This window comes from Rhodanobacter denitrificans (assembly GCF_000230695.2).
GTDB lineage: Bacteria > Pseudomonadota > Gammaproteobacteria > Xanthomonadales > Rhodanobacteraceae > Rhodanobacter > Rhodanobacter denitrificans.
Map to the genome: position 1 here is coordinate 508,726 of NC_020541.1, position 108,975 is coordinate 617,700.

Genomic DNA, 108,975 nt, shown 5'->3' on the forward strand with positions numbered 1-108,975 from the left:
CGATCACGCGCCGGCGAGTGCCGGGCGCGTCATCTGGACGGCGACGTTTCGCCGCGACGGCGACTACGCCGGCATGCGGCATGGCTGCCTCTACGGCATGCAGGACGTTCCGCCGTCGGCGCTCGACGACTTGGTCAAGGCCGATATCGAGGCGACCTGGGGCGATGCCAGCTGAGAGGCGATGCGAGCCAAGGCTCGCCTGTGCGCGGTCGCGCTCCGCTGCCGCAGCTGCGTCGCACGCGGGGCTGCAGGGCGCGGCGCGATGTGCTCGATAATGTCCTCCTTTTGATCGGTGGACATGAGCGTGAGCGACCCTCGGCAGCCGTTGTGGCTGCTCCCCGGATTCCTGTGCGACGACGACCTGTGGCGCGACCAGCTGACCGGCCTGGCCGACATCGCCGCATGCACGGTGGCTGACCTCGGTCACGGCGACAGCATCGCCGCGCTGGCGCAGCAGGTGCTGGACGCGGCGCCGCCGCGCTTTGCGCTGGCCGGCTTCTCCTTCGGCGGCTACGTCGCCCAGGAAATCGCGCGGCAGGCGCCGCAGCGGATCGCGTGGCTGGCGCTGCTCGACACCTCGTTCCACGCCGATACGCCCGAGCGCATCGCGCAGCGGCGCGCGGCGAACCGCTCGGTCAGCCTGCCCGGCGAGTTCCGCGGCATGACCGAACGGCTGCTGCCGAGCTTCATCGCGGCCGAACGCCTGCACGACACCGCGCTGGCGCAGCGGATCAACGCGATGACGCTGCGCCAGGGCCGCGAGGTGTTCATCCGGCAGAACGCGATGCGGCGCGAAGACGGCGCGGCGGCGTTGCGCGCGCTGACCTGTCCGGCGCTGGTGCTGTGCGGTCGGCAGGACGTGCTCACGCCGCCCGCGTTGCACCAGTCGATGGCGGCGCTGATGCCGCAGGCGCGCCTGGTGGTGGTCGAGGACAGCGGCCACATGAGCCCGATGGAGCAACCCGCGGCGGTTACCCGCGCGCTGCGCGAGTGGCTGGCGGCATAGACGCGCGCGAGCTGTCCGGCTGTCCGCTGTGGCGCGGCGGCTGTCCGCGGACAGCCTGCCGGCGTCGCGTGCGCATCGGCCCGATGCAGGCAGGACAAGGCCTGGCGCGCTTCGTGGCGGGTTGGCACGGGGATTGCTCTCCCTGCATCACAGGGAACATTCACCCACCCGCGGAGACACGTCATGAAATTCGAATCGCAGATCCTGGTCAGCCTGTTCGTCGTCTGCTTCGCGCTGTGCGCGCTGGTCATGGGCGCCATGCTGACCGCCACCCCCGGCTCGGTGCAGCTGGCCCATGCGAACCCGGCGGCGCAGGTGGTTCCGGTCGCGTCGGCGAGCTGAAACCGCGGCCATGCCGCGTCAGCGGGTGGTCGCGACGCGTCGCCGCGAAGCATGGCTTTCGTCATGCATGGAAGCGCGGCGCATTGGGTAGGATCGGGGTTTACCCCACCACGAGATCCGTACCGATGAAGCATCCGATCGCGCTGGCCCTGGCCATTGCCCTGTCCGGCTCCATGGCCGCCTGCACCGATGCCGGCAGCGACAAGAACAGCTCCACCCCGGCGCAGGCGCACCGCGATGCGGTGGCCACCGACGCCGGCAATCCATTCTTCGCCGAAAGCCCGCTGCCGCTGCACTACCCGCAGTTCGACCGGATCAAGGACCGCGATTTCGCGCCCGCCTTCGACCGCGGCATGGCCGAGCAGTTGAAGGAAGTGCAGGCAATCGGCGGCAACGCCGAGGCGCCCAGTTTCGACAACACCATCGTCGCGCTGGAGAAATCCGGGCAGATCCTCACCCGCACCTCGACTGTGTTCTTCAACCTGGTCGGCGCCGACACCAACGACGCGCGCAAGGCGCTGCAGGCCGAGTACGCGCCGAAGCTGGCCGCGCACCGCGACGCGATCTCGCTGGACCCGCGGCTGTTCGCGCGCATCCAGCAGCTGTTCGACACGCGCGACAGCCTGGGTCTGGACGCCGAGGGCGTGCGCCTGATCGAGCGCTACCACACCAACTTCGTGCGCGCCGGCGCCAAGCTGTCCGACGCCGACAAGGCGCAGCTGAAGGCGATCAACGGCGAGCTGGCGAAGCTGGGCACCCAGTTCAGCCAGAACGTGCTGGCCGAGGTGAACGACTCGGCCGTGGTGGTCGACACGAAGGAAGAACTGGCCGGCCTCACCGACGAACAGATCGGCGCCGCCGGGGCCGCGGCCAAGGCGAAGGGCCTGGACGGCAAGTACGTGATCGCCCTGCTCAACACCACCGGGCAGCCGCCGGAAGCGCAGCTGCAGAACCGCGCGCTGCGCCAGCGCCTGCACCAGGCGTCGATCGCGCGCGGCAGCCGCGGCAACCCGTACGACAACACCGCGATCGTGGCGCAGGTGCTGAAGCTGCGTGCGGAGAAGGCGACCATGCTCGGCTATCCCAGCTACGCCGCCTACGTGCTGGCCGACGAGACGGCGCAGACGCCCGAAGCGGTCAATGCCATGCTGACCCGCCTCGCGCCGCCGGCGGTGGCGAACGCGAAGCGCGAGGGTGCGGCGCTGCAGGCGATGATCGACAAGGAGCAGGCGGCGAAGGGCGAGCCGACGTTCGCGCTCGAACCCTGGGACTGGGCGTACTACACCGAGAAGCTGCGCGCGGAGAAGTACGACTTCGACGAGAGCCAGCTCAAGCCGTACTTCGAGATGAAGAACGTGCTGGAGAACGGCGTGTTCCACGCCGCCGGCCAGCTCTACGGGCTCAGCTTCAAGCAGCGCACCGACCTGCCGGTGTACCACCCCGACGTGCTGGTCTACGACGTGTACAACGCCGACGGCAGCCAGCTGGCGATCTTCCTGGCCGACATGTATGCGCGGCCGTCCAAGCGCGGCGGCGCGTGGATGAACGCCTACGTCGAGCAGTCCGCGCTGACCGGCCACCTGCCGGTGGTGGCCAACCACCTCAACCTCACCAGGCCGGCCAGCGGCCCGACCCTGCTGACCTGGGACGAGGTGACCACCATGTTCCACGAGTTCGGACATGCGCTGCACGGCATGTTCTCGAACGTGCAGTACCCGTACTTCGCCGGCACCAGCGTGCCGCGTGACTTCGTGGAGTTCCCCTCGCAGGTGAACGAGATGTGGGCCGACTGGCCGAGCGTGCTGGCGAACTACGCCAGGCACTACCAGACCGGCACGCCGATGCCGAAGGCGCTGCTGGACAAGGTGCTGGCCACCGCGAAGTTCAACCAGGGCTTCGCCACCACCGAGTACCTCGGTTCGGCGATGCTCGACCAGAGCTGGCACCAGATCGGTGTCGACAGGATCCCCGCGGCCGGCGGCGTGGTGGCGTTCGAGGCCGTCGCGCTGAAGGCCAACGGCACCGACTACGCGCCGGTGCCGCCGCGCTACCGCACGCCGTACTTCAGCCACATCATGGGCGGCTACGCGGCAGGCTACTACGCCTATATCTGGTCGGAGGTGCTGGACGCGAACACGGTGGAGTGGATCAAGGCGAACGGCGGCCTGACCCGCGCCAACGGCGACCGCTTCCGTGCCACCTTGCTGTCGCGCGGCGGCAGCAAGGACGCGCTGCAGCTGTTCCGCGACTTCACCGGGCAGGAGCCGAAGATCGAGCCGCTGCTGAAGCGGCGCGGGCTGGACGCCGCGGTCGACTGATCCGGGACCATCCGTTGGATACGAAGCCGCCCGGAGCGATCCGGGCGGTTTTTTTGTGCGATGCGTGGGGCAGCGCCGGTGCGGTGAAACAGGTGCAGGTCGAATGCTCCGGGGCGCGGTGCCTGCGGCGAGAATGCCGAATGCCTGGGCCAGGCCATGCGCGAGCGCATCCACCTAATCGTTGACAGACGTATGACGGCTACCTAACTTTAGACGTAGGCCGTCGCGTCGGCCCGCCCGTCCACACTGGCGAAGTCGTATCGACATCGTGGCTTCACTACGCGATTTCCGGATCCTTGCCGCGTAGCTTGTGTGTGGACGCACAGTCGGTTGCGGCACTGCATTTGGAAACGACAAACATGTTGAAGCTATTTACCGCCCATGAGGTGGAGGCCATGCGTCGCGACGCCAGGAAGCGCGCGCGCATGAGCGGTATGGCCCTGGCCAAGGCGTTCGACCAGATTGCCGCGGAGTACGGGTACCGGAATTGGTCGCTGCTGCAGAAGAACGGCTGCCTCCCTTCCGATAGACCACAGCCTTGGTTCTTCCGACGTAGTCCGGAAGAAATCGCTCAATCCATGCGTGTAGTGCCCGACCCACACTCTAGGGCAGAGCGCCGAACGCAGTCGCAGATCGCGCGCGATAGCGTGCAGGCTTTGGACGCAAAATTCGCCAGCGCAGCGAACGCCGTCGACTTCGCCATTGCATACGTCGAAGGAATCCTCGGCCAGCCGCGTTTCCAGCTGAGCACGAAGTCGGTCGCCTACTGGGAGATGCGCCACTGGTTGCCCTACGGAGCGATCGGGGTGAACGGCACGACGCACATCCTCGTCAACCGCGGCTACAAGCCTCAGGGATCGACGTCGGAAAGCTATGTCGAGTACGAGGAATTTCCTCAGCTATGGCTGCCACTGAAGGTCGATAGCTGGCAGCTCTTCGCCCACCCGACGGCTTCGCAACCATTCCTCTTCAACGATGGGTGCCCGCCATGGGGAAGCAGGAAGAACGCGGGAGCCTATCTTGAGCGCCTGAAGGAACTGCGCAAACAGCTGTGATCGCGCGAGCTGATCGGTGGCCGGGTTGGATCCCGGCCGCCGATGACCTTCGCGTCGTAGGTCGATCGGATATCGGGGGTGGTGACATGACGTGGATAGTGGAGCTCAATGGTGACCAGCACAGCCTGTGCGAGCTGGAAGCGAGCTGTCGCGGCGAAGGCCCCATAGTGCTCGTCAGTGGACATTATCGGCTCGATTCGGCGCTCTTCGCGCAGGTCGATGACTACGAGTCAGCCGAGACCATCGCGCAACGGGAAGTCGGCTATCTGAACGGATACGCGAGACTGTTCCTGGCTACGCACTGGAAGATCGCGGTCGGCAACATCAGCCGAGAAGAGCCAGACAAGCCGAAGGTGCACTATGCGACGATTACGGACGGACTGGTGGTCTCCGCACGACTCGTCGGCATCAGGCTAGGTGATGACGAGGGCGTCTTCCAGGAGCCGGATCTCGGTCCGGGGCTCCGCGCATGGCGGGCTCTGGTGCAGGAGGAGCAGGTCGTCGCAGACGTGCAGCAGTACCTCCGGGGCCCCCTCGACGACTGGAGCAATCTGGGCCGCATCATCGAGGCCATTGAGCACGACGCCGGTGGCATTGACAAGCTAATTGCGACGGGCTGGATCGACGCGCGTTCGCTCAAACGCTTTCATGCGACCGCCAACAACCCGTTAGTCGCAGGCGTCACCGCCAGGCATGGCGCGCGCAAGTACAAGGCGCCTGGAAGCCCCATGGATACCCACGAAGCCCAAAGCCTAATCACGGGTATTGCGCGCAAGTGGATCATCGCCAAAATTGGCGCCACTGCCGGTGCCAGCGACGTCCCTCCGCTTTGAGTAGCGGGGCGGAAAACGGGGTCGGGTTCACTTAGTCCAACGCGGACTCTGGATCGGTAGCAACCACTGAACTCGAATAACCCGCATGGCGGCGTGCCGATCAAGATCTCTTGACCCTGCTGATCCATTTCATCGGCATGCGCTAGAGTGAGTCGGCCTCTCTTCACGAGTCCGCTTCTTGTCCACGCCGCGTCCAGTCTCCCCGGAACCGCGCCGAGCCCGTATCGTGCGCGGGCTGCTGTTCGCGGCCGGTGCGCTGTCACTGGCGCTTGCCGTGCTCGGCACGGTGTTGCCGGTGCTGCCGACGGTGCCGTTCCTGCTGCTGACCACTGCCTGCTGGTCGCGGGCGTCGCCGCGCTGGCATCGCTGGCTGCTGGCGCGGCCGCGGTTGGGGCCGGCGATTAAGCGCTGGGAGCGCGAGCGCACGATTCCGCGGCGGGCCAAGTTCAGCGCGGTCGTGCTGATCGTGCTGTCGATGGGCACGTCGATCTGGCTGCTGCGCGAGCACGCGTGGTTGCCGTGGGCGCTGGCGGGTGTGGCCGCGCCGGTGCTCGTGTTCATCCTGCGCCTGCGGGAAACGCGTGACGGCGCGTGATGAGGGATTGCCGGCGCAGTCTGCGGTGGCAGCTACTGACTGAGCCGCCGCCTCAGTGCGCCCGATCGTGCCGCGGCCAGCGCAGGTCGGCCACTACCGGGAAGTGGTCGGACGGGTAGCGGCCGTCCTGTTGCGTGGTGACGGTACGCACCGTGTCGGCGTGCAGGCCGCGGTAGAGAATCCAGTCGATGCGCCGGTCCGGCGTGCCGGTGAAATTGTGGAAGGTGGCTTCCGGGCCGCTGTGGGTGGTGGCGTCCAGCCAGGCGTCGTGCAGCAGTCCGGTGAGCAGCGCATGCGCGGGACTGGCCGGCGCGGTGTTGAAGTCGCCGGTCAGCACGATCGGCAGCGCCGCGGGCAGGGCCTGGAGGCGGCCGAGGATTTCCTGCGCCGCGCGGGTGCGCGCCGGTTCGTCCTGGTCGCGGTAGGGGAAGTGCGTGTTGGCGTAGTAGAAGCGCTGGCCGCTGGACTTCAGTTCGAACATCGCCCAGGTCACCATGCGCGGGAACGGATGCCCCCAGCTGATGCTGCCGGGCACGTCTGGCGTGTCGGACAGCCAGTAGTCGCCGGACTCCACCAGCTTGAGCCGGTCGGTGCGGTAGAACACGCCCATGTGCTCGTCGCCGTCGTCGCCGCGGCGGCCGCGCCCGAACCAGGTGTAATGCGTGAGCTTGCCGACCAGATAGTCGCCCTGCAGCTTGTACAGCTCCTGCGTGCCGATCAGGTCGGGCTGCTGTTCGCGGATGGTGCGCACCATCAGGTCGCGGCGCAGCTCCCAGCGGTTCGCACCGTCGTCGGGGCTGGGCAGGCGCACGTTGAAGCTCATCACGCGCAGCGTCTGCGCCGCGACCGGCCAGGCCGGTATGGACAGCATGGCTGCGGCAAGCAGCAAGTGGATGAGGCGCATGGCGGTTCCTTCGAACGCATCGGCACGGGAGGGTCGCCCTAGCATAGCGGTGCCACCGGGGTGATGATGAAGGCCACGCCGCATCCCAGGGCGCAGGATCATGCCGATGAAACCACGGTTCCGAATCATCCTGCTGCTGGTGGCGTGCGCCTTCGCCGCCGCGCTGCCGGCAAGGCAGGCGCCCGATGCGCAGCAGACGCAGGCCTACATCCACCGCGCGTGGGCCACGCTGACACGCTCGATGGACGACTGCTCGGCGCTGGGCGATCCCAAGCTGGGCGCGCCGCCGGTGCTGTACCTGCCGGCGAACCTGCCACCACCGCCGGAGCTGGCCGCGGTGAAGCGGCGCTGCAAGGTCGACGTGCAGGTGCTGCCGCGGGCGATCGGCCAGCTCGGCGACATCGCGCCGAGCGCGCTGGCGCGGCAGGGCCTGCTCTACCTGCCGCATCCGTACGTGGTGCCGGGCGGCTTCTTCAACGAGATGTACGGCTGGGACAGCTATTTCATCGTGCTCGGCCTGGTCGCCGACCACCGCGAGGCGCTGGCGCGCGACATGGTCGAGAACGCGCTGTTCGAGGTGCAGTACTACGGGGCGGTGCTCAACGCGAACCGAAGCTATTACCTCAGCCGTTCGCAGCCGCCGTTGCTGAGTTCGATGGTCCGCGCCGTGCTGGACGACCCGGACAGCTTCGGGAGCAAGGCCGCAGCGCATGCTTGGCTGGAACGCGCGTATCCGCTCGCCGTGCGCGACCACGCCACCTGGACGCGCAAGGAGCACCGCGCCGGCACCACCGGCCTGGCGCGCTACTACGACTACGGCGGCGCCGCGCCGGTGCTGGAGATGCGCGACAGCCGCTACCTGCGCGGCGTGATCGACTGGCTGCTCGCGCACCCGTCGCAGGATCCCGGTTATCTGGTCAAGGCCGCCGAGCATCCGGACGCGGCGGAAGCCGCGCGGCTCAAGACCGCCAGCTGCGACGTCGAGGCTTCGAAGGTCTGCGCCGGCGCCTGGTCGCAGGGCTACCGGCTGAGCGCGGACTACTACCTCGGCGACCGCGCGATGCGCGAGTCGGGTTTCGACACCACCTTCCGCATGGGCCCGTTCGGCGGCTCCACCCACCACTACGCGCCGGTCGATCTGAACAGCCTGCTATACCGCTACGAGCGCGACCTACATGACTTCGCCGCGCAGCTGGGGCATACGGCGGATGCTGCACGCTGGGCCGAGGTCGCCGCGGCGCGACGCGCGGCGATCGACACCTACCTGTGGCGCGCCGACCAGGGCATGTACATGGACTACGACTTCGTGCGCGGCAAGCCGTCCGACTACCACTTCGTTTCCACCTACTACCCGCTGTGGGCCGGCGCGGCGTCGCCGGCGCAGGCCGCGTCGCTGCGCGGCAAGCTCGCCCTGTTCGAGCGCAAGGGCGGCCTGCAGACCAGCGACCACGCCAGCGGCGCGCAGTGGGACGCGCCGTTCGGCTGGGCGCCGACCAACTGGCTGGCGGTGGCCGGGTTGGACGCCTATGGCTTCCACGACGACGCCCGCCGCATCGCGCGCGAGTTCACCGCCACCATCGAGCGCAGCCTCGCCGCCGACGGCACCATCCGCGAGAAATACAACATGGCCAGCGGCAACGCCGAGGTGAAGATCAGCGCCGGCTACACCGCCAACGTGATCGGCTTCGGCTGGAGCAACGGCGTGTACCTGAAGCTGCAGGCGCTGCTGCGCGAGCGCCCGGGCGATCGGTAAGCTGCGCCGTCGACACATCGGTCTCGGGCATAATCGCCGTTGCAGGGGACCAGGGGATACGCATCGCGGCACCGGCCGTCCGCCGGCCCGACCGTCGGGCCGCGGCCGTGCACGCGTCGCCCGTGCCCTCGTGCCCTCGTGCCCTCGTGCCAACAGCGGCGGGCAACCGCCTTGCGTCGTCCATCCACAGGGGAAAGGGAATGAATACCTACAATCCGTACGAGGCGCCGAAAGCCGACATCGCCGCGCCGCCGGCGAGCGATGCCGACATCGAGCAGGTGGCCGGTGCGCAGAAGCTGATCATCTTTTCGATCCTCGGCTATTTCGCCGGTGCCGCGGTGCAGACTTTCCTTGGCCCGGTCGGCGTGCTGGTGGTGCTGGGCGCGGTGCTCGCGGGGCTGGTCGGCACGTTCCGCCTGTGCGCGGGGCTGGGCTATTCGATGCCGGTGCGGGTGATCCTGATCGTGCTGATGTTCGTGCCGCTGGTCAGCCTGGTCGTGCTGCTGGTGCTGAACGCGAAGGCCACCGCCAGGCTGCGTGCAGCCGGCTATCACGTGGGGCTGCTGGGGGCGACGCGCTGAAGGCGACGCGCCGGCCGGCGTGCCTGCCGCCGGCGCGGATTCAGGGAGCGGCGAGGCTGGCGGTCATGGCGCGCCCGACGCTGCACTTGAGGTAGGGCGAGCCGCCCAGCCAGCGCGCATCGGGATAGTAGGAGAACACGTACTGGCCGCCCTTGAGCGCGTCGATCAGCGGCCGCGCGATCGCGTTGCGCACCGCCGGGCAGCCGTAGCTGCGGCCGATGCGGCCCTGCTGGCGGGCGAGTGCCGGGTTGACGTAGGCCGCGCCGTGGATCACCAGCGCGCGCTCCAGCGCGTGGTCGTTGGTGCCCGGCTCGAGGCCTTCCATGCGCAGCGAGTAGCCGTTGCGGCCGGCGTAGGTGCCCAGCGTGCGGAACAGGCCCAGGCTCGATTGCAGACTCTCCGGCGTGTTCGAGAATTTCGTGGCCAGGTTCTCGCCGGTGTTGCGCCCGTGCGCCACCAGCTCGTGGTACAGCAGCTTGCGCCGGGTCAGGTCGAACACCCACAGCCGCGGTTCGGTCGAAGGCTTCGAATAGTCGATCACCGCCAGCCGGTCGGACGGCGGCTGGCCCTGCGCGGCGGCACATTCGGTGGCGGCCAGCGCCAGCCCGATCACCTTGGGGTTCGCCTGCGGCGCGAGCTGGCTGAGCGCGTCCTGCAGCGACGGCGTGGCGGCGTGCACCGCGGCGAAACAGCCGGCGCAAAGCAACATCAGGATGGCGACGGGGCGCAGGAGTCGGCTCATCGGAACGGCTGGGTGGGGGACGGGTCGGGCATGCGGTCGTCGATGCTAGCAGCCCCCCGTTAAGAACCCGTCGGGCGGCGGCCGCTTGCGCGCGCAGGCGGCTGTGCTATGACAGGCCGGTCTTCCTTGCGCAGGGCCGTGCCGTGCCATCCAGATTTTTCCGTGTCGTTCGGGGCGTCGCCATGCTGGGCTTGCTGCTGGGAACGGCATTGCACGCGCAACAGCCTGCGCCCGAGCCGCCGCCGGGACCGGTGGCCGAGCAGATCCGCGAACGCATCGAGCAGTGGCGCGCTGCGCATGCCGATGCCGCCGCGGCCCAGGCGCCCGGCAACGCGGTGGCAGCGTTCTACGAACAGAACCGGTTCGCGCCGGCATGGACGCAAGCGGGCAATCTCGACCAGTTGCTGGCCGCGCTGCGCGACATGGCCGGCGACGGCCTCGGCCCGGAAGACTATGCGCTGACCGAACTGCAGCGTCGGCGCGCCGTGCTCATCGACCCGCAGGCCACGGCGCAGCAGCGCGCACAGTTCGACCTGCTGGCCACCGATGCCTGCTTCGCCGCGCTGCTGCACCTGTATCGCGGCAAGGTCGATCCGGCCACGCTGGACACGCACTGGAACTTCGACCCGCGCCAGCTCGACCAGGCGCGGGGCCTGCAGGCGGTGCGCGAGGCGCTGGCACAGGGCACCATCGGCGCGCTGTTCGCGCGGGCGCGGCCGCAGCACCCGTACTACGCCCAGCTGCGCACCGCGCTGGCGAAGCTGCGCGAGGTGGCGGCGCAGGGCGGCTGGCCCGCGATCGCCGACGGCCCCACGCTGAAGCCGGGCAGCCGCGATGCGCGCGTGCCGGCGCTGCGCCGGCGCCTGCAACTGGCCGGCCATGCGCTGGGCGACGCCGCGGACGACCGCTACGACCCGGCGCTGGAGGCCGCGCTGAAACAGTTCCAGCGCGAACAGTACCTGGCCGCGGACGGCCACCTGGGCAAGGCCACCCTGGCCGCGCTGAACGTGCCGGTCGCCGCGCGCATCGAGCAGCTGCGCGCGAATCTGGAGCGTGCGCGCTGGCTGCTGCACCAGCTGCAGGGTGATTTCGTGGTGGTCGACATCGCCGGCTACCAGGTCGCCTACTACAGGGACGGCAAGCCGGTGTGGCGCTCGCGCGTGCAGGTGGGCAAGCCGTACCGCAGCACGCCGGTGTTCAAGTCGGCGATCACCTACCTCACGCTCAACCCGACCTGGACGGTACCGCCGACCATCCTGAAGAACGACATCCTGCCCAAGCTGCGCAAGAACCGGGGCTACCTCGCCGCCAACCGCATCCGCGTGCTGGACGGCCAGGGCCGCGAGCTGGCGCCCGCCAGCGTGGACTGGGCCAACCCGCGCGGCATCGTGCTGCGCCAGGACGCCGGCCCGGGCAATTCGCTGGGGCGGCTGGTGATCCGCTTCCCCAACGACTACGCGGTGTACATGCACGACACCCCGCACCAGGAACTGTTCGCCAGCGAGCGGCGCACCTACAGTTCCGGCTGCATCCGGGTGGAACGCCCGCGCGAACTGGCCGAGCTGCTGCTGGACGATCCGCTGCACTGGAACCGCGCGGGGATCGACCGCGCGATCGACACGCTGCAGACGCAGACCGTGATGCTGCCCAAGCCGGTGCCGCTGCTGCTGGCGTACTGGACGGTGGACCTGCGCGAGGACGGCCGCGTCGGCTTTCGTCCGGACGTGTACCGGCGCGACCCGCCGCTGCTCGCCGCGCTGGCGCGCCCGCGGGTGTCGCCGTGGCTGCCGGCGGCCGCCACGGCTCCCGTGCCGGCGCAGCCCTGAGGCAAAAAAAAGCCGCGTCGGCGGGAGTGCCGGACGCGGCCAAGCTTGGGACCGATCCACTGCCAGTGCATCGGGCGCCGGTCGCGGAGCGGTCCGCGCCGGCCCGGGCAGTGTGCCGAGCGTAGGTCTCACCGTTCGGGATTGCCCTGATCCCGGTCAGGGCGCCCGGGCGGGGCGCCGGTCACCATCGCGCCCGGCGGATGTGCCGCCCTCAACCCTGGAGATCGTACCGATGCTGTTCCAAGTGAAGGATTTTGCCGGTGACACCGGCGCCATCGCCGCCATCCTGCGTGCCCATGACGCCACCGCGAAAGTCACGGGCGATGCCGTCGCCGGGCAGATCGACGTGTCGGCACAGCTGACCTCCGGCCAGGTCGTCACCGCCCTGCACGAGGCAGGCTACGAGGCCGTGCGCGTGTCCGAGCCGCGGCAGATCCACGTCAGCGGCGGCAGCACCTGCTGCGGCAGCTGCTCATGAGCCGCTGACGTCCTCGCCGCGCGGCCGCGTGCGCGGCTTGCGCGGCCCCGGCGCGGAATGCCGGCCCTGCGCCGCGTCGATCGCGTCGATCCAGCCGGCGCGCGCGGCGGGGAACGCGTCCGCGTAGGGCACGTACGGCTTGATGTCGAGGATCGGCGTGCCGTCCAGCAGGTCCACCCCGCGCACGCGCAGCGCGCCTTCCTCCACCGCCACCAGCTCCACCGCCGACAGTCCGATCGCGTTCGGCCGGTGCGGCGAGCGCGTGGCCAGCACGCTGCGCTTGCCGCCGCCGCGCGGCGGGCGCACCTCGGCCTTCCAGCCCTCGCTGCGGTGGAAGGCGAACAGCAGCCAGATCCGCTCGAAGCCGGCCAGGTCGCGGAACGCCGCCGCGGGAAAGCCCGCCACGAACTCGACCACCGCCTCGGCCGCCGCCAGCGTCTCGGTGCCGGCGACCACGGTGGGCTGGTGCGGCGCGTCGATGCGCTGCGCGTACGGCGAGCGCACGAAGGCGATCGGATGGCAGGACAGGACGTGCAAGCTATCGGGCGCGGTGCTCATTGCGGCATTATCGCTCCTTCGCCCCGCTTCCCCCGCCGAGGACGCCATGAAATATCTCGTGATGATCTACTGCGACGACGCCCTGCTGGACGCGCTGCCGGAAGGCGAGTTCGACACCCTGATGCACGGCTGTTTCACCAAGGCCGATGCCCTGCGCGCGAACGGACGGCTGCATGATTCGCAGCAGCTGGAGGCGCCCTCGACCGCGCGCACCGTGCGCGTGCGCGAGGGCCGCACCAGCGTGGTCGACGGCCCGTTTGCCGAAACCAAGGAATACCTGGGCGGCTTCAACCTGATCGAGGCCGCCGACATGGACGAGGCGGTGCGCATTGCGCAGGCCTTCCCGTGGTCGCGCACCGGCGCGATCGAGATCCGCCCGGTGCGCGACATGGATGCGGTCAGGCGGCGGGTGGGCGCGTGAGCATGCGCGACGACGACGATTTCGATACCGGCCCGGACTTCGACGAGGAGGACGACTCGGTCGAGGCGAAGGTCTGGCAGTTGCTGCTGCTGATCAATCCCGGCGACGAGGAAACCGCGCTGCAGCAGTTCGCGGACTACCGCGAGGCCGCGGCGGAGGCCGCAGACGCGGAGCCGGTCGAGCTGATCGGCCGGGTGATCGACTGGCGCTCCGGCTTCATGGTCGACGAGCACGACCTGCGCGCGCTGGTGCAGGCGCTGGACGAGCTGAGCGCGCGCTGGAACCTGTCGATCGACTGGAACGGCGACCCGGACGACGACGACTTCTTCGACGACACCGACGCGGGCAGCCTGCTCGGCCTCGCCTACGACCGTCTGGCCGAATCCGGCTACACGATGTGGTCGTGGGAAACCGCCGACGGTGCCTGCGCCGGCTGGATCACCCTGAGCCGCGACAACGAGCCGATGCGCGAACTGGCCACGGCGCTGCACATCAACCTGCGCCTGGGCAGCGACTTCGGCTGAGCCGCGGAACAGAAAGGGAACGGCACGACCATGCTGCAATTGATCGGTTTCGACGGCGACGACACGCTGTGGCACAGCGAAGGCTATTACCGCCAGGCCGGCGACGCGTTCGCCGCGATCATGGCGCGCTACGTGGACCTCGGCGACCGGCACGTGCACGACAGCATGCTGGCCACCGAGCAGCGCAACCTCAAGCTGTTCGGCTACGGCGCCAAGGGCATGGCGCTGTCGATGGTGGAAACCGCGATCGCGGTCTCGGGCGGCCGCATCAGCGCCGCCGACATCCACGCGCTGGTCGAGCTGGGCAAGACCGTGCTGCAGCATCCGGTGGAACTGCTGCCCGGCATCCGCGAGGCGGTCGAGGCGGTGGCGCGAAGCTACGACGTGGTGCTGATCACCAAGGGCGACCTGTTCCACCAGGAAAAGAAGGTGGCCGAGTCCGGCCTGGCCGACCTGTTCCGCCGCATCGAGATCGTCTCGGAGAAGGACGCCGCCACCTACCGCCGCGTGCTGGGCGAGTTCGACCTGCAGCCGGCGCAGTTCGCCATGGTCGGCAACTCGCTGCGCTCGGACATCGAGCCGGTGCTGCGCCTGGGCGGCTGGGGCGTGCACCTGCCGTACCACGTGACCTGGGCGCACGAGCTGGAGAACGGCCTGGCCGCCGACGAGCCGCGCATGCTCACGGTGGACGCGCCGGCGGCGATCCCGGCGGCGCTGGAACGGCTGCGCGCATTGGCCGGTGCCGCGGCGTAAGGCAGGCATCGCCCGCCGCTCGCCTAGTCGTCGAAGCCGGTGTAGCCCTCGGGGAAGATCGGCGTGCCGTCCGCTTCCAGGCCGGTCATGTCGGCCAGCGCCCTGGCGGCGGCGGCTTCGGCGAGGCCCTTGTCGCGGAAGCTGCGGTTCTCGCAGATCGCGTAGTACACCGGGTAGCCGTGGCGGCGCGGGGTGACCGCCAGCCAGGCCGCATAGCGCGAGCCTTCCAGCGTGGCGCCGGAGCGGCAAAGGTAATCGTCGAACTCGCGCTCGGCCATGGTCGTCGGTTCCGCCCGGAAAGCCTGCATTGTATCGAGTGGACAGCGTGTCTCGCGCAGCCGGCGAGGTGGATCCATCGAACCCGTCGGTCCCGATCAGCTAGGATCCCCTGGCTGCAGCCGAGGTGACCCGTATCCGTCCACCGCATGACAGCGCAGGTCGCCATGCTCCGTGACCCTGGAAAACGACAAGGATGAATCGATGAAGTGGGGTCTTGCCTTTTGTTTCCTGGCCGTATCGACCGCTGCCGGAGCCGTTGTCATCCGGGCAGACCTTGATGATGCCAGATATCGGGTTCCGGCTTCGGCATTCCCCGCGCTGGTCGACATGCCCGGCGAGGGACATGGCGTCCTGATCGCGCCGCGGTGGGTCGTGACCGCGGCTCACGCCGCGCCCATGCCGATGCAGGGCATGGAGAACGAGGTATCTGTCGGCGGCGTGGCGCGCAGGATCAAACGTGTCGTCACGTATCCCGGCTACAGGAAACTGCCCAACCGGCTGGTCACGGAGGCATTGGCCTCCGGCGACTTGTCCAGGGTGTCTGCCTTTCTCGCATCGTCCAACGACATCGCGCTGATCGAACTTGCATCGCCGGTGACGGAGGTGACTCCCGTTCCCCTCTATCGCGGGAAAAAAGAAGTGGGGATGACCGTGCAGCTCGTGGGCAAGGGCGTCACGGGCAATGGCGCCGGAGGCCAGGATCCCCACGGCTCGCATCGCAGCGTCTTGCGCCACGCCTTCAACGTGATTGCCGGTGCCGACGCGCGTTACGTCTGGTATCGATTCGATGCGCCGCCGTCCGCCCTGCCGCTTGAAGGCATCACGGGAAGCGGTGACAGTGGCGGTCCCCTGCTCATCGGGGATGGCCATTCAAGGCAACTCGTCGGCCTGGCCTCCTGGAGCAGATATCCGCCGGACCATCCATTCTGGAGAAAATGGGCACCGGGCCGCCCGTTCGTGGAAGGTCTTTACGGCGAGATCGGGTACGCCGTTCGCATCTCAGGCTACGTCCCGTGGATCGAAGGCGTGATGTCAGCGCCTGCGGGTGGCCGTACGCAGCATCAGGCAGCGGAGGCTGGCGACTCGAACCCGCCGACGGACATGCGCCACTGATCAGGGCACCGGCAAACGGACGTCCAGAAAGCTGACCATCGCGGTTGGCTGGAATGGGCGGCTTCTGCCGGTCGACGCCGGCCGTCGGCTGGTCCCGTCGGTCGGCGGTCAGGTCAGCGCCGACCGGTCGCGTGATGCAATCGCTCCGGTGCGATCGTTGCGGGCGTGCGGGGTGGCGCGCCCGCCCTCGACCCCGATGGTCGGTTCCGCTCGGAAAGCGTGCAGTGCACCGTGCGGCCCGCTTGCCTCATCATGGCGCAATGACCCTTGCCGAACCGCCCGTGCCGCGCATCGTGCTGGACACCAACGTGTGCCTGGACCTCTTCCTGTTCCGCGACGCGCACTCCGCGGCGCTGCACGTGGCGATGCAGCAGGGCACGATCGAGGCGGTGACGCGCGCCGACTGTCGCGACGAATGGCGGCGCGTGCTGCACTACCCGCAGCTGCCGGTTACCGGCGCCACCCGGCCGGCGATCGAGGCCGCGTTCGATGCGCTGGTGCGCTGCCTGCCCGATGACCTGGCCATGGCACCGGCCGCGCCGCCGTTGCCGCACTGTGCCGATCCGGACGACCAGAAGTTCCTGGAGCTGGCGCAGGCCTCGGGTGCGCGCTGGCTGGTCAGCAAGGACAACGAACTGCTGAAGCTGGCGCCGCGCTGCGCCCGCGACGCGCTGTTCTGGATCGGCCTGCCGCAGGCATGGTCGTTGCGCAAGGGGTGAGCGTCGCAGCGCCGCCGCTACGGCGTCGTGGTGTACTTGGGCTCCCCCGTCTGCCGGGACGCACCATGCTCACGCCACACGCCATCGACTGCCCGTACTGCGGCGAGCCGATCGAAGTACTGATCGACGCCTCGATTCCCCGCCAGCGCTACATCGAGGACTGCCAGGTGTGCTGCCGGCCGATCACGCTCGACGTGGAGACCGACGTGGACGGCGAGCCGCAGGTGCGCGCCTCCGGCGAGAACGACGCCTGAAGTTCAGGCAAGTGCCCACTCCGCCGACGCGGCGATGCCGATGCCCTGCGCCAGCAGCGTGGCGCGGGTGGCCGCGTCGCCGGCCGGCGTGACCGGGCGGCTCAAGTCCCACAGCACGCTGGCGCGCAGGCCCAGTGCCTGCGCGTCCTGCGCGGTCCACAGCACGCATACGTCGCGCGCCAGCCCGCACACGAACACCTCCTGCACGCCGCGCTCGCGCAGCCAGCCGGCCAGCCCGGTGCTGGGCCGCGTGCCGTGCGGGCCGTGGTTCTCGCGGAAGCCGCTGTAGGAATCCACGGTGCTGTCGCTGCCCTTGCGGATCACCGCATCCAGCGCCGACCAGTCGACGTCCGGATGCAGCGCGGCGCCGGGCGTGCCTTGCACGCAATGCTCCGGCCACAGCGTCTGCGGCTGGCCGTACAGCGCAATCTGCTCGAACGGCGCGCGGCCGGGATGCGAACCGGCGAACGAGACGTGCCCGCGCGGGTGCCAGTCCTGGGTGGCCACCACGTGGCGGAAGCGGTGTGCGCGCAGCAGCGCGTCGAGGCCCGGCACGATCGCGTCGCCCTCGTGGCAGGCCAGCGCGCCGCCGGGCATGAAGTCCGGCTGCACGTCGACCACGATCAGTGCGGCATGGGGCGAGAAAGCTTGGCTCATGGCGTGGGGCGCAGGAAGGAGCGGTCAAGTCTAGCGCGCGGATGCGAGCCGTCGGCATGGCCCATAATGCGCGCTGCAGCGGCAACGCGGTTCAGGGGCAGGCGATGCAGTACGACCAGTCGTGGATGGGTTACGGGATCGTCGGCGGACTCCAGGCCGGCCTGATCTCGGCCGCGGCGGGGCTGGCGCTGTTTTTCGTGTTCCACGGACTGGGCCGGCGCCACGGCTGGGGCTGGGGCCCGCCGATCGGCTGGAGCTTCCTGCTGGCGAGCGCGCTGACCGCCAGCGGCGACCTGTGGAACCTGTTCTATTTCAACTACGGCCGGCTGCAGTCGCTGCAGCTGCTGAAGGTGAAGCTGGCCGAAGTGCACGACCCGGACAGCATCGGCCTGCGCGCGCTGTGCGAGCTGCTTGGCGTGGTGCTGGGCATCTACGTCGGCTGGGCGCTGGCCAGCGGCGACTGGCGCCGGCGCTTCGGCGGGCGCAGGTGATTCCTCAGCGCGCCGGCAGCTGGTGCGCGAACATCCACGGCCACAGTGCCTGCGTGGCATACGCGGCCTGCCAGGAAGCGTGCCTGACGCCGGCGAATTCGGTATAGCGCACCTCGGCGCCACGCGCCTGCAGCGCGGCGTGCATGCGGCGCGATTCCTCCGGCGGCACCACGTCGTCGAGCGCGCCGTGGAAGATCCACACCGGCAGCGTGCCGAGGTGGGCGGCGAGCCACGCATACGGGTCGCCGGCCGTGGCGGGGATGCCCTGCACGCGCAGGTCGGCGTGGTCGTTCGGATGGCGGATGCCGCCGCAGACGATCGCGGCGGCGGCAAACATGCCGGGGTGGTCCAGCGCGATCTGCCAGGCGCCGTAGCCGCCCATCGACAATCCGGTGAGGTAGAGCCGCTGGCGGTCGCCGTGCCATTCGCCGATGCTGTCGTCCAGCGCCTTGAGCGCCATCTGCTCGATCGCGCCGTTCCAGCGGCTGCCGCTCGGTGCCTGCGGGATCACCACCACCGCCGGGAAACCCGTGCCGTGTTCAGCCAGCCACGGCGGCAGGCCCTGGCCGAGCTGGGCCCGGTTGTTCCTGCCGCGCTCGCCGCTGCCGTGCAGGAACAGCACCACCGGCCATGCGCGTTTGGCCGTCCAGCCGTCCGGCAGGAAGACCCGGTAGCGGTAGGTGGCGCCGTGCAGTTCCAGCGCGCGCTCGACGAAGCGCGTCGGTTCGCCGGCGTGTGCGGCCAGGCTCACGGCCATCAGGCAAAGCAGCAGGGCGAACGGGCGCATGGCGGGTGCTCCTACAGCAACGGGTCGAACAAGCGTGCCACATGCATCGCCACCCGGTGCAGGTAGGGCGCCTCGCGGTATTCGCGTTCGTCGATGGCCCTGGCGCGGGCGAAGTCCGCGTTGAGCATCGCCGCCACCTCGGCGGCGAAGGCGTGATCGACGGCGAGGGCGGCGACCTCGAAGTTGAGCCGGAACGAGCGGCTGTCCAGGTTCAGGCTGCCGATCGCGGCGGTGTCGCGGTCGATCAGCAGCGCCTTCTGGTGCAAAAAACCGGGCTGGTAGCGGAACACGCGGATGCCGGCGCGTACGGCAGCGTAGGCGTGCAGGGTGGAGGCGAGGAACACGGTGCGGTGGTCCGGCCGCGCGGGGATCAGCACGCGCACGTCCACCCCGCGCAGCACCGCCAGCTGCAGCGCCGCGCGCACCGCGTGGTCGGGCACGAAGTACGGCGTGCTGAGCCACACGCGCTGGCGCGCCGCGTTGATCGCGGCGGCGAAGAACAGCGAGCCGGTTTCCTGCGGATCGGCCGGGCCGCTGGCCACCACCAGCGCACTGGCCTCGCCGTCGGTGGGCGGCGACGCCAGCAGTGGCGGCGGTGCGCCGGTGATCCATTGCCAGTCCGCGGCGAACAGCTGCTGCAGGTCGGCCACCGCCGGCCCGGCGAGTTCCAGCTGGGTGTCGCGCCACGGCGCCAGCGGCGGTTTCAGGCCGAGGTATTCGTCACCCACGTTGAGCCCGCCGACGAAGCCGCGCGCGCCGTCCACCACCAGAATCTTGCGGTGGTTGCGGAAATTCAGCTGGAAGCGGTTGCGCCAGCGGTGGGTGGCGAAGCGGTGGATCGCCACGCCGCCGGCGCGCAGCTCGTCGACGTAGCGTTGCGGCAGCGCATGGCTGCCGATGCCATCGAACAGCACGTACACGCGCACGCCGGCCGCGGCGCGCTCCAGCAGCACCCGCTGCAGGCGCCGGCCCAGCGTGTCGTCGTGGATGATGAAGAACTGCACCAGCAGACAATGCTTGGCCGCAGCCATCGCGCCGAGCATGGCGTCGAAGGCGGCTTCACCGTCGATCAGCAGGCGCAACCGGTGGCCGCCGCGGAACGGCCGTCGCTGCAGCGCGCTGATGGCGGCGTAGCGCTCGCAGCCCGGGTCGAGCGGCGGCGCGGCACCGGCGGCCCCGGCCTGCGTGGATGCCGCTGGTGCATGGTGCCCGGCGCGATAGCCGAGGAAGCGGCTGGAACCCAGGTACAGGTAGGGCAGCAAGGTCACGTACGGCAGCAACAGCAGGCCGAGCGTCCAGCCGATCGCGCCCTGCGGGGTGCGCGCGTGCATCACCGCGTGCATCGCTGCCAGCAGGCCGAGCAGGTGCGCCACGGCGATGCAGGCGGTGAGCACGCTGGCAGTCATCGCGGGCGCCGCGGCCGCTCAGTCGCCCAGCAACTGGTCGGCCAGGTGGCGCGCCTGCTGGCGGATCTCCGGCATCGCGGTGGATTCCCACAGCGTGCCGCGCAGCAGGCTGCCGATGGCGAACAGGTTCGGCCAGTACTGCTCGCCGTGGCGCAGGTGGCCGTCGCCGTCGGCCTGCACGCCGAGGCCGAGCGGGTCGGCGGCGATGTGCGCGTTGGTGAGCAGCTGGCTGACCAGCCGGTGGTTGCAGCGGCGCAGGTCGGTCTCCAGGCCTACGGTCTGGATCACCAGGTCGGCGTCCAGTACATGGGTTGCGCCGGCGTGGCCCACGGTCAGTTGCAGCACGTCGCCGGCGACGTCCACCGCGTGCACGCGTCCGCACTGGCGCTGCAGCCGGCCGTCACGTTCCAGCGCGGCGATCGTCTCGCGCACCTGCGGCGGCATGCGGTGCCGCACGCGCTCCCACGCCCAGCGCGCATGGCGCATGAAGCGCGCGCGCTGTTCCGGCGACAGCTCGGCCCACAGCGCGGGCAGGTGCGGGCGCAGGCTGTCGACCACGGCGCGCCATTCGGTGCCTTGCTGGGCGATCGCCTCGCGCAGCAGGCGCATCCAGCGGCGGATCTCCGGCGCGTCGCGCATCGCCTCGACCAGCGCGGCGCCGTCGTCGGCGGGCGCGGCGGCGGCGTGCAGATGCGCTTCGGGGAAGCGGCCGTGGCGGGAGATCGCGACGAATTCGGCCTGCGGCCATCGCGCGGACAGTTCCAGCAGCACGTCGACCGCGGTCAGCCCCAGCCCGATCAGCACCACCTTGCGCGGCGGCGGCTGCCGCTCGGCGAGCTGGGCCAGCAGGCGCCAGGGGTCGACCACGTAGCGGCCGCTGGCGAGGGCGGCGGCGCTGACGCCGGCCAGCGGCTGCGGCGGCAGCGCGCCCAGCGCCAGCACGGCAGCGTCGGCCGGGTGGCTTTCCTCGCCATGGATCACGGTGATGCCGCCCGACTCGGGCACCAGTGCGTCGACCGCGAATGGCAGGATGTTGACGTGGTGCCCGCGCGCCTTGCCCTGCTGCAGCGCGCGCGCCACTTCCGCCTCGAGGTAGTCGCCGTAGCGGCGGCGCGGCAGGAAGTCGGTGCCGGCGATGGCGGGATCGTCGCGTTGCAGGAAATCCAGGAAGCCGCGCGGCTTGCCGGCGAACATGCTCATCGAGGCCGCCCGCACGTTCAGCAGGTGGCGTTCCGAAGCGGTGCCGTAGGCCACTCCGCGCGCCGGTGGGCCGCCGCCGGTGAACCAGTCCAGCTGCAGCGGCTGCGGCGATTCGCGCTCCAGCAGCTCGCTGAGCAGCGTGGCAGCCGCGGCACCGCCGCCGATGATGGCGACCCGTCGAAACATGGAACTCCCCGTGCGTGTGGTGGCGGGCGGATCAGCCGGGCAGGCGGCCGGCGATGGCGCTGTGCCGTGGCTGCGCGCTCCAGCGCCCGGCGGGGTCGAGCTGCCCGCCGGCAAAGTGCTGCGCCGGCTCGCCGCTGCAGACGTGCAGCGAGAGCGCCGTGTCGTGCCGCGACAGGTTGCGGCAGCGCCGCGCCAGTCCGTGTTCGCCCTCGAACCAGATGCCGTCGCCCGGGCCGAGCCAGTTGCGGCCGTGCAGGCTCAGCTCGCCGGACGCGTCGTCGCAGCGGTAGGACTGCACTTCCAGCGCGCCCACCAGCGCCATGTCCAGGCCCCACAGGCCGGCGGGGTCATGCACCGGCGCGGCGTGGTTCGGCGGCCAGGCCAGTACCAGCACGCTGACCGGCGGCTTGCCGCGCTCGGCCAGCAGCCAGCGTTCGAAACCGTGCCGGCGCTGGCTCAGCCGGCCCAGCCGGTGGGCCAGCGCCGCGGCATCCTGATGCACCACGCGGCCCAGTTCGCGCGCCATCGTGGCGAGGTCGGGGCGTTCGACGCCGGCGTGCTCGAGCGCGATCGCGCGCAGGGTTTTCAGGAGAGGCTGGTGCTTGCCCATGCGTGGAGCCCGGCAGGGTGAATGGGCGCCAGTGGAGCATGCATATCGTTAAAGCCACGTAAGCCGGCGGCATCGCCGCAGGCACTCGCGCCACGGTCATCCGCCCGTCGCGGCCGCCGGGCGGATGACCGCGGCGAAAGCGCTACTCGCGCAGGTCGAACGTCACCGGCACCCGTGCCCAGGCGCGCACCGCCCGCCCGTTCACCATCGCCGGCTGGAACTGCCAGCCGGCCAGCACCTGCTCGACGGCGCTATGGTCGAGCAGCAGGTAGCCGCTGCCGTGCTCCACCGACACCTGCACCGGCTTGCCGGTCTCGTCCACCAGCACGCGCAACAGCACCGTGCCCTGCATGCGTTGCTGCAGGGCGCGGGTGGGGAAGCGCAGCGGGGCGGAGCGGTAGGCCAGGCTGGCCTCGACCGGTGCCGTCAGTGCCGGCCCTGGCGTCGTAGCGCTTGGCAGCAGGGGCGGTGTGGCGACCGGTGGCACGGCGACGGCGCCTTCGGTGCTCGGCACGACCGCCGGCGGGTTGGCCGGCAACGGCGGCGTGTGCGCGACCGGCACGGCGGGCGGATGCGGCAAGGGCGTCATCTCGACCGGCGGCGGTGGAGGCAGGGGTGGTGTCGGCTCGACGAAACGGATCGTGGGTATCGGGTTGATCTGTTCGATCGCATGGAAAAACGCCGGGCCGGTCGGCCGCGAGGCGATCACGATCACGGCAAGGTTGAGTGCGATCGCGGCACTGATGGCGGCGATGCGTGCGCGGTCGGGGTGGGTACGATGAGCTACGGCCAGGCTTGCGGACGACATGGCGACCTCCTGACTTCGGTGGGATGTTGCGGCGGCCACGCTGCGCGGGCAGGGGGATCGGGTCGCCGCGATGGCAGCGTATGCCTGCGGAATGCGCTTGCGCAAGCGGACGGCTGGATGGCCAAATGCGGGATCGTGGCGGCGCGGCCGTGACCGGCAAAAAAAGCCCCGCGGGGAGGCGGGACGGAAGGCGGATGGCGGGGAGTGCACAGCCACCGGCAAAATCGTGCGCTGCGGCTGCAACGGTCCGCCGTGGAATCCTCGTGAAGACGGTCTTCATGCCGGTCCTCGCCGCGGGTGCCATGCTCCTGCAGCCTTCGGCCGCGGCGCCGGTGCTGACCAGGGGCAAGGTCTCGCTGCGCTCGGCGGCAGGGGCGCGGGCCGGAACCTGGGCGTGGCGTTCGGTGCGTTCATCATCGAATAACGTGACGGCGTACCGGCGCGGCCATGCGCCACGATAGGCAGGCGCGGGCACACCCGGTTAAGGTATGCCCACGCGCCTCGCATTGCCCAGGAGTCCCCCATGTCCGCCACATCCGGCACGGTGATCCCGCGCTACAGCTTCGGCGACGAGCTTGCCAGCATCATCATCCACGGCCTCGGCATCGTGCTCAGCATTGCCGGCCTGGCGACGCTGGTGGCGTTCGCCGCGCTGCACGGCAATGCATTGACCGTGGTCGCCTGCGCGGTGTTCGGCACTTCGCTGGTGCTGCTGTACACCGCGTCCACGCTGTACCACTCGATTTCCGTGGCGGCAGCCAAACCGGCGTTGCGCATGCTCGACCACATCGCGATCTATGTGCTGATCGCCGGCACCTATACCCCGTTCACCCTGGTCGCCCTGCCCGGAGCATGGGGCTGGAGCCTGTTCGTGGCGGTGTGGGCACTGGCGCTGGCCGGCAGCGCGCTGGAGCTGGGTCTGCTCAAGCGTTACCACAAGCTGGCGGTGCTGCTGTACGTGGGCATGGGCTGGATCGGCATGGTCGCGTTCAAGCCGCTCAGCGAGCATCTGCAGACCGGCGGCACCGCACTGCTGCTCGCCGGCGGGCTGGCCTATACGCTGGGCGTGCCGTTCTACCTGTGGCGGCGGCTGCCGTACCACCATGCGCTGTGGCACGTGTTCGTGCTGGCCGGCAGCGTGCTGCACTTCCTGGCCGTGCTGCTGTACGTGATTCCCGACCCGGCGTGAGCCTGCCGCCGGACCTAGCGGCGCGGCGCCGCGAACTGGAGGACGCGGCCACCCACCTGGGCCGGCCGCACGAGTTGCGCTTCCAGCCGATGTTCGGCGGGCTGATGGCGTACCTCGGTGAAAAGCCGTGCGCGTGGCTGACCCCCGGCGGGCTGGCCTTGAAACTGGCGCCGGCGGATCAGCCGGCGCTGTTGCGGATCGAAGGCACCGCGCGACTGGTCGCCAAGCCAGGCGCCGCGCCGAGCCGGCACTACATCGTGCTGCCCGCCGCGCTCAGCCGCGACACCGCGCGGCTTGCCGGCTGGCTGGCGAAGAGTGTGCGGCGGTGACGGTCACGGTTTCTGCCGGGCCGGAATGAACTGCGTGCGCACCGCCTCGGCCAGCTGCTCCGGCGGCAGCAGGCCCTGGCCGATCACGAAATCGTTGAAGGCCAGGCGGTCGAACTTCGGGCCCAGCGCCAGCTCGGTCTGCAGGCGCAGCTGCTGCAGGCGCAGGTAGCCGTAGAAGTACGCGGTGGCCTGGCCGGGCGAATCGTAGGTATAGCGGTTGATCTCCTGCGTGGCGAGCGCGTCGGACAAGCCCACCTCATGCATCAGGATCTGCTTGGCACGCGCGGGGGTGATCAGGCCGAGATTGAGCATCGGGTCGAGATACGCGCGCGCGGCGCGCTGCAGGCGCGCCTGCAGCGCGGCGAACTGCCCAGCTGGCGGCTCGTACGGCAGCATCTCGGACTCGGCGTACAGCGCCCAGCCTTCCACGTTGACGCTGTTGAACGCGAACAGGCTGCGCGCCAGCGAGACGCCGCGCTCGACCATCGCGGCGAACTGCAGCTCGTGGCCGGGGCGGCCCTCGTGTGCGGTCAGCGTCCACGCCGCGGCCTTGTAGGTGAAATCGTCGTAGGCCTGGGTCGGGTCGCCGTTCTTGCCCGGGTTGCCCATGGTCAGCACGAAGGTGCCTTGCTCGCCGTGGTTGTTGATGAACGGTGGCGGGTCCATGTGCGGCGCCGGCACCTGCGCGGCTTCCGCGTCGGAGGCCAGGCGCATCTGCATCTTGCGCTGCGGCAGGGTGACGATGCGCTCGCGGCGGATGGTGTCCTCGATCCTTCCGAGCACCTCGTGGTACCACGGCTCCACCTGGTCCCGACCCAACTGCTGCTTCTTCAGTGCCTTGAGCACGTCGCGGTAGTCGGTGGCATCGATGCCCTCGGCCTTCGCCACCACCGGCGCCAGCACCTGCATCATGCCCTGCAGCTCGACGAACTCCAGCTGCGCCTGTTCCATCAACTGCTGCGGCGGGATGTCGATGCCGACCTGGCGCAGGTTGTAGGCGTACAGCGGCTCGGGCAGGCGGAAGTCGGCGCGGGCGCGCGGCAGCACGGTGCGGCGCACCCAGCCGTCGTACGCCTGCAGCTGGGCGTCCAGCGCGTCCAGCGCAGCCTTGCCCTGGGCATCGTCCAGCTTGTATTTGGCGAACAGCTGGCGGATGCCTTCGACATAGCGCGACGTGTTGGCGAGCTTCTGCTCGACCTCGCCCTTGTACGGGCCGAGCAGCGCCTTATCGCCGAGCCGGGCGACGGTCTGCGCCTTCGCCAGCTCGGCGATCGGCGTGCAGCCGGGCGTCTTGCCCACGTAGCACTGCAACCGCTTCAGTGCCGACGGGCGGCGCGCGGCGGCCACGTCATCCTTCAGCAGGCTGAATTCGCCGCCGAACACCAGCTCGCCGACATCGGTGTACGGCAGCAGGTATTTGCGGTTGAGGTCGATGCCCTCGATCTGCCCGGTGGTGGCCTTGATCAGGATCTGCAGGTCCTGCCGCACGTTGGCGTCCCGCTCCGCCGCCAGCAGGGTCTGCAGCTTCGCCTTGGCCGCCACCAGCGCGGCGCGCGAGCGCTGGTCCACGCCGGGGCGCAGGTCGGCAACCTTGTCGTCGTAGCCGGATACACCGACCTGCGAGGCGAACTCCGGGCTGAAACGGGCGATCTGGTCGAGCAGGATCTGCGAGTCGGCGTTGCTGCGGGCGATCCAGGCCGGCGGTGCGGTCTGGGCGTGCAGCGAAGCGGTCGCGGCCAGCACGGCGGCGAGGGCGAGGACAATGCGTCGGGACATGGAGGTTCTCCTGGGAGGCTCCAAGTCTGCAGGCACGCGGCGTCGACGCCATGTGCCGAAGGTCGGGCGTGTCAGCCGAACAGCATGGCCAGCCCGAACAGGCCGACCATCACGAACGAGAGCACCACCTTCACCAGGGTGCCGAGCAGCAGGCCGAGCCAGGTGCCGACGCCGACGTGGGCCGAGCGCAGCACGCTGGTGCCGGAGGCCAGCTCGCCGGCGAGCGCGCCGAGGAACGGCCCGAACAGCAGCCCCGGGATGCCGAAGAACATGCCGACCAGGGTGCCCAGCCCGGCGCCCCACAGCGCCCGCTTGCTGGCACCGACGCGCTTGGCGCCGAGCGTGCCGGCGACGAAGTCGACGATCACCCCGAGCGTGCCCAGCGCACCGATGAGCAGCAGCCACCACAGGCCCAGGTGGCGGTAGCCGTCCACCGCCGCGGCCAGCCAGATGCCGCCGAACAGCATCGGGATGCCGGGCAGCGCCGGCAGCACGGCGCCGGCCAGGCCGCCGCCGATCAGCAGCGCGGCGAGTACGTACAAGGCGATGTCCATCAGGTGGGTTCCGTTGGCGCGATCACGCGGCGGGCGTCACCGCCGCGACCATGGCGGGTCGGGACACTATGGCATGCAACCGCGCGCCGTTCGCGGCCGTGGCGTGCCATCGGCAAGCGGTTGCACGCATGGACCGCATGCCGCGCGTTCATGCGCGGTCTAAGCCGGCGGCTATTTCTCCACGAAGGCCCGCTCGATCACGTAGTCGCCCGGTTCGCGCGTGCGCGGCGAGGCCTGGAAGCCGCGGCCGTCGAGCAAGGCGCTGAGGTCGTCCAGCATGGCCGGGCTGCCGCACAGCATCACGCGGTCGGTGGCCGGGTTCAGCGGCGGCAGGCCGGTGGCTGCGCTCAGCCTGCCGTTGACGATCGCATCGGTGATGCGGCCCTGGTGGCGGAACGGCTCACGCGTCACGGTCGGGTAGTAGATCAGCTTCTCGCGCACCAGCTCGCCCAGGTAGTCGTGCCGTGGCAGCTGGTGTTCCAGGTAGTCGGCGTAGGCGAGGTCCTCGACCCGGCGCACGCCGTGGGCCAGCACGATCCTGTCGAAGCGCTGGTAGGTGTCCGGGTCGCGGATGACGCTCATGAACGGCGCCAGCCCGGTGCCGGTGCCGAGCAGGTACAGGTGCTTGCCGGGCTTGAGGTCGGTCAGCACCAGGGTGCCGGTGGGCTTGCGCGTGACGATCAGCGGGTCGCCGGGTTGCAGGTGCAGCAGGCGCGAGGTGAGCGGGCCGTTCGGCACCTTGATCGAGAAGAACTCCAGGTGTTCCTCCCAGCTGGCGCTGGCGATCGAGTAGGCGCGCAGCAGCGGACGGCCGTCCGTCTCCAGCCCGATCATCACGAACTGGCCGCTGTCGAAGCGGAAGCCGGGGTCGCGCGTGGTGCGGAAGGAGAACAGGTTGTCGTTCCAGTGCCGCACGTCGATCACGTGCTCGGTTGCCATTGCCACCATGGTCGGTCGTCTCGCCTTGTTGCGCCGTCGGGGAAGTCGCACGCCGGGCCATCCGGCAGGCCGGAGAGGGGGACTCGCGGGGAGGGCGGCCACGGCCGCGGTGCCTTGCGAGCGCCGGGATGGGCGCGGCGACAGGCGCCTAGGATACGCGAGTGGGCGGGAGCGCGCCCATGCCTGGGCGCGGTGGTGCCGGGGCTTGCGGCATCGTGCCACGCCGCCGGCCCCGGCCGGGAGTCGGGGCGAAGGGGCGGTCGGGTGACCGGCCGCCATTTCCGGGGCGGGACGAGGCGATGGCCTAGGCCGGTGAGCCGCCGGGTACTACGCCGGCAGCAGCCGGGGACGACAGCAGGAACATGACTTGGACTGCAGCGCCGAAACTGCGCATACTCCATCGTCGCCGATGATCCGGTGACGCCAGTACCGGATCGCGATGGATGCCAGGGGGATTTCGCTGCACGCCGGGAGTTGGCGTGCCGGGGTTCTTGCTGGTGACTTCGGGGACGGACGATGCCGGTCATGCTCGGCCAATCCATGGCAATCCAGGCGGTGCGGGCGCAATTGCAGCGCTATGCCGGCTGCGACGTGCAGGTGCTGATCGAGGGCGAGACCGGCACCGGCAAGGAGCTGGCCGCGCGCGAGATCCACTACGCCAGTACGCGCCGCGACCACCCGTTCGTGCCGGTCAACTGCGGCGCGATCCCCGACAGCCTGATCGAGAACGAGCTGTTCGGCCACGGCCGCGGCGCCTTCACCGACGCCGGCGCCGCCCAACCCGGCCTGGTCGACCATGCGCGCGGCGGCACGCTGTTCCTCGACGAGGTCGACGCACTCTCGGACAAGGGCCAGGTGACCCTGCTGCGCTTTCTGCAGGACAACGAATACCGCCCGGTCGGCGGTGGCGCGGCGCGGGTGTCGGACGCGCGCATCATCGCCGCCACCAATGCCAGCCTGGAGCGCCAGGTGGCGGCCGGGCGCTTCCGCCGCGACCTGCACTACCGACTCAACGCCTTGTACCTGCGGCTGCCGCCGCTGCGCGAGCGCAGCGACGACGTGGCCCTGCTCGCCCGGCGTTTCGTCGATACCGTCGCCCTGCGCCTGCGCGGGCCGGTCCGTCAGTGGAGCGAAGCCGCCCTGCAGGCGCTGCGGGCCCATGCGTGGCCGGGCAATGTGCGCGAACTGGAGAACGTCGTGTTGCGCGCCTACATGGCCACCGAGGGCGACGTCATCGGCTTTGCCGAGCTGGTGACGGCGGAACCGGCGTTCGCCGGCACCGCATCGGTGCCGCGGCGCCGCGCCGACGAGCCGGACCTCGGCTTCAGCGCGGCCAAGCTGCATGCCATCCGCCAGTTCGAGCACGACTATCTCACCCGGCTGATGCAGCAGGCCTGCGGCAACATCAGCGCCGCCGCCCGCCTGTCCGGCACCGAGCGCCGCCAGCTTGGCAAGCTGCTGCTGAAGCACGGCATCGAGACCAAGCAGTTCCGCTCGCACTGAACGGGGCGTCCGGCCCGGGTGCAATCTTCCCCGGTGCGCCGGCAAAACGGGTCACCGCTGACCCGGTTGCTGCAGGCTGGCACGCCCAGGCCCTTGGCACAGCCCATCCGGCCGGTCTGCTCCGCTGGCACGCCTGTTGCCTAGGTCCCCATGCACATGTGCAGAAGGGTGTCATGACTAGGCATCAGGGCCACAGCACGGCAGGCGACAGCGGGATGGAGATCGAGCGTTCGGTACTCGCGTATCTGCATTCCCATCCGCAGGCAGCGGACACCCTGCGCGGCATCGTCAACTGGTGGCTGCCGCGGCAGCGCTACGAGAGCAACTGCCTGCGCATCGAGCACGTGCTGGAGCGGCTGGTCGCCGAGGGACTGCTGCACCGCGACGAGCTGCCGGACGGCGAGGTGCTGTACGCGTTGAACAGGCACACCAGGCAGCTGCAGCCGAACTGACCGCGACACGGGTTTTCACGACGGAGGACCGATCCCATGCCATCTGCGCTCACCTATCCGGGCGTCTACATCGAGGAAATTCCCAGCGGCGTCCGCACCATCACCGGGGTGGCCACCTCGATCACCGCCTTCGTCGGCCGTGCCGCGCGCGGCCCGATCGATGCCGATGCGGAAAGCCCGGTCATCATCAACAGCTACGGCGACTTCGAGCGCAACTTCGGCTCCCTCGACCCGGCCTGTCCGATGGGCTATGCCGTGCGCGACTTCTACCTCAACGGCGGCGCGCAGGCGGCGATCGTGCGCTTGTACAAGGGGACCGACGGCAAGCCGGCAAAGGCGGCCATCGCGATCGCCAACCTGCCGCTGGAGGCAGCCTCGGCCGGCAGCTGGGGCAACCAGCTGCGCGTGCGCATCGACGGCAACGTGTCCGCCGACATCGCCACCGGCTTCGGCCTGGCGGTGGGCGACCTGTTCAACCTCACCGTGCGCGACCTGGCCAGCGGTACCCAGGAGAGCTTCCTCAACCTCAGCGTGAAGGAGAGCCCGCGGCGGATCGACCGTGTGCTGAAGGCGGGCTCCTCGCTGCTGCGCGTGGCGTCTTCGCTGGTCCTGCCCGCCACCGCCATGCCCGCCGCCCACCTCGACGCGGACGCCGGCAAGACCGTGTGGGAGCAGGACAAGTCCTCCACCGGTGTCGCCGCGGCCGGCCAGGCCGTCGACAGCGCGGCGCTGGACGACAACGCGTACCTGGGCAGTGCGGGCGCCAAGACCGGCATCTACGCGTTGAAGAAGACCGACCTGTTCAACCTGCTGTGCATTCCGCCGGACGTGCGGGGGGGCAACACCAGCAAGTCGGTCTACCAGAACGCAATGGCGCTGTGCGTGGAACGTCGTGCGCTGCTGATCGTCGATGCGCCGGCCGAGTGGGGCAGCGCCGGCGCGATCACCCCGGCGGTGCTGGCGGCGCTGGGCCTCGCCGGCACGGCCGCGCGCAACGCCGCGCTGTACTTCCCGCGGGTGATCGAATCGGACCCGAAACGCCAGGGCCAGCTCGACACTTTCGTGTCCTGCGGCATCGTCGCCGGGGTGATGGCGCGCACCGATACGCAGCGCGGCGTGTGGAAGGCGCCGGCCGGCATCGACGCGGCACTGAACGGCGTGCAGGGGCTCGCCGCCACGCTCAACGACGCCGAGAACGGCATGCTCAATCCGCTCGGCGTGAACTGCCTGCGCAGCTTCCCGCTGGTCGGCCCGGTGCTGTGGGGGGCGCGCACGCTGCGCGGCGCCGACCTGCTCGCCGACGAATACAAGTACGTGCCGGTGCGGCGGCTTGCGCTGTACATCGAGGAAAGCCTGTTCCGCGGCACCCAGTGGGTGGTGTTCGAGCCGAACGACGAGCCGCTGTGGTCGCAGATCCGCCTCAACGTGGGCGCCTTCATGCAGAACCTGTTCCGCCAGGGCGCGTTCCAGGGCAAGACGCCGGCCGACGCGTACTTCGTGAAGTGCGACAAGGAAACCACCACGCAGAACGACATCAACCTCGGCATCGTCAACATCGTGGTCGGCTTCGCGCCGCTCAAGCCCGCCGAGTTCGTGGTCATCCAGCTGCAGCAGATGGCCGGCCAGATCCAGACCTGAGGACACATCCATGGCTCAGTTCAGCGTCAATGCGCAGCGCTTCGATCCGTACAAGAACTTCAAGTTCCGGGTGAAATGGGACGGCCGCTACGTCGCCGGCATCAGCAAGGTGTCGGGCCTGAAGCGCACCACCGAGGTGGTCAAGCACCGCGAGGGCGGCGACCCCAGCAGCACGCGCAAGTCGCCCGGGCGCACCGAGTACGAGGCGATCACCATCGAGCGCGGCGTCACCCACGACACCGAGTTCGAGAAGTGGGCGAACAAGGTGTGGAACTTCGGCGCCGGGCTCGGCGCGGAAGTCTCGCTGAAGGACTTCCGCAAGGACCTGATCCTGGAGGTCTACAACGAGGCCGGCCAGCTCGCGCTCGCCTACAAGCTGTACCGCTGCTGGGTCTCGGAGTACCAGGCGATGCCGGACCTGGACGCGAACGCGAACGCGGTGGCGATCCAGCACCTGAAGCTCGAGAACGAGGGTTGGGAGCGCGACGTCGGCGTGCCGGAGCCGGCCGAGCCGAGCTTCACCGTACCCGCCGGCTGAGCGCCATGCACACGCCCACGCCCGCGCAGCTGCTGCAGGTCTGGGAACGCGGGGGCGACCCGTCCGCCGCGGCACGCGGGCTGTTGCTGCTCGGCTGCAGCTGCGACGAATACTCCGCCGAAACGCAGGCGGCCTTGCCGCTGGGCCGGCGCGATGCGCTGCTGCTGGAGTTGCGCGAGCGCCTGTTCGGCGCCGCGATCGACGCGGTGGCGACATGCCCGCAATGCGCGGCCACGGTCGAGGCCACGTTCCGCTGCGATGACCTGCGGCTGCCGGATGCGGAAGCCGCCGCCACCACGCTGGAACACGCCGCACACGGCATCCGCGTGCAGTTCCGCCTGCCCGACAGCCGCGACCTGCTGGCACTGGAAAACTGCGGCGATGCCGGGGCGGCGCGCGCGCTGCTGCTCGAACGTTGCGTGCTCGCCGCGCAGCGTGGCAGCGAATCGCGCGAGCCGCGCGGCCTGCCGCACGAGCTGCAGGCGGAGATCGCGCAGGCGATGGCGCAGGCCGATCCGCAAGCCGACCTGCAACTGGCGTTCCGCTGCCCGGACTGCGGCCACGCATGGCAGCCGCTGTTCGATATCGCGCGCTTCCTGTGGCAGGAGCTGCATGCCTGGGCGCTGCACATGCTGCGCGAGGTGGACACCCTGGCGCAGGCCTACCACTGGGCCGAGGCCGACATCCTCGCGCTGAGCCAGCGCCGCCGCCAGGCTTACCTGGAGCTGTGCACGCCATGAGCGATTTCCTCGACCGGCTGGCGGCACGCGCGATCGGCAGCGAAACCTCGCTGATGCCGCGGTTGCCGTCGCTGTTCGAACCGCTGCAGCGTGCGCCGATCATGCCGCTGGCCGATGCGGGTGAGGTGCTGCCAGACCGGCGCGAGGCGGTGCCCGCAGTTCACGCGGTGCCGGGCGTGGCGCCGACAAGTGCCACGCCCGCGAGCACGTCGGCGCGGCCGGCTGCAGCGCCCGTCGCGCCCATCAAGCACGTGGTGGGAGCGGTGTCGGCAAGCGCTGCCGTGAGCGCAGCGCAGCACGTATTGACACCGTCGACCGTCGGCGCGCGGGCCTCCGCTCCCGCCGTCGACCGTCCGGCAGCGCCACCTGTGTCGGCGCGTCCGGCCATGCCCGCAGCGCCGCTACCGGTCCAGCCGCGGCAGGCGCGCGTCGCGCCGGATCGGCCGGAAACGGTGCGGACGCCAGCATCGAACGGCGTCTTGTTGCCCGCGCCTGCGCCGGTGTTTGCCGTAACGCTTGCGGCGCCCGCACGATCCGGGCGCACCGTCGCCGCGCGGGCCGCGGCGGCGCGAACCGAAGGCAAGGCTGATGCAGCGGGCGAGCCGGTGGTACACGTCAGCATCGGCCGGCTCGAAGTGCGCGCCGCGCCGGTGGCCGCCGCGCCGCCGCGTCGTCGCGACGGCCCGCAGCCCGGCAGCCTCGACGACTACCTGCGCCAACGCGGCGGCAAGGCCTCGCCATGAGCAACGTGCTGGCGATCGCCGCGACCACGCGCACGCTGCGCAACCTGCTGCTGGCGCAGGTGCCGGTGCTGGATGCGGAACTGAGCGACCTGGAAGTGACCCTGCAGCCGCCCGACGTGGCGCGCAAGGGGATCAGCAAGGCGCAGCTCAACCTGTTCCTGTACCAGGTGGTCGCCAATGCCGCCTGGCGCAACCTCGACCTGCCGGGGCAAGTGCGTCCCGGCGAGACCGCGCCGCCGCCGCTGGCGCTGAACCTGCATTACGTGATCACCGCCTGGGGCCGCGGCGAAAACGACAACGACGCGATCAGCCATCGCGTGCTGGCCGCCGCGATGAGCACCCTGCACGACCGCGGCGTGCTCGACGGCAACGACATCCGCAACGCGCTGCCAGACAACGATCTGGCCGGCCAGGTCGAGCGCGTGCGGGTCACCCCGCTGCCGCAGAGTGTGGACGAGCTGTCCCGGCTGTGGACCGCGTTCCAGACCAACTACCGCGCCTCGGCCGTCTACGAGGCGGCGGTGGTGCTGATCGACAGCCAGGCGGCGATGCGTGCGCCGCTGCCGGTGCTGCGGCGCGGCCCGCAGGATCGCGGCGTGATCACCACCGCGTCCGCCGCCGCGGTGCTGGACGCGCTCGACTACCCGCGCCATCAGGCTGCCGTGCGCCTCGGCGAGGACATCGTGCTGAACGGTCGCCAGCTCGCGACGGATCATGCGCTGGCCCGCTTCAGCAGCCTGCGCCTGGACGCGCCGATCGATCTCGCGCCGCTGCCCGGCGACGCGGCCGGCACGTTGCGCGTGCATCTCGCCGACACCGCCGACGATGCCGACGCCGTCGCGCGCTGGGCGCCGGGCATCTACACCGTGGCCCTGCTGGTGCAGCCGCCGGGACTGCCGCCGTTGCTCAGCAACGAGCTGCCGCTGGTGCTGGCGCCGCGCATCGTGCTCGGCTCGCTCGCCGCCGCGGCCGGCGACTTCGCCTTGAACCTGACCTGCACGCCGCGCATCCGCGACGGCCAGCGCGTGTTCCTGCTGTTCGGCGACCGCCTGCTGGCGCCGGCCAGCCTCGGCAACCCGGCCGACATGCAGCAGCCGACCGCGCTGGTCTTCAAGCTCACCGGCGTGGCCGCGGGCAGGTACACCGTGCGCCTGCGCGTGGATGGCGCCGACAGCATCCCGGTCGACTTCAGCGGCAGCGCGCCCGCGTTCGCCGCAGACCAGCAGGTGGTCGTGTCATGAACGACTACGCGCCGTGGCTGGAAGCGAACGACCGCTACCTCGCCGGTGCGCTGGCCGAGCTGCGCGCGCGGCTGGAACGCGCCGCGCAGCGGCACGACACGCCGCCGGCGGCACCGGCGGCGGCCACCGCGCTGATGGAATCCGCGCCGGCGGTGAGCGCGCCGGCCGGGCCGAAGCATTCCTGGGTCGCGCGGCTGTTCGGCGGCCAGCACGCGCCGCCGCCGCTTGCGGCGGCGGCCGACGAACCGCCCGTTGCCCGACCGCTCGTCGCCGCCGTGCCGGATGACGGCACGACCGTTGCCGCACCGGGCGAGGGCGAGAGCGGCCACCCCCCCGCGCTGGCCGTGCTTGCGAACCGCCTCGGCCTGTCCGCGTTCGAGCGCGACGTGCTCCTGCTGTGCATCGGCATGGAACTGGACACGCGCTTCCCCGCGCTGTGCGCGCAGGCCCAGCACGATCCGGCGCGGCCGTACCCCACCTTCGCGCTGGCCTTTGCCGTGCTCGATGCGCCGAGCTGGAATGCGCTGTCGCCGCAGCGGCCGCTGCGCTACTGGCGCCTGCTCGAGATCCACCAGCCCGGCGCGCAGCCGCTGATCGGCGCGGCGCTCAGCGCCGACGAGCGCGTGGTCAACTTCGTCAAGGGCATGAACTACCTGGATGACCGGCTGACGCCGCTGCTCACCGCATTGCCGCCGGCCACGCTGCCGCCGTCGCAGCAGGCGATCGCCGACCAGCTGCTGGACAGTCTGCACCACGTGCCGCCGGGCGAGCCGCTGCCGCTGGTGCAACTGCTCGGCAGCGACAGCGTCAGCAAACAGGCGCTCGCGCAGGCCATTGCCGCCGCGTTCGGCGCGCAGGCCTATCGCCTGTCGGCCGAGCTGCTGCCGGCCGCGGTCGCCGAGCAGGAAACCCTGTTGCGGCTGTGGCAGCGCGAAAGCCAGCTGCTGCCGCTGGCGCTGTACCTCGACGCGGCCGAGGTCGAACACGGCGATGCCGCGGCCGCGTGGGTCAGGCGTTTCCTCGCGCGCACCGGCGGGCTCGCCTTCGTCGACGCGCGCGAGCCGTGGGCGGGTGCGGCCACGCAGGCGCTCAGCGTCGACGTGGCCAAGCCCACCGCGGTCGAGCAACGTTCGCTGTGGCAGCGCCTGCTCGGCGACGCCGCCGGCGCGCAGCCGCAACGGCTGGCCGGCCATTTCGATTTCAATCTGGGCCGGATCGAGCAGATCGCGCACGGTGCGCTGGCGGCGGCCGAGGGCAAGCCCGCCGCGCTGGCGCAGACGCTGTGGCAGGGCGCGCTGGCGCACACGCGGCCGGCGCTGGACCAGCTCGCCCAGCGGATCGAGCCGAAGGCCGGCTGGGACGACCTGAAACTGCCCGACAGCGAGAAGGCCCTGCTGCGCCAGATCGCCGACCAGGTGGCCCAGCGCACGACCGTCTACGACGACTGGGGTTTCCGCCAGCGGATGAATCGCGGGCTGTCGATCAGCGCGCTGTTCACCGGCGAAAGCGGCACCGGCAAGACCATGGCGGCGGAAGTGCTGGCGCGCGAGCTGGGCCTGTCGCTGTACCGCATCGACCTGTCGGCGGTGGTCAGCAAGTACATCGGCGAGACCGAGAAGAACCTGCGCAAGCTGTTCGACGCAGCCGAGGGCGGCGGCGCGATCCTGTTCTTCGACGAGGCCGACGCGCTGTTCGGCAAGCGCAGCGAAGTGAAGGACAGCCACGACCGCTACGCCAACATCGAGGTGAACTACCTGCTGCAGCGGCTGGAGTCGTTCGGCGGGCTGGCGATCCTGGCCACCAACATGAAGGGCGCGCTGGACAGCGCGTTCCTGCGCCGGCTGCGCTTCGTCATCAACTTCCCGTTCCCCGGCACGGCCGAACGCCGCGCGATCTGGGCCTCGGTGTTCCCGGCGCAGGCGGCGGTGGGCGCGCTGGACTTCGACCGGCTGGCACGGCTCGCTCTCACCGGCGGCAGCATCCAGGGCATCGCCCTCAACGCCGCGTTCATGGCGGCCAAGGCTGGTGTGTCGATCGGCATGCCGCTGCTGCTGGATGCCGTGCGCACCGAATACCGCAAGCTGGACAAGCCGATCAACGAGGCGGACTTCCGCTGGCTGGAAAGCGCCGGAGGCAAACCGTGAGCATCGAGCTGCACATCGAACGGCTGGTGATCGACGAAGCCGCGCTCGGCGGCGAGCGCGCTGCCGGCGTGCGTGCCGCGATCGAGCGCGAACTGGCCCGGCGGCTGGCGCAACCCGGCGCCGTCGACGCGCTGCGCGGTCTCGGCGCCGTGGCCACGCTGCCGCCGGCGACGCTGCCGACTGCCGGCCACCCGCACGAGCGCCTCGGCGTGCGCATCGCGACGGCGGTGCAGCACGGCCTCGGCATCCCTCCCGCCGCGCGCGTCGCGGGCAAGGAGCATTGACATGAAAGCGATCCCCAAACCCCGCCCCGACGGCATCGTGCGTTTCGGCAAACGGAAGGCCAAGCGCGACGACCGCAACCTGCTGTTCGCCACGCTGCTGAAAGTGCCGCCGGCGCTGCCGGCCGAGTACGACTTCGACGTGGTGCACCACGGCATCCCCACGCCGATGTTCGGCAACGACCAGTACGGCGACTGCGTGATCGCCGGCCGCGCGCACCAGACCCTGCGCTTCGAGAAGGCCGAGCAGAACAAGTTGATCGCGATCGGCGACAACGACGTGCTGCACGAGTACTTCGGCGAAACCGGTGGGACGGACAGCGGCCTGGTCGTGCTCGATTCGCTGAAGGAATGGCGCAAGCGGGGCTGGCTCGCCGCGAAGCGGCGCTACAAGATCAAGGCCTTCGCGCAGATCGACCAGGGCAAGCGCAGCGAGGTCAAGCGCGCGGTGTTCATGGACATCGGCGTCGGCCTCGGCTTCACCCTGCCCGACGCGGCGCTGACCCAGTTCTACGCCGGCAAGCCGTGGGCGGTGGTGGGCGGCAAGGCCGGCCAGCCGAACCCGCGCAACGGCCACTACGTCTACGTGCCCGGCTACACCAGGAGCGGCCCGGTCTGCGTCACCTGGGGCCGCAAGCAGCAGATGAGCTGGGCCTTCCTCGTCAAGTACTGCGACGAGGCCTACGCGATCATCGATGCGATCGACACCGCGAAGAAGAAGCGCGGGCTGGATGCGGGCAAGCTCGACGCCTTCCTTGCCGGGTTGCGCAAGGCGAAGGCGACCGCGAAGAAACGGGCGCCGCGCGCGGGAGCCCGACATGGCTGAGCGCAGCGCCACTGCCGTGAGCAAGCCGCTCGCCCGTCACGCGGCCGCGGCCGGCCTGCTGCGCCGCAAGTGCGCGTGCGGTGCGCACGTGCCTGGTGGCGGTGAATGCGAATCCTGCAAAAAAAAGCACGCGGGCCTGCAGCGTTCGGCGCAAAGGTCGGAGCCGCCCGCCGCGCTGCGGACTACCGGTCCACTGACCGCTTCACTGATGCGTTCGCGCTTCGGTGGGGATTTCTCGCGTATCCGCGTGAACGGCGCCAACGTGCCGATGGCGAGAGCAGACGACGGCGGCAGGAAGATGGATATCGACGTGCGCACGGTGCGCCACAACGCGGCTGCCCGCCTGGGCGCCCTGCAGCAGGCTGGCGAGCAGCCGAAGGAAAACGAAGGTGCTGGCGCAGGCGGCATCATGCGCACGGCGCAGGTCACGCCGCCGCCCGGCATCATGGGGCCGGTGGGCCCCGGTTCCGGCGCGGGTGGCTGCAGCTTCGCGATCCACTACGAGAACGTCCGGAATACCGGTTGTGGAGCGAACTGCGGCGCGCAGATCGAGTACGACGTCACCGGCGTGACCGCGACCGGCAGCGGTTGTCCGGCTACGCTCAACGGCCTGCGTGTCACCGAATCGGTAACCACCGACAACGGCTGCGGCCCCGGCGGTGTGACCACCGGCGCGGGTTGTCCGATCGAGGAACATCCACCGCTGCTGCCTGGCCACGGCATCATCCGCAACTGCCACGATACCTATGCGCTGTGCGGTCCGAACGCCGCCTTCGGCACGGCCGGATGCAGCGAAACCTACACGCAGAAGCTGTCCGTCGGCGGCACGCTGGCCGAGACGCGGACGATCCGCTTCGTCATCACCAAGTCGGGCAGCAGTTGCTCGGGCACAGTCACGCGTACCTGAGGGAATGCCATGAATACTCCCGCCCGCCGAACCGATGGTTCGTCCGTCTTCACCCCGAGGCAAGCCGCTGCATATCTGCGCGGGCAACACCACATGGCGCTGTGCTTCATCCAGAACGGTGCCGCGTCCCACGACTGGCAGGCGGCATCGCACGGGACGCCCGGAGCGCTCCTGGATTCCATTGTCGCCGTCGTGCCCGAATACGCGTGGACCGCGATAGGAGACCGGTACGTGCTCCATCCGCGTCAGGACATCTGGCGTGCGCCGCTGTCGGGTGGGGCGTTTCGGGGGCCGCGCCTGCAGACGGCGAAGGCCTATGTCGAGTTCCTGCGCGGCACGGCACCGGAGATGGCCGATCTGCTGCCGCCACTGTTGAAAGGCGATCCCGCCGCGGCGCTGTACACGGCCACGGTGTCGATACCTGAAAGCTGCAGCGCGCTGCAGGGGCTGGTCGGTCTGCTTGGTCCTGAGCCGACGATGGTGTTCACCATCGAACGTCAGGATGCCGACCGGCGGGTGCTTTTCTTCGAGCAGGTGGACGTGGGAGAGGCAGCATGAGCGCGGATAGCTCCTTCGCCTGTGCGCGGCCCCCGGATGCAGCCCCCTTCGCGGCGAGCCTGCGCCGCAAGTGCGCTTGCGGCACGCACACGCCGGACGGCGGCGAATGCCGGGATTGCGCGAGCAAGCGACTGCGGCGCAGCAGCGCCGGGAGAAGCTCGCCCATGCTCGTGCCGTCGCTCGTGCACGACGTGCTCGCCACGGCGGGCCGGCCGCTCGAACCCGCGACCCGCAATTGGATGGAGCCGCGTTTCGGCAGCGACTTCAGCCGCGTGCGCGTGCACGACGACGGCCACGCCGCCGCATCCGCGCGCGCCGTGGGTGCGCTGGCCTATGCGGTCGGCAGCCATGTCGTGTTCGACACCCATCAGTACGCACCGGGCACGCCCGCGGGCCGCCACCTGCTCGCGCACGAGCTGGCGCATACGCTGCAGGACCCCGGCGCTGGCGGCCTGCACGCGTCGCTGGCGATCGGGCAGCCCGGCGACGCCTCCGAAGTCGCCGCCGACCGGGCGGCCGACGCGGTGACGCGGGGCGAGCGGGTTTCCGTTGCGCCGAGCGGCGGCGGGCTGGTGCGTCGGCAGATGCGCGGGTGCGCCGCCAGCGCGGGCGACAGCCCGGACGTGCGCAAGGTGCATTGCCCGGACGGCTCCGACTACCGGGTGACGATGACCGCCATGGACGGACCGCCGGTGCCCGGCTTCCATGGCTCGGTCACGCCCGGTGCCAGCCTCAAGGAAATCTGGCTGGACATCGAACTGTGCAAGGGCGGCACCCAGGTGAACGTCCGCCCGAGCGTGGACCTGCCACCGGCGCTCGGCTCGGTCGTCGCCAACCTGGTCACGGGCTCCGACGCGCTGAAGGGCGTCGCCATCAATCCGGCGCTGAAGGTCACCTTCATCCAGGGCTCGAACTTCACGGTGACGCTCTCGCCGTCGGTCAGGCTGGACGACAAGGGCGTCGCCGGTGCCGGCGGGTCGGTGAAGGTGCAGACCCCGGATGTCACCGTGACCGGTGGAGTCAACTGCGACCCGCGGGCGAAGTCGTGCATGTTCACCATCGACATCGGCGGTGGCGCGGCCACCAAGGATGTCGATTGCCACAAGAAAGGCAAGCAGAAGCTCGTCTTCGCGTGCGAGAAGATCACCCATGTGCCGCCGGTCCCGGAGGTGCCAGCGCAGACGCGGACGGACACCCAGACGCGCTACGTGTTCTTCCGGCACGCCAGGCACGAAGTACGCAAGGATTTCCGGCTGCCGACCGACATCCAGGCATTGAACGAACAGGGCTACCGGGTCACCTCGATCAAGGGCTTTACCTCGCCCGAGGGACCGCGTGGTTCCGAACACGCGCCGCAGTTCGAGGGCAATGTGGAGCTGGCCAAGGAGCGCGCGCAGGCGGCCCGTGACTGGCTGGCGGACCCGAAGGTGTGCGCCGGCTGCGACCTGTCCGGCGCCAGACAAAGCGGCGAGAGCGAACTGCCGCCGGAACAGGGCCAGCAGGAGCCCGAACCGAAAGGCCCGGGCATGGAGCATGGCGCCGTGGACGAGTTCCTCGGCAAGCAGGGCACGCCCGACCCGCTGGCGCCTGCCGACCCGGCGGAACGCGCGAAATTCGAGCGCATGCCGTTCGGCCGGCAGCGCGAACAGGCGTACGAACTGATGCGCCGGGCGGCCATCGTGCTACAGCGCACGCAGGTCGTGCGCGAACGTCAGCCCGGCGTTCCGGCACGGGACGAACCCAGCGCTGTCGAATGCAGCCCGGAGGTGCTGGAGGCGGCGCAGAAATCGTTCGGCATCAACCCGCCGGGCCCGTTCAACTTCGGCACGCCCGGGAAACCCTGATGGAAAGCTCGCCATGAACATCTTCGACGGCCTGTACGGCTACGAAAAACTGATGCTGCTTTGCGGCTTCATCCTGTTCGTGTTCGCGCTGGCGGCGATCACCGTGATGATCGTGCAGCGGCGCGACTTCAAGATGGCGATGGGGCTGATCGTGTTCGCGATCGTGCTGATGGGCTTTCCCGGCATCCAGGCGGTGAAGTTCAGCCAGGACACGGTCGAGCTGGACCGCATCCGCGCGCAGCCGCAGGCCCCCGCCGATCCGGCGCAGAAGCAGCAGGCCGAGCGGACGCTGGCCAGTCTGGAGCAGCGTGCGGCCGACAACCCGCAGTTGCAGGCGCAGGTGTCGGACGGCTACCGCGCGATCGGCGAGCTGGACCAGGCCTATCGGCTGGCGCAATCGGTGCTGCATGAGAAACCCTCGGCGCAGGTGCAGGCCACCCTGGTGCCGGTGCTCACCGCGAAGTTGAACCAGGTGCAGGCGGGCGCGCCGATCGCCGAACCGGCCATGCCGGCCGCCGCTGCCAGTTCGGCCATGGCGTCGACGACCACGCCGCCGGCGGCGCCCGCCGCAACCGCCACCCAGCAGCGCGAGATCGCCGATATCGCCAGCCAGCTGCAAGGCACCGGCACGCCGTTGCCGGCGGCCTCGCATGCCGCGCTGGCCAAGGCCTACGTGGTACTGGGCCAGCCGCAGAAGGCGCAGGCGAACGTCGAGGCGGCCCGCCGGATCGACCCGAACGTGAAGATCAACGCCGCCGTGCTGCGTGCGGCCAGGACGGACGGCCACCCATGAGCGACGAGGCGACGGCGATGGATACCTTGCGCAGGAACGACCGGGGACCGCCGGTGCGGCAGTTGCAGAAGCTGCTGGCGCAGCGTGGCTACGCGGTCGATGCCAATGGCACGTTCGACACGAAGACCTGGCAGGCGACGCGCGCGTTCCAGACGCAGAACCTCGACCAGCACGGCCAGCCGCTGGTGGTCGACGGCGTGGTCGGGCCGCTGACGTGGTGGAGCCTGCGCAACCCGAAGCCGTTCATCCGCACGCCTACGGCGGTCGACTACGCCACGCTGCCGGCCAGCGGCGGCAGCAAACTTGGCCGCGCCGCACTCGCCGCGGCGATCGGCGAGCTGAAGGCGAACGCGCGCGAGATCGGCGGCAACAACCGCGGTCCGTTTGTGCGCAAATACCTCGCGCCGGCCGGCCTCGACGAAGGCAGTTCGTGGTGCGCCGGTTTCGTCAGCTGGTGCTTCATGCAGGCAAGCGGTGGCGACAAGGCGGCGATGCCGTTCACCTATATCGCCAGTGCGCGCAGCTTGCTGGGCGAGTTCAAGCAGCAGGGCTGGGCGTCGGCGCCGGGCAGCGGCTACCTGCCGCAGCCGGGCGACGTGGTGGTGTGGTGGCGGGTCAGCCTGGCCGGCTGGTTGGGCCACACCGGCCTGGTGCACTCGGTGCAGGACGGCATGCTGTACACCATCGAGGGCAACCGCAGTCCGCGCGTGCAGGGCTTCTCCTATGTGCTGAGCCGGATGGACAAGCTGCTCGGCTACGGCCACGTGCCATGAGCGCATTCCCCGGCTCCCCGCGCATCCTGAAGGGCGGCATCGTGCTGATCGACGCGGCCAGCTCGGCGGTGCTGCGGGTGATCGCGCTGCAGTACAACCCGGATTCGCTCACGCGCTCGCTGCAGGTGCAGGCCGTCAGTGCGGACGGCGGCGACCGCTCCGAGGTGCTGCGCCTGAAGGGGCCGCCGGTGGAGACGCTGAAGCTGGAGGCGGAGATCGACGCCACCGACCAGCTGGAGTTTCCGGAACAGAACGGCGGCGTCGCCCAGTCCGGCATCTTCGCCCAGCTGGCCGCGCTGGAGACGATGGTCTATCCGAGCAGCGGGCAGCTGCGCGCGAACGACCTGCTGGCGCAGATCGGCACGCTGGAGATCGTGCCGATGGAAACGCCGCTGGCGCTGTTCGTGTGGAGCAAGTCGCGCATCCTGCCGGTGCGCGTCACCGAGTTCGGCATCACCGAAGAGGCGTTCGACACGGCGCTGAACCCGATCCGCGCCAAGGTCAGCTTGGGGCTCCGCGTGCTGTCGGTGAACGACGTGCCGTCCGGGCACAAGGCCGCCAGCCTGTTCATGAGCTACCTGCAGCAGAAGGAGCGCCTGGCCGGCGGCGCCGGCGGCCAGCTGTCCGCGCTGGGCTTGAGCGGAGTGCCGTGATGAACGCGAACTTTCTTCCCACCAGCCGTTACGCGCTGACGCCTACCACGAGCTTCGTGCGCGCCGACGGCACCATCGTGACGTACCTGAAGCGCCGCTTCGTGCCGCCGCCGGAAAACCTCGCCCTGCTGCAGTGGCATCGCGTGGTGCAGGGCGAGCGGCTGGACAACATCGCGGCGAAGTACCTGGGCGATCCGGAACAGTTCTGGCGACTGTGCGACGCGAACCGCGCGCTGCGTCCCGGGGAGTTGACCGAGACGACAGGAAAGCCGTTGCGCATCACCTTGCCCGAAGGCATTCCGGGGGTGCCGCATGCTTGAGGGAATCCACCTGACCTTGCTGGTCGGCCCGGTGGTGCCGGTGCCGGTGCCGCAGCTCGTGCTGGATGCGCTGACCCGGATCGAGGTGAACGCGCCGGACGAAGCGGCCGGTGCGTTCACCCTGCAGTTCACGCTGAGCGTGCAGTCGCCGCTGCACACGCTGTTCCTGCTCTCGGGCGGCGGCGTGGTGCCGCTGCTGCGGGTGATCGTGGTGGTCACCGTGAACGGCATGCCGCAGGTGCTGATCGACGGCGTGGTGACCCGCACCGAAGTGGTGCCCGGCGCGGACCAGCGCCATACCACCTTGCAGGTCACCGGCGACGACCTCACCGCGGTGATGACCAAGCTGGAGTTCTCCGGCCTGCCCGGCCTGCCGTATCCGGCGATGCCGGCCGAGGCGATCGTGGCGCTGCTGCTGGCGAAGTACGCGTTCCTCGGCATCGTGCCGCTGGTGATCCCCAGCATCGCGATCGACGTGCCGATCCCGACCAACCGCATCCCGACCCAGCAGGGCAGCGACCTGGAATACATCCGCCTGCTGGCCGAGCGCGTCGGCTACGTGTTCTACCTCGAGCCCGGCCCGCTGCCCGGCATGAGCACCGCGTACTGGGGGCCGAAGATCAAGGTGGGCGTGCCGCAGCCGGCGCTGAACGCGGACATGGACGCGGCGAGCAACGTCGACGAGCTCAGCTTCAGCTACGACGGCAACGCGCGGCAGCTGCCGGTGGTCTACATCCAGAACGAGCAGACCAAGGTGCCGCTGCCGTTGCCGATTCCGGACATCGGGCCGCTCAATCCGCCGCTGGGCCTGATCGATCCGCCGCCGCAGCAGTTCCGCCCGCTGCCGGAGACCGCGAAGTATTCGCCGCAGCGCGCGCTGCTGCTGGGCATGGCCGAGGCGGCGAAATCCGCCGACACCGTCACCGGCCGCGGCAGCCTCGACGTGGTGCGCTACGGCCGCGTGCTGAAGTCGCGCCAGCTGGTCGGCGTGCGCGGCGTCGGCCCCGCGTTCGACGGCCTGCACTACGTCACCCAGGTGCGCCACACGATCCGCCGCGGCGAGTACCGGCAGAGCTTCCAGCTGTCGCGCAAGGGCCTGGTTTCCACCGTGCCGCTGGTGCCGTCATGAGGATGCCGCCATGAACCGGTTCTACGGCAAGTACCGCGGTACGGTGATCCAGAACGTGGACCCGGAGCAGCGCGGACGCCTCCAGGTGATGGTGCCGGACGTGTCCGGGCTGATCCCGTCGAGCTGGGCGATGCCGTGCGTGCCGATCGCCGGTAAGCAGAGCGGTGTCTACGTGGTGCCGCAGATCGGCGCGGGCGTGTGGATCGAGTTCGAGCAGGGCGATCCGGGTTATCCGGTCTGGGTCGGCGGCTTCTGGGGCGTGGCGGCGGAAGTGCCGGCGCTGGCACTGGCCGGCAATCCGGCCAGTCCGAGCGTGGTGCTGCAGTCGGGCCTGCAGCACACCATCGCGATCAGCGACGTGCCGGGGCCGGCCGGCGGCATCCTGCTGAAGAGCGTCACCGGCGCGATGATCATGGTCAACGAGGTCGGCATCACGATCTCCAACGGCCAGGGCGCCACCATCGTGCTCGCGGGGCCGACGGTGACGATCAACAACGGCGCGTTGGTCGTGACCTAGGGAGATGCATGATGCCGGGTTTCCTCATCCATGTCGGCGCCAGCGTGCTCTGCTCGCACGGCGGGCAGGCGCAGGCCACTACACCGAATCCGCGCGTCGCCGTGAGCGGCCAGCCCACGGTGACGGTGGCCGCGCCGTGGCTGGTTGCCGGCTGCGCGCTGCCGCCACCACCGGCGGCGAACGGGCCGTGCGTCAGCGCGCAGTTCGTCACCGCCGCGACCCGGGTGACTTCGAATGGACAACCGCTGCTGCTCATCGACAGCCAGGCGATCTGCGCGCCGACCGGCACGCCGCTGCTGATCGTCGCCAGCCAGACGCGCGTCACCGCGATGTGAGGGTCCCATCATGAACATGGATTACCCGTTTCATTTCGACCCCCGCGGCCGTGTCGCCGACACCGGCGACGACGAGCACGTGCGCGACATGATCGAGCAACTGCTGTTCACCAGTCCGGGTGAGCGGGTGAACCGGCCCGATTTCGGCAGCGGCCTGCTGCAGCTGGTGTTCGCGCCGAACAGCCCGGAGCTGGCCGCCGCGCTGCAGTTCACCTTGCAGGCGGCATTGCAGCGCTGGCTGGGCGACGTGATCGACGTGGGCAAGCTCGAAGTCAGCAGCGAGGACGCCACCCTGCGCGTCGACCTCAGCTACACCGTGCGCGCCAGCGGCGACACGCGCAGCGACAGCTTCGTGCGGAGCCTGCCATGAACCGCGCGAACGCCCATGCGAGTCTCGGCACAATCGGTTGCGCGCCGCTGCCGGCCTGCAGCGTGCCGGCGCGGCGCGAGAAGCTGCGTCAGGCCGGCACGCTCAACGGTATCGACTACGTCGAGGTGAGCGACGACGGCGTGAGCCTGTGCGTGCACCTGTTCGGCGAGATTCCGCAAGGTCTCGGCGTGGCCAACGTGCGGATCAGCGGTGGCGACCGCATCACCGGCCTGCGCGTGCTCAGCGTGAACCCCGAGCTGGAACCGGAGCTGCACGACGACGCCTGCCTGCGCGTGGTGCTCGACCGCGAAGGCGACCACACCGCGTACTGCCTGTGCCTGGTGGATGCGGCCTCCGGCAACGACCCGGCGAGCTGGCAGGCCTATCCCGGCTTCGACCCGCGCTGCGCCTGCGTCACGCTGCACTTCCGCCTGGACTGCGCGAAGACGCTGGACTGCGCCGACGAGGCGCCGTGCGTGTCGCCGCCGTCGCCCGCGCCGGAGATCAATTACCTGGCGAAGGACTACGCCAGCTTCCGCCAGCTGTTCCTCGACCGCCTCGCGCTGGACCTGCCGGCATGGCAGGAGCGTCACGTACCGGACCTCGGCATCGCGCTGGTGGAGACGCTGGCGTACACCGCCGACTACCTCAGCTACTACCAGGACGCGGTCGCCACCGAGGCCTACCTGGGTACCGCGCGCAAGCGCATCTCGGTGCGCCGGCATGCGCGGCTGGTCGACTACCGCATGCACGAGGGCTGCAATGCGCGCGCCTTCGTCACGCTGGCATCGAGCGACGACCTGAGTCTCGAGCTGGCCAACCTGCTGCTGCTGGTGCCGCCGCCGGGGCAGGGCCATCCGCAACCCGGCGTGATCGACGCGGCCCAACTCGACGCGGCGCGTGCGGAGGGCGCGCTGATCTACGAGCCGCTGCCGCTGGACGGCATGACCACGTTCGACGTGGTCGCCGCGCACAGCGCGATCCGGCTGCACAACTGGGGCGACGAGCTGTGCTGCCTGCCGCGTGGCAGCACACGGGCGACCCTGGTCGACACGCCGCCATCGGCGCCGCCGGCGACGACGGATGTTGCCGCCGCCACGGCGCCGCAACGCGCACTGAAACTCGTGGCTGGCGACCTGCTGATCTTCGAGGAAGTGCGGGGCCCGCAGACCGGCAACCCGGCCGATGCCGATCCCACGCACCGGCACGCGGTGCGCCTGACGGACGTCCGGACGTCCGTTGATCCGCTCGACGGCACGCTGCTGCTGGAAGTGGCGTGGGATCCTTGCGACGCACTGCCGTTCGACCTGTGCCTGTCGGTGCGCACGCCCTCGCCGGACTGCGCGTGGCTGCACGACGTCAGCCTGGCGCGCGGCAACGTGCTGCTGGTCGATCATGGCGAACACGTGCGCGGGCAGTGCGTTTCGTCGGCGATCTGCATGCCGACCGGTGGCGATGGCGACTACCCCGGCCTCGCCGCCGCGCTCGCCGCGATGCCGGATGCCTGCACGCGCTGCGGCACGCTGGCCGAGGACTGCTGGCTGGTGCCCGGCGGCACGCAATACGGCTGCTGCCGTTGCGACGGCGCCGTGCCCGACGTGCGCCGTCCGCCGTCCGACACCGGCCACGTGCTGCCGGATACGCCGCTGACCTGGGCCGAGCCGCTGCCGCCGCACGCGCCGGTGTGTCGGCTGCTGGCGCGCGATCCACGCCAGGCGCTGCCGCAGCTCACCGTCTACGGCGGCGCGCTCGACGAGGTGCTGGTGGCCGGCACGCCGGATCCGCGCTGGCAGTGGCTGCCCCGCCAGGACCTGCTGGCGAGCGGTCCGGACGACCGCCACTTCGTGGTCGAGATCGACGACGACGGCGCCGCGCACCTGCGCTTCGGCGACGGCGTGCTGGGCGCGCAGCCACAGGCCGGCGACTTCTTCCGCGCCGCCTCGCGCGTCGGCAACGGCCCGGCCGGCAACGCGGGCCGCGACAGCATCGTGTGGCTGGCGTTGAAGTCCGGCGTGCTGTCCGCCGAGCTGCAGCCGCGCAACCCGCTGCCGGCCAGCGGCGGCACCGCGCCGGAGAGCCTGGCCGAGGTGAAGCTGTACGCGCCGGGCGCATTCCGCGCGAAGCCGCTGCGCGCGGTCGTCGCCGACGACTACGCGAGCTTCGCCGCGCGCGCGCCGCAGCTGCAGGGCGCCGCCGCCGCGCTGGAGTGGAGCGGCAGCTGGTACGCCGCCGACGTGGTGGTCGACCCGCTGGGCCGCGAGAGCCTGCCGGCGGGACTGGCGCGGCGGATCAGGGCGCAACTGGAGCGCTACCGCCGCATCGGCCACGACGTCGAGGTGCATGCCGCCCGCTACGTGCCGCTGCGCATCGCGCTGTTCGTCTGCGTGCTGCCGGACTTCCTCGTCGCCCACGTCGAGGCCGGGCTGCGCGACCGCTTCGGCGCCGGCCTGCGCCGCGACGGCACGCCCGGCTTCTTCCATCCGGACCGGCTGAAACTGGGCGCGCCGGTGTTCGCCAGCGCCCTGCTGGCCGAGGCGCAGGCGATCGCCGGCGTGGCCCACGTCGAGGTCACCACGCTGGCTCGCGCCGACGGCGTGGATGGCAGCGTGCCCGACGACGGCGTGCTGCACCTGGCCGCACGCGAAATCGCTCAGGTCGACAACGACCCGGACCATCCCGACCACGGAAGCATCGCGTTCACGCTGGGAGGTGGCCGATGAGCTGCTGTAGCGCTTGCGGCACGCATGCCTGCGCCTGCGGTTGCGGCGCGACTGCCGGCACGCCGCTGCCGCTGACCAACCGGCCGGGGCTGGACAGTCTCGCGTATCGCGTCGGCACCTACGCCGACTTCCGCGCGACCATGCAAGCCGGCTTGAGCGACGCCGCGCTGCCGGCGCTGGCCGGACTGCGCACGCGCGAGGCCGACGATCCGGCGATGGCGCTGCTCGACGCCTGGGCGGTCGGCGCCGACGTGTTGAGCTTCTATACCGAACGCATCGCCAACGAGGCCTACCTGCGCACCGCCACCGAACGCCGCTCGGTTCTGGAGCTGGCGCGGCTGGTCGACTACCGCCTGCGCCCCGGCGTCGCCGCCAGCGTCTACCTCGCCTACACCGTCGAGAAGGATTCGCCGCCGGTGACCATCCCCGCCCGTGCGCGGGCGCAATCGGTGCCGGCCCCCGGCGAGCAGATGCAGACCTTCGAGACGGCCGAGCCACTGGATGCGCGCTTCGAATGGAATGCACTGCAGCCGCGGCTGACCCGGCCGCAGAACATCACACTCGACAACGTCGCCGGGCTCGGCGAGCTGTGGATCGCCGGCACCGCCAGCAACCTCAAGCCGAACGATCGCCTGCTGTTCCTGTTCGGCGACCTCGCCAGCGGCGTGCAGGCGATCCGCCTGGTGCAGTCGGTCGAGGTGCAGCAGCAGAGCGGGCGCAGCAAGGTGCTGTTGCAGCCGGTCGATGCGGCGACGGTGGCGATCGTGGCGGCGGCAAGCAAGGCGATCGCCGCGTTGAACGCGTCGGCCGCCGGGCCCCATCGCGAAAGATGGCTGGAAGGCATCGAGTCCGCGCGCAGGGATCTGCTGCTGGGCGGCGACAACGGCGGCAGCTTCGACGTGCTGATGAGTCGCCGGCTGGATGGCATTCCCGCCGGGCCGCCGGCCGTCGACGATTTCAAGAGCGCGGTGGACGCGGCGTTCGGCACCGTTCCGGCGCCCGCCGGTCCGCCGGCCGGCTTCGGCGCGCTGTTCGGCGCGCTGACGCTCACGCCGACCTTGCAGCCGGCCAGCCGTTTCCGCCTGCAGCGCAACGTCGCCAGCGCACTGGGCAAGGCCAGCGACGTGCGACCGCAGCTGCTGCTGAATTTCGAGGCGCGGCTGGCCGACAACTTCTACCGCGCCTGGACCAGCGTGCCGCAGGGCGAACCTTCGCCGGCACTGAGCGGCGTCCATGCGTTGCGCGTGTCCGCGCCGCTGTTCGGCTACAACGCACCGCACATCATGGGGCTGGGCTTGAACACGGACGCCGGCACCAAGGCGACGGTGCCGTATGTGTCCAGGCCCGACGGCGACTGGACGGCGGCCGAGGATGACGACCGCGTGCAACTGGACAACGCCTACGACGGCGTGCTTGCCGGCAGCTATCTGCTGATCCAGCCGAGCAGTGATGACGTGCCGGCGGTGGCGAAGGTGAAGAGCGTGCGGATCCATCCGCGCAGCGACTACGGCATCAGCGGCAAGACCACCGACATCGTGCTGGACGATCCGTCGACGGGTGGTGGCTCGCCCGTCTGGCGGGCGCCGGACATGGCGATGCTGCGCGGCACGCAGGCGCATGCGCAGAGCGAACCGTTGCCGCTGGCCGAACTGGCGATCGCCGACACGATCGGCCGGGTCGCCGATGACGGCACGCCGCGTACGACCGGGGACAACGCCACCCGGCTCACCCTCGATACCGCCGTCGACGGCCTCAAGGTCGGCCGCTGGGTGATCGTCGAGGGCCGGCGCAGCGACGTGCCGGGCACCGACGCGGTGACGGCCGCCGAGCTGGTGATGCTGGCCGCGGTGGAGCAGGGCGCGGATGCGAACCTGCCGGGCGACACCGTGCACAGCACCCTGGTGTTCGCCAGCCAGGGCCTGGCATACAGCTACGTGCGCGACAGCGTGGCGGTGCATGCCAACGTGGTGCGCGCCAGCCATGGCGAGACGCGCAACGAGGTGCTCGGCAGCGGCAACGGTGCCGCGACGATGCAGGCGTTCGTGCTGAAGCAGTCGCCGCTGACGTACGTTTCCGCCGCCACCGTCGACGGCGTGCAGAGCACGCTCACGCTGCGCGTCAACGACATGCGGTGGCACGAGACGCGCAACCTCGCCTTCGTCGGCGCAGCCGAGCGCAGCTTCGTCACCGCCATCGACGACGGCGGCAAGACCACGGTGCAGTTCGGCGACGGCACGCATGGCGCGCGTCCGCCGACCGGCATCGAAAACATCGTCGCCACCTACCGCAACGGCATCGGCACGCCGGGTAACGTGCGCGCACGACAGGTCAGCCTGCTGGCGACCCGGCCGCTCGGCGTCAAGGAGGTGATCAACCCGCTGCGCGCCTCCGGCGGCGCCGACGCGGAGACGCGCGATCAGGCGCGTCGCAACGTGCCGCTGGCGGTGCTGGCGCTGGACCGGCTGGTCTCGGTGCCGGACTACGCCGACTTTGCGCGCACGTTCGGCGGCGTCGGCAAGGCGGCGGCGATCAAGCTGGGCCACCGGGTGCAGGTGACCATCGCCGGTGCCGCCGATGCGCCGATCGACTCGTCTTCCGATCTGTACCGCAACCTGCTGCAGGCACTGCAGCGCTACGGCGATCCGTCGCTGTCGGTGCAACTGGGCGTGCGCGAGCTGCTGGCGCTGACCGTGAGCGCGAAGGTGGGGCTGCTGCCGGACTTCGCGTGGGAGTCGGTCGAGCCGGCCGTGCGCGCGGCGCTGCTGGATGCGTTCGGCTTCGAGCGGCGCGCTCTGGCGCAGAGCGTCTACCTCAGCGAATTGGTCGCCTGCGTGCAGGCCGTGCGCGGCGTGGCCTGGGTCGACGTGGACGCGTTCGGCAGCCTCGACGAGGCGACCCTGCTGGCCGGTTTCGGCGTGAGCGGCGACAAGCAGGGTGATGGCGTTGGCTTGATGAGCCACGCCACCGCCACGACCGTTGCGACGGTGCCGCCGCGCGTGCGCGTGCTGCCCGCCCGCTACGACGATCAAGGCACGCTGCGCCCGGCGCAGCTCGCCTACCTGCCGCCGAACATCCCCGACACACTGCTGCTGCAGGAGGCCACGCCATGAGCGCGCAAGCGGAAGGAGGGCGCGCCATGAGCGCGCGAGCGGATCGGCTGTTCGACCTGCTGCCGGTGGTCTACCGCATGCGCGATGCGGAGCAGGGCTATGCGCTGCGCGATTTCCTGCGCGTGCTGTCGAGCCAAGTCGAGGTGATCGAGCAGGACATCGCGCGGCTGTACGGCAACGCCTTCATCGAGACCTGCGACGACTGGGTGGTGCCGTATATCGGCGACCTGCTCGGCTACACGCTGCTGCCGGAAGCGGCCACGCTGGGCGCGGACGGCGGTCGCGATGGCGGCCTCGGCCGCGTGCTGGCACCGCGCGCCGACGTGGCCAACACGATCGACGCGCGCCGGCGCAAGGGCACGCTGTCGCTGCTGGAGGACCTGTCCCGCGACGCGGCGGGCTGGCCGGCGCGCGCGGTGGAGTTCTACCGCCGGCTCGGCTGGATGCAGCATCTCGACCACCTGCATCCGCGGCGCGGCGGCACGGCCGACCTGCGCGATCCCGGGCGGCTGCAGCGGCTCGGCTGGGCCAACGGCGCGTTCGATCCGTTCGCGCACAGCGTCGACCTGCGGCGCCTGGGCAGCGCGCATCGGCGCGGCCGCCACAACATCCCCGCGGTGGGCGTGTTCGCCTGCCGCCTGCGCAGCTACCCGGTGAGCTGCACCCCGGCGTACTGCATCGAGGAGCGCGGCCCGCACTGCTTCAGCTTCAGCGTGCTCGGCAACGACACGCCACTGTTCCAGCGCCCGGTCGCGGAAACCGAACCCACCCACATCGCCGACGAGCGCAACCTGCCGCTGCCGCAGCGCCGCTGGCGTTTCGCCGAGCGCGGCGTGCTGGCCGACTACGCCAGCGTGGCGGCCGAACTCTACGGCGACGGCCGCAGCGTGCAGCTGTGGGCGCCGGACTGGCCGGCGAAAGGGCAGGGCGTGCCGGTGCCGCGCGAGGCGCTGATCCCGGCGGATCTGTCCGGCTGGGGTGGCCAGGTGAAGCGCGGGCGCGTGGCAGTCGATCCCGAGCGCGGCCGCCTGCTGTTTCCGGCCAACCAGCGGCCGAAGCGCGGCGTGTGGGTGAGCTACCAGTACGGTTTTGCCGCCGATCTCGGCGGCGGCGAGTACGCACGGGTCACGCCGGAACTGGAAGGCGCCACGCGCTACGTGGTGCATGCGACGCGGCCGGATCGTGCGGCAAACGCCAGCTGGCCGGCCGGCCACTTCGGCAGCGTCGCCGAGGCGCTGGCGGCGTGGGCCGCCGCCAAGGCGGCCACGCCGGCGTTGCACGCGCTGATCATCGAGCTGGCCGAGAGCGGCGTGTACGAAGGCAGCCTCGATCTGCAGCTCGATGCCGGCGAGGCGATCCAGCTGCGCGCCGCCGAACGCACGCGACCGGTGCTGCGCCTGCTCGACGTGCGCGCCAGCCAGCCGGACGCGCTCAGCGTCAGTGGCCATGCCGGCAGCCGCGTCTTGCTCGACGGCCTGCTGATCGTGGGCCGCGGCGTCGAGGTGCATGGACCGGCGGAAGAAGATGACGCGCCGACCGGCGACCTGTGCGAACTGGTGATCCGGCACTGCACCCTGGTGCCGGGCTGGGCGCTGCAGTGCGATTGCGATCCGAAGCGCCCGGGTGAACCCAGCGTCACGTTCGATCGCACGCGCGCTGCGCTGCGCGTCAGCCACAGCATCCTCGGCGCGATCATGGTGATCAGCCCCGAGCAGCGCGGCGAGCCGCCGCCGCTGGAACTGTGCGACAGCATCCTCGACGCCACCGGCATGGAGCGCGTGGCGCTGGGCGCGCCGGACGAGGCAGTGGCGTATGTCAAGGCCAGCTTCCGCCGCTGCACGGTGATCGGCGCGGTGCAGGCGCACGGCATCGTGCTGGCCGAGGACTCGATCTTCGCCAGCCCGCTGCGCGTGCTGCGCCGGCAGCAGGGCTGCGTGCGTTTCTGCTACGTGGCCGACGGTTCGCGCACGCCGCGACGCTTCCACTGCCAGCCCGACCTGGCGCTGGCCGCTGTGGTGCCGGAGCAGCGCGCGCATGAACGGCTGCGCGTGGTGCCGCAGGTCCGCAGCCGGCGTTACGGCACGCCGCACTACCTGCGCCTGGCCGATGGCTGCTGCGCGGAGATCCGCCGCGGTGCGTCCGACCGTTCGGCGATGGGCGTCTGGCACGACCTGTACGAGCCGCAACGCGAGGCGAACCTCGCGGCGCGGCTGACCGAATACGTTCCGGCGGGCACGGACGCCGGCATCCTCTTTGCGACTTAGGAGATCGACCATGAAAGGCGACTTCGCACGCGTCAGCTTCGATCCGACCCGGCATTACAGCCAGGTGTTCCAGCAGCAGGGCCGCGTGTTGCTGGAGGCGGACTGGAACGAACAGGCGCAGATCCAGCTGCAGCTGCTGCGCAGCCTGGTGCGCGACCTGGTCGGCCCGTGCTGGGCCGCGGGCAGCGGCTTCGCCATCACCGCCAGCGTCACCAACGCGGACGGCAGCAGCAAGCCGCTGCCGCTGGCCGACTGGCAACTGGCGCCGGGGCACTTCTACGTCGACGGCATCCTGTGCGTGAACGAGGCTGCCTGCACGCTGGCGCAACAGCCGTACGCGCCCACGCCTGACTACGGCGTGGCCGACGGCAAGAGCGGCTTCGAGAACCCGCCGCAGGGCTACGCGTTGTGGCTGGACGTGTGGGAGCGGCACCTGTGCGCGGTGGAAGCGCCGGGCATCGCCGATGCGGCGCTGGACGGCGTCGACACCGCCTCGCGTGCGCAAGTGGTGTGGCAGTTGCGCATGCTCGACCAACCGCGGGCGCAGCAACAGCTCGACGACGTCACCACGGCGTTGAAGACGCGTCAGCAAGCCGCGGACAATCCGACCAGTGCCGCCGCGATCAAGCAGCAGTTGGCCGAGGTGGCCTCGCTGCGCAAGAGCCTCGACGGCGGCGACCAGGCCAACGCCTCGCCCTGCGCGCTGGTGCGCCAGTTGCTCGATGCGCGCGCGACCTATGCGTCGCCGCGGCTGCGCGCCGAGCTGGGCCCCCACGAGACCGATGACGATCCTTGCGTGATCGCCGCCGACGCGCGCTACCGCGGCATGGAGAACCAGCTGTACCGGGTCGAAATCCACCAGGGTGGGCCGGCCGGCACCGCCAGCTTCAAGTGGTCGCGCGAGAACGGCTCGGTGGTGTTCCCGGTCACCCGCAGCAATCTCGGCGCCACGGCGGACGACGGCAGCGCACCACTGACGGTGACGCTGGCCCGGCTCGGCCGCGATGCCCGGCTCGGGCTGGCGGCGAACGACTGGGTGGAGCTGGTCGACGACCGCTACACGCTGGGCCAGCGCGCGTATCCGCTGCTGCAGGTGCTCGCGATCGATCCGGCGAATGGCAGCGTCACCCTGAACGTGCCGAAGAACATCGTGCCATGGCCGTTGGACAGCGATCCGCGCCAGCATCCGTTGCTGCGCCGTTGGGACCAGCGCGATGCGGTGAATGCGCAAGGCGTGCTGGCCGTGGCCGAGGGCACGCCGATGGCACTGGAAGACGGCGTCCAGATCACCTTCGAGCCGGGTGGCGTGTACGCCACCGGCGAGTACTGGTTGATTCCCGCGCGCGTGGCCGGCAACGGCCAGCTCGACTGGCCGTTGGCGAACGGCGCACCCGCCACCCTGCCGCCGCGCGGAGGGCATCACTACGCGGTGCTCGGTGTCACCGGTGACAACGGCAGCTATGTCGAATGCTGCTGCCGGTTCGACTCGCTGTGCCAGTTGCTGCAGGCCAGGCTTGGCCTGCAGACCGGGGCCGGGGCGGTGCTGGTGCCAGGCGCCGCCGTGGCGGCGCCGAGTGCGGTGAAGAAGGCGCGGGCCAGACCGGTGAAGAAGGCCGCGAAGGTGAACGGGTAGGCACGGCGCAGCACGCGGGCATAGGAGCAAACGCCGGGGTGACGTAGCATTCACCCGGAAACTCCCCGAGATGTTCCGAATATGGCCGAAAACCACCACCGCGCCCCGCCCTGGCAGCTTTCGGTGGCGCCGATGATGGACTGGACCGACCGGCACTGCCGCTACTTCCACCGGCTGCTGTCGCCGCGCGCGCGGCTGTATACCGAGATGGTGACCAGCGCGGCGCTGGTGCGCGGCAAACAGCTGCGCCTGCTCGAGCACAGCCAGCAGGAGCATCCGCTGGCGCTGCAGTTGGGTGGCAGCGAGCCGTACGAACTGGCGCAGGCGGCGCGCCTGGGTGCGGAGGCGGGTTACGACGAGATCAACCTCAATGTGGGCTGCCCGTCCGACCGCGTGCAGTCGGGTCGCTTCGGTGCCTGCCTGATGTACGAGCCGGCGCTGGTCGCCGACTGCGTGAAGGCGATGCGCGACGCGGTAAGCGTGCCGGTGACGGTGAAGTGCCGCATCGGCGTGGACGACCAGGACGACTACGCCGGCCTGCAGCAGTTCACCGAACTGATGCTGGAGGCTGGCGTCGAGGTGCTGGTGGTGCACGCGCGCAAGGCCTGGCTGAAAGGCCTCAGCCCGAAGGAGAACCGCGAGGTCCCGCCGCTGGACTATGCGCGCGTGTACCGGCTCAAGCGCGAGTTTCCGCCGCTGGTAGTGGTGATCAACGGCGGTATCAGCACGGTGGACCAGGTGCGTTCGCACCTGGCACAGCTGGACGGCGTGATGCTGGGCCGCGCCGCCTACCACGACCCGTACCTGCTGGCGCAGCTCGAACACGCGCTGCACGACGAGCCGCTGCCCCGCCGCGAAGATGTGCTGCAGCGCCTGCGTCCCTACGTGGAGGCCGAGTTGGCGCGCGGCACCGCGCTGAAACACATCAGTCGGCACCTGCTCGGCCTGTACCAGGGTGAGCCGGGAGCGCGCGCGTTCCGCCGCACGCTCAGCGAAGGCGCACACCTGCCGGGCGCCGGCTGGGCGCTGCTGGAGCAGGCGATGGCGCCCTGCGCGGCGGCGGCGTGACAGCCGCCGCCCGTCCGGTCAGTATTCAGGCCCGACTGCCTAGGCTGGGCGCCTGGGCAAGGGCCGGTTGGAAACTTCACGCATGACGACGCACAAAAACTTCATCCCGGCTCTGCTCATATCGCTGTTCGTCGGCGTGTTCGGGTCGGCCCTGGCGCAGTCGGCCGAGGCGACGGTGACGCTGGACCAGGCGGTACTCCAGGTGCAGCAGGAGACCGGCGGCAAGGTATTGTCGGCCGAGCAGCGGGGGGTCGGGCGCCGGCAGGAATACCGCATCAAGGTGCTCACCCCGGACGGTCACGTCAAGGTGATGGTGGTCTCTTCAGAATCGGGCAAGAATCCGTCATCTGCCCAATCAACCAAGAACTCGCCCGCCAAGAATGCGGGCCGCAAGGAGAAACGCTGATATGCGCATCCTGCTGGTGGAGGACGAGGCGCCGTTGCGCGAGACGCTGGCGGCACGCCTGAAACGGGACGGCTTCGCCGTCGATGCCGCGCAGGACGGCGAGGAGGGCATCTACCTCGGCCGCGAGGTGCCGTTCGACCTGGCGATCATCGACCTGGGCCTGCCCAAGATGTCGGGCATGGAGCTGGTCAAGGCGCTGCGCGAGCACGGCCAGCGCTATCCGATCCTGATCCTGACCGCGCGCGGCAGCTGGCAGGACAAGGTCGAGGGGCTGAAGTACGGTGCCGACGACTACCTGGTCAAGCCATTCCACGTCGAGGAACTGCTGGCGCGCATCAACGCGCTGGTGCGCCGCGCCAGCGGCTGGTCCAAGCCGATCCTGGCCTGCGGCATGATCAAGCTGGACACCACCGCGCAGACGGTGATGGTGGAAGGCAAGCCGGTCGACCTGACCAGCTACGAATACAAGGTGCTGGAGTACCTGATGCTGCACGCCGGCGAGCTGGTGTCCAAGGCCGACCTCACCGAGCACATCTACCAGCAGGATTTCGACCGCGACTCCAACGTGCTGGAAGTGTTCATCGGCCGCCTGCGGCGCAAGCTCGACCCGGAAGGCACCCTCAAACCCATCGAGACGGTACGTGGACGCGGATACCGCTTTGCCATCCCGCGCACCGACGGCGACGACGAATGAGCGTGGGTCGCCGCGCCGCCCGCTGTCGCTGGCGGCACGCGCGGCGATCGCCACCACGCTCGTGCTGGCCGGCTTCCTCGGCCTGGTCGGGCTGACCCTGACCCAGACCAACAAGGCGCGCGCGCTGCGCACGCTGCACGATCGGCTCGAGAATTTCGCCATCGCGTACATCACCAGTACCGACGTCAACCGGTACGGCAGGCTGTTGCCGCCAGAAACCTCGCCGAACCCGAACTTCTCGCGACCGGGTTCCGGCCTGTATGCGGTGGCGCTGGGCGACCACGGCTATCACTGGGAATCGTCGTCGGCGATCGGCCGCGATTTCGCCTTCCTCAGGCCGCTGGAGCCGGGCCAGAGCCAGTTCGTGGGGCCGATCGACACCCACATGGGCCGGCTGTACTACTACAGCTACGGCGTGGCGCTGGACACCGTGGACAGGAAATCGGTGCGGCTCACCGTGCTGGTGGCGCAAACCGAGGACCAGCTCGAGGGCGAGAACGCGGTGTTCCGCCATACCTTGGTGGTGTGGCTGTCGATCCTCGGCGTGATGCTGATCGTGCTGCAGCTGCTGCTGCTGCGCTGGAGCCTCACTCCGCTGCGCAAGGTGGCCAGCGACATGAGCCGGGTCGAACGCGGCGACAGCGAGCAGCTGGACAGCCAGTACCCGCTGGAGCTGACCGGCCTGACCGAGCGCATCAACGCGTTCATCACCAACGAGCGCGAGCAGCGCACGCGCTACCGGCATACCCTGGCCGACCTGGCGCACAGCCTGAAGACGCCGCTGGCGGTGATCCGCTCGCAGCTGGAGTCGCCGACCACCGGCGACGAGGCGGCGCGGCGCGCCAGCGTGCTCGACCAGGTGCGGCGGATGAACGAGCTGGTCGCCTACCAGCTGTCGCGCGCCGCCACCTCCGGCCGGCAGACCTTCGCCAGCGCGGTGCCGATCGCCGGCCATGCCGAGGACCTGGTGCAGGGCCTGGAGAAGGTCTACGCGGCCAAAAATGTTCTCTGCGAATTCGACATCGAGGACGGTGCGGTGTTCTACGGCGAGCAGGGCGACCTGCTGGAGCTGATGGGCAACCTGCTGGAGAACGCGTTCAAGTGGGCCGGCCACCGCGTGCTGCTGGTGGTGAAGATGCAGCCGCAATCCGGCCGCAAGCGCCCCGGCCTGTGGCTGAGCGTGGAAGACGACGGCCCGGGCATTGCCGAGGACCAGATCGAGAAGGTATTGCAGCGGGGCGTGCGCGGCGACGAGCGGGTGCAGGGCCACGGCATCGGCCTGTCGATCGTGCAGGACATCGTGCATGCCTATCAGGGCGAACTGGTGGTCGACCGTTCGCCGGAATTAGGCGGCGCGCGCTTCAGCGTGAGGCTGGCAGCAAGCTGAGCCGGCTCCGCGGAGCGCTCAGCGCGCGCGGCAGAAGCCCACCGGTTCGCGGCCTTCGGCGGGCGAGCGGCCGTAGTAGGCTTCCAGCAATTCGGCGACCGCCGGCTCGGCCTCGCGCAGCAGCACCGGTTGCGAGTAGTGCAATTCGCTGACCACGGCAAAGTACTCGGCGGCGCTTTCGGTGGCGTAGTGGTCGATCGGGCTGTTGCAGCGGTCTGGCGGCGTGGCGACCAGGCGGTCGTAGGCCTGCTGGAATTGCTGGATCCAGCGCCGCCGCGGAATGTCCACCAGCGGCGGCACGCCATCGGGCGGCCCGTCGAGCATGTCCAGCTTGTGCGCCATCTCGTGCACGACCACGTTGTAGCCGTCCCACGGCTGCTCCAGGTCCAGCTGCACATCGGCCAGCGACAGCACCAGCGGGCCGCGTTCCCACGCCTCGCCGATGCGGACCTCGTCGCCTTCGGTGACCACGCCGGTGCGGTCGTCGTGGTGGCTGCGGCGCACCTTGAATTCGCCCGGGTAGATCAGCACCTCATGCCAGCCGCGCAGGCTGGCGCCCCCTTGCTGCAACGCCGGCAGGCAGGCCTGCATGGCGATCAGCAGGCGCCAGTAGTCGTCCAGCACGGCGCCGGCCAGGGCATGGAAGCGCTTGCGCGCGAGGAACAGGGCGGACAGCCGGCGCAGTTGGAGTTGCCGTTCGGGGTCGAGCCGGCGTGCCAGCGGGCAGCCGGCCAGCGCGCGTCGCCACAGTCGGTCGGCAATCGGCGCCGGTTCAAAACGCGCCCGCAGCGATTGCCACCATGGCCCCGGCATGACGCCGAGCGTTACTGGATCGAGCCAGGCAGCAGCGATTGCCAGCCCAGATGCGGCCGGCGGGCCGGCGCCGGCGCAGAGGAAGCACCGCCGGAGCGGGTGCTGCCGTTGCCGGCATTGCCACCGGTATTGTCGTTGCTGCTGGCCGGCGGGCAGTCGCGGCCCAGCCCCAGCACGTCGCCACCGCTGCTGTTGCCGTCATGGGAACTGGCGTTGTCGAGCGTGGCGTGCGAGGAGCTGTCCAGGTCCTGGGTGGCGTCCAGACTCGTGGCCGCCGCGCCGCCGAGCCCGGCGATGCACAAGGCGCAACCGATAAGCCAATGGGTGGCACGCATGGCGATCGAACTCCCTGACCCTCAAGCGAGGGCCCTGATCGTCTCAGAAACACCGACGCCGTACCAGTGCTGCCGACCCGCCGGCGGGATGCCGCAGGGGCGGCCGGCCGGGCTAGAATCCGCCGATGCCTGAGCTGCCCCGCCATCCCTCCTTTTGCCGCCGCCGCGCCGCCGCAGCCCTTTCCGGGGCCTGCTGATGCAGCCGGCCGAATTGCTGGCCCTGCTCGCCGAAGGTGAATCACTGTCCGGTGCCGGCCTTGCCGCGCGGACCGGGGTGACCCGCGCGGCAATCTGGAAGCAGGTCGAGGCCCTGCGCGCCCGTGGCGTGCCGATCGAGGCGCGCGGCACCACGGGTTATCGCCTGCCCTGGCCGTTGCAGATGCTGGATGCGAAGCGGATCCGCGCCGCCCTGCCGACGCCGCTGGCGCGCTCGCTGGGGGCGCTGGAGGTGCACTGGGAACTCGATTCCACCTCCAGCGAACTGCAGCGTCGTGGCAACGCGGCGAAGGACTTCAGCATCGTGCTGGCCGAGACCCAGCGAGCCGGGCGCGGCCGGCGTGGACGCACGTGGCTGTCGCCGCCCGGGCTGAACCTGTACCTGTCCTGCCTCAAGCGTTTCGAGTCCGGGTGTGCCGCGTTGAGCGGATTGTCGCTGGCGGTCGGCGTGATGGTGCTGCGCGCGCTGGAGCAGCTGGGCATCGCCGGAGCCGGGCTGAAGTGGCCGAACGACGTGCTCGCCGTCGGCGGCGACCGGGCCGGCGGCAAACTGGGCGGCATCCTGGTCGAGCTGAGCGGCGAATACCAGGGGCCGTGCGCGGCGATCATCGGCATTGGTCTCAACCTGCGACTGACGCCGGCACTGCGCGAACAGGCCGGGCAGCCGGCCTGCGACCTGGCCACCCTGGCCGGCGGCACGCCGCCGGACCGCAACCGCGCCGCGGCGGCGCTGGTCCAGGTGCTGGTCGAGGGACTGCGGCAGTTCGAGCGCGAGGGCTTCGCCGCGTTCGTCGATGACTACGCGCGCCACGACCTGCTGCGCGACCAGCCGCTGCAGCTGAGTGGGGCACCGGGCGTGTTCGACGGCGTGGGCGCTGGCGTGGACGGGCGCGGCGCGCTGCAGGTGCGCATGGCCGATGGCAGCATGCGCCGGATCGACAGCGCGGACGTCACGGTGCGCCGCGCATGAGGCTGCTGCTCGACCTCGGCAACACGCGGCTGAAGTGGGCGCTGCAGGCGCAGCCGGAAGGCTGGCTGGCACGCGGTGCGGTGGACTGGCAGGATCATCCGGCGGCCGCGCTGGCATCGGCCTGGGCCGGCTTGCCGCGGCCGGCGCGGGTGCTTGCGGCGTCGGTCGTCGATGCCGCGCGCGAAGCGCAGGTGGAAGCCGTGGCGCAGCGCCTGTTCGATTGCGCGCCGACCTGGCTGCGCACGCCGGCGCATGCCTGCGGTGTGCACAACGCGTACGCCGAGCCGCAGCGGCTCGGCGTGGACCGGTTCCTGGCGATGGTGGCGGCGCATGCCGACGGCCACGCGCCGTGCGTGCTGGCCGGCGTCGGTACCGCGCTCACGCTGGATGCGCTGGCGGCCGATGGCCGGCACCTGGGCGGCCTGATCGCGCCAGGCCCGGCGCTGATGCAGCAGTCGCTGCTGGGTGCCACCGCGCAGGTGCGGCCGGAGCGGCCGGGTGTGGTCGTGGAGCTGGCCGACAACACCGCGGACGCGGTGGCTTCGGGTTGCTGGCACGCGGCGGCCGCGCTGGTCGAACGCTTCGCGACCCGGGCCACGGCGCGGCTGGGCGCGACGCCGCAGCTGATCCTCGGCGGCGGCGATGCCGCATCGCTGCTGCCGCTGCTGTCACTGCCGGCCCGGCTGAGTCCGGACAGCGTGCTGCGCGGCCTTGCCGTGTGGGCCAATGCGTCATGACGCCCGGGCCGTCCGTCTAGAATGGTGCCCGCTGCCGGTTGATGGGGGTTCGATGTTCCTGCGTCTGCTGTTCGTGTTGTTGACCGCGCTGAACATCGCGGTGGGCGCCTGGCTGCTGCTGGGGCAGCCGTATGCCCGCGGCGGCATGCCCAGCGACCCCGGCGTGGCGGAACTGCGCCTGCTGTCGGAACTGCCCGAGTCCGGCCCGGCAGCGACGGCGTCGGCAGCCGTGCCTCCGACGGTGACGCCACCGCGCAATCTCGTTTACAGCTGCCTGGCGCTGGGTCCGTTCGCCACCCCGCAGGACCTGCGCAATGCGCGCCAGGCGCTGTCCGCGCAGGCCACGCGAATGCGTTCGCGCCAGGAACAGGCCAGCCAGACCAGCGGCTGGTGGGTCTACCTGCCGGCCGCCGGCAGCCGCGTGCAGGCGCTGGCGGTGGCGCGCCAGCTGGCGGCGCGCAATATCGACGACTACTTCGTGGTCAGCTCCGGCGACCAGCCCAACACGATCTCGCTGGGCCTGTTCAAGGACCCGGCGAATGCGCGCAAACGCCGCGACGAAGTCACTGCGGCCGGCTTTCCCGCCCGCATGAGCGAGCGCAGCGAGAGCGTGCCCGAATACTGGCTGGATCTGGTGGTCGCCGACGGCGGCAATTTCGACTGGCGCAGCCGTGTCCGCACCGCCGGCATCGACGCACACGACACCGGCTGCTTCTGAACACGCGCCGTGATGTGCCCTGCTAGAATCCATCGCCTTCGCCGGCATAGCTCAGTTGGTAGAGCAACTGATTTGTAATCAGTAGGTCGCGGGTTCGACTCCTGCTGCCGGCACCAGCTTCCAGCCATCCGCCTGGCCACTCGCCCGTATTTTTCTCCGCGGTCGGTGGCACCGCGACGAGCGCCCGCCCCAGGCTGAACGCTTCAACCCGGTCTTAACGAAACCATCGCGATCTCTCTACTTCCGCCTGTTCACCGTCGCATGGCCGGGGGCATGCGCGAGGGCACATCATGGGTACGCTTTACGTGGTGCAGGGCTTTCACGAGGTGGACGGCGACGTCGTCGCGGACAAACCGATTCTTCACGGCATGGAGCAGCTGGCGCGCACGCGCGGTGAAATGCTGGCCAGACAACGTGAGGGCGTGCTGGTTTACGCACAGGCGGCCGACATCGACCGCGGCGAGTACTCGGAACCGATCATCCTCGCCCGGTACGGCCGGGTACCGCATCCGGAACAACAGAGTCTTTGCCAGGCTGGCTGAGCGGAGCGGCGAAAGCACGGAGCCGGCCGGGGCCGGGGCTCTCTCCGGGCCGTTTGCGTACGCCAGCCCTAGGTGCGCGCCGACATACGCAGCGGGCTGCGCGATGCAGACTGGGCAAAGACCGGAGGCACAGCATCACCCGTCGGCAAGGGGGCTCGGGTGGGGCTCCGGGCGATTCCTCTGTCCGGGAGTGCAGCGATGCGCATGGTTCTGTCGATCAAGGAAAGCCGCCATGGCTTGTGGCGCATCTGCAGCGGGGAGGCCGTGCTGTACGACAAGCTGCGCTTCACGCATGCGATCCGGCTGGCGCGCGGACTGGCGCGGGAAGAGCACGCCAATTCTGGCCGCACGGTCAGTGTCGAGATGGCCTGTGCGGAGTTCACCATCACCCTGGCGCACTATGCGGGGGTCGCCAGCCCGCAGCGCGTCGCGGCCTGACGCCACCGGCCTGCCGCACTCCCGGGCGTGCTGTCGCGCCAGCGGCCGCGCACTTCGCTGCGAGGCATGATCGGCGTGCCATGTCGTGGCGTGCTTGCGGGGTCTCGATCGTGTGCACTACGCCGGCCGTCGACGGTCGGTTTGCCAACGGCCCCATGGCCGGCGTTGGGCATGCACGCCACATGAAAGCTTGCTACGATCCACTCGACGGCTGCGCAGGGGCAGCTCGGGGTGATCGACATGCAAACGCTTCTTGCGCATTCCGCCTTCTGGCGTGGAGTGTCGCTGTTTGCAGGGATGCTGCTGGGGAAAATCATTCGGGATGCCAAGCCCGCCGCCTCACCGCCCCGGAATGCCGGGGATCTGGTGTCGTGGAATCCGGGCGCGCGATCGCGCCGCGAGGACGAGTTGGCACGAAGTCGCCATACGGGATGCCGCTGACCGACGAGCGTGCCGGTTCGGGCAGCCAGCGTGGATGCAACGGATGCGATCGCCGCGGTCGTGCATCGGCCCGGCGGCGGCGCCTTTCCAGATCGAGCCGGAGGATGCCCATGCACGTTTCGTCCATCTTGCGCCGCTTCGGCCTGGGCGCGTTCGCCTTATGGACCACCATGGCGCTGGCGCAGTCGGGTTCCGGCAACATGATGACGATGACGGTCACCATGAAGATGCAGGTATCGGGCGCGGGCGACTTGCCGGCGCGCACGACCACGCAGGAGGTGTGCGCCTCCACGGACCATGACATGCGCGCCATGCTGCAGCATCAGCAGAAGTGCGTGGTCAGCGACTACCGGCAGCTCGGCAGCGTCATCAGCTACCACCTGGTTTGCGGCGGAAATCCGCCGACGATGACCGGCTATGCGCGCTTCGAGCTGCTGCCCAACGACGACATCCGGGGCAGCGTCCACGCGAACAGCAACATGGGCGGCCAAAGCGTGGTGATGGACATGGCCTACGCCGGCCGGCGCACCGGCAGCTGCGATTACGGCGCGAGCCGGCAGCGGCGTTGAGTGGAACGCCATGGGGGCGACCATCGACAGGCATCTTGCCGGTGCGGCCGTGCCGGTCCGGGCGTCGGCGGGCCTGTTCCGGTAGACTTTCGGCTCGTTCGCGACGGTTCGTGTCGCGAGTACCCTTCTCACTGGGACGGCGGTGACTCGTTCGGGATGGTGGCGGAACGCCCCTTCGCCGGCTGTCGTTCCGACGTCGGAGGCGTGCGATGGCCCAGGCCGCGCGGCCGCCGCGATGCATGGCAGGTAGACACGGATCATGGGCAATCAGACTGTTTCATTGATCGGCGTGCCGACCGACATCGGCGCCGGCCATCGGGGTGCCGCGATGGGGCCGGAAGCGCTGCGGGTAGCCAACCTGGCGGCGAAGCTGGAGCGCCGCGGACTGAAGGTGATCGACCGCGGCAACCTGCAGGGGCCGCTCAATCCGTGGCTGCCGCCTGAGCACGGCTACCGGCATCTGGACGAGGTGGTGGCCTGGAATACGGCCGTCCATACGGCTGTTCACCAGGAGCTTCAGGCAGGCCGCCTGCCGATCATGCTCGGCGGCGACCACTGCCTGGCGATCGGCTCGATCTCGGCGGTGGCGCGTCATTGCCACGACGAAGGCAAGCAGTTGCGCGTGCTGTGGCTGGATGCGCACACCGACTTCAACACGGCGCAGGCCACGCCCACCGGCAACATCCATGGCATGCCGGTGGCCTGCCTGTGCGGCATCGGCCCGGCCGGGCTGATCGACCTGGGCGGCAGCGTGCCGGCGACCACGCCGGACGTGTTCCGCTACGTCGGCATCCGTTCGGTCGACGAGGGCGAGAAGCGGCTGGTGCGCGAGGCGCACATGCAGGTGCACGACATGCGCCACATCGACGAGATCGGCATGAAGCGCGTGATGGAAGAGGCGCTGGCCGGAATCGACGAGAACACCCACCTGCACGTGAGCTTCGACGTCGACTTCCTCGACCCCAGCATCGCGCCGGGCGTGGGCACCACCGTGCGCGGCGGGCCGGATTACCGCGAGGCGCAACTGTGCATGGAAATGCTCGCCGATACCGGCCGGGTGGGGTCGCTGGACATCGTCGAACTGAACCCGGCCTTCGACAAGCGCAACCAGACCGCGAAGCTGGCGGTGGACCTGGTCGAATCGCTGTTCGGCAAATCCACGCTGATCCGCTGAGGCGGATCGAGGCCGTTCGACGCAACCTGTCGGGTCGCGTCGAAGCGCAGTTCACCCCTCGCTGAACCTGGCGTCTCATGAGCTTCGGTCTCCCTGCCGCGGTCGTGGGTCGACGGAAGCCGTACCGGATCACGGGATTTTTTGGCAAGGGCGGCGGCCCGGCCGGTCGAGCGGTTTCGCCGTATGTCGTAGACTGCGCTTTTACCTGCGCGGCGCAGCATGAACACCCGAGTCCTCACCGGCATCACCACCACCGGCACCCCGCATCTGGGCAATTACGTGGGCGCGATTCGCCCGGCGGTCGAAGCCAGCCGGCGCGACGACGTGGATGCGTTCTTCTTCCTCGCCGACTACCACGCGCTGATCAAGAGCGACGACGCCGCGCGGATCGAGCGCTCGCGGCTGGAGATCGCCGCCAGTTGGCTGGCCGCCGGGCTCGACCCGCAGCGGGTCACCTTCTACCGCCAGTCGGACATCCCCGAAATTCCGGAGCTGACCTGGTTCCTCACCTGCATCGCGTCGAAGGGCATGCTCAACCGCGCGCACGCGTACAAGGCCGCGGTGGACAAGAACACCGCGGCGGGCGAGGACCCGGATGCCGGCATCACCGCCGGGCTGTACATGTACCCGGTGCTGATGGCGGCCGATATCCTGGCGTTCGACGCCAGCCAGGTGCCGGTGGGGCGCGACCAGATCCAGCACATCGAGATGGCGCGCGACCTCGGCCAGCGTTTCAACCACCTGCATGGGCACGAGTTCTTCGTGCTGCCGGAGGCGCTGATCGAGGAGCAGGTGGCGACCCTGCCGGGGCTGGACGGTCGCAAGATGTCGAAGAGCTACGACAACACCATCCCGCTGTTCGCCGGCGGCAAGAAGCAATTGCGCGAGACGATCATGCGCATCGTCACCGACTCGCGCGCGCCCGGCGAGCCGAAGGATCCGGACGCCTCCGCGCTGTTCACCCTGTTCCGCGCGTTCGCTGGCGAGGCCGAGACCGCGGCGTTCCGCCAGGCGTTGCTCGGCGGCATCGGCTGGGGCGAGGCGAAGCAGGCGCTGTACGAGCGCATCGAGGCCGACGTGGCGCCGATGCGCGAACGCTACGAGGCGCTGATGGCCGACCCGGCCGCGATCGAGGCGATTCTGCGCCAGGGCGCGCAGAAGGCACGGGCGATCGCCACGCCGAAGCTGGCCGCGCTGCGCGAAGTGCTGGGCCTGCGCGCGATGACCACCGCGCCGGTGCGCGCCGGGCAGGCGGCCGCGGCGGCGAAACCCGACAAGGCGCCGCGCTTCGCCAGCTTCCGCGACGCCGACGGCAGCTTCCGCTTCCGACTGTTCTCCGCCGATGGCGAGGAGTTGCTGCTGTCCAGGCCGTTCGCCGACCCGAAGGCGGCCGGTGCGCTGCAGAAGCGGCTCGGGGCATTGGGCGCCGTGGCAGCCGTGTTGCAGCTTCGGGCGCAGGGCATGAGCCTGGAGCTGGACGGCGAGACGGTCGCCAGCACGCCCGATTACCGCGACGAGCAGGCGCGCGATGAAGCGCTGGCGCAGTTGCGCGCGGCGCTGGACCAACTCGCCGCGCAGGCCTGATGCGCGGCGCCACACTTTGCGGGTGATCGACCGATGCGCTACCTCGCCATCCTGCTGCTTGCGCCGCTGCTGCTGATCCTGTGCTGGGGCTACTGGGCGTACCCGAAGAGCCTGCCGCGCACGTCCGGCCGGTGCATCTTCGATGTTGCTGCCCTGCTGCTGGCGCTGATCACCGCGGTGCAGTGCGCGATGCTCGGTTTCGACACGGTCGAGTTGCCCACGGTCGATGGCTTCGGCCGCGCCAGTGGCGCGATCTGGCAGCAGGTGTTGCCGGCGCTGTACGGCTACGGCGCGTTCGCCGCCGTCATCGTGCTGGCGATGCTGCTGCGCCATGCATGGTGGGGGCGCCGCCGGCGCCGCTGAGCGGGCGGCGCCAGCGCACGATGGGGCGCCTGCCACAAGTCATGGCGTGACTTGTGGCGGTCGAGGCGGCGGCGCGCAGGCGGCAAGCTGTGCGCCACCCGACGTGGCGATTCCATCGCCTCCACGGCGCCTCCGCGCCGCCTCCCCGTGGAAATTTTTCAACATGCGCCTGGCATGCCTGCTGTTCGTTACCCTGGCCGCACTGTCGACACCGGCACTGGCCGTCGACATCGACGGCCACCTCGGCGCGGACGAGTGGAAGGGCGCACGACACATCACCGACTTCCGCCAGACCCAGCCGCTCACCGGCAAGCCGGGCTCGCTGCCGACCGAGGCCTGGATTCTGGCCACGCCGAAGGGGCTGGCGGTGGCGTTCCGCTGCGTGCAGCCGCCCGGCGTGCCGCGTACGCACCAGCGCGTGCAGCGTGACTTCGAGGACCAGGTCGACCGGGTCAACGTGATGGTCGACTTCAACGGCGACGGACGCACCGGCTACGACTTCGTGGTGAGCTCGACCGGCGGCATCAACGATGCCGTGGTCATCAACGAGAACAAGTTCAACAAGGACTGGGACGGCAACTGGCGGCATGCGGTGAGCGAGGATGCCGAAGGCTGGACGGTGGAGATCCTGATCCCGTGGTACATCGCGCCGATGCACACGGCGCGCGACGGCAGGCGCATGCTGGGCGTCTACCTCGACCGGGTGACCGGCTCGACCGGCGAGCGCGACTCGTGGCCGGCGGCCAGTTTCACGCTGCCGCGTTTCCTGTCCGAGTTCGGCAAGGTCGAGGTGCCGCAGTACAGCCAGTCGCTGCTGGCGGTGACGCCGTACGTGTCCGGCCTGTACGACAACGTGCGCGGCCGCAGCCACTTCCAGGAAGGCGCCGACCTGTTGTGGAAGCCGAGCGGCCAGTTCCAGCTCACCGCCGCGCTGCACCCGGACTTCGGCCAGGTCGAGAGCGACGACCTGGTGGTGAACTTCAGCGCCACCGAAACCTACGTCAGGGACAAGCGGCCGTTCTTCACCGAGAACCAGGGCATCTTCGACTTCAGCCTGCTCGACGACTACAGCCAGCTGGTCTATACGCGACGTGTCGGCGGACCGTCCGATGACGGTCTCGGTGCGGCCGACATCAACGCCGCGGTGAAGCTCAACGGCAGCTTCGGCACCACCAGCTACGGCGTGCTGGCCGCCGACGAGGATGGCGCGGCGGGGCGCTTCTTCGGTGCCGCGCGGGTCATCCACGATTTCGGTGACCAGAGCCTGGGCATGCTGCTGACCCGGGTCGACCGCCCGTGGCTGGACCGCGAGGCCAGCGTGCTCGGCGTGGACCATCACTGGCGGCCGACGCCGCAGCTGACCATCGCCACCAACGTGGTCGGCAGCGACATCCTGCAGTCGGGCACGCACACGCGCGACAGCGGCGGCACCGTCATCGCGGATTACGAGATGGGCGACGGCTGGCGCCAGCAGTGGCTGGGCATGCATTTCGGCGACCGGCTTCAGGTCAACGACTTCGGCTACCTGGAGCGCAACAACTTCAACTACGGCCATTGGGAAGTGCGCAAGCGCAACACCGCGCTGCCGGCCGGCTCCGCCTACAGCTCGCACGAGTGGCGCTTCCGCATCGACGTCCTGGACAACGACCACGGCCTGCGCCTGCGTCGCCAGTTGCGCCTGCGCCGCAACAGCGACCTGCGCAACGGCGCCACCGAAATGGTGCAGCTCAACGTCAACAGCGCCGGCTGGGACGACCTGCTCACCCGCGGCAACGGCGCGTTGTTCCTGCCGCCGTCGCTGGACCTGGTCTACGAACGGATCAGCCCGCGCCACGGCGACTGGGCGTTCAAGCTGGACGCGGAGGTCGTCAGCGGCGGGCTCGGCGGCAACCGGCAGTTGGGTTACGACGTCAAGTTCATCCCGACCTACTTCGTCAGCGACGCGTTCAGCGTCTACGCCGGCCCGTACTACGAGCACCTGCCGGACTGGCTGGTGTGGCAGCACGACAACCTCATCGGCCGGTATGACGAGCACACGCTGCAGCTGGACGCCGGTTTCGACTGGAGCATCGACAGCCGCCAGGAGCTGCGGGTGAAGCTGCAGGCGATCGGGCTGGACGCAGGTGTGCGCGGCGGCTACCGCGTGCAGGCCAACGGTCGCGCCGTGGCCAGCAACGAGCCGGTCGACGGTTTCGGCGTGCGCAACCTCGGCCTGCAGATCCGCTACCGCTACGAGCTGGCGCCGCTGTCGTACCTGTACGTGGTCTACGGTCGCGGCGGCTACGCGATGGATGGCTATGCGCGCCGCACCAGCGACGTCTTCGACCGCAGTTTCGCGCTGCGCGACGACGAACAGCTGCTGGTCAAGCTGAGCTACCGCTTCGACATCTGACGGCAGGCGATTCCGGCGGCGCCCCGGCCCGCTCGGCCGACGGCTGGGCGGGCCGGGGCGGCGACGGTGGCCGCACCCGCGCGCGCGACTTTCCGCGAGGGCTCCGGCATGATCGCGCCGTGGCCGGAATGCGGCCGTGGCGCGTCATGAGTGTGGCTTGATGGATGTCGTTCTTTCCTGGACCGGCTTCGCGGTCGCGCTGGGCATCGGCTTGCTGATCGGCGCCGAGCGCGAGCGGCGCAAGGGCGGCGACGGCGACGCGGTTGCCGGCATCCGCACGTTCGCCGTGGTGGCGCTGCTGGGGGCGGTCGGCGCGAGCTTCGGCATCACGATGCTGCTGCTGGCACTGGCTGCGGTGGCGGCGCTGCTGGCAATTGCCTATGCGCGCGATACCGGCAGCGATCGCGGCCTGACCACCGAGGTCAGCCTGCTGCTGTGCCTGATACTCGGCGCGGTAGCCATCCACCAGGCGCCACTGGCCGCCGGGCTGGCGGTGGCGGTGACCATCCTGCTGGCGGCGCGCGAGCCGATGCATCACTTCGTGCGCGGCGTGCTGACCGCGGAGGAGCTGAACAACCTGCTGGTGCTGGCCGCCGCCACGCTGCTGGTGTTGCCGCTGGTGCCTGATCGCCCACTCGGCCCGTTCGACGCGATCAACCCGCGCGCGCTGTGGCTGATCGTGATACTGATCATGTCGATCGGTGCAGCCGCCCACACACTGCTGCGGCTGGTGGGCAGCCGCGTCGGCCTGCCGCTGGCCGGGTTGCTCTCCGGCTTCGTGTCCAGCGTGGCCACCATCGGCGTGATGGGCTCGCAGGCGCGCAGCTTGCCGGCGCTGCGGCGGTCGGCGGTCGCGGCGGCGGTGCTGTCGACCGTGGCCACCTTTGTGCAGATGGCGGCGGTACTGGCGGTCACCGACCTGGCGACGCTGCGCGTGCTCGCCGTGCCGCTGGCTTGCGGTGGCGTGACCGCGGCGGTGTACGGCGTGTTGTGGACGTGGAAGGGCCTGCACCTGAGCGCGGCGGACCCGGTGCAAGGCAGCGTGGTGTTCAGCGTCAGGGCGTCGCTGCTGCTCGGGCTGATGATCGCCGTGGTGCTGCTGGCGTCGGCCGCGATGCGCGTCTGGCTGGGCGACCGCGGGCTGGCTATCGCCACCGGCGTGGCCGGCTTCGCCGACACGCATGCCGCGGCGGTATCGGTGGCTTCGCTGGCCGCCGCAGGCAGGATCGAGCCCGCGGCCACCGCGGTGCCGATCCTGATCGCGCTGACCAGCAACAGCCTGTCCAAGGCGGTGATTGCCCGGACGAGCGGCGGTCGCGACTATGCGCGGCCGGTGCTGCTGGGCCTGGCCGTGGTGCTGGCGGCCACCTGGCTGGGCTGGTGGCTCGGCTGACGCGCCCGGCGCGTGCCGTCGCGTCGGCGCGCCGGCGACGACACGTCAATCCCAGTGGTTGAGGTGCGGCCCGAACACCTCGCGCTGCCGCTGCACCACGCAGAAACGATGTCCACTGGGCGCCTCCAGCACCCACCAGCGCCCGCGCACGAACGCGATGCGGCGCGCGCCCAGCTGCTCCAGCCGCGCCACCTCGGCGTCGAGGTCGTCGGTCTCGATGTCCAGGTGCACGCGGCTGGCATGGTCGACCTTCTGCAGCAGGATGATCGGTTCGTCCGCGGCGGTCTGCAGCTCCGCGTATTTGCCGTCGCCGTCCTGGTCGATGCTGGCGATCGGCTTGCCCAGCGCCCGGCTCCAGAAATCGACGACGGGTGCGAGTTCGTCGACGTGGCAGTCGATGACGATGGCGCAGAGTCGGCTGTGGTGCATGGGATGCCTCCATCGGCTTGTCGAAACGCATGGCAGCGGTGCAGTGCGAGAATACCCCGCGTGATTCCGCTCAAATACCTCCAGGCCTACCCCGCCACCTTGCAGGACAAGGTGCGCGAGTTGATCGCGCAGGAGCGCCTGGGCGAGCACCTGGCCAAGTGCTACCCGGGGCGCCATGAGGTGCAGAGCGACAAGGCGCTGTATGCCTACGTGGCATCGCTGAAACAGCAGCACCTGAAGAACGCGCCGGCCATCGACAAGGTGCTGTACGACAGCAAGCTCGACGTGTTGCGCAACGCGCTGGGCCTGCACACCGCGATCTCGCGCGTGCAGGGCGGCAGGCTCAAGGCGAAGAAGGAAATCCGCGTGGCCAGCCTGTTCAAGGCCGCCGCGCCGGAATTCCTGCAGATGATCGTGGTGCACGAACTGGCGCACCTGAAGGAAATCGATCACAACAAGGCGTTCTACCAGCTGTGCACGTATATGCTGCCGGACTACCACCAGCGGGAATTCGACCTGCGTGTCTACCTGACCTGGCGCGAATTGCCGTCGACGATCGACGTGAACCAACGGGAATGACGATGGACAGTGCGGCGCTACAGAAATACCTGCTGCGGCTGTTCGAACGGCACGATGTGGAGCTGGAGGTGGACGAGGACGGCTGGCTGGTCACCGACGGCGACTTTCCCGCGATCCGTGCCGCCTGGCACGAGGGCGCCAGCGACGAACCGGGCCGGCTCGACGTCGACGTGGTGCTCAGCGAAGAGCGCTACATCGAAGAGAGCTTCGCCGGCGTGGGCGGCGGCGACGCCGGCTGCCGCGACGCGCTGCGCACGTTCGAGCAGAACGTGTTCCATGTGCTGCTGGCGGCGTGCTGGTACGTCACCGACGAGCGCCGCATGCGGATCGCCGCGTGGGACATCGGGCTGCGCACGTGGGACGTGTTCATCGGTCCGTTCAGTGTGCGCGGTGCGGATGCCGCGAGCATGCCGGCCGAGGCGCTGGCGTCGATCGAGGCCGCGCTGAAGCGCGAGGCGTTGACACCTGAATTGCACTGGCTGCGACTGGTGCACAGCCATGTCGAGAATGGTGACTCGCGCTGCGAGGCACTGCTCGACAATGAACCGTGGACGGCTGGGACGCTGGCGCTGACCGCCGTGCCGTGGCCGCATGGCGGCGACTACGTCGCACGTTGCTTCATGCTGCTGGACGTGCGTGATTATTGATTGACGTCCCGTAGACAAGCGAACGGGCGCCTGGGCGCCCGTTCGTTCAACGCATGATCGCGGATACGATCAGTTCGGCAGCGCCAGATCGTCCAGCAGCGCCTTGAGGAAGCGCGCGGCTTCGCCGCCGGTGGCGGCGCGGTGGTCGAAGGTGAGGCTGATCGGCATGCGCCGGTGCACTTCGATGCCGCCGATCACCGCCACCACGTCGTGGCTGAGCTTGCCGGCGCCGACGATGGCGACGGTCGGCGGCACCACCACCGGCGTGGCGTAGCGGCCGGCGAACATGCCGAAGTTGCTGAGACTGATGGTGTAGCCGGACAGTTCCGAGGCCGGGATGCTGCGGTCCTCGACCTGCGTGCGCAGGCGCTTGATCGCGGCACGCACGCCGGCGGCGTCGAGCACGTCGGCGTTGCGCAGTGCCGGCACGAACAGGCCGTCGTCGGTGTCCACCGCGATGCCGATGTCGACCTGCGGGTGCAGCGTGCGGCTGAGGTTCTTGCCGTCGAACCACGCGTTCAGCGCCGGCACCGTCTTGCAGGCGGCCACGATGGCGCGGATCAGGCGCGCGGTGATGTCCTGCTTGCCGATCCAGCCGTGCAGGTCGGCGTCGTCGACCAGGGTGGTCGGTACCACTTGCGCGTGCGCATCGGCCATCACGCGGGCCATGTTGCGGCGCACGCCCTTGAGCTGCTCCGGCTGGCCGCTGGCCTGCACCGACGGCGGCGCGGTGCGCACCGGCTTGCCGGCCAGCGAGACCGGGCCGCGCTGCTGACCTTGTGGAGCATGGCCGGGCTGCGGCAGTTCCGGTGCCAGATGACGACCGGCCGAGGCGGGCACGGCGCGCGCCGGGGCGGCGCCCAGCGCGGCGCTGCCGTTGGCGGCGGCGTTCTTCACGTCCTGCATGGTCACCACGCCGTCGGCACCGCTGGGACGCACGCGGGTGAGGTCGACCTTGAGCTTCTTCGCCAGCGCGCGCACCGCCGGCACCGCCTTCACGCCGCCGATGCTGGCGGCCTGCTCGACGTGCACGGTGTTGCCGCTGACCATCGCGCCGACCACGGTGCCTTCGTCCTCGCGGTCCGTGCCGCCGGTCTGCACTTCGCCGCCTTCGTCGGAGGCGATCACGTTGCCTGCGTCGTCCGGCGCGGGGCTGCCGACGCTCCTTTCCGCGCCCTTCTTCGGGCCGTGGTGGTGGCCGGTGGCTTCGGCCTCGGCGCGTTGCTTGGCGTTCGGGTCGGGCTCGAAATCGGCCAGCGCGGCGCCGGTCTCGATGATGTCGCCGGGCGCGCCGTGCAGCTTGACGACCTTGCCGGTGTACGGCGAGGGCACGTCGACCACCGCCTTGGCGGTTTCCATCGAGCACAGCGGCGCGTCGAGCTTGATGCTGTCGCCCGCCTTCACGTGCCACTCGACGACGGTCGCGTCGGGCAGGCCTTCGCCGAGGTCGGGGAGGTAGAACGTCTTGATGTCAGCCATGGGCGGATTTCCAGAATATGTGTTGGTTTGGCTCCCTCCCCTGCATGCAGGGGAGGGTTGGGGTGGGGTGCTCTTTGTTCCGGACTTCAGATCAAGAGCTTTACCCCCTCCCAGCCTCCCCCTGCAAGCAGGGGGAGGAGCAAGGGCGTCAGCTCGCCGCCAGCGTGCGCTTGGCCGCGTCGACGACGCGCTCCACGCTCGGCAGGTATTTCATTTCCAGGCGGAACAGCGGGATGTGCGTGTCGAAGCCGGTGACGCGCTCGACCGGCGCGAGCAGGTCGTACAGGCATTCCTCGGCCACGCGCGCAGCGATCTCGGCGCCGAAGCCGGCGGTCTTCGGCGCCTCGTGCACGATCACGCAGCGGCCGGTCTTCTGCACCGACTCGGCGATGGTGTCGAAGTCCAGCGGGGTCAGCGTGGCCACGTCGATCACCTCGGCGCTGATGCCTTCGGCGGCCAGCTCGTCGGCTGCTTCCAGCGCTTCCTTCACCTGCGCGCCCCAGGTCACCAGGGTCACGTCGGTGCCGTCGCGCAGCACGAAGCACACGTCCAGCGGCAGCGCCTCGCCGTCGTCCGGCACCTCTTCCTTGTACTGGCGGTAGATCCGCTTGGGCTCGAAGAAGATCACCGGATCGGGATCGCGGATCGCGGCCAGCAGCAGGCCGTAGGCGCGCGCCGGCGAGGACGGCATCACCACGCGCAGGCCGGGGATGTTGGTGAACAGGTGCTCGTTCGCCTCGGAGTGATGCTCCGGTGCGCGAATGCCGCCGCCCCACGGCGCGCGCCACACGGCCGGCACGGTGAGGCGGCCGCGGGTACGGTTGCGCATGCGCGCGGCGTGGCAGGCGATGTGCTCCATCATCGGATAGATGAAGCCCTCGAACTGTGCCTCGGCCACCGGCTTCATGCCTTGCACGGCCATGCCCACGGTGACGCCGGCGATGGTCATTTCGTCCAGCGGCGTGTCGATCACGCGCCATTCGCCGAACTTCTCCTGCAGGCCCTGGGTGGCGCGGAACACGCCGCCATTGACGCCGACGTCCTCGCCCAGCACCACGACCGATGCGTCGTGCGCCATTTCGTAGGCGAGCGCCTGGGTGACGGCCTCGATGAGTGTGATTTGTGCCATGGCTCAGTGACCCTTGTTTTCAAGCGAGAGGACGTAGTCGCGCTGTTTCGCGAGGTCGGCGGGGACTTCGGCGAAGATGTAGTCGAACATCGCCGAGACCGGCTGGGTCTTGGTCTCGAGGTAGGCGTTCACCTCGTTGTCCATCCACTCGTCGCACTCGGTCTTCCAGGCTTCTTCCTTGGCGTCGTCCCACACGCCCTTGGCCACCAGCCAGTGCTTCAGGCGCTTCATCGGTTCCTTGGCCCAGGCTTCGTCGACCTCGTCCTTGCCGCGGTAGCGGCGTGCGTCGTCGGCGGTGGTGTGGTCGCCGAGGCGGTAGGTGACCAGTTCCAGCACGCTGCCGCCCTGGCCGTTGCGCGCACGCTCCAGCGCGTCTTCCATCGCCTTGCGCACGGCGATGATGTCGTTGCCGTCCACCTGGATCGAGTAGAGGCCCGCGGCGATGCCCTTCTGCGCCAGCGTCTGCGCGCCGGACTGGATCTTGCGCGGCACCGAGATCGCCCACTGGTTGTTGACGATGGCGATCACCAGCGGCAGCTCGCGCGCGCCGGCCATGTTGATGGCGCCGTAGAAGTCGCCCTTGGAGGAGCCGCCGTCGCCGATGGTGGCCACCGCCACGCGCTTCTCGCCGCGGATCTTGAACGCCAGCGCGGAGCCGGCCGCATGCAGGCACTGGGTGGCGATCGGCACCGACCAGGCGAAGTCGTGCCGCGCCGGTTCTTTCTGGTAGTCGTTGCCGCGCTCGTCGCCGCCCCAGTACATGTACACCTCGCGCGGCTGCACGCCGCGGTACAGCTGCGCGCCGTATTCGCGGTAGCTCGGCGCGTACACGTCTTCGGGCTTCATGGCGCTGCCGATGCCGACGTGCGCGGCCTCATGGCCGAGGCAGCTGGCGTAGGTGCCGAGCTTGCCGGTGCGCTGCAGCGCGATCGACTTGGCGTCGAACACGCGGGTGGACAGCATCAGCTTGTACAGCTCGACCATGTGGTCGAGGTCTTTGGCGAACTCGGGCAGATCATCACGTACCTGCTTGCCCTCGGCGTCGAGGTATTGCAGGTATTCGATTTCAAACTTGGCGGCGATGGTCACGACGCGCTCCGGGGGTGAGAGACAGGGGGCTGGCGGTGGCCGGGCTCCGATGCAGGAGGCACGAAACGACCGCACAAGACCGCGCTTGATAACAGGCGGGGATGTTGCGCTGCAAGGTACAGCGCAGCATGCGCAGGCGTACGGGTCGACCGTCGCCGGTCGCCGCCGGGCCGCCGCTCCGCGCCACGCCGGCCTTTTCGCGCCGGGTCACGGTAGCGGCGGGCGGGCGCCCGGACCCTGTCCTGGATCAGGCGTTGCGCGCGAACGGGGGCGCGGGACCGGGCCGGCGAACGGGCGCGCTTGCCGCGGATCAGGGGCCGCTCGACGCGCTGCCGTTACCATGAGCGTTTTCGACCACGTGACGGAACACCATGAGCGACAACCAGCGCGACATCGAGGCGGGCATCCAGACCGACCTCAACGGCCAGATCACCTATGGCGGCTATCTGCACCTGGACACCTTGCTGTCGGCCCAGCAGCCATTGAGCCAGCCGCCGCATCACGACGAGATGCTGTTCATCGTGCAGCACCACGTGTCCGAGCTGTGGATGAAGCTGCTGATCCACGAGCTGAAGGCGGCGCTGGCGCACCTCAAGCAGGACGACGTCGACGCCTGCCTGAAGATACTGGCGCGGGTGAAGCAGGTGCAGCGCCAGCTGTTCGAGCAGTGGGCGGTACTGGAGACGCTCACCCCGTCGGAGTACCTGGAGTTCCGCGGCGTGCTGGGGCCGTCGTCGGGTTTCCAGTCGCTGCAGTACCGCACCATCGAGTTCATGCTGGGCAACAAGAACGCCGGCATGCTGAAGGTGTTCGCGCACGACCCGGTCGCGCAGGCCGAGCTGCGCGCGGTGCTCGAGGCGCCCAGCCTGTACGACGAGTTCCTGCGCTACCTGGCGCGCCGCGGCCACGCGGTGCCGGCCGAGCTGCTGCAGCGCGACTGGACCGAAGCCTACCGGCGCAACGAGGCGCTGCTGCCGGCGCTCAAGCGCATCTACGAGCAGCGCGCGCAGTTCTGGCCGGAGTACCACCTGTGCGAACAGCTGGTGGACGTGGAGGAGAGCTTCCAGCTGTGGCGCTTCCGGCACATGAAGACGGTGGAGCGGATCATCGGCCACCGCCGCGGCACCGGCGGTTCGTCCGGGGTGAGCTTCCTGAAGAAGGCGCTCGACCTGGAATTCTTCCCCGAGCTGCTGGACGTGCGCACCGTGCTGGGCAGCTAGCGACATGACGTGGCGCGTGCTGCGGCGCATTTGACGATCGCGCGACCGGCGGTTACATCTGGCCATCGCAAGATTTTTCGATCGACCGACGGAGCAGGGGACACGCATGGGCCACACCACACTCGCCGGCGACGCCAGGCCGATACCCGACTACCCGCAGCTGATGGGCCACCCGCGCCCGCTGTGGATGCTGTTCATGTCGGAGTTCTGGGAGCGCTTCGCGTTCTACGGCATGCGCTGGGCGCTCACGCTGTACATCGTGGCGCAGTTCTACGACGGCAACGACGCCGGCCAGGCGGACGCCAGCCGCACCTACGGCGCCTACCTGGCGCTGGTCTACGCCACCGCGGTGTTCGGCGGCTACGTGGCCGACAAGATCCTCGGCTACCAGCGCTCGATCCTGCTCGGCGCGGTGGTGATGGCGGCCGGCCTGTTCATGGTGATGGTGCCGAACCATGCGGTGTTCATGCTCGGCCTGGCCACCATCATCGTCGGCAACGGCCTGTTCAAGCCGAACATCTCCTCGATGGTGGGCCAGCTCTACGTGCAGGGCGACTCGCGCCGCGACCGCGGCTTCACCCTGTTCTACATGGGCATCAACGCCGGTGCGCTGATCGCGCCGATCCTCACCAGCATCCTCGCCAACAAGGTGTTCGGCACGCCCGGCCACCACAACTACCACGTGGTGTTCGCCGCCTCCGGCGTGGGTATGCTGATCAGCCTGGTGTGGTTCTGGTTCGGCCGGCGCCAGCTCGGCCCGGTCGGCCGCCCGGCGCCGGAACAGGCCAGTCGCATGCGCATGCTGTACGTGGTGCTGGGCGTGCTGGCGACGATTCCGCTGGTCTACCTGCTGATGGACAAGGCCGGCGCGGTGGCGATCCAGTGGCTGCTGAGCGTGCTGTTCCTGGGCGTGGGCGTGATGCTGGTGATCGAGGCGATCCGCACCGGCCGCGTGCAGATCCAGCGGGTGATCGCGATGCTGATCATCTTCACCTTCAACGTGCTGTTCTGGATGTTCTTCGAGCAGGCCGGCAGTTCGTTCAACTTCCTGGCGCAGCACATCGTCGACCGCAACCTGGGCGGCTGGGAGTTCCCGATCGGCTGGTTCCAGTCGGTCAACCCGGTGGCGATCGTGCTGCTGGCGCCGCTGATCTCGCTGGCCTGGGGCTGGCTGGACCAGCGCCGCGTCGAGCCGTCGATCCCGCGCAAGTTCGGCCTGGGCCTGATCGGCAATGCGCTGGGCTTCGCGGTACTGATGTACGCGCTGTCCGCGCTGGTCGGCAGCGACGGCACGATTCCGCTGTGGACGCTGGTGCTGTGCTACGTGCTGCAGACCGCCGGCGAGCTGTGCCTGTCGCCGATCGGCCTGTCGATGGTGACCAAGCTGGCGCCGGCGCGGCTGGTCGGGCTGGGCATGGGCGGCTGGTTCCTGTCCACCGCGATCGGCAACAACCTCGCCGGCCTGTTCGCCGGCCACGTCAGCGGCGCGAGCGGCATGACCGTGGGCTCGGCGCTGTCCGGCTACACCATGGGCTTCTGGATCCTGCTCGGCGGCGGCATCGTGCTGTTCCTGGTCGCGCCGCTGATCAACCGGCTGATGCACGGGGTGCGTTGAAAGCCGGGAATAGGGAATCGGGAATGGGTAAAGCGAAGCTCGCCCGCTTTTCCGATTCCCTATCCCCTATTCCCCACTCCCTGCTCCACAAACATTGACGCCATGCCCGGCGCCCGGTTACATCTGGGCGCTTGCGGCGGCCTGACGCATGCCGACGAGGGGATTGCATGAGCCAGACCAGCAGCGCCGGCGATAGCGTGACGACGCCCGACTACCCGCAACTGCTCGGCCATCCGCGTCCGTTGTGGATGCTGTTCATGACCGAGTTCTGGGAGCGCTTCGCCTACTACAGCGTGAGCTGGGCGCTGGTGCTGTACATCGTGGCGCAGTTCTTCCATGGCGACGCGTCGGGTCAGGGCTGGGCCGCCGGCATCTACGGCGCCTACACTGCGCTGATCTACGCCGCCTCGATCTTCGGCGGCTACGTGGCCGACCGGGTGATCGGCTACCAGCGCTCGATCCTGCTCGGCGCGGCGGTGATGGCCGCCGGCTTGTTCACCCTGCTGTTGCCGCAGCAGCCGGCGATGCTGCTGGGACTGGCGCTGGTGATCGCCGGCGACGGCCTGTTCAAGCCGAACATCTCCACCATGGTGGGCCAGCTCTACGGCCGCGACGATCCACGCCGCGACCGCGGCTTCACCCTGTTCTACATGGGCATCAACGCCGGCGCCTTCGCGGCGCCGCTGCTGACCGGCTGGATGGCGGCCCACTTCACCGACACGCCGATGCAGCAGAACTACCGCGTAGTGTTCGGCGCCGCCGGCGTGGGCATGCTGCTGAGCTTCCTGTGGTTCTGGTTCGGCCGGCGTGGTTTGAAGGGCGTGGGCCGCCCGCTGCCGGGCATGGAGAACCGCCTGCGCGTGCTGTGGGTGCTGCTCGGCGCGGCACTGGCGGTGCCGCTGATCTACGCGCTGCTGGCCTATGTCGGCGCCGACGGCCTGCAGTGGCTGCTCGGCGCGCTGTTCATCGGCGTGGCGGCGGCGCTGATCGTCGAGGCGCGGCGCCACGACCGCGTGCAGCTGCACCGCGTGATCGCCATGCTGATCGTGTTCGGCTTCAGCGTGCTGTTCTGGACCTTCTATTTCCAGTTCGGCACCTCGCTCAACTTCCTGGCGGAAAACTGGGTGGATCGGCAGATGTTCGGTGGCTGGACGTTCCCGGTCGGCTGGTTCCAGTCGGTGACGCCGCTGGCGATCTTGCTGTTTGCGCCGCTGCTGACGCTGGTGTGGGCCGTGCTTTCGCGCCGCAACGCCGAGCCCTCGATCCCGCGCAAGTTCGGCTTCGGGCTGATCTTCAACGGCTTGGGTTTCGTGGTGCTGGTGTATGCGCTGAAGGAACTGCTTGGCCCGACCGGGCTGATCCCGTTCTGGCCGCTGGTGCTGTGCTACGTGATGCAGACACTGGGCGAGCTGTGCCTGTCGCCGATCGGGCTGTCGATGGTGACCAAGCTGGCGCCGCCGCGCCTGGTCGGCTTGGCGATGGGCGGCTGGTTCCTGTCACTGGCCGCCGGCGGCGACTTCTCCGGCCTGGTGGCGCGTTCGATCAGTGGCGAGCGCGGCATGACGGTGGCCTCGGCGCTGTCCGGCTTCACCTTCAGCTTCTGGGTGCTGCTTGGCGCGGGCGCGTTGCTGTTGCTGCTGGCGCCGCTGATCAACCGGCTGATGCATGGGGTGCGGTGAGGCAGGGAACCGGCACTAGGGAATAGTTGAAGCGAAACCAGCGCGCCGGACATCGCCCGCCTTTCCCGTTCCCGATTCCGGATTCCCTCAGGAAAGCAATTTGTCCAGGATGCGCGCCAGCCACTGCCGCTCCTGCGCATCGAGCTTCGCCAGCACTTCGCGCTCGCGCGCGCGGGCCATCGGCGCGACCACGTCGTGGATTGCCCAGCCGGCGCTGCTGAGGTTGAGCACCGAGCGGCGCTTGTCGTTGTCGTGCACCGCGCGGTCGACCCGGCCGGCCTCGACCAGCCGGGCCAGCGCGCGGCTCACCGCCACCTTGTCCATCGCGGTGCGCTCGGCCACCTCGCGCGCGGACAGGCCGGCGTAGCGCGCCAGCACGGCCATCACCCGCCATTCCGTCACCGAGATGTCGTAGCGGCGCTGGTAGTCGTCGGCGATCGCCTGGCTGATCGTGTTGGACAGGATCGACAGCCGGTACGGCAGGAAGTGTTCCAGCTGCAGCGGCGCGTGTTCGGCCGTGGCGGGGACAGGGGAGCGCTTGGCAGGCATTGCGGCGGTGATCCTTGCAAATGGTTTCAAATGAAACTATAACGCAAGACCAATCTGCCGGTGGCACGCTTGCGTGAGGCCATCGTGCACCGACTCAGAGGAGAGCGCCATGAACGCCCAACCCAACCCTGGCATGCAGGTCACCACGTTCGAGAATCCGATGGGCATCGACGGCTTCGAGTTCGTCGAGTTTGCCGCCCCGGCCGGTCGCGCCCACGAGCTGCACGCGCTGTTCCGGCGGATGGGCTTCAGCGCCGTGCTGCGGCACAAGTCCCGCCCGATCACCGTCTACCGGCAGAACGGGGTGAACCTGCTGGTCAACGAGGATCCGGATTCGTTCGCCGCCGATTTCGCCGCGCAGCACGGCCCCAGCGCCTGCGGCTTCGCGATCCGTTTCCGCAAGCCGGTGGCCGAGGTGGAGGCGAGGGTGCTCGGCAACGGCGGCGAGGCGGTCACGCACAAGCCAGCCAGCCGCGCGATCGGGGTGCCGGTGGTCAAGGGCATCGGCGACTGCATGCTGTACCTGGTGCCGCGCGAGGGCGACGCCTACGCCGCCGACTACGCGCCGATCCCGGGCGCCGAGCAGAACCCGAAGGGTTTCGGCCTGACCTTCATCGACCACCTCACCCACAACCTGCATTTCGGCAACATGCAGAAGTGGTCGGACTACTACGAGAAGCTGTTCAACTTCCGCGAGATCCGCTACTTCGACATCAAGGGCGCCAAGACCGGCCTGGTGTCCAAGGCGATGACCGCGCCGGACGGCATCGTGCGCATCCCGCTGAACGAGTCCAGCGACCCGAAGAGCCAGATCAACGAGTACCTCGACGCCTACCACGGCGAAGGCATCCAGCACATCGCCTGCTTCACCGACGACATCTACGCCACGGTGGAGGCGATGCGCGACGCCGGGGTGGAATTCCTCGACACCCCGGACGCGTATTTCGAGGTGATCGACGTGCGCGTGCCCAACCACGGCGAAGACGTGCCGCGGCTGGCCAGAAACAAGATTCTGATCGACGCCGACCCGGAGACCAAGCAGCGCAAGCTGCTGCAGATCTTCACCCAGAACGCGATCGGCCCGATCTTCTTCGAGATCATCCAGCGCAAGGGCAACGAGGGTTTCGGCGAAGGCAATTTCCAGGCGCTGTTCGAGTCGATCGAACGCGACCAGATGAAGCGCGGTTTCCTCTGAAGGAGCGGTGCATGGCAACGATCGTGGGCAAGGGCTACCAATCCGGCTTCGGCAACGAATTCGCCAGCGAGGCGATCCCCGGCGTGCTGCCGGTCGGCCAGAACTCGCCGCAGCGCGTGACGCACGGGCTGTACGCCGAGCAGCTGTCCGGCACCGCGTTCACCGCGCCGCGCCATCTGAACCGGCGCAGCTGGCTGTACCGGATCCGCCCGGCGGCGGTGCACGAGCCGTTCGCGCCGCTGGCGCACGAGCGCTTCCACAACCGCTTCGACGAGGCACCGGCCACGCCGAACCAGCTGCGCTGGGATCCGCTGCCGCTGCCGGAGCAGCCGACCGATTTCGTCGACGGCCTGGTGACGATCGCCGGCAACGGCGGCGCGGCCGAGCAGGGCGGCATCGGCATCCATCTCTACGCGGCGAACCGCTCGATGCAGGGCCGCTTCTTCTACGACGCCGACGGCGAGCTGCTGATCGTGCCGCAGCAGGGCCGGCTGCAGCTGGCCACCGAGCTGGGCGTGATCGAGCTCGAGCCGCAGGAGATCGCGGTGATCCCGCGCGGCGTGCGCTTCCGCGTCGAGCTGCCCGACGGAACCGCGCGCGGCTACGTCTGCGAGAACTTCGGCGCACTGCTGCGCCTGCCGGAGCTCGGCCCGATCGGCTCGAACGGGCTGGCCAACGCGCGCGACTTCCTCACCCCGCACGCCACCTGGGAGGACGTCGAGGGTGCGTTCGAGCTGGTGACGAAGTTCCAGGGCACGCTGTGGACGGCCGCGATCGGCCACTCGCCGCTGGACGTGGTCGCCTGGCACGGCAACTACGCGCCGTACAAGTACGACCTGCGCCGCTTCAACACGATCGGCTCGATCAGCGTCGACCACCCCGATCCGTGCATCTTCACCGTGCTGACCTCGGCCAGCGACACGCCCGGCACGGCGAACGTGGATTTCGCGATCTTCCCGCCGCGCTGGCTGGTGGCGCAGCACACCTTCCGTCCGCCGTGGTTCCACCGCAACGTGGCCAGCGAGTTCATGGGCCTGATCACCGGTGTCTACGACGCAAAGGCCGAGGGCTTCGTGCCCGGCGGCGCGAGCCTGCACAACTGCATGAGTGCCCACGGCCCGGACGCGGCCACCTTCGAGAAGGCCACGAACGCGGATCTGTCGAAAGCGGACGTGATCGGCGGCACCATGGCCTTCATGTTCGAGACGCGCAAGGTGATCCGCCCCACCCGGCAGGCGCTGGGGGCGCCGCAACTGCAGCGCGACTACTACCGATGCTGGCAGGATATCCGCAAGCACTTCGCGCCGTGACGGCGATCCCTCCACGCAGCAGGCACAAGGCGGCACGATGAAACTCGGATCTCTCAAGGAAGGCGGCCGCGACGGCACGCTGGTGGTGGTCAGCCGCGATCTCTCCCGCGCGGTAACGGCGGACGGCATCGCGCCGACGCTGCAGGCGGCGCTGGACGACTGGTCGAACGCGGCGCCGCGGCTGAATGCGCTGTCGGATGAACTGAACGGGGGCCGCGCCACCGGCGCGTTCGCGCTGGACATGGCCATGCTCGCCTCGCCGTTGCCACGTGCCTACGAGTTCGTCGACGGCAGCGCTTACCTGCCGCATGTCGAGCGCGTGCGCCGCGCGCGCGGCGCCGAGGTACCGGCCAGCTTCTACACCGACCCGCTGATGTACCAGGCCACCAGCGCCGGCTTCCTCGGCCCGCGCGACCCGGTGGTGGTGCCGAGCGAGGACTACGGCATCGACCTGGAAGCCGAGGTGGTGGTGGTCACCGACGATGTGCCGATGGCGGTCACGCCGGGCGAGGCCGCCGCGCACATCCAGCTGGTCGGCCTGGTCAACGACGTGAGCCTGCGCGGGCTGATTCCCGGCGAGCTGGCCAAGGGCTTCGGCTTCCTGCAGAGCAAGCCGCGCTCGGCGCTGTCGCCGGTGCTGGCGACGCCGGACGAGCTGGGCAGAGCGTGGGCCGGCGACAAGCTGCACCTGCCGATGCGCACCTGGCTCAACGACAAATGGTTCGGCGAGGCCGAGTGCGGCGTCGATATGCAGTTCAGCTTTGCCGAACTGGTGGCGCACGTGGCGAAGACGCGGCCGCTCACCGCCGGCACCATCGTCGGCTCCGGCACCATCGCCAACCAGGACACCGGCAAGGGTGCCTCCTGCCTGGCCGAGCAGCGCACGGTGGAAACCCTGCGCGACGGCCAACCGAGCACGCCGTTCCTGAAGTTCGGCGACCGCCTGAAGATCGACGTCACCGACGCCACCGGCGCCTCGATTTTCGGCGCCATCGAGCAGCAGGTCGAGCCGTACCGGAGATGACGCGAGCCGCCACGCCGGCGCTGCGGCAGGTCGCCGCGACCGGCGTGCGAATTGACCCGGATCAAGGCATGCTGGCGGGTGTCCCGACAGACTCGGCAACATGGCCATTCCCATCACTCCTCCCGAATTCGACCCGGCGCTGATCGCCCGCTACGACGTGGCCGGGCCGCGCTACACCAGCTACCCGACTGCGCCGCATTTCAAGGCCGAGTTCGACGAGGCGGCGTTGCGCGCGGTGATCCGCGCTTCCAACGAGGAGCCGATCCCGCGTCCGCTGTCGGTGTACGTGCACGTGCCGTTCTGCATGAGCCCGTGCTTCTACTGCGGCTGCAACCGGGTGATCACCCGCGACGTGACCCAGGCCGACCGCTACCTGGAACGGCTGTACCGCGAGATCGAGCTGATCGCGCCGCTGTTCGACCGCGACCGGCCGGTGCGCCAGCTGCACTTCGGCGGCGGCACGCCGAACTTCCTCGACACCACGCACATGGGCGAGCTGCTGGAGTCGCTGGCGCGGCATTTCAGCTTCAGCCATGCCGCGGATCGCGAATACGGCATCGAGATCGACCCGCGCTTCGCCGACGCCGCCTACATCCGCGCCATGGGTGAGCTGGGCTTCAACCGGCTCTCGGTGGGCATCCAGGATTTCGACCCGGTGGTGCAGAAGGCGGTGAACCGGATCCAGAGCTTCGAGCAGACCCGCGAGGTGATCGAGGCGGCGCGGACCTCGGGTTTCCGCTCGGCCAGCGTCGACCTGATCTACGGCCTGCCGTTCCAGAGCGTGGACGGCTTCAGCCGCACGCTGGACCAGGTGGTGGCGCTGAACCCGGACCGGGTGGCGGTGTACGGCTACGCGCACCTGCCGGAAATGTTCAAGGCGCAGCGGCAGATCGAGGCCGCCGACCTGCCCGACGCGGCCACCCGGCTGGCGCTGTTCGGCCGCGCGCTGGAACACCTGTCGGCGGCCGGCTACGTCTACATCGGCATGGACCACTTCGCCAAGGCCAGCGACGAGCTGGTGCTGGCGCAGCGTGCCGGCACGCTGCAACGCAACTTCCAGGGCTACTCGACGCACGGCGATTGCGACATCGTCGGCCTGGGCGTCAGCGCGATCGGCCGCATCGGCGACAGCTACAGCCAGAACGCACGCGACCTGATCGGCTACTACGCGGCGCTGGACGCCGGCCGTCTGCCGCTGATGCGCGGCCTGCAGCTGGACGAGGACGACTTGATCCGGCGCGAACTGATCAACGAATTGATGTGCCACGGCAGCGTGGAGAAGCAGGCGTTCGGTGCGCGCCACCGGCTGCTGTTCGACGAGTACTTCGCGCGCGAGCGGCAGCGCCTGCTGCCGCTGATCGAGGATGGGCTGGTCACGGAAAACCCGCGCGAGATCCGGGTCACCTCGCGGGGGCGGCTGCTGTTGCGTATCATCGCCATGTGCTTCGACGCCTATCTGGACGACGCGGCACAGGCCCCACGCTATTCGCGCGTGATCTGATCCACGCAGCCCCAACCCGGCAGCCCATCATCATCATGCAATCCAAGCCCATGGCAGGTCGTCTGCCCGAGCCGCCCAGCCCGATTGCCGACGACGGCGACGAAACGCGCTTCTGCGGCACCTGCGCGTTCTCCAGCGCGTGCATCGCGGCCGGCTACGACAAGCCGGAGCTGGCCGAGTTGCAGTGCCTGGTCGAGCACGTCGGCCCGTTCCGCGCCGGCGAGCACATCTTCCGCACCGGCGACCCGTTCCGCGCGATCTTCGCCGTGCGGGCAGGCACCGTGAAGACGCGCATGGTCGACAAGGAAGGCCGCGAGCAGGTGCTGGGCTTCTACCTGCCCGGCGAGGTGATCGGCCTCAACGCGATCTACCCCGAGCATTTCCCGTGCGACGCGGTGGCGCTGGACACCGCCTACTTCTGCCGCTTCTCGTTCCCCGCGATGAGCGCGCTGGCCTCGCGCATCCCTGCCGTGCAGCAGCATCTGTTCCGCATGCTGAGCAAGGAGCTGGGCACCGCCAGCCTGCTCGCCGGCGACCACAGCGCCGACGAGCGCGTCGCCGCGTTCCTGATGGACCTGGCCGGCCGCTACGCCGTGCGCGGCTTCTCCGCCACCCGCTTCCACCTCAGCATGTCGCGCGGCGACATCGCCAACTACCTGCGTCTGGCCGCGGAAACCGTCAGCCGTGTGCTCAGCCGCTTCCGTAGCCAGCAGCTGATCGAGATCGAAGGGCGCGAGCTGGAGCTGCTGAATCCGAAGAAGCTGCGCGAGATCGGGCAGGCGCTGCTGCCGGAGTGAGCGCCGCGAGGCGCTCCGGGGGGCTGACACAGATCAGTGTCCGTGCGGGTGCTAACCTGCCACCATGGTGAATCATTCTCGTTCGGGTTGGCATCGGCATGGCTGAATCACGATCTCCCGCGGCGGAAGCGGTCGCACCGGCGCAGCTGACGGCGCTGCTGGCTTCCGCGCCGCATCGGCCGCTGTTCCTGGCCGGTACCGTCGCGGTGTTGCTCAGCATGACCTGGTGGGCGGTGGAGCTGACCTGGATGCGCTTCGGTCTGGCCGGCTGGCCGCAGCCGTCGATACCGCCTGGCTGGGCGCACGCGATGCTGATCCAGTACGGCCTGTTCCCGCTGTTCATGTTCGGCTTCCTGATGACCACGTTCCCGCGCTGGCTGGGGCGGCCGGACCTGCCCAAGACGCGCTACCTGCCGGTGGCCGGCTGCGTGTTCGGCGGCTACGTGCTGGCGAACGTCGGCCTGCTCGACCTGCCGTGGCTGCTGAAGCTGGGCATCGCCGTGATGCTGGTCGGCTACCTGGTTGGCGTGTGGACACTGGGCGGGGTGCTGCGTGCCTCGGTGGCCGAGCGCAAGGGCCATGCGCGTTCCTGCCTGATGGCGTTGAGCCTGGGCTGCCTGGGGCTGGCGGTGTTCCTGGCCTACCTGTTCGGTGCGCCGGCCGATTGCGCGCTGCTGGCGATCAAGCTGGGCACCTACGGCCTGCTGCTGCCGATCTACTTCTCGGTGATGCACCGCATGCTGCCGTTCTTCACCGGCAACATGGTGAAGGGCTACGAGGTGGTCCGGCCGGACTGGAGCATGCCGGTGGTATGGGCATTGCTGCTGGCGCACCTGCTGCTGGAATGGCGAGTCGCGCTGGGCTGGCTGTGGCTGGTCGACGTGCCGCTGGCACTGGTGTTCGCATGGCATTCGCTGACCTGGCGACCGTGGCGGGCGATGCGCCCGGGCATCCTGGCCGTGCTGCACCTGGCGTTCGCGTGGCTGCCGGTGGCGTTCGTGCTGTACGCGGTGCAGGACGTGGTGTACGCGACCAGCGGGCATCTGATCCTCGGCCGCGCGCCGCTGCATGCGCTGGCGATCGGTTTCTTCGGCTCGATGCTGGTGGCCATGGTGACGCGGGTCACCATGGGCCATTCCGGCCGCCCGCTGCAGATGGGCGCGGTGGCCTGGCTGTGCTTCGGCCTGCTGCAGCTGGTGGCGCTGCTGCGCATCCGTGCCGAGCTGGGTGGGGATGTCTACCTGTGGCTGGTGATCGCCGCCTACGGCTGGCTGCTGGCATTCCTGCCGTGGGTACTGCGCTCGGCATGGATCTACCTGACGCCGCGGGCGGACGGCAAGCCGGGTTGAACGGAGCGCGGGCCGCGGCAGGGTGACGCAGCGCGGCCCCGACAGAGTTCGGGTTGACCCAAGTCAGCGGCGCAGCCGGGCGATCGCCTAGGCTAGGACGCGCAAGGACTCACGGAGACCGCCCATGTCACGTCCACCGTTTCTCGTCGTCGCCGCGGCCGCAGCGGAGCACTGACGATGCGCGCACGATGGGTCCTGGCTTGGCTTGGCCTGATGCTGGCGCTGCCGGCGGCGGCGGCGGACTATGCCGCCCTGCCGGGGGGCCGCTTCGCCAGCGTGCTGCCGGCCGACGGCAAGGCGGCAGCGGCGCAGGTCGCGCCGTTCCGCCTGCGCACCGAGCCGGTCACCAATGCCGAGTTCCTGGCCTTCGTGAAGGCCCATCCGCAGTGGCGGCGCGATCGCGTCGCCAGCATCCTGGCCGATCGACGTTATCTCAGCCACTGGGCCGGTGCCGATGCGTTGGGCAGCGAGGTGCTGCCCAGGCAGCCGGTGACCCGGGTCAGCTGGTTCGCCGCCCAGGCTTACTGCGAGAGCGAAGGCGCCCGCCTGCCCAACTGGTACGAGTGGGAGTACGCGGCGGCGGCCGACGCCACCCGCCGCGACGCGCGCAGCGACCCGGCCTGGCGCGAGACCCTGCTGGCCTGGTACTCGCGCCCGTCCAATGCGCCGCTGCCGGCCATCGGCGGCGCACCCAACACCTACGGCGTGCGCGACATCACGCAGCCGGTGTGGGAGTGGGTGGACGACTTCAACGCGCTGCTGGTGGCCAGCGACAGCCGCGACCAGAACGACCCCGACGTATTGAAGTTCTGCGGTGCCGGCGCGATCAGCCTGCAGGAAAAGGAGAACTACGCGGTGCTGATGCGCATCGCGATGCTGTCCGCGCTGAAGGCCGCCGACACCACCAACAACATGGGCTTCCGTTGCGCGAAGCCCCAGTGAGGTAATGCATGAAACGCCTGTTGCCCCTGCTCGCGATGCTCCTGCTGTTCGGCAGCACGCGGGCCGCCACGCCGCTGCCCGGCGACTCCGTGTACAACCTGCCGCTGCAGCTGACCGACCAGGACGGCCATCGACAGACGCTGGCCGATCGACGCGGCCGCCCGCAGCTGGTGACGATGTTCTACACCTCGTGCCAGATGGTCTGCCCGCTGATCATCGACAGCCTGCGGCTGACCCGCAATGCGCTGGACCCGGCCACGCGCGCACGGATCGACCTGCTCGCAGTGAGCTTCGACCCGGCGCGCGACGGCGTGGCCACGCTGAAGAGCTACGCGCAGAAGCGCAAGCTCGATCCGCGCATCTGGACCCTGGCGCGCGCCGAGCCGGCGCAGGTGCGCCAGTTGTCCGGCGTGCTCGGCCTGCAGTACCGGCAACTGCCCGATGGCGAGTTCAACCACTCGAGCGAACTGATCCTGCTCGATGCCGAAGGCCGCATCGCCGCCCGCACCGCGCAGATCGGCAAGCTCGATCCCGGCTTCGTGGAGGCGATCCGCAAGGTGGTTGCGCAGCCGCACGACTGAGGGACCCGCTCCGCCGCCGGCTGATCCATGTCAGCGCGGCAGTGGCCGCCGGCGAGCAGACTTCCTGGAAAACTTCGGGAGACGCTGCATGGTTGCCTGGTATCCGTGGATCGTGCTGGTGCACCTGGCGTGCGCCATCGTGTTCGCCGGCGCGGTAGCATTCGAGGTGCTGGTGGTCGAGGCGCTGCATCGGCAGTTCGACACGGCCACCATGCAGCGCATCGAACAGTCGATCATGGCGCGCGTGCGCCGGTTCATGCCGGTGATCGTGGTGCTGCTGTTCGCCAGCGGCTTCATGCTGTTCGACATCCGTTGCGACGGCCTGTCCTGCGTGGGCAGCCGCTTCGGCAACTGGCTGCTGCTGAAGGTGCTGCTGGCGTTCGGCGTGCTCGGCGTGTTCATCAACGCGATGTGGGCGATGCGCAGCGGCAAGATGGACGTCTGCCGCTTCCGGCACACCCATCGCGTGGTGCTGGGCCTGATGGTGGGCATCGTCTTCCTGGCCAAGACCATGTTCTACTTGTAGCCATCCATCTACACACGAGGTGCACGATGTCCCAGGTCACGTTCAAGGGCCAGCCGATCAGCGTCGACGGCCAGTTTCCCGCGGTCGGTTCGACCGCGCCGGCATTCAGCCTGGTCGGCGGCGACCTGTCCGACGTGGCGCTTTCCGGCTTCGCTGGCAAGCGCAAGGTGCTGAACATCTTCCCCAGCATCGACACCGGGGTGTGCGCCGCCTCGGTGCGCCGTTTCAACGAACTGGCCGGCAAGCTCGACCACACCGTGGTGCTGTGCATCTCGGCCGACCTGCCGTTCGCGCAGGCACGCTTCTGCGGCGCCGAGGGGCTGGAGCGGGTGACCAACCTGTCGCTGATGCGCGGGCGCCAGTTCCTCAACGACTACGGCGTGGCGATTGCCAGCGGCCCGCTGGCCGGATTGGCCGCGCGCGCGGTGCTGGTGCTGGACGGCCATGACAAGGTGCTGCACGCCGAGCTGGTCAGCGAGATCGGCCACGAGCCGAACTACGACGCGGCGCTGAAGGCGCTGGGCTGAGAACGATCGCCTACGGCTTGCCGATGCCCACGATCGGCACGCCGAACGGCTGCGCCTGCGGGTACAGGCCGAGGCCCAGCTTGAGGCTGCGGCCGATGCGCTCGGCGTATTCCAGCATCTGTGCGGCGCCGGCCTCGTCCAGTTCCTCGGCGGTGGTCTCGCGCCACAGCGCGAGCCAGCGGTCGAAGTGTTCGGCGCGGATCGGGTGCGGCCGGTGCGCGCCCATCGGGTTGCCGCGGTAGCTGCCCGCGCGCAACGCCACCGAGGCCCAGAACGAGGTCAGCAGGCGCTTGTGTTCGTCCCAGTCGTGCACCGCCGCATTGAAGATCGGGCCGAGCTGCGCGTCGCGCCGCACTTTCTCGTAGAAACGGTCGACCAGCCGGGCGAGGGCCGGTTCATCCAGTGGCGAGGATGGGTTCATGCGGGACATGATGGATCCGTGCGCGGAACGGTGTGTGATGCCCGTACCAACAAAAACGCATCCGGCCATCACGGCCGGATGCGTCGCTGGTCCGCCAAGCTTACTGACCCAGGCTCAACGTGCCCTTCATCAGCGCGGCGTGGCCGGGGAAGGTGCAGAAGTAGGCGTACTGCTCGCCGGCCTTCAGCTTGGTCACGTTGATCGTGGCGGTGTCCGATTCGCCGCCGCCGATCAGTTTGGTATGCGCGATGATGCGGGCGTCGCCGGGCTTCTCGTAGCTGTTGGCGGCGCCGGCCTTCATGCCGTCGGCGATCACGCCGGATTCATCGGCGCTGTGCGCGAGCACCCAGTTGTGGCCCATCGCGGTGACCGGCAGCTTGCCGGTGTGCTTCAGGGTCACCTTGAAGGTCTTGCAGGTCTTCGGCACGGTGATGGTCTTGGTGTTGAACTGCATGGCGTCGCTGGCCTCGACCGTGGTGGCGCACTCGGCGGCCATCAGCGGGGTGGAGAGCAGGCCGAGCAGGGCAAGGGCAATCAGTTTGCGCATGGGGTGTCGCTCCTGGGGAAGTGGTGAAATGCGGATGGATTCTGCAGCGGCGGCGCGCGGCGGGCACTGATCTGCGTCATTGCCACGGCACCTGCCGTCATTCGACACTCTAGCCATCACCGGCGGATGCCGGAAGGAGGCACGATGACGCACGTCGTTACCGAAAACTGCATCAACTGCAAGCACACCGATTGCGTCGAGGTGTGTCCGGTGGACTGCTTCCACGCGGGGCCGAACTTCCTGGTGATCGACCCGGACGAATGCATCGACTGCACGTTGTGCGTGGAGGAGTGCCCGGTCGGCGCGATCTTCCCCGAGCTCGACGTGCCGGCGGGGCAGGAGATCTTCATGTCGATCAACGCCGAGCTGGCCAAGGAGTGGCCGGTGCTGACCAGCAAGATCCCGTCGATGGAAGACGCCGACAAGTGGGACGGTGTGCCGAACAAGCTGCCGCTGCTGCAGCGCTGAATTGCCTGCCCCCCGTAGGAGCCCGCTCGCGGGCGATGCTGTTGATCTTGCGATTCCCAATTCCCGACCCCAAGAGTATCGCCCGCGAGCGGGCTCCTACGGGGCGTAAAAAAAGCCGGGTGGTGCCCGGCTTTTTCGTGTCGCGCGGGGTCAGGCTTACTTCGCCACCACCCGCACCATCTCCAGGCACTTGTTCGAGTAGCCCCACTCGTTGTCGTACCAGCTGACCAGCTTGACGAAGCTGTCGTCCAGCGCGATGCCGGCGTCGGCGTCGAAGATCGAGGTGCGTGCGTCGCCGCGGAAGTCGGTGGCCACCACCTTGTCCTCGGTGTAGCCCAGGATGCCCTTGAGCGCGCCTTCGCTCTGCGCCTTCATCTCCGCCTTGATCTCCTCGTAGGTCGCCGGCTTCTCCAGCTCGACGGTGAGGTCGACCACCGAGACGTCCGAGGTGGGCACGCGGAAGCTCATGCCGGTGAGCTTCTTGTTGAGCTCGGGGATCACCACGCCGACGGCCTTGGCCGCGCCGGTGGAGGAGGGAATGATGTTCTCCAGGATGCCGCGGCCGCCGCGCCAGTCCTTGTTGCTCGGGCCGTCGACGGTCTTCTGCGTGGCGGTGGCGGCGTGCACGGTGGTCATCAGGCCGCGCTTGATGCCCCACTTGTCGTTCAGCACCTTGGCCACCGGCGCCAGGCAGTTGGTGGTGCAGCTGGCGTTGGAGACGATCGCCTCGCCGGCGTACTTCTGGTGGTTCACGCCGTAGACGAACATCGGCGTGGCGTCCTTGGACGGCGCCGACAGGATCACCTTCTTCGCGCCGGCGTCGAGGTGCTTCTGCGCCGCTTCCTTGGTCAGGAACAGGCCGGTGGACTCGATCACCACGTCGGCGTTCACCTCGTTCCACTTCAGGTTGGCCGGGTCGCGTTCCTGGGTCAGGCGGATGCGCTTGCCGTTGACCACCAGGTGGCCGCCGTCGACCTTGACGTCGCCCTCGAAGCGGCCGTGCACGGAGTCGTGCTTCAGCATGTAGGCGAGGTAGTCCGGCTCCAGCAGGTCGTTGATCGCGACGATCTCGATGTCGTTGCTGAAGTTCTGCACGGCTGCGCGCAGCACGTTGCGACCGATGCGGCCAAAGCCGTTGATGCCGACCTTGATGGTCATGAGGGAACGTCCTCCTGAGGGCGATGGGATGTGGCGATGAGGGTGGGCAGCCGCGGGTCGCGGCGCCGCTGTTTCAGCCGCGAAATCTTACAATGAAAGCGCCCGGATCGCCCGCGCCGGATTGTCGCTGTGGCAGACTGCGGCCTTTTGTGCCGGTGGTCGCCATGTCTCTGCGTCGTTGTTCGCTGGCCTTCGCGGCCATCCTGTTCGCGGTCGCACCGGCAGCCCGCGCCTGGGGGCCGCTCGGTCACCGCGTGGTCGCCGAGCTGGCGCAGCGGCACCTCGGCCCCGCCGCCAGGGCCGAGGTGGAACGCCTGCTGGCGGCGGACCACGTCACGCGACTGGCCGATGTCGCCAACTGGCCCGACCAGATCCAGGACGACCCCGCGCAGGCCACGTTGTGGCAGCAGACGCGCAAGCTGCACTACGTCAATTTCCGTGGCGGCCCGGGTTGCGACTACCTGCCGCCGCGCGACTGCCGCGACGGCGCATGCGTCGTCGCGGGGCTGGCGCGCTACGTGGCGATCCTCGGCGACAAGGCGCAAGGCGACGCCGCGCGCCTGGAGGCCCTGAAATTCGTGGTGCACTTCGCGGGCGATGTGCACCAGCCGCTGCATGCCGGCTACCGTGACGACCTCGGCGGCAACCGGTACCAGGTGCAGTTCGAGGGCAAGGGCAGCAACCTGCACCGGGTCTGGGACTCGGGCATGCTGGGGACGCGCGGGCTGGACTGGCAGGCCTACGCGGCGAAACTGGACGCCAAGGGTCCGGCGCCGCTGCCGGCGCCGATCGCGCCGCTGGGCGACCCTTACGCGCAGTGGGCGGAGGAATCCTGCCGGGCCACCGCCGTGGCCGGCTTCTATCCGGACGGCCACAAGATCGGCCGGACCTATGTCGACGCCGAGCTGCCGGTGGCCGAAAACCGGCTGCGCATCGCCGGGCGCCGGCTCGCTGCCGTGCTCAACCTGGCGTTGGCGCCGCGGTGAGCGGGTGTCGGCGCGGCGCATTGCATACGAATGCAAGGTGATGGCGCGCCGCACGGCATCTGCTAGCCTCGACACATGAACGCCAATCCCCTGCGCCGCACCAAGATCGTCGCCACCCTCGGCCCCGCCACCGATGCGCCGGGCATGCTCGAGAAGATCATCGCCGAAGGCGTCAACGTGGCCCGCCTGAACCTCTCGCACGGTCAGCCGGACGACCACCGCGCCCGCGCCAGCGCGGTGCGTGCGGCGTCGCTCGCCGTCGGGCGCGAAGTCGGCATCCTGGCCGACCTGCAGGGGCCGAAGATCCGCATCGAGACCTTCGCCAACGGGCCGGTGGAACTCGCCGAAGGCGCCTCGTTCGTGCTGGATTGCCGCCCCGACGCGCCGCCCGGCGACGCGAGCCGCGTCGGCGTGAGCTACTACGGCCTGCCGCACGATGTGCACGCCGGCGACGTGCTGTTGCTGGACGACGGGCTGATCGCGCTGAGCGTGCACGAAGTGGCCGGCGCCGAGGTGCGCTGCACGGTGCTGATCGGCGGCAAGCTGTCCAACCGCAAGGGGCTCAACCGGCAGGGCGGCGGGCTGTCGGTGACCGCGCTGTCGGACAAGGACAAGGCCGACATCAAGCTGGCCGCCGAGATCGGCGCGGATTTCCTCGCGGTGTCGTTCGTGCGTTCGGCCGAAGACATGCACCAGGCGCGCCGCCTGCTGCACGAGGCCGGCGGCAGCGCGGCGCTGGTGGCGAAGATCGAGCGCGCGGACGCGATCCCGGTGCTGGGCGAGATCATCGACGCCTCCGACGTGGTGATGGTGGCGCGCGGCGACCTCGGCGTGGAGATCGGCGACGCCGAGCTGCCCGGCCTGCAGAAGAAGATCATCCGCGAGACGGTGCAGCGCAACCGCGCGGTGATCACCGCCACGCAGATGCTGCAGTCGATGGTGCGCTCGCCGATCCCGACCCGCGCCGAAGTGCTCGACGTGGCCAACGCGGTGATCGACGGCACCGACGCGGTGATGCTGTCGGAGGAGAGCGCGGCCGGCGCGCACCCGGACAAGGCGGTGGCGGCGCTGACGCGGATCTGCCTCGGCGCCGAACGCCAGTTCGAGCCGAAGGAGGACCTGGCCAGCGTCAGCCAGCAGATGAAGCGCACCGACCAGGCGATCGCGCTGGCCGCGATGGTGCTGGCCGGCCAGCTCGACGTGCGGGCGATCGTGGCGCTGACCGAATCCGGCGCCACCGCCCAGTGGCTGTCGCGCTACCGCAGCGCGGTGCCGATCTACGGCATGTCGCCATCCGCCGCCGCGCGCCGGCGCATGCTGGTGCTGCGCGACGTGCAGCCGGTGGCGTTCAGCCACGGCGAGAAGCAGAGCATGGCTGCCTCCACCCGCGCCGCGGTGCGGCTCTTGTTCGAGCAGGGCAAGCTGGTCGAGGGCGATAGCGTGGTGATCACCTACGGCGACCGCGTCGGCCACGTCGGCGGCACCAACACGCTGAAGCTGCTCTCGGTCGGCCCCGATGGCACGGTCGAGAGCCAGCGCGAGCTGTGACGCCTGACGCGCGGCTGTCCGGCCGCCGGGTACCGACTGGTGCCGGGCGGCCATGCCGCTACACTTCATTCCGTCCCTTCCAGTCCAGGAGAACGCCATGAAATCCGTGTCCCGTCTGTTTCGTCAGGGTCTGCTGCTGGCGTTGGCGCTGGGCTTCGTCGCGCCGGTGCTGGCGCAGACGCGCCGGATCGACCAGCCGGACCTGTACCGCTACTGGATCCTGCTCAATACGCAGGTGAAGATGGACGTGCCCAACAGCGGCCTCAACCTGGACCAGCCCGGCTGCGCGGCAGTGACCTACACGATCGGTTCCGACGGTGTGCCGATGAACGTGCAGGTGGCCAAGCTGGTGCCCAAGAGCGACCTCGGCCCGGCGGCGCACAGCGCGGTCTCCAATTTCCGCTACGGCCCGTCGCTGAGCAACCGCATCGGCGAGCCGGTCGCCACCTACTACATCGTGCCGTTCAATACGCCGAAGGATCCGGCCCAGCGCCAGCACTTGATGGACCAGTGCAAGCTGCCCGGCTACACCCCCTGAGCCGGTACAGTCCGGCCCCGCCGCGCTCTGGCGCTGGCGGCCGCCGATCTGGCCTATAATCGCCGTTTTGAACCGCGCCGCTTCGGCCCCGAGGCGGCTTCAACCATGTGCGGGCGGGCACGCCCCCGCACCACGGAGTCGTCATGAGTATTGAAGATCTCGAAAGCATCGCCCTGGCGATGGTCGCGCCCGGCAAGGGCATCATCGCCATCGACGAGTCGACCAACACCATCAGGAAGCGCTTCGAGGCCGTCGGCATCGAGAACACCGAGGAAAACCGCCGCGCCTACCGCGAGCTGCTGCTGACCACGCCGGGCCTGAACGAGCACATCTCCGGCGCGATCCTGTACGACGAGACGATCCGCCAGAAGACGAAGGACGGCGTGCCGTTCACCGAGGTGATGAAGAAGAACGGCATCATCCCCGGCATCAAGGTCGACAAGGGCCCGCAGCCGCTGGCCGGCTTCCCCGGCGACGTGGTCACCGAGGGCCTCGACGGCCTGCGCGAGCGCCTGCAGGAATACGTGAAGCTGGGCGCCCAGTTCGCCAAGTGGCGCGCGGTCATCAACATCTCCGAGGAAAATCCCAGCTCCACCGCGATCGAGGCGAACTGCCACGTGCTGGCCCGCTACGCCGCCCTGTGCCAGGAAGCCGGCCTGGTGCCGATGGTCGAGCCAGAGGTGATCATGGACGGCGACCACACCATCGAGGTCAGCTACGAAGTGCATGAAGCCGTGCTGCGCAGCCTGTTCAACGCGCTGTACGAGCAGAACGTGATGCTGGAAGGCACCATCCTGAAGGTCAGCATGGTCATTCCGGGCAAGGACTGCAGCGAGCAGGCCGATGTCGAGGAAGTGGCCGAGGCCACCGTGCGCGTGCTGAAGTCCACCGTGCCGGCCTCGCTGCCGGGCATCGTGTTCCTCTCCGGCGGGCAGACCGACCAGCAGTCCACCGCGCACTTGAACGCAATGAACCAGATCGGTCCGCACCCGTGGCCGCTGTCGTTCTCCTACGGCCGCGCGATGCAGCAGGCGGCGCTGAAGCTGTGGTCGAAGGACATGAAGGCGAATTACGCCGAAGCGCAGAAGACCGTGCATGCCCGCGCCCGCGACAACGGCCTGGCCGCGCTGGGGCAGTGGAACGGTTGATCGCCGTCCGGCTACGCTGTCCGCAAGTGAAAGAGGGCGCCCGATGGGCGCCCTCCTTGTTTCGCGCAACCGGTTCCTGGCCCGTATCAGAAGCGGTACTCGGCACTCACCGTGTAGATGCGGTTGCCGATGTCCAGTCCTTCCTTGGAGATGCTGTAGTAGTCGAAATTCGCACCGATGCTCCAGCTCTTGTTGATGTCGTAGCCGGTGCCTACGCCCGCATACCAGCCCAGTGACTGCCTGCTGGCCCGCTCGTCGAACGGATAGGCCGGGTCGCTGGACTGCAGCTTGGCGTGCAGCTTCCAGACGAAGGCGCCGCCGCGAGCGGAGACGTACCAGGCGTCGGTCGGGTTGAAATGCCCATTGATGCCTGCGGTCCAGCCATCGCCGGAGAGCTTTGCATAGGTGGTGTTGTCGCGGTAGCTGACGCTGCCGAGGTCGGTGTAACCCGCCTCGAAACCGATGAACTGGGTGCGATAGCCGGCGTTGAGGACGACCGCCGTGCCGTGGTCGCTGCCGAGGTCGTAGTTGTCGAACGTGGCGTGATAGTTCGCGCGTCCGGCACCGAGGTTCACGAAACCGCCGGTGAGATCTTTGGCCTGCACGCTGACAGCACCCAGCGTCGAACCGGCCAGCACGGCCAGCGTCAGTAAAGTCTTCTTCATCGAAATCCCCTGTTTTGGCTTTTGATCTTGTCTGCCGATGTCCTGTGCGCCGCGATGGCGTGACATCAGCCGCCCGTGGTTGGGCGGCGCCTATGGCGCACACAAAAGGAGACGCCCTGAGGGCGTCTCCTTTCTGTAAGCGAACATCCCGACGTGGCGTCGGAATTCACCGTTGACTCAGAAGCGGTATTCCGCGCTGACCGAGACCATGTCGGTGCTCAGGTTCACGTGGTCCTTCTTCGCGTCGTAGTAGTCGTAGTTCAGGCCGACGCTGACGTTGTTGCTGAAGTCGTAACCCACGCCGGCACCGGCGTACCAGCTGGTGTCGTCCAGACCCTTGCGGACCGGGTTGACGTCATTGCTGAGGCCGTGGCCCTTCCAGCCGTAGAGACCGGTGCGCGCGCTGACGTACCAGTTCGGGCTGACGTTGAAGTGGCCGTTGACGCCGGCAGTCCAGCCGTGCAGCTGCGACTTGCCGCGGTCGACGACCGGCTGGCTGTTGAAGATGTTCTTCAGGTGGATGTTGCCCAGGTCGTTGTAGCCCACCTCGGCGCCCAGCGCGATCGACGGGTTCACCGCCCAGCGGTAGCCGCCATTGAGGCCGTAGCCGGTGGTGCTGTCGTCGTACGGGCCATGGTTCAGCGAGGCTTGGCCGACGTTGCCGTTGATGAACCAGCCACCCTTGTCGGTGGACGCGCTTTGCGCGAACACGGCGGGAACGGCCAGCAGGCCGGCGGAAGCGAAGGCGAGGGCAAGCAGGGTCTTGTTCGTTTTCATGGAGCTTCTCCAATTGTTGTCGTGGCAGTCGGCCCTGAGGGGGAGTGGCCGCTGCTGGTGGCATGCCGTCCATTCGGGCGGCGTGCCTAGTTTCTTAGATGGGTTGCCGTCCGGAAGATTCAATACCGATTAGTTCAGTATTAAGCCTGTGTTAATTCGGCACCGGACTCAGAAGCGGTATTCCGCAGTCAGCGACGCCGTATCGGAGCTCAACTTGATGTGGTCCTTGGCCGCCCGGTAGTAGTCGTACGACAGACCCAGGCCGAAGTGCTCGCTGAAGTCGTAGCCGGTACCCACACCGGCGTACCAGTCGACCTTGTCCAGATGGTGCCGGTTGATGTCCTGGTTGGCGTAGCCGTGCCCGCGCCAGCCGTAAACGCCGGTGCGGCCGCTGAGGTAGAGGCCACGCCACACGTTGATCTTGCCGTTGACGCCGGCAGTCCAGCCGCGCAGGGCCTGGCGCTGCGAGGTCAGGTTGACGTCGTTGCTGTTGAACGCGTTCTTCAGCCTGAAATTGCCCAGGTCGTTGTAGCCGACCTCCACGCCGAGGCCCAGATCCGGGCCCACCTTCCAGCGGTAGCCGCCATTGAGTGCGTAGGTGGTCGGGTGGTCGTCATACGGGCCCACGCGCATATGGGCCTGGCCGACGCTGCCGTTGATGAACCAGTTGCCGCTGCCGATCGGCTGCGACGGCTGGAAGTTGCCGCCGGCGGGTGGCGCGGTCTGGCTGTCCTGGGCAAACGCCGGCAGGGCGCACAGCGTGGCAGAGGCGAGGGCGACGGCGAACAGAGTCTTCTTCATGGGGTACTCCTCTTTTTTGGACCGGGCCGGCGCCATGGACGAGGCGCGGCCGGGCGGCGCTGGGGATGGCGCTGCGGGGCGTAGTGATAGTGGGCCGCGGCTGAAGCTCGTCGAACCGTATGGTGGCGGATTAAGCGCCGATTAATTCCGCGGCCACGGGCGACAGCCGACGGCCGGATCGGCGACAATGGCGCTTTTGCACCGTCCGGAGACCGCCCGATGACCACCCGCCGCGAACTTGCCAATGCCGTGCGCGCCCTTGCCATGGACGCCGTGGAGGCGGCCAAGTCCGGTCATCCAGGCATGCCGATGGGCATGGCCGACCTCGCCGAGGTGTTGTGGAACGACTTCCTCAAGTTCAACCCGGCCAATCCGAAGTGGCCCAACCGCGACCGCTTCGTGCTCTCCAACGGCCATGGCTCGATGCTGCAGTACGCACTGCTGCACCTGACCGGCTTCGACCTGCCGATGGAACAGCTGAAGCGCTTCCGCCAGCTGCATTCGAAGACCGCCGGCCATCCCGAAGCCAGCGAGACGCCGGGAGTGGAAACCACCACCGGCCCGCTCGGCCAGGGCCTCGCCAACGCGGTCGGCTTCGCGCTGGCCGAGAAGGTGCTGGCAGCGCACTTCAACCGCCCGGGCCACGCCGTGGTCGACCACCACACCTACGTGTTCCTCGGCGACGGCTGCCTGATGGAAGGCATCTCGCACGAAGTGGCCTCGCTGGCCGGCACCTGGGGCCTGGGCAAGCTGGTGGCGATCTACGACGACAACGGCATCTCGATCGACGGCGAGGTGCACGGCTGGTTCACCGACGACACCCCGGCACGCTTCGAGGCCTACGGCTGGAACGTGATCCGCGGCGTCGACGGGCATGACGCCGAGGCGATCAGGCAGGCGATCGCCAGGGCCGCCGCGCAGCACGACAAGCCCACCCTGATCTGCGCCAAGACCATCATCGGCTTCGGCGCGCCGAACAAGCAGGGCAAGGAGGAAAGCCACGGCGCCGCGTTGGGCAAGGACGAGATCGCCGCCGCCCGCGCGCAGCTCGGCTGGCACTATGCGCCGTTCGAGATCCCGGCCGAGATCTATGCCGGCTGGGATCACAAGGCCAGGGGCGTTGCCGCCGAACAGGCCTGGAACGACGCCTTCGCGAAGTACGCCGCCGCCCATCCGCAACTGGCCGCCGAGTTCGAGCGCCGCATGCGCGGCGAGCTGCCGGCCGACTGGGCGGCGAAGTCGCAGGCGTTCATCGACAAGCTGCAGGCCGACGGTCCCGAAGTGGCTTCGCGCAAGGCCTCGCAGATGAGCATCGAGGCGTTCGCGCCGCTGCTGCCGGAGCTGATCGGCGGCTCGGCCGACCTGGCCGGCTCCAACCTCACCAAGTGGAAGGGCAGTCTCGACGCCGCCACCGGCGACAGCGCCGGCGGCAAGGGCAACTACGTCTACTACGGCGTGCGCGAATTCGGCATGACCGCGATCGCCAACGGCCTGGCCCTGCACGGTGGCTTCATCCCGTATGACGCCACCTTCCTGGTGTTCTCCGACTACGCGCGCAACGCCGTGCGCATGAGCGCGCTGATCCCGGCGCACGCGATCCACGTCTACACCCACGACTCGATCGGTCTGGGCGAGGACGGCCCGACCCACCAGCCGGTGGAGCACATGGCCAGCCTGCGCTACATCCCGAACAACCAGCTGTGGCGCCCGTGCGATGCGGTGGAGTCGGCGGTGTCGTGGAAGGCGGCGATCGAGCGCAAGGGCCACCCGGCCTGCCTGGTGTTCTCGCGGCAGAACCTCAAGCACCAGCAGCGCAGTGCGCAGCAGGTGGCCGACATCGCGCGCGGCGGTTACGTGCTGTCCGATCCGCTGGACACCAAGTTCCAGGCGATCCTGATCGCCACCGGCTCGGAGGTGGAGCTGGCGATGGAAGCCTCCCGGGCGCTGGCGCAGCAGGGCGTGGCGGTGCGCGTGGTGTCGATGCCGTGCACCGAAGTGTTCGACGCGCAGCCGCTGGAATACCGCGAAGGCGTGCTGCCTTCCTGGTGCCGCGCGCGCGTGGCGGTGGAGGCGGCCAGCGCCGACTTCTGGCGCAAGTACGTGGGCCTGGATGGCGACGTGGTCGGCATGACCACGTTCGGCGCCTCGGCGCCGGCGCCGCAGCTTTTCGAGCACTTCGGCTTTACCGTGGCGCACGTGGTCGATGCGGTGAAGCGCGTCGTCAACTAAGGCTCCTCGCGGTCACCTCCCGGTGATCGCGGGACTGCCTATGCGAGCGCCTCATTCGGTAGGGCGGGCACTGCCCGCCGCTCTGCCTCATCCAGCGACCGAAACAAAAGCCGGCGGACCGTGTCCGCCCTACGCAGCAGGCGTCGGTGCGAACAGCAGGGCGGCGAGTTCGTCGGGCGTCGCCGCCACGGCATGGGCGCCGGCCTGCTCCAGTTCCGCGCGGCCGCCGAAGCCCCACAGCACGCCGAAACCGCGCACCCGGTTGGCCACCGCGCCGTCGATGTCGAAGTGGCGGTCGCCGATCATTACCGCATCGGTCGGGTCGCTGCCGAAGTCGGCCAGCGCCTGGCCGATCATCGCGGCCTTCTCGCTGTGGGCGCTGCCCGGGTGCGGACCGTACAGACGCTCGAAGGCCGCGCCGAACGGAAGGTGTTCGACGATCGGCGCGGCATGGCGATGCGGCTTGCTGGTGACCACGGCGAGCCGGTGGCCCGAGCGGCGCAGGTTCCCGATCAGTGCCTCGATGCCCGGATAGACCGCGTGCTCGCGCCAGCCGTGCGTATCGAAGCGCTCGTGGTAGTACGCCACCGCGGCCTCGATGCGTTCGGCGTCGTGATCCAGCAGCGGTGCAAAACTGTGCCGCAACGGCGGGCCGATCCAGCCGCGCAGCTCCTCATGCGCCGGCGCCGGCACGTCCAGCCGTGCCAGTGCGTGTTTCACGCAGGCGAGGATGCCGTGCTCGGAATCGATCAGGGTGCCGTCGAGATCGAACAGGCAGAGCATTACTTCGCGGCTCGTGCCTTCAGCGCCGCCACCGCGGGCAGCTCCTTGCCTTCGAGGAACTCCAGGAACGCGCCGCCGCCGGTGGAGATGTAGGAGACCTGGTCGGCGATGCCGTACTTGTCGACCGCGGCCAGCGTATCGCCGCCGCCGGCAATGGAGAACGCGTTCGACGCGGCGATCGCGCGTGCCAGCGTCTCGGTGCCCTTGCCGAACGCGTCGAACTCGAACACGCCGACCGGGCCGTTCCACACCACCGTGCCGGCCCTGGCGATCAGCTCGGCGTAGATCTCGGCGGTCTGCGGGCCGATGTCCAGGATCATCTCGTCTGCACCTACCTGGTCGACCGGCTTCACCGTGGCGGGGGCTTGCGCCGAGAACGTCGGCGCCACCACCACGTCAACCGGCATCGGCACCTCGGCGCCGCGGCGCTTCGCGTCGGCGAGCACCTTCTTCGCCGCGTCGATCAGGTCCGGTTCGACCAGCGAGTTGCCGACCGAGTGGCCCAGCGCGGCAATGAAGGTATTGGCGATGCCGCCGCCCACGATCAGCTGGTCGACCTTGCCGATCAGGTTCTCCAGCAGGGTCAGCTTGGTGGAGACCTTGGAGCCGGCCACGATCGCCAGCAGCGGGTGCGCCGGGTGTTCCATCGCCTTGCCCAGCGCATCCAGCTCGGCGCACAGCAGCGGACCGGCGGCGGCCACCGGCGCGTACCGGATCACGCCGTGGGTGGAGGCTTGCGCGCGATGCGCGGTGCCGAACGCGTCCATCACGAAGATGTCGCACAGCGCGGCGTACTTCTTCGCCAGCGCTTCGTCGTCCTTGCCCTCGCCGACGTTCATGCGGCAGTTTTCCAGCAGCACCACTTCGCCGGCCGCCACCTCGACGCCGCCGACCAGATAATCGGCGACCAGCCGCACCGGCTGGTCCAGCTTGCTGCTCAGCCACAGTGCCACCGGCGCCAGCGAGGAGGCGGCATCGAACTGGCCTTCCTTCGGCCGGCCCAGGTGCGACATCACCATCACCTTCGCGCCAGCGTCACGGGCGGCCCGGATCGTGGGCAGCGCGGCGTCGAGGCGCTGGGTGGAGGTGATCCGGCCGTGGTCGTCGATCGGCACGTTCAGGTCTTCGCGGATCAGCACGCGCTGGTCGCGCAAATCGAGGTCACTCATGCGGATGACGGACACGGCGGCACTCCGGATAATGGTCAGGGGATGGCCCGGCATGGGCGGCGGTAACCGCCTATTTTCAGGCCGGTCGGGTGCCGATGCAAACGCGGCGGGCCGGCGACCCGCATTGCGGCGCGCCATGTGCCCGGCCCACACTGTGGCAAACTGCGGTTATCCATCGGGGGTGGCTCATGGCTAGCGGTCTGGTGCTCTACGGCTACTGGCGTTCCAGTGCCGCATATCGCGTGCGCATCGCGCTGAATCTGAAGGGGCTCGACTACGAGACGCGTCCGGTGCACCTGGTGCGCGACGGCGGCGAGCAGCATGCGGCGGACTACCGCGTGCTCAACCCGCAGGAAATGGTGCCCTGCCTGCTCGACGGCGATCGCGCGATCACCCAGTCGCTGGCGATCATGGAATACCTCGACGAGATGCATCCGGAGCTGGAAACGGCCCTGCTGCCGGTCGATGCGCGCGGACGGGCACGGGTGCGCGCGCTGGCGCAGGTGGTGGCATGCGACATCCATCCACTGGGCAATCTGCGCGTGCTGCAGCAGCTGGAGGCCGAATTCGGTGCCAGCGAGGAGCAACGCGCGGCGTGGTCGCGGCATTGGATCGGCGCGGGTTTCCAGGCGATCGAGACGATGCTGGGCGACAGCGTGGCCACCGGCCGCTATTGCCATGGCGAGGCGCCGAGCATGGCGGACGTCTGCCTGGTCCCGCAGGTCTACAACGCGCTGCGCTGGAAGCTGCCGCTGGAGGACTACCCGACCATCATGCGCATCTACCAGTCGTGCAACGAACTGGAAGCGTTCCGCCGCGCGGCGCCGGAGGCGCAGCCGGACGCGCCGCAGAGCTAGAAACGAGCGAGCGCAGGGTGAGGCGGCTTGTGCCGTCTCTCACTCCTCCTCACTCATGCCCTGGCTCTCAGAACCCCATGCCGTACGGGTCGTTGCCGGCCAGCGCCTCGTCGCTGGAGCCGCCTTCGGCCAGGCGGATCTTCAGCGCCAGGCCGTCGCGCGAATCGGACTTGTTGAGCGCTTCCTCCAGCTCCACGCGGCCTTCCTTGTACAGCTTGTACAGCGACTGGTCGAAGGTCTGCATGCCTTCCTGCAGGCTGCGGTCCATCGCTTCCTTGATCTCGTGGATCTGGCCGCGGCGGATCATGTCGCGGATCAGCGGGGTGTTCAGCAGCACCTCGGCGGCCGGGATGCGGCGGCCGTCCTTGCCGAGTACCAGGCGCTGGCTGATCACCGCGCGCAGATTCAGCGCCAGGTTCATCAGCACGTTCTTGTGCGCCGACTCGGGGAAGAAGTTGAGGATGCGCTCCAGCGTCTGGTCGGCGTTGTTGGAGTGCAGCGTGGCCAGGCACAGGTGGCCGGTCTCGGAGAACGCGATCGCCGCCTCCATCGTGTCGGTGTCGCGGATCTCGCCGATCATGATCACGTCCGGCGCCTCGCGCATCGCGTTCTTCAGCGCTTCGTGGTAGCTGTGCGTGTCCAGCCCCACCTCGCGCTGGTTGACGATCGACTTCTTGTGCCGGTGCAGGTATTCGATCGGGTCCTCGATGGTGAGGATGTGCCCGGGCGAATTGGTGTTGCGCTGGTCGAGCATCGCCGCCAGCGTGGTCGACTTGCCCGAACCGGTGGCGCCGACCACCAGGATCAGGCCGCGCGGCTCCATGATCAGGTCGCGGAAGATGCCGGGCAACTGCAGCTGGTCGATGCTGGGGATCTCGCTCTTGATCGCGCGGATCACCATGCCCACTTCGCCGCGCTGCTTGAACACGTTGATGCGGAAACGGCCGGCTTCCTTCACCGCCAGCGCCATGTTCAGTTCCAGGTCGCGTTCGAACTGCGGCACCTGGCCCTCGTCCATCAGCGAATAGGCGATCTTCTTGACCATGCCGCTGGGCAGGCCGGTGTTGCCCAGTGGATACAGCTTGCCCTCGACCTTGATATTCACCGGGGCGCCGGTGGACAGGAACATGTCCGACGCGCCCTTGTCTACCATAAGCTTGAGGAAGTAGCCGATATCCACGAATGACCCCTGGGTTGGCGAGATGCGCGTTGCAATGATGGATTATGCCCGCCCACAATACGCTGCGACACACCATGAGGAATGTGATGTACATCTTTTCCCCGCCGGCCGGCTCGACGCGCCGTACCCGCACGGCGCTGGCCGCCCTGGTCCTGATCCTGGCGCTGACCGGCTGCGCCTCGGCGCCGCCGCCGAATGACTCGATGAATCAGGCGCAAAACCAGCTGCAGATGGCCCGCGATGCGGGAGCGGCGGACTATGCGCCGGTGGACCTGGGCTTTGCGCAGGACAAGTTCCAGCTGGCGCAGGCGGCGATGGCCGAGCGCAAGTACGCCGACGCGGCGAACCTGGCCGAGGAGTCGCGGGCCGACGCCGAACTGGCCCAGGCCAAGGCCCGGCTGGGTGCGGCGCGGGCGCAGATCCAGAGCAAGGTGCAGGAGAACACCCGCCTGCGCCAGCAGGGCGAGCAGGCGGCGGCCGCCGCCCAGGCGCCGCCGCCGGCACCGCCGTCCAGCGCAGCGCCGGCCGGGGAGATGCCGGCGCCGGCGTCGTCGGTGCTGTCCGCCCCGCCGGCCGACGGTTTCCAGACCGTGCCCGACACCGTCCAGCAACCGGCCGCGAACACCCAGGGAGGCCAGCCATGAAGCGTTCCACCGCCACCCTGGCCGCGGTCGCGCTGGCACTGGCCATGCTCGGCCCGGCACATGCCCGCCAGGACGACATCGACATCAACCGCCTGACCGGCAGCCTCAACCAGCTCGCCAACGATCCGGGCATGGGCAGCTACGCGCAAGCCGAACAGGCGCGCGCGCGCGACGCGATCAACCGGCTGGCCCAGGCCAGCTCGCGCGAGCGACCGCACGTGCTGTACCTGGCCGAACGCCGGGTCGATCTGGCCAAGACCGCCGCGCAGCTGCAGGACGCCCAGATCAAGCTGACCCAGCTCGACCGCGAACACGACCAGATCCTGCTCGACAACAGTCGGCGCGATGCGGAACTGGCGCGGCGCGAACTGGAACGCCAGCGCCTGCAGTACCAGCTGGCGCAGGAAGAGGCTGCCCGGTTGCAGGCGCAGGGGCTGGAATACTCGCAAGCGGCCGAGCAGGCGCGTGCCGAAGCCGAGCGGGCCAAAAAGCTGGCGGCGGCGCAGAGCAAGGTGGCCCGGGCCGCCAAGCGCCAGGCCGAGCTGGCGGCCCAGGCCGCCAAGGCAATGCGTTCGCAGATGCAGGACGCCGACAAGCCTGCCGACGCGGCCCCGGACGCCTCGAAACAGCA

114 protein-coding genes and 1 tRNA gene (2 of these 115 cut by a window edge) are annotated in these 108,975 nt (G+C 69.4%); 86 read left to right on the forward strand and 29 right to left on the reverse strand.

Annotation, left to right across the window (positions count from 1 at the left end; genetic code table 11):
* The 7 genes from R2APBS1_RS02165 to R2APBS1_RS02190 all read left to right on the forward strand — a co-directional run.
* Positions 1-175, forward strand: the 3' portion of a protein-coding gene (locus R2APBS1_RS02165; protein ID WP_007511693.1) for a hypothetical protein. Its footprint begins 47 nt before the window's first position; 175 of the gene's 222 nt are visible here — the last part of the coding sequence; its start codon lies off the left edge, out of view; the stop codon is at positions 173-175.
* A gap of 123 nt (positions 176-298) precedes the next feature.
* On the forward strand, positions 299-1,006 hold the full coding sequence (locus tag R2APBS1_RS02170) for an alpha/beta fold hydrolase (RefSeq protein WP_007511691.1): 708 nt from the start codon (positions 299-301) through the stop codon (positions 1,004-1,006).
* Between the two features lie 183 nt (positions 1,007-1,189).
* Positions 1,190-1,348 carry a hypothetical protein gene (locus tag R2APBS1_RS19995; RefSeq protein ID WP_015446691.1) on the forward strand — a complete coding sequence of 53 codons (159 nt, stop codon included), beginning with the start codon at positions 1,190-1,192 and terminating at the stop codon, positions 1,346-1,348.
* A 125-nt stretch (positions 1,349-1,473) separates the two neighbouring features.
* Positions 1,474-3,666, forward strand: coding sequence for a M3 family metallopeptidase (locus tag R2APBS1_RS02175; protein ID WP_015446692.1), 2,193 nt, complete (start codon positions 1,474-1,476; stop codon positions 3,664-3,666).
* A gap of 359 nt (positions 3,667-4,025) precedes the next feature.
* On the forward strand, positions 4,026-4,721 hold the full coding sequence (locus tag R2APBS1_RS02180) for a hypothetical protein (RefSeq protein ID WP_007511687.1): 696 nt from the start codon (positions 4,026-4,028) through the stop codon (positions 4,719-4,721).
* 86 nt (positions 4,722-4,807) lie between these two features.
* Positions 4,808-5,554, forward strand: a complete 747-nt coding sequence (locus R2APBS1_RS02185) for a hypothetical protein (protein ID WP_015446693.1) — start codon at positions 4,808-4,810, stop codon at positions 5,552-5,554.
* Positions 5,555-5,780: 226 nt separating this feature from the next.
* Positions 5,781-6,149 (forward strand): YbaN family protein, encoded by a 369-nt coding sequence (locus R2APBS1_RS02190; RefSeq protein WP_015446694.1) that lies wholly within the window; start codon positions 5,781-5,783, stop codon positions 6,147-6,149.
* A gap of 52 nt (positions 6,150-6,201) precedes the next feature.
* Here the strand turns inward: R2APBS1_RS02190 and R2APBS1_RS02195 are convergent, their stop codons facing one another.
* A complete protein-coding gene (locus R2APBS1_RS02195; protein ID WP_015446695.1) occupies positions 6,202-7,053 on the reverse strand; it encodes an endonuclease/exonuclease/phosphatase family protein in 852 nt (283 codons plus the stop codon).
* 106 nt (positions 7,054-7,159) lie between these two features.
* Between R2APBS1_RS02195 and R2APBS1_RS02200 the strand changes: the two genes are divergently transcribed.
* Entirely contained in the window at positions 7,160-8,806 is a 1,647-nt protein-coding gene (locus tag R2APBS1_RS02200) for a trehalase family glycosidase (protein WP_015446696.1), read from the forward strand.
* 200 nt (positions 8,807-9,006) lie between these two features.
* Positions 9,007-9,387: a hypothetical protein gene (locus R2APBS1_RS02205; RefSeq protein ID WP_015446697.1), complete on the forward strand. Its 381-nt coding sequence runs from the start codon at positions 9,007-9,009 to the stop codon at positions 9,385-9,387.
* A 40-nt stretch (positions 9,388-9,427) separates the two neighbouring features.
* Here R2APBS1_RS02205 and R2APBS1_RS02210 read toward each other — a convergent pair whose 3' ends face one another.
* Entirely contained in the window at positions 9,428-10,129 is a 702-nt protein-coding gene (locus R2APBS1_RS02210; protein ID WP_015446698.1) for a murein L,D-transpeptidase catalytic domain family protein, read from the reverse strand.
* Positions 10,130-10,311: 182 nt separating this feature from the next.
* Here R2APBS1_RS02210 and R2APBS1_RS02215 point away from each other — a divergent pair, with 182 nt between their 5' ends.
* Entirely contained in the window at positions 10,312-11,955 is a 1,644-nt protein-coding gene (locus R2APBS1_RS02215; RefSeq protein WP_015446699.1) for a L,D-transpeptidase family protein, read from the forward strand.
* A 232-nt stretch (positions 11,956-12,187) separates the two neighbouring features.
* Positions 12,188-12,433: a hypothetical protein gene (locus R2APBS1_RS02220; RefSeq protein WP_015446700.1), complete on the forward strand. Its 246-nt coding sequence runs from the start codon at positions 12,188-12,190 to the stop codon at positions 12,431-12,433.
* On the opposite strand, the gene tsaA is transcribed toward R2APBS1_RS02220, so the two are convergent.
* The gene (gene tsaA / locus R2APBS1_RS02225) at positions 12,428-12,991 is read right to left on the reverse strand and encodes a tRNA (N6-threonylcarbamoyladenosine(37)-N6)-methyltransferase TrmO (RefSeq protein WP_015446701.1); all 564 of its coding nucleotides are present in this window, start codon (positions 12,989-12,991) and stop codon (positions 12,428-12,430) included. The two genes, R2APBS1_RS02220 and tsaA, sit on opposite strands and share 6 nt — an antisense overlap.
* A 46-nt stretch (positions 12,992-13,037) precedes the next feature.
* Here tsaA and R2APBS1_RS02230 point away from each other — a divergent pair, with 46 nt between their 5' ends.
* Genes R2APBS1_RS02230 through R2APBS1_RS02240 form a run of 3 tightly spaced genes read left to right on the forward strand, consistent with a single transcriptional unit; the run spans position 13,038 to position 14,689 of the window.
* Positions 13,038-13,412, forward strand: coding sequence for a YciI family protein (locus tag R2APBS1_RS02230; RefSeq protein WP_007511662.1), 375 nt, complete (start codon positions 13,038-13,040; stop codon positions 13,410-13,412).
* Positions 13,413-13,414: 2 nt separating this feature from the next.
* Complete coding sequence (locus R2APBS1_RS02235; protein WP_015446702.1) at positions 13,415-13,936, forward strand: DUF6630 family protein; 522 nt, start codon at positions 13,415-13,417, stop codon at positions 13,934-13,936.
* A gap of 30 nt (positions 13,937-13,966) precedes the next feature.
* Entirely contained in the window at positions 13,967-14,689 is a 723-nt protein-coding gene (locus R2APBS1_RS02240; RefSeq protein WP_007511659.1) for an HAD family hydrolase, read from the forward strand.
* Between the two features lie 23 nt (positions 14,690-14,712).
* Here the strand turns inward: R2APBS1_RS02240 and R2APBS1_RS02245 are convergent, their stop codons facing one another.
* On the reverse strand, positions 14,713-14,967 hold the full coding sequence (locus tag R2APBS1_RS02245) for a hypothetical protein (protein WP_007511657.1): 255 nt from the start codon (positions 14,965-14,967) through the stop codon (positions 14,713-14,715).
* A 202-nt stretch (positions 14,968-15,169) separates the two neighbouring features.
* Between R2APBS1_RS02245 and R2APBS1_RS02250 the strand changes: the two genes are divergently transcribed.
* The 3 genes from R2APBS1_RS02250 (at position 15,170) to R2APBS1_RS02260 (ending at position 17,054) form a co-directional block, all read left to right on the forward strand.
* Positions 15,170-16,081, forward strand: coding sequence for a S1 family peptidase (locus R2APBS1_RS02250; RefSeq protein ID WP_015446703.1), 912 nt, complete (start codon positions 15,170-15,172; stop codon positions 16,079-16,081).
* 260 nt (positions 16,082-16,341) lie between these two features.
* The gene (locus R2APBS1_RS02255) at positions 16,342-16,800 is read left to right on the forward strand and encodes a putative toxin-antitoxin system toxin component, PIN family (protein ID WP_015446704.1); all 459 of its coding nucleotides are present in this window, start codon (positions 16,342-16,344) and stop codon (positions 16,798-16,800) included.
* Positions 16,801-16,865: 65 nt separating this feature from the next.
* Positions 16,866-17,054, forward strand: a complete 189-nt coding sequence (locus R2APBS1_RS02260) for a CPXCG motif-containing cysteine-rich protein (RefSeq protein WP_007511652.1) — start codon at positions 16,866-16,868, stop codon at positions 17,052-17,054.
* 3 nt (positions 17,055-17,057) lie between these two features.
* On the opposite strand, the gene pncA is transcribed toward R2APBS1_RS02260, so the two are convergent.
* Positions 17,058-17,711 (reverse strand): bifunctional nicotinamidase/pyrazinamidase, encoded by a 654-nt coding sequence (pncA, locus tag R2APBS1_RS02265; protein ID WP_015446705.1) that lies wholly within the window; start codon positions 17,709-17,711, stop codon positions 17,058-17,060.
* 56 nt (positions 17,712-17,767) lie between these two features.
* On the opposite strand from pncA, the gene R2APBS1_RS02270 reads away from it, so the two are divergent.
* The gene (locus R2APBS1_RS02270) at positions 17,768-18,202 is read left to right on the forward strand and encodes a hypothetical protein (RefSeq protein ID WP_015446706.1); all 435 of its coding nucleotides are present in this window, start codon (positions 17,768-17,770) and stop codon (positions 18,200-18,202) included.
* Positions 18,203-18,206: 4 nt separating this feature from the next.
* Here R2APBS1_RS02270 and R2APBS1_RS02275 read toward each other — a convergent pair whose 3' ends face one another.
* The 5 genes from R2APBS1_RS02275 to R2APBS1_RS02295 form a co-directional block, all read right to left on the reverse strand.
* On the reverse strand, positions 18,207-18,989 hold the full coding sequence (locus tag R2APBS1_RS02275) for a carboxylesterase family protein (protein ID WP_015446707.1): 783 nt from the start codon (positions 18,987-18,989) through the stop codon (positions 18,207-18,209).
* An 11-nt stretch (positions 18,990-19,000) separates the two neighbouring features.
* On the reverse strand, positions 19,001-20,395 hold the full coding sequence (gene cls, locus R2APBS1_RS02280) for a cardiolipin synthase (RefSeq protein ID WP_007511648.1): 1,395 nt from the start codon (positions 20,393-20,395) through the stop codon (positions 19,001-19,003).
* 18 nt (positions 20,396-20,413) lie between these two features.
* Positions 20,414-21,781, reverse strand: a complete 1,368-nt coding sequence (locus tag R2APBS1_RS02285; protein WP_015446708.1) for an FAD/NAD(P)-binding protein — start codon at positions 21,779-21,781, stop codon at positions 20,414-20,416.
* 31 nt (positions 21,782-21,812) lie between these two features.
* Complete coding sequence (locus R2APBS1_RS02290; protein WP_007514701.1) at positions 21,813-22,391, reverse strand: cupin domain-containing protein; 579 nt, start codon at positions 22,389-22,391, stop codon at positions 21,813-21,815.
* 142 nt (positions 22,392-22,533) lie between these two features.
* Entirely contained in the window at positions 22,534-23,199 is a 666-nt protein-coding gene (locus R2APBS1_RS02295; protein WP_007514703.1) for an energy transducer TonB, read from the reverse strand.
* Positions 23,200-23,722: 523 nt separating this feature from the next.
* On the opposite strand from R2APBS1_RS02295, the gene trhA reads away from it, so the two are divergent.
* Both trhA and R2APBS1_RS02305 read left to right on the forward strand, forming a co-directional pair.
* Positions 23,723-24,388, forward strand: a complete 666-nt coding sequence (gene trhA, locus R2APBS1_RS02300) for a PAQR family membrane homeostasis protein TrhA (protein ID WP_007514705.1) — start codon at positions 23,723-23,725, stop codon at positions 24,386-24,388.
* Positions 24,385-24,717 (forward strand): TfoX/Sxy family protein, encoded by a 333-nt coding sequence (locus R2APBS1_RS02305; protein ID WP_007514707.1) that lies wholly within the window; start codon positions 24,385-24,387, stop codon positions 24,715-24,717. Before trhA ends, R2APBS1_RS02305 begins: the two co-directional genes overlap by 4 nt.
* Before the next feature lie 3 nt (positions 24,718-24,720).
* On the opposite strand, the gene R2APBS1_RS02310 is transcribed toward R2APBS1_RS02305, so the two are convergent.
* The 3 genes from R2APBS1_RS02310 to R2APBS1_RS02320 all read right to left on the reverse strand — a co-directional run bounded on the left by R2APBS1_RS02310 (position 24,721) and on the right by R2APBS1_RS02320 (position 27,995).
* Positions 24,721-26,493: a DUF885 domain-containing protein gene (locus tag R2APBS1_RS02310; protein ID WP_015446709.1), complete on the reverse strand. Its 1,773-nt coding sequence runs from the start codon at positions 26,491-26,493 to the stop codon at positions 24,721-24,723.
* Positions 26,494-26,564: 71 nt separating this feature from the next.
* Entirely contained in the window at positions 26,565-27,047 is a 483-nt protein-coding gene (locus R2APBS1_RS02315; RefSeq protein ID WP_015446710.1) for a DUF456 domain-containing protein, read from the reverse strand.
* 171 nt (positions 27,048-27,218) lie between these two features.
* Positions 27,219-27,995, reverse strand: a complete 777-nt coding sequence (locus R2APBS1_RS02320; RefSeq protein ID WP_015446711.1) for a ferredoxin--NADP reductase — start codon at positions 27,993-27,995, stop codon at positions 27,219-27,221.
* 516 nt (positions 27,996-28,511) lie between these two features.
* Here R2APBS1_RS02320 and R2APBS1_RS02325 point away from each other — a divergent pair.
* The 29 genes from R2APBS1_RS02325 (at position 28,512) to R2APBS1_RS02465 (ending at position 59,573) form a co-directional block, all read left to right on the forward strand.
* On the forward strand, positions 28,512-29,489 hold the full coding sequence (locus R2APBS1_RS02325) for a sigma 54-interacting transcriptional regulator (protein ID WP_027485314.1): 978 nt from the start codon (positions 28,512-28,514) through the stop codon (positions 29,487-29,489).
* 173 nt (positions 29,490-29,662) lie between these two features.
* Entirely contained in the window at positions 29,663-29,941 is a 279-nt protein-coding gene (locus R2APBS1_RS02330) for a hypothetical protein (RefSeq protein ID WP_015446713.1), read from the forward strand.
* A 36-nt stretch (positions 29,942-29,977) separates the two neighbouring features.
* The gene (locus R2APBS1_RS02335; RefSeq protein WP_015446714.1) at positions 29,978-31,579 is read left to right on the forward strand and encodes a phage tail sheath family protein; all 1,602 of its coding nucleotides are present in this window, start codon (positions 29,978-29,980) and stop codon (positions 31,577-31,579) included.
* Between the two features lie 10 nt (positions 31,580-31,589).
* Positions 31,590-32,117 carry a phage tail protein gene (locus R2APBS1_RS02340; protein WP_007514723.1) on the forward strand — a complete coding sequence of 176 codons (528 nt, stop codon included), beginning with the start codon at positions 31,590-31,592 and terminating at the stop codon, positions 32,115-32,117.
* Between the two features lie 5 nt (positions 32,118-32,122).
* Positions 32,123-32,857 (forward strand): T4 family baseplate hub assembly chaperone, encoded by a 735-nt coding sequence (locus tag R2APBS1_RS02345; protein ID WP_015446715.1) that lies wholly within the window; start codon positions 32,123-32,125, stop codon positions 32,855-32,857.
* Positions 32,854-33,600, forward strand: coding sequence for a hypothetical protein (locus tag R2APBS1_RS02350; RefSeq protein WP_015446716.1), 747 nt, complete (start codon positions 32,854-32,856; stop codon positions 33,598-33,600). Before R2APBS1_RS02345 ends, R2APBS1_RS02350 begins: the two co-directional genes overlap by 4 nt.
* Positions 33,597-34,841: a Pvc16 family protein gene (locus tag R2APBS1_RS02355; protein WP_015446717.1), complete on the forward strand. Its 1,245-nt coding sequence runs from the start codon at positions 33,597-33,599 to the stop codon at positions 34,839-34,841. Before R2APBS1_RS02350 ends, R2APBS1_RS02355 begins: the two co-directional genes overlap by 4 nt.
* A complete protein-coding gene (locus tag R2APBS1_RS02360; RefSeq protein ID WP_015446718.1) occupies positions 34,838-36,985 on the forward strand; it encodes an ATP-binding protein in 2,148 nt (715 codons plus the stop codon). Before R2APBS1_RS02355 ends, R2APBS1_RS02360 begins: the two co-directional genes overlap by 4 nt.
* On the forward strand, positions 36,982-37,269 hold the full coding sequence (locus tag R2APBS1_RS02365) for a hypothetical protein (RefSeq protein WP_015446719.1): 288 nt from the start codon (positions 36,982-36,984) through the stop codon (positions 37,267-37,269). Before R2APBS1_RS02360 ends, R2APBS1_RS02365 begins: the two co-directional genes overlap by 4 nt.
* 1 nt (position 37,270) lies before the next feature.
* The gene (locus R2APBS1_RS02370) at positions 37,271-38,092 is read left to right on the forward strand and encodes a hypothetical protein (protein ID WP_015446720.1); all 822 of its coding nucleotides are present in this window, start codon (positions 37,271-37,273) and stop codon (positions 38,090-38,092) included.
* The gene (locus R2APBS1_RS02375) at positions 38,085-38,999 is read left to right on the forward strand and encodes a hypothetical protein (protein ID WP_015446721.1); all 915 of its coding nucleotides are present in this window, start codon (positions 38,085-38,087) and stop codon (positions 38,997-38,999) included. The genes R2APBS1_RS02370 and R2APBS1_RS02375 overlap by 8 nt, the downstream gene beginning before the upstream one ends.
* Before the next feature lie 9 nt (positions 39,000-39,008).
* Positions 39,009-39,557 carry a hypothetical protein gene (locus R2APBS1_RS02380; protein ID WP_015446722.1) on the forward strand — a complete coding sequence of 183 codons (549 nt, stop codon included), beginning with the start codon at positions 39,009-39,011 and terminating at the stop codon, positions 39,555-39,557.
* A gap of 164 nt (positions 39,558-39,721) precedes the next feature.
* Positions 39,722-41,401: an eCIS core domain-containing protein gene (locus R2APBS1_RS02385; RefSeq protein ID WP_015446723.1), complete on the forward strand. Its 1,680-nt coding sequence runs from the start codon at positions 39,722-39,724 to the stop codon at positions 41,399-41,401.
* A 13-nt stretch (positions 41,402-41,414) separates the two neighbouring features.
* Positions 41,415-42,194 (forward strand): hypothetical protein, encoded by a 780-nt coding sequence (locus R2APBS1_RS02390; protein WP_015446724.1) that lies wholly within the window; start codon positions 41,415-41,417, stop codon positions 42,192-42,194.
* Positions 42,191-42,967, forward strand: coding sequence for a CHAP domain-containing protein (locus R2APBS1_RS02395; RefSeq protein ID WP_015446725.1), 777 nt, complete (start codon positions 42,191-42,193; stop codon positions 42,965-42,967). Before R2APBS1_RS02390 ends, R2APBS1_RS02395 begins: the two co-directional genes overlap by 4 nt.
* Entirely contained in the window at positions 42,964-43,620 is a 657-nt protein-coding gene (locus R2APBS1_RS02400) for a hypothetical protein (protein ID WP_007512630.1), read from the forward strand. The genes R2APBS1_RS02395 and R2APBS1_RS02400 overlap by 4 nt, the downstream gene beginning before the upstream one ends.
* Complete coding sequence (locus tag R2APBS1_RS02405) at positions 43,620-43,940, forward strand: LysM peptidoglycan-binding domain-containing protein (RefSeq protein WP_015446726.1); 321 nt, start codon at positions 43,620-43,622, stop codon at positions 43,938-43,940. Before R2APBS1_RS02400 ends, R2APBS1_RS02405 begins: the two co-directional genes overlap by 1 nt.
* Positions 43,933-45,069, forward strand: a complete 1,137-nt coding sequence (locus R2APBS1_RS02410; protein WP_015446727.1) for a hypothetical protein — start codon at positions 43,933-43,935, stop codon at positions 45,067-45,069. Before R2APBS1_RS02405 ends, R2APBS1_RS02410 begins: the two co-directional genes overlap by 8 nt.
* A 10-nt stretch (positions 45,070-45,079) precedes the next feature.
* Entirely contained in the window at positions 45,080-45,586 is a 507-nt protein-coding gene (locus tag R2APBS1_RS02415; RefSeq protein ID WP_015446728.1) for a phage baseplate assembly protein V, read from the forward strand.
* 8 nt (positions 45,587-45,594) lie between these two features.
* A complete protein-coding gene (locus tag R2APBS1_RS02420) occupies positions 45,595-45,921 on the forward strand; it encodes a hypothetical protein (protein WP_236126990.1) in 327 nt (108 codons plus the stop codon).
* Positions 45,922-45,931: 10 nt separating this feature from the next.
* On the forward strand, positions 45,932-46,291 hold the full coding sequence (locus R2APBS1_RS02425) for a GPW/gp25 family protein (RefSeq protein WP_015446730.1): 360 nt from the start codon (positions 45,932-45,934) through the stop codon (positions 46,289-46,291).
* Positions 46,288-49,011 carry a putative baseplate assembly protein gene (locus R2APBS1_RS02430; RefSeq protein ID WP_015446731.1) on the forward strand — a complete coding sequence of 908 codons (2,724 nt, stop codon included), beginning with the start codon at positions 46,288-46,290 and terminating at the stop codon, positions 49,009-49,011. The genes R2APBS1_RS02425 and R2APBS1_RS02430 overlap by 4 nt, the downstream gene beginning before the upstream one ends.
* On the forward strand, positions 49,008-52,121 hold the full coding sequence (locus R2APBS1_RS02435; protein ID WP_015446732.1) for a putative baseplate assembly protein: 3,114 nt from the start codon (positions 49,008-49,010) through the stop codon (positions 52,119-52,121). Before R2APBS1_RS02430 ends, R2APBS1_RS02435 begins: the two co-directional genes overlap by 4 nt.
* A 26-nt stretch (positions 52,122-52,147) precedes the next feature.
* Positions 52,148-54,385 carry a hypothetical protein gene (locus R2APBS1_RS02440; protein ID WP_041676659.1) on the forward strand — a complete coding sequence of 746 codons (2,238 nt, stop codon included), beginning with the start codon at positions 52,148-52,150 and terminating at the stop codon, positions 54,383-54,385.
* A 10-nt stretch (positions 54,386-54,395) separates the two neighbouring features.
* On the forward strand, positions 54,396-56,018 hold the full coding sequence (locus R2APBS1_RS02445) for a DUF6519 domain-containing protein (protein ID WP_015446734.1): 1,623 nt from the start codon (positions 54,396-54,398) through the stop codon (positions 56,016-56,018).
* An 81-nt stretch (positions 56,019-56,099) separates the two neighbouring features.
* Positions 56,100-57,086, forward strand: a complete 987-nt coding sequence (gene dusA / locus R2APBS1_RS02450) for a tRNA dihydrouridine(20/20a) synthase DusA (RefSeq protein ID WP_015446735.1) — start codon at positions 56,100-56,102, stop codon at positions 57,084-57,086.
* A gap of 82 nt (positions 57,087-57,168) precedes the next feature.
* A complete protein-coding gene (locus R2APBS1_RS02455; protein ID WP_007512610.1) occupies positions 57,169-57,492 on the forward strand; it encodes a PepSY domain-containing protein in 324 nt (107 codons plus the stop codon).
* A gap of 1 nt (position 57,493) precedes the next feature.
* Positions 57,494-58,186 carry a response regulator transcription factor gene (locus R2APBS1_RS02460; RefSeq protein ID WP_015446736.1) on the forward strand — a complete coding sequence of 231 codons (693 nt, stop codon included), beginning with the start codon at positions 57,494-57,496 and terminating at the stop codon, positions 58,184-58,186.
* Positions 58,152-59,573 (forward strand): ATP-binding protein, encoded by a 1,422-nt coding sequence (locus tag R2APBS1_RS02465; protein WP_007512608.1) that lies wholly within the window; start codon positions 58,152-58,154, stop codon positions 59,571-59,573. Before R2APBS1_RS02460 ends, R2APBS1_RS02465 begins: the two co-directional genes overlap by 35 nt.
* A gap of 18 nt (positions 59,574-59,591) precedes the next feature.
* On the opposite strand, the gene R2APBS1_RS02470 is transcribed toward R2APBS1_RS02465, so the two are convergent.
* Together R2APBS1_RS02470 and R2APBS1_RS02475 are read right to left on the reverse strand one after the other, a co-directional pair.
* Entirely contained in the window at positions 59,592-60,386 is a 795-nt protein-coding gene (locus tag R2APBS1_RS02470) for a M90 family metallopeptidase (protein WP_015446738.1), read from the reverse strand.
* An 11-nt stretch (positions 60,387-60,397) separates the two neighbouring features.
* Positions 60,398-60,721 carry a hypothetical protein gene (locus R2APBS1_RS02475; RefSeq protein ID WP_015446739.1) on the reverse strand — a complete coding sequence of 108 codons (324 nt, stop codon included), beginning with the start codon at positions 60,719-60,721 and terminating at the stop codon, positions 60,398-60,400.
* Positions 60,722-60,917: 196 nt separating this feature from the next.
* Here R2APBS1_RS02475 and R2APBS1_RS02480 point away from each other — a divergent pair, with 196 nt between their 5' ends.
* The 13 genes from R2APBS1_RS02480 to R2APBS1_RS02535 all read left to right on the forward strand — a co-directional run bounded on the left by R2APBS1_RS02480 (position 60,918) and on the right by R2APBS1_RS02535 (position 72,258).
* On the forward strand, positions 60,918-61,907 hold the full coding sequence (locus R2APBS1_RS02480) for a biotin--[acetyl-CoA-carboxylase] ligase (RefSeq protein ID WP_015446740.1): 990 nt from the start codon (positions 60,918-60,920) through the stop codon (positions 61,905-61,907).
* Positions 61,904-62,644 carry a type III pantothenate kinase gene (locus R2APBS1_RS02485; RefSeq protein WP_015446741.1) on the forward strand — a complete coding sequence of 247 codons (741 nt, stop codon included), beginning with the start codon at positions 61,904-61,906 and terminating at the stop codon, positions 62,642-62,644. Before R2APBS1_RS02480 ends, R2APBS1_RS02485 begins: the two co-directional genes overlap by 4 nt.
* 52 nt (positions 62,645-62,696) lie before the next feature.
* Complete coding sequence (locus tag R2APBS1_RS02490) at positions 62,697-63,362, forward strand: SPOR domain-containing protein (RefSeq protein ID WP_015446742.1); 666 nt, start codon at positions 62,697-62,699, stop codon at positions 63,360-63,362.
* Between the two features lie 40 nt (positions 63,363-63,402).
* Positions 63,403-63,478: transfer RNA gene (locus R2APBS1_RS02495), tRNA-Thr, on the forward strand.
* A 174-nt stretch (positions 63,479-63,652) separates the two neighbouring features.
* Positions 63,653-63,904: a hypothetical protein gene (locus tag R2APBS1_RS02500; protein ID WP_015446743.1), complete on the forward strand. Its 252-nt coding sequence runs from the start codon at positions 63,653-63,655 to the stop codon at positions 63,902-63,904.
* 198 nt (positions 63,905-64,102) lie between these two features.
* Positions 64,103-64,342, forward strand: a complete 240-nt coding sequence (locus R2APBS1_RS02505) for a hypothetical protein (protein ID WP_015446744.1) — start codon at positions 64,103-64,105, stop codon at positions 64,340-64,342.
* Positions 64,343-64,582: 240 nt separating this feature from the next.
* Entirely contained in the window at positions 64,583-64,783 is a 201-nt protein-coding gene (locus tag R2APBS1_RS20000; RefSeq protein ID WP_157769693.1) for a hypothetical protein, read from the forward strand.
* A gap of 110 nt (positions 64,784-64,893) precedes the next feature.
* On the forward strand, positions 64,894-65,352 hold the full coding sequence (locus R2APBS1_RS02510; protein ID WP_015446745.1) for a DUF3617 domain-containing protein: 459 nt from the start codon (positions 64,894-64,896) through the stop codon (positions 65,350-65,352).
* 259 nt (positions 65,353-65,611) lie between these two features.
* Positions 65,612-66,526 carry an arginase gene (rocF, locus tag R2APBS1_RS02515; protein ID WP_015446746.1) on the forward strand — a complete coding sequence of 305 codons (915 nt, stop codon included), beginning with the start codon at positions 65,612-65,614 and terminating at the stop codon, positions 66,524-66,526.
* Positions 66,527-66,745: 219 nt separating this feature from the next.
* Positions 66,746-68,110, forward strand: a complete 1,365-nt coding sequence (locus tag R2APBS1_RS02520) for a tryptophan--tRNA ligase (RefSeq protein ID WP_015446747.1) — start codon at positions 66,746-66,748, stop codon at positions 68,108-68,110.
* Between the two features lie 33 nt (positions 68,111-68,143).
* Complete coding sequence (locus tag R2APBS1_RS02525) at positions 68,144-68,473, forward strand: hypothetical protein (RefSeq protein WP_007512587.1); 330 nt, start codon at positions 68,144-68,146, stop codon at positions 68,471-68,473.
* Positions 68,474-68,636: 163 nt separating this feature from the next.
* On the forward strand, positions 68,637-70,865 hold the full coding sequence (locus R2APBS1_RS02530) for a DUF5916 domain-containing protein (protein WP_015446748.1): 2,229 nt from the start codon (positions 68,637-68,639) through the stop codon (positions 70,863-70,865).
* A 160-nt stretch (positions 70,866-71,025) separates the two neighbouring features.
* Entirely contained in the window at positions 71,026-72,258 is a 1,233-nt protein-coding gene (locus R2APBS1_RS02535) for an MgtC/SapB family protein (RefSeq protein WP_015446749.1), read from the forward strand.
* A 45-nt stretch (positions 72,259-72,303) separates the two neighbouring features.
* Here the strand turns inward: R2APBS1_RS02535 and R2APBS1_RS02540 are convergent, their stop codons facing one another.
* Positions 72,304-72,687 (reverse strand): VOC family protein, encoded by a 384-nt coding sequence (locus R2APBS1_RS02540; RefSeq protein ID WP_015446750.1) that lies wholly within the window; start codon positions 72,685-72,687, stop codon positions 72,304-72,306.
* 60 nt (positions 72,688-72,747) lie between these two features.
* Between R2APBS1_RS02540 and R2APBS1_RS02545 the strand changes: the two genes are divergently transcribed.
* Positions 72,748-73,266, forward strand: coding sequence for a M48 metallopeptidase family protein (locus R2APBS1_RS02545; protein WP_015446751.1), 519 nt, complete (start codon positions 72,748-72,750; stop codon positions 73,264-73,266).
* Positions 73,267-73,268: 2 nt separating this feature from the next.
* Positions 73,269-73,913 (forward strand): DUF6348 family protein, encoded by a 645-nt coding sequence (locus R2APBS1_RS02550; protein WP_015446752.1) that lies wholly within the window; start codon positions 73,269-73,271, stop codon positions 73,911-73,913.
* A 69-nt stretch (positions 73,914-73,982) separates the two neighbouring features.
* On the opposite strand, the gene R2APBS1_RS02555 is transcribed toward R2APBS1_RS02550, so the two are convergent.
* The 3 genes from R2APBS1_RS02555 to pdhA form a co-directional block, all read right to left on the reverse strand.
* The gene (locus tag R2APBS1_RS02555) at positions 73,983-75,392 is read right to left on the reverse strand and encodes a dihydrolipoamide acetyltransferase family protein (RefSeq protein ID WP_015446753.1); all 1,410 of its coding nucleotides are present in this window, start codon (positions 75,390-75,392) and stop codon (positions 73,983-73,985) included.
* 148 nt (positions 75,393-75,540) lie between these two features.
* Positions 75,541-76,521 (reverse strand): alpha-ketoacid dehydrogenase subunit beta, encoded by a 981-nt coding sequence (locus R2APBS1_RS02560; RefSeq protein ID WP_007512574.1) that lies wholly within the window; start codon positions 76,519-76,521, stop codon positions 75,541-75,543.
* Between the two features lie 3 nt (positions 76,522-76,524).
* Positions 76,525-77,610, reverse strand: coding sequence for a pyruvate dehydrogenase (acetyl-transferring) E1 component subunit alpha (gene pdhA / locus R2APBS1_RS02565; RefSeq protein ID WP_015446754.1), 1,086 nt, complete (start codon positions 77,608-77,610; stop codon positions 76,525-76,527).
* 371 nt (positions 77,611-77,981) lie between these two features.
* Between pdhA and R2APBS1_RS02570 the strand changes: the two genes are divergently transcribed.
* The 3 genes from R2APBS1_RS02570 (at position 77,982) to R2APBS1_RS02580 (ending at position 82,124) form a co-directional block, all read left to right on the forward strand.
* Positions 77,982-78,830, forward strand: coding sequence for a tryptophan 2,3-dioxygenase (locus tag R2APBS1_RS02570; RefSeq protein ID WP_015446755.1), 849 nt, complete (start codon positions 77,982-77,984; stop codon positions 78,828-78,830).
* 106 nt (positions 78,831-78,936) lie between these two features.
* Positions 78,937-80,445, forward strand: a complete 1,509-nt coding sequence (locus R2APBS1_RS02575; RefSeq protein WP_015446756.1) for a peptide MFS transporter — start codon at positions 78,937-78,939, stop codon at positions 80,443-80,445.
* Positions 80,446-80,612: 167 nt separating this feature from the next.
* Positions 80,613-82,124 (forward strand): peptide MFS transporter, encoded by a 1,512-nt coding sequence (locus R2APBS1_RS02580; RefSeq protein ID WP_015446757.1) that lies wholly within the window; start codon positions 80,613-80,615, stop codon positions 82,122-82,124.
* Positions 82,125-82,211: 87 nt separating this feature from the next.
* Here R2APBS1_RS02580 and R2APBS1_RS02585 read toward each other — a convergent pair whose 3' ends face one another.
* Positions 82,212-82,673, reverse strand: a complete 462-nt coding sequence (locus R2APBS1_RS02585; protein ID WP_015446758.1) for a MarR family winged helix-turn-helix transcriptional regulator — start codon at positions 82,671-82,673, stop codon at positions 82,212-82,214.
* Between the two features lie 109 nt (positions 82,674-82,782).
* Between R2APBS1_RS02585 and hppD the strand changes: the two genes are divergently transcribed.
* The 10 genes from hppD (at position 82,783) to tpx (ending at position 92,425) form a co-directional block, all read left to right on the forward strand.
* Positions 82,783-83,868, forward strand: a complete 1,086-nt coding sequence (gene hppD / locus R2APBS1_RS02590) for a 4-hydroxyphenylpyruvate dioxygenase (protein WP_015446759.1) — start codon at positions 82,783-82,785, stop codon at positions 83,866-83,868.
* 11 nt (positions 83,869-83,879) lie between these two features.
* Positions 83,880-85,178, forward strand: coding sequence for a homogentisate 1,2-dioxygenase (hmgA, locus tag R2APBS1_RS02595; protein ID WP_015446760.1), 1,299 nt, complete (start codon positions 83,880-83,882; stop codon positions 85,176-85,178).
* 37 nt (positions 85,179-85,215) lie between these two features.
* Positions 85,216-86,202: a fumarylacetoacetate hydrolase family protein gene (locus tag R2APBS1_RS02600; protein ID WP_015446761.1), complete on the forward strand. Its 987-nt coding sequence runs from the start codon at positions 85,216-85,218 to the stop codon at positions 86,200-86,202.
* Positions 86,203-86,302: 100 nt separating this feature from the next.
* On the forward strand, positions 86,303-87,703 hold the full coding sequence (hemN, locus tag R2APBS1_RS02605; RefSeq protein WP_015446762.1) for an oxygen-independent coproporphyrinogen III oxidase: 1,401 nt from the start codon (positions 86,303-86,305) through the stop codon (positions 87,701-87,703).
* Positions 87,704-87,738: 35 nt separating this feature from the next.
* On the forward strand, positions 87,739-88,500 hold the full coding sequence (locus R2APBS1_RS02610; protein WP_015446763.1) for a helix-turn-helix domain-containing protein: 762 nt from the start codon (positions 87,739-87,741) through the stop codon (positions 88,498-88,500).
* Positions 88,501-88,598: 98 nt separating this feature from the next.
* Positions 88,599-89,849: an NnrS family protein gene (locus R2APBS1_RS02615; RefSeq protein WP_015446764.1), complete on the forward strand. Its 1,251-nt coding sequence runs from the start codon at positions 88,599-88,601 to the stop codon at positions 89,847-89,849.
* A gap of 177 nt (positions 89,850-90,026) precedes the next feature.
* On the forward strand, positions 90,027-90,791 hold the full coding sequence (locus R2APBS1_RS02620) for a formylglycine-generating enzyme family protein (RefSeq protein WP_015446765.1): 765 nt from the start codon (positions 90,027-90,029) through the stop codon (positions 90,789-90,791).
* Between the two features lie 8 nt (positions 90,792-90,799).
* A complete protein-coding gene (locus tag R2APBS1_RS02625) occupies positions 90,800-91,372 on the forward strand; it encodes an SCO family protein (RefSeq protein ID WP_007512548.1) in 573 nt (190 codons plus the stop codon).
* 88 nt (positions 91,373-91,460) lie between these two features.
* Positions 91,461-91,898 (forward strand): CopD family copper resistance protein, encoded by a 438-nt coding sequence (locus R2APBS1_RS02630; RefSeq protein WP_007512546.1) that lies wholly within the window; start codon positions 91,461-91,463, stop codon positions 91,896-91,898.
* Between the two features lie 26 nt (positions 91,899-91,924).
* The gene (tpx, locus tag R2APBS1_RS02635) at positions 91,925-92,425 is read left to right on the forward strand and encodes a thiol peroxidase (protein ID WP_015446766.1); all 501 of its coding nucleotides are present in this window, start codon (positions 91,925-91,927) and stop codon (positions 92,423-92,425) included.
* Between the two features lie 10 nt (positions 92,426-92,435).
* Here the strand turns inward: tpx and R2APBS1_RS02640 are convergent, their stop codons facing one another.
* Complete coding sequence (locus R2APBS1_RS02640; RefSeq protein WP_027489967.1) at positions 92,436-92,846, reverse strand: group III truncated hemoglobin; 411 nt, start codon at positions 92,844-92,846, stop codon at positions 92,436-92,438.
* 100 nt (positions 92,847-92,946) lie between these two features.
* Positions 92,947-93,393 (reverse strand): azurin, encoded by a 447-nt coding sequence (azu, locus tag R2APBS1_RS02645; protein ID WP_007512540.1) that lies wholly within the window; start codon positions 93,391-93,393, stop codon positions 92,947-92,949.
* Between the two features lie 144 nt (positions 93,394-93,537).
* On the opposite strand from azu, the gene fdxA reads away from it, so the two are divergent.
* Positions 93,538-93,861 carry a ferredoxin FdxA gene (fdxA, locus tag R2APBS1_RS02650; protein ID WP_007512538.1) on the forward strand — a complete coding sequence of 108 codons (324 nt, stop codon included), beginning with the start codon at positions 93,538-93,540 and terminating at the stop codon, positions 93,859-93,861.
* 156 nt (positions 93,862-94,017) lie between these two features.
* On the opposite strand, the gene gap is transcribed toward fdxA, so the two are convergent.
* The gene (gene gap / locus R2APBS1_RS02655; RefSeq protein ID WP_015446768.1) at positions 94,018-95,019 is read right to left on the reverse strand and encodes a type I glyceraldehyde-3-phosphate dehydrogenase; all 1,002 of its coding nucleotides are present in this window, start codon (positions 95,017-95,019) and stop codon (positions 94,018-94,020) included.
* A gap of 164 nt (positions 95,020-95,183) precedes the next feature.
* On the opposite strand from gap, the gene R2APBS1_RS02660 reads away from it, so the two are divergent.
* From R2APBS1_RS02660 to R2APBS1_RS02675, 4 genes are all read left to right on the forward strand, one after another.
* Positions 95,184-96,005 carry a S1/P1 nuclease gene (locus R2APBS1_RS02660; RefSeq protein ID WP_015446769.1) on the forward strand — a complete coding sequence of 274 codons (822 nt, stop codon included), beginning with the start codon at positions 95,184-95,186 and terminating at the stop codon, positions 96,003-96,005.
* A gap of 75 nt (positions 96,006-96,080) precedes the next feature.
* The gene (pyk, locus tag R2APBS1_RS02665) at positions 96,081-97,553 is read left to right on the forward strand and encodes a pyruvate kinase (protein ID WP_007512531.1); all 1,473 of its coding nucleotides are present in this window, start codon (positions 96,081-96,083) and stop codon (positions 97,551-97,553) included.
* A gap of 97 nt (positions 97,554-97,650) precedes the next feature.
* Positions 97,651-98,091 (forward strand): energy transducer TonB, encoded by a 441-nt coding sequence (locus tag R2APBS1_RS02670; RefSeq protein ID WP_015446770.1) that lies wholly within the window; start codon positions 97,651-97,653, stop codon positions 98,089-98,091.
* 143 nt (positions 98,092-98,234) lie between these two features.
* Entirely contained in the window at positions 98,235-99,239 is a 1,005-nt protein-coding gene (locus R2APBS1_RS02675) for a class I fructose-bisphosphate aldolase (protein WP_015446771.1), read from the forward strand.
* Between the two features lie 86 nt (positions 99,240-99,325).
* Here R2APBS1_RS02675 and R2APBS1_RS02680 read toward each other — a convergent pair whose 3' ends face one another.
* The 3 genes from R2APBS1_RS02680 to R2APBS1_RS02690 all read right to left on the reverse strand — a co-directional run bounded on the left by R2APBS1_RS02680 (position 99,326) and on the right by R2APBS1_RS02690 (position 101,482).
* A complete protein-coding gene (locus R2APBS1_RS02680; protein WP_015446772.1) occupies positions 99,326-99,904 on the reverse strand; it encodes a porin family protein in 579 nt (192 codons plus the stop codon).
* A 177-nt stretch (positions 99,905-100,081) separates the two neighbouring features.
* Entirely contained in the window at positions 100,082-100,681 is a 600-nt protein-coding gene (locus R2APBS1_RS02685) for a porin family protein (RefSeq protein ID WP_015446773.1), read from the reverse strand.
* 168 nt (positions 100,682-100,849) lie between these two features.
* The gene (locus tag R2APBS1_RS02690; RefSeq protein ID WP_015446774.1) at positions 100,850-101,482 is read right to left on the reverse strand and encodes an outer membrane beta-barrel protein; all 633 of its coding nucleotides are present in this window, start codon (positions 101,480-101,482) and stop codon (positions 100,850-100,852) included.
* 219 nt (positions 101,483-101,701) lie between these two features.
* Here R2APBS1_RS02690 and tkt point away from each other — a divergent pair, with 219 nt between their 5' ends.
* Complete coding sequence (tkt, locus tag R2APBS1_RS02695) at positions 101,702-103,711, forward strand: transketolase (protein ID WP_015446775.1); 2,010 nt, start codon at positions 101,702-101,704, stop codon at positions 103,709-103,711.
* A 129-nt stretch (positions 103,712-103,840) separates the two neighbouring features.
* On the opposite strand, the gene R2APBS1_RS02700 is transcribed toward tkt, so the two are convergent.
* Positions 103,841-104,494, reverse strand: coding sequence for an HAD hydrolase-like protein (locus R2APBS1_RS02700; protein WP_015446776.1), 654 nt, complete (start codon positions 104,492-104,494; stop codon positions 103,841-103,843).
* On the reverse strand, positions 104,494-105,678 hold the full coding sequence (locus R2APBS1_RS02705) for a phosphoglycerate kinase (protein WP_041676660.1): 1,185 nt from the start codon (positions 105,676-105,678) through the stop codon (positions 104,494-104,496). The genes R2APBS1_RS02700 and R2APBS1_RS02705 overlap by 1 nt, the downstream gene beginning before the upstream one ends.
* Before the next feature lie 173 nt (positions 105,679-105,851).
* On the opposite strand from R2APBS1_RS02705, the gene maiA reads away from it, so the two are divergent.
* Complete coding sequence (gene maiA / locus R2APBS1_RS02710; protein WP_015446778.1) at positions 105,852-106,520, forward strand: maleylacetoacetate isomerase; 669 nt, start codon at positions 105,852-105,854, stop codon at positions 106,518-106,520.
* A gap of 67 nt (positions 106,521-106,587) precedes the next feature.
* Here maiA and R2APBS1_RS02715 read toward each other — a convergent pair whose 3' ends face one another.
* Positions 106,588-107,700 carry a PilT/PilU family type 4a pilus ATPase gene (locus tag R2APBS1_RS02715; protein ID WP_015446779.1) on the reverse strand — a complete coding sequence of 371 codons (1,113 nt, stop codon included), beginning with the start codon at positions 107,698-107,700 and terminating at the stop codon, positions 106,588-106,590.
* Positions 107,701-107,786: 86 nt separating this feature from the next.
* On the opposite strand from R2APBS1_RS02715, the gene R2APBS1_RS02720 reads away from it, so the two are divergent.
* Positions 107,787-108,344 carry a DUF4398 domain-containing protein gene (locus R2APBS1_RS02720; RefSeq protein WP_015446780.1) on the forward strand — a complete coding sequence of 186 codons (558 nt, stop codon included), beginning with the start codon at positions 107,787-107,789 and terminating at the stop codon, positions 108,342-108,344.
* On the forward strand, positions 108,341-108,975 hold the 5' portion of the coding sequence (locus R2APBS1_RS02725; RefSeq protein ID WP_015446781.1) for a hypothetical protein. Its footprint extends 7 nt past the window's final position; only the first 635 of its 642 coding nucleotides appear in the window; it begins with the start codon at positions 108,341-108,343; the stop codon falls past the right edge of the window. The genes R2APBS1_RS02720 and R2APBS1_RS02725 overlap by 4 nt, the downstream gene beginning before the upstream one ends.

Bases quoted from the DNA above. Each gene is read 5' to 3' on its own strand.
- R2APBS1_RS02630 (WP_007512546.1), top strand. From the start codon at position 91,461: ATGGTTGCCTGGTATCCGTGGATCGTGCTGGTGCACCTGGCGTGCGCC.
- R2APBS1_RS02490 (WP_015446742.1), top strand. From the start codon at position 62,697: ATGTTCCTGCGTCTGCTGTTCGTGTTGTTGACCGCGCTGAACATCGCG.
- cls (WP_007511648.1), bottom strand. From the start codon at position 20,395: ATGACTGCCAGCGTGCTCACCGCCTGCATCGCCGTGGCGCACCTGCTC.
- R2APBS1_RS02500 (WP_015446743.1), top strand. From the start codon at position 63,653: ATGGGTACGCTTTACGTGGTGCAGGGCTTTCACGAGGTGGACGGCGAC.
- R2APBS1_RS02405 (WP_015446726.1), top strand. From the start codon at position 43,620: ATGAACGCGAACTTTCTTCCCACCAGCCGTTACGCGCTGACGCCTACC.
- R2APBS1_RS02220 (WP_015446700.1), top strand. From the start codon at position 12,188: ATGCTGTTCCAAGTGAAGGATTTTGCCGGTGACACCGGCGCCATCGCC.
- R2APBS1_RS02310 (WP_015446709.1), bottom strand. From the start codon at position 26,493: ATGTCCCGACGCATTGTCCTCGCCCTCGCCGCCGTGCTGGCCGCGACC.
- R2APBS1_RS02370 (WP_015446720.1), top strand. From the start codon at position 37,271: ATGAAAGCGATCCCCAAACCCCGCCCCGACGGCATCGTGCGTTTCGGC.
- R2APBS1_RS02570 (WP_015446755.1), top strand. From the start codon at position 77,982: ATGAGCGACAACCAGCGCGACATCGAGGCGGGCATCCAGACCGACCTC.
- R2APBS1_RS02400 (WP_007512630.1), top strand. From the start codon at position 42,964: ATGAGCGCATTCCCCGGCTCCCCGCGCATCCTGAAGGGCGGCATCGTG.
- tsaA (WP_015446701.1), bottom strand. From the start codon at position 12,991: ATGAGCACCGCGCCCGATAGCTTGCACGTCCTGTCCTGCCATCCGATC.
- azu (WP_007512540.1), bottom strand. From the start codon at position 93,393: ATGCGCAAACTGATTGCCCTTGCCCTGCTCGGCCTGCTCTCCACCCCG.
- R2APBS1_RS02380 (WP_015446722.1), top strand. From the start codon at position 39,009: ATGAATACTCCCGCCCGCCGAACCGATGGTTCGTCCGTCTTCACCCCG.
- fdxA (WP_007512538.1), top strand. From the start codon at position 93,538: ATGACGCACGTCGTTACCGAAAACTGCATCAACTGCAAGCACACCGAT.
- R2APBS1_RS02410 (WP_015446727.1), top strand. From the start codon at position 43,933: ATGCTTGAGGGAATCCACCTGACCTTGCTGGTCGGCCCGGTGGTGCCG.
- R2APBS1_RS02275 (WP_015446707.1), bottom strand. From the start codon at position 18,989: ATGCGCCCGTTCGCCCTGCTGCTTTGCCTGATGGCCGTGAGCCTGGCC.
- R2APBS1_RS02390 (WP_015446724.1), top strand. From the start codon at position 41,415: ATGAACATCTTCGACGGCCTGTACGGCTACGAAAAACTGATGCTGCTT.
- trhA (WP_007514705.1), top strand. From the start codon at position 23,723: ATGTCCGCCACATCCGGCACGGTGATCCCGCGCTACAGCTTCGGCGAC.
- R2APBS1_RS02180 (WP_007511687.1), top strand. From the start codon at position 4,026: ATGTTGAAGCTATTTACCGCCCATGAGGTGGAGGCCATGCGTCGCGAC.
- R2APBS1_RS02175 (WP_015446692.1), top strand. From the start codon at position 1,474: ATGAAGCATCCGATCGCGCTGGCCCTGGCCATTGCCCTGTCCGGCTCC.
- R2APBS1_RS02205 (WP_015446697.1), top strand. From the start codon at position 9,007: ATGAATACCTACAATCCGTACGAGGCGCCGAAAGCCGACATCGCCGCG.
- R2APBS1_RS02395 (WP_015446725.1), top strand. From the start codon at position 42,191: ATGAGCGACGAGGCGACGGCGATGGATACCTTGCGCAGGAACGACCGG.
- R2APBS1_RS02295 (WP_007514703.1), bottom strand. From the start codon at position 23,199: ATGTCGTCCGCAAGCCTGGCCGTAGCTCATCGTACCCACCCCGACCGC.
- rocF (WP_015446746.1), top strand. From the start codon at position 65,612: ATGGGCAATCAGACTGTTTCATTGATCGGCGTGCCGACCGACATCGGC.
- R2APBS1_RS02640 (WP_027489967.1), bottom strand. From the start codon at position 92,846: ATGAACCCATCCTCGCCACTGGATGAACCGGCCCTCGCCCGGCTGGTC.
- R2APBS1_RS02440 (WP_041676659.1), top strand. From the start codon at position 52,148: ATGAGCGCGCGAGCGGATCGGCTGTTCGACCTGCTGCCGGTGGTCTAC.
- hemN (WP_015446762.1), top strand. From the start codon at position 86,303: ATGGCCATTCCCATCACTCCTCCCGAATTCGACCCGGCGCTGATCGCC.
- R2APBS1_RS02335 (WP_015446714.1), top strand. From the start codon at position 29,978: ATGCCATCTGCGCTCACCTATCCGGGCGTCTACATCGAGGAAATTCCC.
- R2APBS1_RS02375 (WP_015446721.1), top strand. From the start codon at position 38,085: ATGGCTGAGCGCAGCGCCACTGCCGTGAGCAAGCCGCTCGCCCGTCAC.
- R2APBS1_RS02350 (WP_015446716.1), top strand. From the start codon at position 32,854: ATGAGCGATTTCCTCGACCGGCTGGCGGCACGCGCGATCGGCAGCGAA.
- R2APBS1_RS02235 (WP_015446702.1), top strand. From the start codon at position 13,415: ATGCGCGACGACGACGATTTCGATACCGGCCCGGACTTCGACGAGGAG.
- R2APBS1_RS02415 (WP_015446728.1), top strand. From the start codon at position 45,080: ATGAACCGGTTCTACGGCAAGTACCGCGGTACGGTGATCCAGAACGTG.
- R2APBS1_RS02445 (WP_015446734.1), top strand. From the start codon at position 54,396: ATGAAAGGCGACTTCGCACGCGTCAGCTTCGATCCGACCCGGCATTAC.
- R2APBS1_RS02325 (WP_027485314.1), top strand. From the start codon at position 28,512: ATGCTCGGCCAATCCATGGCAATCCAGGCGGTGCGGGCGCAATTGCAG.
- R2APBS1_RS02345 (WP_015446715.1), top strand. From the start codon at position 32,123: ATGCACACGCCCACGCCCGCGCAGCTGCTGCAGGTCTGGGAACGCGGG.
- R2APBS1_RS02460 (WP_015446736.1), top strand. From the start codon at position 57,494: ATGCGCATCCTGCTGGTGGAGGACGAGGCGCCGTTGCGCGAGACGCTG.
- R2APBS1_RS02420 (WP_236126990.1), top strand. From the start codon at position 45,595: ATGATGCCGGGTTTCCTCATCCATGTCGGCGCCAGCGTGCTCTGCTCG.
- R2APBS1_RS02250 (WP_015446703.1), top strand. From the start codon at position 15,170: ATGAAGTGGGGTCTTGCCTTTTGTTTCCTGGCCGTATCGACCGCTGCC.
- R2APBS1_RS02360 (WP_015446718.1), top strand. From the start codon at position 34,838: ATGAACGACTACGCGCCGTGGCTGGAAGCGAACGACCGCTACCTCGCC.
- hppD (WP_015446759.1), top strand. From the start codon at position 82,783: ATGAACGCCCAACCCAACCCTGGCATGCAGGTCACCACGTTCGAGAAT.
- R2APBS1_RS02620 (WP_015446765.1), top strand. From the start codon at position 90,027: ATGCGCGCACGATGGGTCCTGGCTTGGCTTGGCCTGATGCTGGCGCTG.
- R2APBS1_RS02475 (WP_015446739.1), bottom strand. From the start codon at position 60,721: ATGCGTGCCACCCATTGGCTTATCGGTTGCGCCTTGTGCATCGCCGGG.
- R2APBS1_RS02285 (WP_015446708.1), bottom strand. From the start codon at position 21,781: ATGTTTCGACGGGTCGCCATCATCGGCGGCGGTGCCGCGGCTGCCACG.
- R2APBS1_RS20000 (WP_157769693.1), top strand. From the start codon at position 64,583: ATGCAAACGCTTCTTGCGCATTCCGCCTTCTGGCGTGGAGTGTCGCTG.
- R2APBS1_RS02480 (WP_015446740.1), top strand. From the start codon at position 60,918: ATGCAGCCGGCCGAATTGCTGGCCCTGCTCGCCGAAGGTGAATCACTG.
- R2APBS1_RS02510 (WP_015446745.1), top strand. From the start codon at position 64,894: ATGCACGTTTCGTCCATCTTGCGCCGCTTCGGCCTGGGCGCGTTCGCC.
- R2APBS1_RS02675 (WP_015446771.1), top strand. From the start codon at position 98,235: ATGAGTATTGAAGATCTCGAAAGCATCGCCCTGGCGATGGTCGCGCCC.
- tpx (WP_015446766.1), top strand. From the start codon at position 91,925: ATGTCCCAGGTCACGTTCAAGGGCCAGCCGATCAGCGTCGACGGCCAG.
- R2APBS1_RS02700 (WP_015446776.1), bottom strand. From the start codon at position 104,494: ATGCTCTGCCTGTTCGATCTCGACGGCACCCTGATCGATTCCGAGCAC.
- R2APBS1_RS02255 (WP_015446704.1), top strand. From the start codon at position 16,342: ATGACCCTTGCCGAACCGCCCGTGCCGCGCATCGTGCTGGACACCAAC.
- R2APBS1_RS02430 (WP_015446731.1), top strand. From the start codon at position 46,288: ATGAACCGCGCGAACGCCCATGCGAGTCTCGGCACAATCGGTTGCGCG.
- R2APBS1_RS02525 (WP_007512587.1), top strand. From the start codon at position 68,144: ATGCGCTACCTCGCCATCCTGCTGCTTGCGCCGCTGCTGCTGATCCTG.
- tkt (WP_015446775.1), top strand. From the start codon at position 101,702: ATGACCACCCGCCGCGAACTTGCCAATGCCGTGCGCGCCCTTGCCATG.
- R2APBS1_RS02200 (WP_015446696.1), top strand. From the start codon at position 7,160: ATGAAACCACGGTTCCGAATCATCCTGCTGCTGGTGGCGTGCGCCTTC.
- gap (WP_015446768.1), bottom strand. From the start codon at position 95,019: ATGACCATCAAGGTCGGCATCAACGGCTTTGGCCGCATCGGTCGCAAC.
- R2APBS1_RS02385 (WP_015446723.1), top strand. From the start codon at position 39,722: ATGCTCGTGCCGTCGCTCGTGCACGACGTGCTCGCCACGGCGGGCCGG.
- R2APBS1_RS02215 (WP_015446699.1), top strand. From the start codon at position 10,312: ATGCTGGGCTTGCTGCTGGGAACGGCATTGCACGCGCAACAGCCTGCG.
- R2APBS1_RS02585 (WP_015446758.1), bottom strand. From the start codon at position 82,673: ATGCCTGCCAAGCGCTCCCCTGTCCCCGCCACGGCCGAACACGCGCCG.
- R2APBS1_RS02550 (WP_015446752.1), top strand. From the start codon at position 73,269: ATGGACAGTGCGGCGCTACAGAAATACCTGCTGCGGCTGTTCGAACGG.
- R2APBS1_RS02670 (WP_015446770.1), top strand. From the start codon at position 97,651: ATGAAATCCGTGTCCCGTCTGTTTCGTCAGGGTCTGCTGCTGGCGTTG.
- R2APBS1_RS02580 (WP_015446757.1), top strand. From the start codon at position 80,613: ATGAGCCAGACCAGCAGCGCCGGCGATAGCGTGACGACGCCCGACTAC.
- R2APBS1_RS02690 (WP_015446774.1), bottom strand. From the start codon at position 101,482: ATGAAGAAGACTCTGTTCGCCGTCGCCCTCGCCTCTGCCACGCTGTGC.
- R2APBS1_RS02455 (WP_007512610.1), top strand. From the start codon at position 57,169: ATGACGACGCACAAAAACTTCATCCCGGCTCTGCTCATATCGCTGTTC.
- R2APBS1_RS02435 (WP_015446732.1), top strand. From the start codon at position 49,008: ATGAGCTGCTGTAGCGCTTGCGGCACGCATGCCTGCGCCTGCGGTTGC.
- R2APBS1_RS02680 (WP_015446772.1), bottom strand. From the start codon at position 99,904: ATGAAGAAGACTTTACTGACGCTGGCCGTGCTGGCCGGTTCGACGCTG.
- R2APBS1_RS02575 (WP_015446756.1), top strand. From the start codon at position 78,937: ATGGGCCACACCACACTCGCCGGCGACGCCAGGCCGATACCCGACTAC.
- R2APBS1_RS02330 (WP_015446713.1), top strand. From the start codon at position 29,663: ATGACTAGGCATCAGGGCCACAGCACGGCAGGCGACAGCGGGATGGAG.
- R2APBS1_RS02320 (WP_015446711.1), bottom strand. From the start codon at position 27,995: ATGGTGGCAATGGCAACCGAGCACGTGATCGACGTGCGGCACTGGAAC.
- R2APBS1_RS02240 (WP_007511659.1), top strand. From the start codon at position 13,967: ATGCTGCAATTGATCGGTTTCGACGGCGACGACACGCTGTGGCACAGC.
- R2APBS1_RS02520 (WP_015446747.1), top strand. From the start codon at position 66,746: ATGAACACCCGAGTCCTCACCGGCATCACCACCACCGGCACCCCGCAT.
- R2APBS1_RS02660 (WP_015446769.1), top strand. From the start codon at position 95,184: ATGTCTCTGCGTCGTTGTTCGCTGGCCTTCGCGGCCATCCTGTTCGCG.
- R2APBS1_RS02270 (WP_015446706.1), top strand. From the start codon at position 17,768: ATGGCCCATAATGCGCGCTGCAGCGGCAACGCGGTTCAGGGGCAGGCG.
- R2APBS1_RS02505 (WP_015446744.1), top strand. From the start codon at position 64,103: ATGCGCATGGTTCTGTCGATCAAGGAAAGCCGCCATGGCTTGTGGCGC.
- R2APBS1_RS02615 (WP_015446764.1), top strand. From the start codon at position 88,599: ATGGCTGAATCACGATCTCCCGCGGCGGAAGCGGTCGCACCGGCGCAG.
- R2APBS1_RS02230 (WP_007511662.1), top strand. From the start codon at position 13,038: ATGAAATATCTCGTGATGATCTACTGCGACGACGCCCTGCTGGACGCG.
- R2APBS1_RS02315 (WP_015446710.1), bottom strand. From the start codon at position 27,047: ATGGACATCGCCTTGTACGTACTCGCCGCGCTGCTGATCGGCGGCGGC.
- dusA (WP_015446735.1), top strand. From the start codon at position 56,100: ATGGCCGAAAACCACCACCGCGCCCCGCCCTGGCAGCTTTCGGTGGCG.
- pncA (WP_015446705.1), bottom strand. From the start codon at position 17,711: ATGAGCCAAGCTTTCTCGCCCCATGCCGCACTGATCGTGGTCGACGTG.
- maiA (WP_015446778.1), top strand. From the start codon at position 105,852: ATGGCTAGCGGTCTGGTGCTCTACGGCTACTGGCGTTCCAGTGCCGCA.
- R2APBS1_RS02425 (WP_015446730.1), top strand. From the start codon at position 45,932: ATGAACATGGATTACCCGTTTCATTTCGACCCCCGCGGCCGTGTCGCC.
- R2APBS1_RS02600 (WP_015446761.1), top strand. From the start codon at position 85,216: ATGAAACTCGGATCTCTCAAGGAAGGCGGCCGCGACGGCACGCTGGTG.
- pyk (WP_007512531.1), top strand. From the start codon at position 96,081: ATGAACGCCAATCCCCTGCGCCGCACCAAGATCGTCGCCACCCTCGGC.
- R2APBS1_RS02170 (WP_007511691.1), top strand. From the start codon at position 299: ATGAGCGTGAGCGACCCTCGGCAGCCGTTGTGGCTGCTCCCCGGATTC.
- R2APBS1_RS02185 (WP_015446693.1), top strand. From the start codon at position 4,808: ATGACGTGGATAGTGGAGCTCAATGGTGACCAGCACAGCCTGTGCGAG.
- R2APBS1_RS02560 (WP_007512574.1), bottom strand. From the start codon at position 76,521: ATGGCACAAATCACACTCATCGAGGCCGTCACCCAGGCGCTCGCCTAC.
- R2APBS1_RS02290 (WP_007514701.1), bottom strand. From the start codon at position 22,391: ATGGGCAAGCACCAGCCTCTCCTGAAAACCCTGCGCGCGATCGCGCTC.
- R2APBS1_RS02535 (WP_015446749.1), top strand. From the start codon at position 71,026: ATGGATGTCGTTCTTTCCTGGACCGGCTTCGCGGTCGCGCTGGGCATC.
- R2APBS1_RS02195 (WP_015446695.1), bottom strand. From the start codon at position 7,053: ATGCGCCTCATCCACTTGCTGCTTGCCGCAGCCATGCTGTCCATACCG.
- R2APBS1_RS02245 (WP_007511657.1), bottom strand. From the start codon at position 14,967: ATGGCCGAGCGCGAGTTCGACGATTACCTTTGCCGCTCCGGCGCCACG.
- hmgA (WP_015446760.1), top strand. From the start codon at position 83,880: ATGGCAACGATCGTGGGCAAGGGCTACCAATCCGGCTTCGGCAACGAA.
- R2APBS1_RS02720 (WP_015446780.1), top strand. From the start codon at position 107,787: ATGTACATCTTTTCCCCGCCGGCCGGCTCGACGCGCCGTACCCGCACG.
- R2APBS1_RS02210 (WP_015446698.1), bottom strand. From the start codon at position 10,129: ATGAGCCGACTCCTGCGCCCCGTCGCCATCCTGATGTTGCTTTGCGCC.
- R2APBS1_RS02685 (WP_015446773.1), bottom strand. From the start codon at position 100,681: ATGAAAACGAACAAGACCCTGCTTGCCCTCGCCTTCGCTTCCGCCGGC.
- R2APBS1_RS02260 (WP_007511652.1), top strand. From the start codon at position 16,866: ATGCTCACGCCACACGCCATCGACTGCCCGTACTGCGGCGAGCCGATC.
- R2APBS1_RS02470 (WP_015446738.1), bottom strand. From the start codon at position 60,386: ATGCCGGGGCCATGGTGGCAATCGCTGCGGGCGCGTTTTGAACCGGCG.
- R2APBS1_RS02555 (WP_015446753.1), bottom strand. From the start codon at position 75,392: ATGGCTGACATCAAGACGTTCTACCTCCCCGACCTCGGCGAAGGCCTG.
- R2APBS1_RS02485 (WP_015446741.1), top strand. From the start codon at position 61,904: ATGAGGCTGCTGCTCGACCTCGGCAACACGCGGCTGAAGTGGGCGCTG.
- R2APBS1_RS19995 (WP_015446691.1), top strand. From the start codon at position 1,190: ATGAAATTCGAATCGCAGATCCTGGTCAGCCTGTTCGTCGTCTGCTTC.
- R2APBS1_RS02340 (WP_007514723.1), top strand. From the start codon at position 31,590: ATGGCTCAGTTCAGCGTCAATGCGCAGCGCTTCGATCCGTACAAGAAC.
- R2APBS1_RS02610 (WP_015446763.1), top strand. From the start codon at position 87,739: ATGCAATCCAAGCCCATGGCAGGTCGTCTGCCCGAGCCGCCCAGCCCG.
- R2APBS1_RS02355 (WP_015446717.1), top strand. From the start codon at position 33,597: ATGAGCAACGTGCTGGCGATCGCCGCGACCACGCGCACGCTGCGCAAC.
- R2APBS1_RS02625 (WP_007512548.1), top strand. From the start codon at position 90,800: ATGAAACGCCTGTTGCCCCTGCTCGCGATGCTCCTGCTGTTCGGCAGC.
- R2APBS1_RS02540 (WP_015446750.1), bottom strand. From the start codon at position 72,687: ATGCACCACAGCCGACTCTGCGCCATCGTCATCGACTGCCACGTCGAC.
- R2APBS1_RS02530 (WP_015446748.1), top strand. From the start codon at position 68,637: ATGCGCCTGGCATGCCTGCTGTTCGTTACCCTGGCCGCACTGTCGACA.